The organism is Mesorhizobium sp. BH1-1-4, from assembly GCF_020165665.1.
Taxonomy (GTDB): Bacteria; Pseudomonadota; Alphaproteobacteria; order Rhizobiales; family Rhizobiaceae; genus Mesorhizobium.
The window spans coordinates 56,439-143,681 of record NZ_JAIUIN010000012.1 but is presented as its reverse complement, the minus strand read 5'-3'; the positions used below and the strand labels follow the sequence as shown (position 1 = coordinate 143,681).

Genomic DNA, 87,243 nt, shown 5'->3' with positions numbered 1-87,243 from the left:
GACGGAAAACCACCGTCTCACGGGGCATGCGCATGCGGCATTTCGATTCACCAGATACTTTCCCCGGACAGCCCTGCGCGATGGGGGAAGACGACAGTATGCTTTAGAAGGGCAGGCAGGATACAGCGGTCCCGAGGAGCTTCATCGAGAGCAGTCTGTGCCTTTCCATGTCGTTTTTTTGAACTACCGCCCGAGGGCCATCAGAAAAGCATCCATACGCTCGAAAAGGACATTCTCGGGCTGATCGCCTTTCGAAGCCCCTTCGAGCATCTTGCAGAGGTCATTCAACGAGATGGTAAGAATGAACTTCCCATACTCCCGAAGGATCCCCTTTGCTGCGTCTACCGCATGCTTCGAGGCACCCTTTCGGGCAATGACGATCGCTACAGTTCTCAAGCCATTGGCCACGAGGTACTTCTCGGTAATTTGAATCTCGCGCTGACCGATGGGGTCTGCGTAATTCTTTGCTTCGAAGACCACGTATCGCGTCGAAAAGTCAGAAGCCAAATCGGACCAGAACGATGTTCCGGTTGACCTGATCCTGCCCACCAGATCCATTCGATTAAGATCATCGCTGGTTCTTTGCTGGCGGACGAAGTTCGAGAGATGAGCGCTGAACAGGAAACGGATTGCTTCCTCGCAGGCGAGTTCGAACGCCCTCCAGCCCGCCTCCGCCTGCTCGATCGATCGGAGCCTGGTCGCCAGCAGCATGCCTTGATCGTTTGGACCATCCACCTCTGGCTTTTCGATTACCTCATCAATGATCGTGTCGGCGATCAGGCCCTCCAGCGCCTCAGCAAGTTCGTCATCTCGGGCGACGATCTTGCGCAAGTCGTTGATCCCCCAAACGTCAACCTCATCGTCGAAGCCGGATGTTTCGATACGACGGAGTTCCGCTGCACCTAGGTCTTTTGTCAGGACGAGGATTCCGCGTGAATACGGACCACGCTGCACGACCTGGCGCAGGTGTCTGTGCGCATCTTTCGCCCAAGTATGCCAGTCGTGCTGCCAGCGAAGGACTTTGAATTCAACGGCGACAGGACCGGATTTGTCCGCTGGCGTAAATGCGAGATCGGGTTCCGAGCGGAACATCTCCCAATCCTCTTCCGACTCCGGTGGCTCTGCTGGCTTCATACGAACAGCCTGCCCTACTCCGTCTTGCGACAATGCGCGCTCGAGAAACTCTTCCCACTCGAGACCGAGATTCATCATCTCAATCTGCAGTTCTTTCATTTGGCCCATCGTCGCGTCCGCTGACTCTGAAAGTGCGTTAGGGAGTTGTTGGCGCCGCAGGAGGCGATGACGAAAAGATCGGTGTGGATGTCATCCGATCCCATAGGTCGCCGATCAACCGCCAGGCGTCCGACAGCAGGGCTAGGATAGGATCTGCAACGGCCATCACTCCGGCGGGATAGACTACCCACAGGAGTGCACCAATCAGCACAACGTAGACTGCCAGCACTGGGACAATTGAGACTCGATAAACCCATCGGGCTCGCGAAATTGGCCGGGTGACCAGCTCAGCCCACTGTTTATCAGACATGAAGGCGTAAAGGCGCTGCCGCCATTGCGCGCGAACTTGCTTGGCGAGGACATCAAATCGCCAATTGGAAAGCACAGTGGTCAGCAAGCTCGCAAACAGCAACGCCGCCGCACCCAACGAGGCAATATTCACAGCAGAGGAGTTCGTTGTGGCCGAGCGCAAAGCAAACGCTGCACCCGCGATGGCTGCATCTCGCCAGAGAGCAGACAAAAGATCGCGCGTGGCTATCTGCGATCGCGCAACCTCATCCTGCAGGGCCTTTCGGAGATCACCCAAGGATTTGATTGCTTCCTTGCTGTCGTCCTGCAGATGGAAGGCAAATGCCTCGCGTGCGCTGGCCAGCGCGTGGTCCAGGATACCTCTGAGGCCAATGGGCCATTTGGCACTGTCTGGCCAATACAAAGCCAAGTGGTTGTTGAGCAGGTGGAACTTCGTCTCGGTGTCACGCCGTTGGTCGTAAACCCATCGGACCGCTTCCGTGACAACATCAAAAAGCTGAGATTGCGGCTTGCTGAGATCAACATCGGCGAAGGCAGACCTGGCGCCCTTCAGCACGACCTGTTTGCTCGCGTCTGATGTTCGAATTTCAGTTGGCAGGCAAAAGATCAGGCTCCTTACGGCGGCTTCTTTCCAAGCGGAGAAAACGCCTGAACTCTCGTCACCCGGGACGATCAGGTACCAAGGCCGGATGTCGATCGGGGCTGATTGATAGCTCTGGTCTCGAACCAATCTGCGTGGGCTGTCGAAGGTGTCTTCTAGGCGTTTCTGATCGACCGCGCTGCCCCATGTAGAATAGACGCATGATCTCGTGGCAAACTGCAAAAACTCCTCGGCGACCCATATTTTGCGAGCGGTAAGCATGAACTCGGGATCACCGAGGGCCGCTTCGAAGCCTGCTCGGGTAACGAAGTATGCCGCGTCGGCTTCGACCCTCTTCGTTAACCTGACGGAGACAGCTTCGCCCTCTATGCTCGACACATCCCCATTTGCGAGGCCGAACTCCCCGCTGATCTCCCCAAACACGGCCAGCGTTCCTTGCTTGGCCAAGGCCAACGTCGAAGCCAATTCAGAGATCCGATTGAAATGCCCGACGGCAATGTTTGGGATCTGATCGACTCGACAGACCGATGTCGTCTCGGCAAAAACCGCACCTTCCGACGCGGCCATTCGCTGAAACAGGCTACCGAGTTCGATCATCTCCTGGAGCGTCATAGGTTCGTCAATCGGCTGGTCGTGATGGTGATGACAGTACCCGCAGCCGTCGTTGCCGTTTTCACAGTATCCGACGCCTGCTCCGGTACGTCGATCTTCACACCCTCCGCGGTCTTATACTTCTGTGGACGCAGCTTCTTCACTGCGCCTTTGTCGAACTTGAAGACCTCGCCTTCCATGCCTTTTTTGGCCAAACCTTTGTCGAAGCTGGCCCGCACCGCAGCGCTGCCATGTGCGCCGAAAAACTCGGCGAAGAACTCGGCGGCGTCGAACTTGTCGCGCTTGTGGACGGTGTCGTAGTACCGATCACGCACATTCTGCGTGATATCATTCGGCAAATCGTTCTGATGCTTCTTTACCACCTCAACGACCAGCGCCTCGACGGCTTGAGTCATTTGCTTGTCATCGAAGAGTCGCTTGCATGCAAGAAATCCACGGAAGAAATCGGTGATCTCGTGACGAACGGTTTTGTCGACAACAACGATGTTGTCATCGCTATCGACAATCTCGATCAAGGCAGACTTTTGCAGCGCGTCGGCCGACTTCGTGAACGAATTCGCGATTGCTTTCAGGATCGCCTTTGCATCCTCGGTAATGTCGTAGGTGACTGCCTCTTCATGGTCGTATTTCAACACGGACAACAGCTTGCGCTGGCCGGTGACCAGCGTCATCAAGATCATCACGCCTGGCTTGATGCGCTTGTCTCTGCCCGCGTGAAATGTCTGCGCGAGCGTCTTTGAGACCGGTACGAACTGGGCTTCGTCGTCCAAGACCTGCTTCAGCAGTGTCCTAGTTATCGAACCGTCGGCGAAGGTGAACCGGTTTCCTCGTAACGTCTCCATCGCCCTCTCGAGGAAGAAATCCTCGAAATCTCCGATGGGCGTCTCATCGAGCAAGATCGGCTCATCGTTACGATGATGAACGACATGAAAGATGAACTTGTCGATCGAGAGATTTTCGATCTCTTCTTCCGATAGCTGCATTTACTTCCCCCAATGAAATCACAAGAAGCGCAAGCTACAGATTCCGCTCAGGAACGCAATTCGTTCGTTTTTTGTTCTATCATGGCCCAGAGGCGCCGTGAAGGCTTCCGCCTAGCGCCAAAGTGGTGTGTTGTGTGACAGGCTCGCCAGGGCAAGAAAGTCCACCTGCATCAGCGCCGTCCCGCCATGCCAGCAAATGCGCCGGTCTTTCTGTCCACTTGTGACGCTAAGCGGTCGTAAGCGTCCCAAAAGCTGCCAGTCCGCCCTCCACCCCTTATTTGCCGCAGTATCCGGGTATTCCGCTCGTCAAAGCGGCCATCCAAGCTGCGTCGGATGGCCGCCCAGCGTCAAATCTCGATTCGCTCTGCCAGGAGGAGCGCGTCCTCCACATCGACACCAAGGTATCGGACAGTGTTCTCAATCTTAGAGTGGCCGAGCAAGATGTGGATGGCGCGGATATTCCCGGTCGCCTTGTAGATCATCGACGCCTTCGTGCGTTGAAGCGAGTGTGTTCCACACTCCTCCGAACGCAGACCAATCGCGGTCACCCAGTCGTCGAGCAGGCGCGCGTACTGCCTCGTGCTCATATGTTTCGAGTGATCGATCCGGCTCGGGAAAGCATAGTCTTCGACCGAACCTCCCGGCCGTTCGAGCCAAGCGAGAAGATTGGTCCTTACATCGCTCGTGATTGGTGCCGACCTTCTGTTCGGCGTTCCAAGCTGCGCGCTCGCGGCTGGCATCATCGAATTGAGAATGGCCCAGGTGAGTTGTCCTCGGCCTTGATTGGCCGAGGGAGAAACGTCGCAGGACATTTCCGCTCAGGGGCCGTGAACCGACTGACAGGGGAGCACGCCCGTGAAAGCAGACGTGCACTTTACGGTCGAAGTGGACATTAGGGTGGAATCTCGTCCGGCGTGCCATCCAGCTTCGGGAAACAAAAAACGGGCGAAGGCCTTGAAACACGTCCGCCGATTCATCGCGCGCAGGGAGAACCGTTCTCCCGGAAACTTGATTTCCGTTGACGGTGCTGCCTATCGCTCGTGTACATTCCTGGCATGCAGAACAATGACCGCTACGACCTGTCTGATCGTCTCATCCATTTCTTTCGTCCTGTCGATCTGGAATCGGCAAGCGCACCGGACTGGCCAGAGGACACCGGCTATGCTTCTGTGTCCGAGGAACCCTTACTCCGGCCACAGTTTCTGCTGCGACACGCCATCAGGATGGGGCGGCTGTACGCGACCTGGTCAATCCGGAACGGCAGACGGACCGTTCACGGAATGCAGCCTGTCGTCTGCTTCACCGAAATGCCAATTCCGGCCTTCATTGAAGCGGCGCGTACACGAGAAGCTGCAGGCGAAGCCATCAGCCCGTACGGCATCGTTTTTTCCAAGAGTGCCGCGTTCTCCATGGGTGCCCGCCCTGTCATATACGGGCTTAGCAGCGCCACCAATGCAAGTGGCGGTACGAACGACACGCCGAGGCTGTTCGATGAAGCTGCACTGCCCCTTGCCGAACAGTATCGCTACGTCGCCTATAATCCGACTACCGGAAAACTAGATTGGTCGCACGAAAGAGAATGGCGGTGGCCGCTGGACGTCGAACCCCTGACAGGTCTCGACGGAGTTCCTCCTAACCATTCCGACAGCATCCCGGGACTGGACCTCGATTCACCAGCTCTGGCCGGACTGGGTGTTGTCGTTGCGACAACGGGGGAGGCCGACCAGATCGTCTATGACGTTCTGACCAAAGTGGACCGGGGCGACATCAAAAGGCGGCACTATCAGTTTGTGCTGCCGCACCAAGCTATCTCCGACTGGGCTGGCTTGCGTGATCGCGATCAACTCGACAAAGAGATCCAGGACAACCTTATCGACCTTAAGGCATTTTTCACCCAGTCGGATGCGGCTTCGACGTCGCTGATTTCCGAGTTTGACTCCATTGTGTCGAAGCTTTCTTCCAAGCGGAAACCGCCGGAGATCGGCGAGCCCGGTGGCTGCTGGCTGTGGCTTCTGGACAACAGGCATCCAATGGTGCGCGCCCTGGTTGCCAAAGGCAGGATTACGTTCAACAAGGATGGAAAATACCTCGTGCCAATTGACGATTCCTCGGGCCACAACCTTCAGCAGCGCGAGCAGTTCGCAACAGACCTCGGTGCAACCCTAAAGAAGCATAATGGCATGCGCGCAACTTACTTTTCCGTCCTAGGAAAATATGATCCTGATGATGTTCCGTTTTATAACGGGGATGAACTGGATGATCGCCTCTTCTATAACTGGAATTGATCTTCATCTATTTCCGTAGACGACGAAAATAGGGAGCGCCGCGGCGGCGTCTGATTCCAGAAATAATACGTACACCTCCAAAAGGGTACCGATTGCGGAACAGGTACGTTTAACGCGGACAGTCATGAGCGATTACGATTTTCACCAGCTTTCACCCTATGACTTTGAGATCATAACAAGGGACCTTCTGCAGGCCCGTGACGGTTTCATTCTTGAAAGTTTCAAAACAGGCAGGGACGGTGGAATCGACTTCCGGCACGCCTCCGCCGCCAAAGGAAAAATCATAGTCCAGTGCAAACACTATCAGGCCACCGGAATTGATGGTTTGCTCGCGTCCCTTCGGAAAGAGGTGCCAAAAGTTCTGGCGCTGAACCCTGATCGCTACATCGTAGTCACATCATTGGGCCTTACGCCAAATAATAAGGGTGACATCGCTTCTCTCTTCGGACCATACATAACGTCAACGGATGACATCGTTGGGCGAGACGACCTCAACAATTATCTCGGCCTCTATAAACATATCGAGACCGCTCATTATAAGCTGTGGCTGGCCAGTACGAACGTACTGCAGGTTGTGCTGAATAACGCCGAGAAGACCCGCAGTGATTTTGAGGTTCAACGTATTTACAGAAATCTGAAAAAGTATGTCCAGAGCGGCGCATACAAAACCGCGCGCGACATTCTGGACGAACACAATGTGCTTATCATCTCCGGGCAGCCTGGCGTGGGCAAGACAACCCTCGCAGAAATGCTGATGTACGAGCGGCTTGAGAAGGGGGCCCAGCCGATCGTCGTGAACTCGGATATTGAAGAAGCCAGAAAGCAGTTCAATATTGAAGTTCCCCAGATTTTCTACTACGACGATTTCCTGGGCGCATCTTTCCTCGGCCAGCAGAGTGCATTCGTGGGTAAAAACCACGACCGTGACCTTCTCAGATTCGTCGAGATGGTCTCAGCCTCCAAAACGTCACGCCTCATTCTGACGACGCGCGAACACATCCTCCAGCAGGCAATGGCGATGTCCGAGCGTGTTTCAGGTGCGGGTCTCATTGACCGACGCTGCGTGCTCGACATCCGTGACTACAGCCTGCATCAAAAGGCACGGATTCTTTACAACCACATCTACTTCAGCGACCTGCCGCGCGCTTATCGGGAGGCGCTGCTAGCTGGCGGCTTCTATCGGAAAATCATCGACCACGGCAAATTCAACCCGCGCCTTGTCGAGTGGCTGTCGTCCTACAGCCGTGTCAGAAGTGTCCCCCCGGATAAATATCAGGCCTTTGTTCTGTCGCTTTTGGACAATCCGGCTCATATCTGGCTCCATGCCTATACCGAGCAGCTTTCAGACTCTTCGCGCTCGATGCTGCTTGCGCTCCATTCTATGGGCGGCGCCGGTCCAAATGAAGCTGTTCTTGCCCTTTTTGGGCGCCTCAACGAACATAGGGCACAGAAATACAACTACACCCGCCGTACCGATGACCAGCTCCGCTCGATGAAAGAATTGACCGACGCGTTTGTTGGATCAACAGGCAACGGCCTGCAGTACATAAATCCGTCGGTTGGCGACCTGATGACTCACGTTATTCGTGAGCAGCCGGAAAACGGTGTTGATATTATTGCATCGGCAAATCGCTTCAGAGAGATGAAGACGGTTATCGATCTTTCTGAGGGCAATGAGGGAAAACCTCTACGCGAGGCTCTCTTCGAAAAGCTTGGTCTACTCATCGACAACATTGCGACAACAGCAGCGGGAGGGGTCTATGTGCAAAGTCCGGGTGGGCTCATACGCGTTGATATCGATCATGATGACAGGCTTTCCTGCCTAGCCAGATTCGCAGAGCAGTCTAGGAACGTCAGGCTTTTGCCGATCATCGATCAGCTCATCGCTGAGGTAATCGATCGTGTTTCACGCGGCTACAATCACATAGAGGAGGCTGCAGATCTTGTGGATCTCTTCAGCGGTTTCTCCTGGAGCGAACTCAGCAACCGTGGCGGGATTTCTGACAGACTGCGTGATGCCATGTTAAAGGCTGCAGAAAATGGCGCTCCACCGTCCGGCCTCAGACGCCTTATTGAGCACGTCACAGAAGGCAACCTAACGCTCGACGAAAGTCAGAAAGTCCGATTGGAAGCCGCCCGCGACAGGTTTTTCAGAGAAAAATTCTCGACGGCAATATCGGAATGCACGAGTACCACCGCATATAGTGAGCTTGAAGACGCCGTACGGACGATCGGGTCCTATTTCGCGGAAGACGTATCGTGGGAAATCGAAAAATTAAATGAAGCGTCAGCGGAATTTGAAGCAAATGAAGAAATGCGCGCAGATGCTACGGAAGATGACTGGAAGGAAAGGCATTACGCCGAACGCAGTGCCGACCAGGAAATCTCCGAAATGTTCGCTTCCCTCTCGTCAGACGAGTAGGGGTCACCTCAGAACCACTCTACAACATTTCTGCGATCCCGGCGCCGTTGCAGATCGGCTAGTGCGGCGTTTCCGATATGCGTCAGCGAGCGAGGGAGATACTCGCCCTCACCAAAATGAACTGGAATTCGAGCGAGGGCATCGGCCATCATCCGTTCACCGTGTCCTTTGCCCGAAAGGTCGGGGAGGCTGATGACGGAGCTTTGCGACACCAAGCGCCCAATCCGTCCAATCGCTTCTATATGTGAGTGGCTGCGGCCCGGCTCTATGGCCTTAGCGATGTCCTCGACCGAACGCCTTGGCGGTTTCGGCCCATACGGGTGACGATCCCCGACCACCTTCATCGCGCCGACGAAGGTGTGGCTGATCTCACTTCGGGGCGTACCAAACGATGCGATGGCTCTGATGCGGCGAGGATGTCTGCTTTCGGTCTAAGGTCTTTCACTGTCTGAATGACCGAAGTGAGGGCGCAAAGCCGCCGCTCGCTCGCTACGGCGCCTTTGGAGGCGCGCTCGCGAGCGGCCACGCGCGTTCCCTAGTCTAAATGACCGCTCTTCGACTTACGAATGAGTGCTTCCGGCTCCATTCCGAGCGCGTCGGCGATGCGTCCGAGAACCGTGACACTGGCCGAAACATCGGCGCGTTCAATCGCCCCTATGTAACGAGAACTCAAGCCCGAGCGCTCTGCCAATTCCTCTTGCGTCAAATGCCGTCTGTTTCTGGCTTGCCGCAAATTGATAGCGAAAATTTCCTTTAGGTCCATCCCGAGAGATAACTCGCGAATGGAACGATCATTCCAGGAACGATAGTTCCTATTCGCAGTTTTGTATGCTATGAAGTGAACCTCCGTTCGTCAGCATGATGGTCATCTGCAATGAATGACGCCTCTGAGGTTCCAATCGACAGCGGCCGCTCTCTCGATCTCGTTCTGGCCCTTTGGCGGGACTGGCAACAGGCTCGATATGTTTCGCTGATGCTATGTCGGGTGCAGCAGCGATTGGAGGCGCGAATGATGGTCGATACCGGAATTCAGGTATTGACTGCAGGCGCGTCCGCGCCGCGTCGAAGATCAGCAGCGACGTCCGACGCAGCCTCTCGATACGCCATAGCTTGCGAAGCCGAAGTTCTTGCCATGACCGAGGCGCTCAAACTTCAGGACCAAATGCCCGACCTCCGGTCCTCATCGCTCCTCGGCATTGTTGCTAAGTTGGAAATGATTGCCGGCGCCGACAGGGATATCGGTGATCCCACCGATTTCCCATGGCCGCATATCGCTTCAGTCCTAAAAGATTTGAAGGCAATCACAGGGGATCTACATCGCAGTCGACCGGACCGCGCCATTACCCGTGCTGACGTTGAGAGATATTGGAACGAAGCCACCAAGTTTGTGACGGCACTTTCGGACGAGGGTCCCCAGCGGAATGCGCCTGTCTCGTGAACTTTGCGTCGCCGTCGTAGGCGCGGGCCCCCAGCCCAGGTGCACTCTCCCTTGGAGAATGGTGCCGGTAGGAGCAGATTGGAAAGCTTGGCGACGCCCCGGAACGAGCTTCGTGATATACGCAGCGGCGAAAACACATCGCCGTCCAATCTCGTTCGGTTGACCCCTGTCCGATTTATACGCTGCGGCGTCCCAATTGCACGATTGATAGGACGCGCCTCTTTGCTCGCCGCGGGTCATCGCGATGCTAGCTCTTGTGAAGCCGGCACCAGACACAGGCAATGGTTCTTCCCTCATCGAGACCGCCGCTGCGGTAGCGCCGGAAGAGCTTCGCAAAGCCATGCTTGAGTTCGTCGAAGCGCTTGCCATCGCTGATGCCAGGCGCGATCATGTCGTCGCTATCGGCTCATCGATTGACCGAAGTTTTGAAATTGATTCGGATCACGTCCAGAAGGCTCCCAAGATATGACGCGAGCCGCTATCTACGCTCGTTTTTCGACCGAGCTTCAAAACGAAAAGTCCACCGAAGACCAAATTGCCCTTTGCCGCGCTTATGCAGCTCGCAATGGTCTAGATGTCGTTGCAGTCTATGAGGATAAGGCGCGCTCCGGAGCGTCGTTGTTCGGTCGCGCCGGGCTCCTGACTTTGCTGGAGGCGGCAGGCCAAAAATCGTTTGATGCGATAGTGGTCGAAGCGCTTGACCGGCTATCACGCGATATGGCGGATCTCGCAGGTCTTCATAAGCGGCTCTCTTTTCTCGGTATCGAAATCCAGGCGGTTCATGATGGTATCGCCGATGCGGTCCTCATCGGTATTCGTGGGCTGGTAGGTCAAATGCAGAGGGAAGATGGCGCCAAGAAGGTGCGGAGGGGCATGGCTGGCGTTGTCCGTGATGGACGTCACGCCGGAGGCCGGGCCTATGGCTATCGACCTATCTTAGGTCGCCCTGGCGAACTTGAAATCGTCGAACGGGAGGCAGAAGTTGTCCGGCGCATTTTTGACGCCTACTCTGCCGGTCGAACCCCCCGAGACCTAGCTGGTGATCTCAACCGCGATGGAATAGCGCCGCCGCGAGGAACACGCTGGAACGGCTCCACCATCAACGGAAATGCCCAACGCGGGGCGGGTCTGCTCTTTAACGAACTCTACGTTGGTCGGATCATTTGGAACAAGGTCCGAATGGTGAAGAACCCCGATACTGGCAAGCGCGTCTCCAGGCCAAATCCGAAGGACCAGTGGCAGACGAAAGAGGTTCCGCATCTTCGCATTGTCGACGACGACGTTTGGCAAAAGGCACAGGCACTCAAAGTCGCGAGGGTGAACGCATCCTCTCATTTCAAGCGTCGCCCGGCGCACCTATTATCCGGCCTACTTCGCTGCGGCATCTGCGGATCGGGTATGTCGGTTCACGATCGTGACAAGACGGGCAAAACGCGTATCAGGTGCTCCGCCGTTCGTGAAAGCGGGAGCTGCTCCAACCGGCGCGTTATTTACCTGCCCGAGATCGAAAGGGCAGTCCTCGATGGCATGCGCGAGCAGCTGAAAGCGCCGGACCTGATCGAGGTATACATCCGCAAATATAACCAGGAGCGCCGAGAATTGGCGGCACGGTCGAACTCGATGCGCTCAGCGCTAGAAGGCAAGCGCGATCGGGCAAAAGGCGAACTTCAGCGGGCGATCGACCTTGTGATCAGGGGCGTGATTGCTGAAGAGGATGCCAAGCAGCGGATCGCAGAACTCAAGTCACAGCTTTCTCTGATCGAGGCGGAACTCTTTAGTCTCAATGAGCCACCATCAGCCGTGGCTCTCCACCCAGCCACCTTGCAGCGGTATACCAAAACCGTCGATGGCCTTTCAAAGGCGTTGGCCGACCACGCGACTGCTGCAGATGATCGTGGTCCACTCATACAAAACTTCCGAGAGCTTGTTCATAGCGTTACGGTGCACCCAAAACCTGCACGCAAAGGCTTCGAAATCGAGGTCAAGGGCAAGCTCGCCGCCCTTATTGGCGGAGCAGCGTTCCCTACCGCGCGGTACACTGGAAAGCCCACCCCATTAGGCGGCCGCTACGGTGCGGCCGTCAGAGACGATAGTGGGTGTGAGGTGGTAGCGGGAGAGCGCTACCAACCCCTGTCCGTTCGAGGATTGGCCTACGCGGCTTCACTCCGACATCGCGCGCCATTGTCCCGGCGTGGGGCTACCCCGCGGCGTCGAAGGTCTCCTGGTTACTGCATCGCAACATCTCCGTTCCGTCCTGTCTTTTGGCCAACGCACCCGCATCTTGCGCGTGACGATCGGTTAGCTCGCTTGCAACGATCCTTAGCGCATCCATCTCAACGCCGGAATGCCTGCGACACACGCGGGCGGCGAAGGCGTGCAGCGGCGTGCTAACAGGACGGTTTGCTCCGGATATTTCGTCCTGCAGGGATGAGTTGAATGCCGACGATTGCCGGATAGCGCTTGAAGAAGCAGCGGCAGGGTGGCGGAGATTCGCGACGGGAATATGTGAATGCCTTGTACCTGCTGCGTCCTTTTTCGGTTTCGTATTGCCTTTGTACGAGGGTGGTTTTATTCCAACGCAGTCGGTGGGCTCACTATGGCGCGAAAGAAAAAAGAACCACCAGTTCGATTCTTCACGGCCGATGGCGTCGAGGTGGAAACCATCCTCGATTTGGCCGGCCCTCACAAGGATGAACTGGTGAAACGATTCGTTGCGGCGCTGGCGCGAGACGCGGCGAGGCGGGATTTTCTCGCCGAGCGTGGCTAGTCCCGCGTTACACCTAACGGGCCGTCCCCGGATTCGTTCAGAATGCGGGGTTGCCGTTCAACGCGCGTGAGCCGTGTTGCCTCCGAGAGGAGGGTCCATTCCTCCTCTCGGTTTATGGGTTCAGCAGACCACACGAGAACATATGACGGATATGGGTTGGCGAACCGGGCGCTAAATCCTTGATTTTCTATTGAAAGTCCTGTCCCTCCGCGAGTAACATAACTGTTGTTCGTCAATGGGTTACGAAGCGGTTCGCCCAAATTGATTCAAGAAGCTGATGTAGCCACTCGCTGACCGCATTTATCCTTCAACCGATTGGCAGCTTCGCGCCCACTTTCGGTCAACGCGAGGCCTTTCGCGATTACCCCGAAGCAGACGTTCAAGGCTGCTTACGGTCGCTCAATTCAAGACGCAGAAAGGCAACGAGTCACCCCTGCTGCCCGGTCCGTTAGTTTGTCGTCCATCTGTGTGATCTCGGCCGCCTAAGGCGGGCGGGTGCGCCCTCTGCCCGTGTGACTCGCTATACCGCATCTCTTCAACGAAGGCGGAAAACGCCGGAGAGTTCTGCTTCCGGCTGGGATAATACAGGTGGTAGCCCTCGTAGGACGGGCACCATTCGGCTAGGACCTCAGCCAGCCTTCCGCTCGCGATGTGGGGAGCGGCCAACTCGAACGGCAAGAAGCCGAGACCGATTCCGTCATCGCCAAGTGCCGTTTCGAGGAATGACGATTGTCAAGCCGACGCTGAGCAGCTCGCCCATTTCAGCAACTGGCGAGCCTGACTTTGCCTCGGTGATCCCCTGGACCATGAAGGTCAGGCTGACGAGGCGCGTAACCAGCCGTCAGCCTGGCAGTGCCGAGTACGTCATACATCGTGGTGACCGGAAAAGGGGGCCGCAAATTCGCAACTTGGGCAACCGATACGAAAATGGTGGTTCCTGCCTTTTTCTCTGCGCCTAGAGATGAGCATGTTCTTGGTGGAAATTCGATATCGCAAAATCTCCGCAACACTAACTGCTACTTTGAGCGATCGATATCTGCCTAATCCACGGTATCGCGGGAAAACCTCCTCGAGTTTTTTTGTTTCGGCTCGCGGCATTTAGGTATTTCCGGCCTCTACGCCCGGCAATCAAGTTCGTATTCCTGCCCATCATCTTCAGTCTCCCATCGCTGTCGGCTGGTAGGGCCTTCTTTTGCGTTTTGTCGCTTTGCATGCGGGACGGCTGGGCTAAGAAGCGCAGCTAACTTCTCGGCGGTTTCGCTGCGTAACTGGCCGGGTTTACTGAGCTCCAGATAGCGACAGCGCTCCAAAAGCGGCGCGCAGGCGGCGCTCTGCCGAGTTGGGGCGGGCCATCGCCATAAAAGTGGGATCACTTGGGTCAGAGACAATTTTCATACGGGAGTACGACAAAGCCGGTCGGAAAAACCTGTCATCGTCATGCTGAGAGGATAGCGGGCGCCATCTCGAGACAATGGCGGGCCAATCGGCCGCGCCATTCACTCGGTGATGGACGCAGACTTAATGCTGGCCGCCCAGGGTATTCACGTTCGCGCAAAAGGCGGTGAATGGCTGCATTACCTCACCTGCGCATTCACCCTTCATCTTTGCCTGCTTTTCGACTGGCATTGAGAGGAAGACGCGCTCAAACTCCTCCCGGGGCTTCATAGTTTTCATGCTAGAATCGGTGAAGAACGCTGTCATAGTGTCTGGTTCATCCAGAATGCCGGCCAGAGCCTGACCGCAAATCGAAAGCATAAATGTTGCACAGATACAGATAGATTTGATGTTCATGGGAAAATCCTCTTGAGTTTGACAATACCCCAACGATGATCACGTTGGAATACTCAGATTAGCATCTTCCCGGCTGCTGTATTTTAGATAGGCACGAGCTTTGCCTATCTGCACGATTGTGCGGCTTCTGAATCTGTTTACTCCGCTTGTCTCTCACCTCGTGGATCAATTTTGATACTTAGGCACATCGGAGCAAAATGAATCCCGCCTACGACTTGCTGGACGTAGGTGGCATGAACTTGGTTCAGCGTCGATTCGAATAAGGCGCCTCACTGTCGGCGGCGCACATCGGCCTCGTAATCCATCAGGGCGGCTGCTTGGTCGCCAACCTGCTCCGACACTGTTCGTGAGGGCAGTCGGTAGGCGTATGGGGCCGCGTCCCCGGCAGAGCCCATAAGCGTGCCCAAAACCCAGGAGCGTGGGGCGTCGGTCCGAGTGCCAGCGAAGCGGAGCACATTGGGAAAGAGTGCGCCGATGGTCCCGGAAGAGGGTGTAGGTCTTAAGACCGGTGATCCTGTACGGATATCGTTGCGATTGTATCTAGGTAGTGGAGGTTTGAATATACGATTTAGCCTGGCGAACGCCGGTAGAGTTGAGCGTTTTGCTTGGCCAAATAATCTGGGCCCGTACTCGCCGAGGTAATCCCGGATGGGTTCGGAGCAAGCGCGATAGCCAGTGGTCTATTGGTTCCGCCGCCGCCTCAAGCCAAGCTTCGACCGCCGCCTGGGACCCTCAGGAAACACAGGTTTCATGAAAGGCCCAGGCAAATGGCTATTCAACCGCTTGCAAATTTTCCGGGACCGATGGCTCCTGTTGGTCTGCTGGTACCGAACGCGGTGCGGGAGGTTAACCGGCTCCAACCCACGACGGCAGCGGTGACGGCCAGGCCGAGCATGTTGCCGCAGGCGGCGGGCTCGACTTCCAGTAACGACGTTCCGTACGTGGATGTGGTGTTGTCAATCTCGGCGAGGCGCTCGGGCTGTGCCACCGATGGCGCAGGTTTCACCAGATCGGTGGCATCAGACGGTATGCCGTTCGATCCGGTTATTGAACGGCTACTTTCTCAACTTGAGGAGGCTGTCAGGCGCGAAGATGACGGCGTCCACGGAGACGCCATTCTCCACGCCGTCCTAGCTCGCTGGCTCTGGCTGCGACCGCTGTCCGCGGCCCAGCAGGAGGCCAACAACGGCGCATTGCCCAAATGGAGGCTGAAGCGGGTGACGGCTTATGTTGATGAGCATATCGGTGAAGCCATTTCGCTGGCGGATCTCGCTCGGGCAGCAGGCCTTAGCCGCATGTATTTCGCCGCGCAATTCAGGATAGCGACCAGTCTACGTCCTCACGAATATATCCTGCGTCGCCGCATAGAGCGGGCCAAGGACATGCTGATCAAGACCAATGACACGCTCGTCGAAATCGCGTTCGACGTGGGCTTCCAGACCCAGGCACATTTCACTACGGTCTTCAAGCGCTTTGCCGGCACCACGCCCGGCCGCTGGCGCCTGTCCAACCGCCTGGATGCTTGAGGCTTCCGGCCGATCGCCCGTCAAATGCTCCTACCCACAGCGGGACACCTGCACGGGACAAGCGCGAGGTGGAAGACCGTGGACTCATTGCTCGCCTAAAGTAATGACCTCGGCGGCGCCGTTCGGCCGATCTGCTTTCTGAAGTTGAGACTGCGAAAGCCCTCCAAGCGTTCGCTTACAAAACGGCTATTCACCGATCAAGGAGGTGTCGCCATCAAGGCTTCCATTCCGTCCCGAAGTTTTTGCGAGCGCTTAGAGGAGGGCAGTACAACTTTTTCATCGCATCGCATTTGCGCTCAGAAGCCGACGGAGTGCCAACGCAATTCCCCTAAGCGGAGAGGTCCGGCGCGGCAATACTGGCAGGCCATTTGCCAAAACGTGCACGCTTCCCCGCGGGACCGATGGTGGCCAGCCAAAGCCTTCTGGAATGTTCCCATCGGCGACGAAGGGGTAAGGCGCGTACAGCAGCGCGACAAGTAACCGTTTTACCGAAAAATCGTCGCCGCGCGTCGGCAGAGCCATGATCGCGCACCGCCAGATTTCTCCATCGAGTGCCCAGGTGCCCTGCTGATTGCTGGCATCCTTGTTGCCGCGGCGCGAACGCAGACGCGACGGAGGTGGCTGCGGCTGGGCTGGGGGAGAGCCGACAATCGGTCTGCGAGACGCGCGCCACCGCAAACTATGTCCAACGCCGCACCCCACTTCGAAAAGACGAAATCGGCACCGTGCTCGATCAAGATCGCTTCCGCCAGATACGGTTCGAGCACACCGAAATCATTAGGAGAAAAATTGCTCTCCGTTCGTCCGGTGGTGAGCTCGAACCTGGCGGCCCAAGCCTCGACAATGGAACGCACGGCAACCTTAAGATCGCAGTCTTCAAGCCAGATGAAGGGGCTTTCGTGCTCATTTGCACGATACTGATCCAGGTGGGCCATTTGTCGCTCCGACTTGAGAGTAGACTTCCCATCCTAAGTAGACCCTGAGAGCCAGAATGTATTGCATTTGAAACCGCTGCTTTCCAGAATGAACGGTTTGCCTGACACACCCAGGCCGAGCATTCCGCTCTCGAAGGGGCTCGCGCAGGATTCCTCTTGGCTTCCAGCCTAGCGGCCGCCGGCGACGTCAACCGGATAACCTTTCGCCCGGCAATATGGAAATCGCTACCGCGTTCTCAAAAGACGCTGCGGCTCCTTCCAGATAAATATCGCATCAGCCCAGGACATTCACGCGGTCCACGTCGAAGCCAGGCCTTGTCGCTGCCCCTCCCCGGCAAGAGCCTCTCATGGAGATCTCGTAGTTCCCCCCTGCGAGATACCGTATCGACGAGCGAGATTTCGAGCGATGTCCTGGGCACCTTTTTGGGAATAGCCGGAGGTTCTAAGCGGATCGATGTAGGGAGCCCTGCCGATATCGCTGACGTTGGTCTCGAGAGACCATTTGCTGAAGAGGAGCCCACGGCAATCGCCGGCCTCGCACTTGCAATCCCAGTGATCCGCCTAAGGGGCTCATGCAAGGTTTTGAGGACAACGGCTACGACAGAGGTCCACAACAAGACCTTTCGAGACCCGCATTGTGAGCAGTGATGTCCGTCACCAATGCCGAGACCGCTTATTCCGGCAAAACGGTCGTGGGTTGCGTGCGCAATGACCTATCAGTCGACAGACACGCGTCGCCAGCTTCGTTGTTGCCTGGGCCATCAACCATCCCTGGACTCATCTGAAAATGCTATATCGGAAACATGCTCGGCATGGCCACGTCGCCGAGCAGGCATGCTTTATGTGGGCGTTGGATTTCCCCTTGCAGCTATTGAACGACGGAAAACAGGGGCGTTCGCACACGCCAGTCCTTACGGCTGTCCAGCCTCTCTCGCGACGAAGACAAGTAAGAAGACGATTGCAGCAGGGATAATCACACCGCCCAACCCAATCGCTTTAAACACGATGGCGCCTGCGGCCACTCCGACCAGAAACCCGCCGATGATTATGGTGGTAGGGAGGAGAGTCGTTGGAAGGCAACGGTTCAAAATGCTGTCTGCGAGATCGATAGACAATTGGATGGTATTGGTTGTCATGACGTTGGTCGAACCGTAGCCGATCAGCAACAAACGTGTCGTGGCGCCCTGCACGCCCATTGCCGCGAGCCCGAGCAGCGCAATCTCCGCATTGAGTTCATCCGGTACTCGGAACAGCCAAGTCGCTGCAAGTACAGTTAGCAGCATTGCCTCGACACTTAGCATGATCGTCAGGCCCAACTGATCAAAGCGGGCGACCAGGCGTACGACGAAAGTTGCGACCATGCCGGACACCAGGAACACCGGTATCGCGAGTACCTTTAGCCCGTACTTGTCATTGGAATTCACGAGTTCAGAGCCCGCAACAACAAAGCTCCCCGTCGCCTGGGCAACGAAAAATCCTTCGAACGCTAGGAAACCGCAGGCGTCCACAAAACCTGCTACGAACGCGAGGGTAGCCGGTAGACGGGGTCTCGGGCCTAAGGTTGGCTTGGGCGGTTCACCAACTGTGGAGCTATTCATGTTAGAGACCCTTCGGCGGTTCTACGATCGCGGTGAAGGGCAGCCTACACATGCAGCGACCCGAAAGAATCCTCCCGACGTATGTCGTTTGAACCAATGAGTATTACCGGCGGTACACGCAAGTGTGAGGCTGCTGAACGGATGGTCTAGACGGCTATCGAAGCGACAATTTCAGGTGCACGAGAGAGCAGCAACCAACAACGGATACACTTGCGAAGTCTCACCAATCGATACTGACAGCGGCGAGTAGTTGGCAACGCACAGAACTGCGTTCGACGGCGTTGCGGTCGGGGTTGCACGGGCGCGGCCGCCAGCAAGCATGAGGAGCGATGGGCGGCAGTAGCGGTCGCTCAGGGGATGGATTTGGCCCCCGCGCAGTCGACGTGACCACGACCTTCAGCGATGGCGGGTTTTGCCCCGAAATACCCAATAGGCATGAGCCTGGTAGGCGAGGACGATAGGGATGACGATGATCAGCCCGGTACCGGCGAAAACCAGGGTCTGAGGATCGGATACGCCGTTCCAGATGGTGATTTGACGCGGCACCACATAGGGCCACAGGCTAACGACCAGGCCGACTAAGCCTAGCAGAAAGATGATGATGGCCAGCAAGAAGACCTCCGCCTCGCGCCCGATCCAGATGCGTCGCCAGATGGTCAACAGCAGGGCGGTGGTAAGCACCGGCACGGGCACGAGGAAGGCCATATTCGGCCAAGCGAACCAGCGTGCGGCGACCTCGGGAACGCTCCAGGAACTCCATGCGCTGACCACGAGCATCATGCCGGCGGCAAGGATCAGGGCCGAATGGGCCACCTCGCGGGCAAACACTTGCGTCGGCCCATCGGTTTTCCATATCAACCAACCGGCGCCGAGCAACGCGTAGCCGCCGACCAATCCGGCACCGCAGGCGAGGCCGAGCAGGCTGACGACATCAAAGATCCCGCCGGCGAACATGCCGTTCTCTATCTTCACGCCCTTGATCAGACCGCCGAGGATTAGACCCTGGCTTAGCGTTGCGACCAGAGACCCGCCCGCGAAGGCGATGTCCCAGACCCACCGAAATGCAACGGTCTGCAGGCGAAACTCGAAAGCTATCCCTCGGAAGATCAGGCCGAAGAGCATGAGCATAACGGGCAGGTAGAAAGCAGGCAGCAGAACATAGTAACCTGCGGGAAAGGCGGCGAGCAGCAGCGTGCCGCCCATGACGAGCCAGGTCTCGTTGGCGTCCCAAACCGGCTCGATACTCGCCATCATTAGATCGCGATCCTCGTTACGCGGCGCCAGCAGGAACAGTGTGCCGACACCGAGATCAAAACCGTCGGCCAGCACATACATGGTCACACAAAATGCGGCGAGCGCAGCAAACACCACGGGGAGATTCGCTGCCAAGGTCATGGACATGGCTTATTCTCCCGACGCGAGATGGGGGGCCGACCTGGAGGCAACAGCGGAGGTCGTTCCGACGATCGTCGAACCTCCGCGGTCGAGCCCGGGACGGACTAGGCGGGGGTCGGACACACTGATGTCGTGGGGGCCCCGAAGGGCGATACGTCCAGCGAACCAGAGGAACACCAGCAGCAGTACCATGTAGACGAGAAAGAAGATTGCCAGCGTCGTGGCTACGGCGTTGGCGGCTACCGGAGCTGCCGCATCGGCGGTGCGTAACTGGCCGTAGATAATCCAAGGCTGGCGCCCCGCCTCGGTGGTCGTCCAGCCGGCGAGTACTGCGATGAAGCCGAGCGGTGTTGCGGTGATGGCAATCAGCTGGAACCAGCGAGTGTCATAGAGTCTGTGGCGCCAGCGGAGCACCGCGCCGGTGACGGCGGTGGCCAACAGGATAAGGCCGATGCCGACCATGATACGGAAAGCGAAGAATACGATCGGGACATAAGGTTGGTCCGCGCGCGACACCGCCTTGAGGCCCTGCACCTCGCCATTCCAGGAATGGGTGAGATAGAGGCTGGCGAGGTGCGGGATCTCGATCGCGTAGAGATTGCGCTGCTTTTCCATGCTCGGCCAGGCAATCACGGTCATTGCCGGGCCGTTTGTGGTTTCCCATAGCCCCTCCATGGCGGCGAGTTTCACCGGCTGATGGGCGAGCGTGTTGCGTCCGTGCAGGTCGCCCAGCAGGATCTGCGTCGGAGTGAGCACCAGCGCCATCCACATGGCGAGCGAGAAGGCGACACGGCCGGCCTCGATATGCTGCCTTCGCCAGAGATGGAAGGCCGAGACGCCGGCCACCAAGAAGGAGTCAGTGATGAAACTGGCGCAGACCATGTGGGCGAGCCGGTAGGTAAAGGACGGATTGAATATCACCTGCCACCAATCGACGACATGGAAGATTCCTTGAGCATCGGCCACTGCGCCCTGCGGCGTCTGCATCCAGCTGTTGGCGGCCAGGACCCAGGTGGCCGACATTAGCGTACCGCCAGCTACCATGCAGCAGGCGAAGAAATGCAGCCCCTTGCTGACCCTGTTTTGGCCGAACAGCACGATGCCGATGAAGCCAGCCTCAAGGAAGAAGGCAGTCAGCGCCTCATACATGAATAACGGACCGAGCACATTAGAGACCGAGCGCGAGAAGCCGGCCCAGTTTGTGCCGATCTCGTAGCTGAGCACGAGGCCGGTGATGACGCCCATGCCGAAGGCCAATGCGAAAATGGCGAGCCAGAAGCGCATCAGGTCGCGATACACCTCGCGGCCGGTGCGCCACCACAGGCCGCTCAGCAACGCGACGAAACACGCAAGCCCGATGGTGACCGTCGGCCACAAGATGTGGAAGCCGATTGTGAAGGCGAACTGGAGTCGGGCGAGCATGACGGCGTCCATGATCAGACAGCCTCGACTTGAACGAAGGCCCGCATGATACGAATTGGGATGCCTTTGTAGGAGGGCGTGAAGCTCATCGGGTCGTGCGCTTGAAGCGGCACCAGGGGATTGGTTTCGGGATAATAGGCCGCGCAACAGCCGGCCGGGAATCCATGTGCAACCAGCTTGAAATTGCGCACCACCCGTTCAATGCCATCGTCCGAGACAGTCACCAGGTCGACGCGTTCGTCAGGCTTGAAGCCGCGCTTCTCGATTTCCTCGGCGCTGATGAATAGGACATCGCGTTGGCCGAACACGCCGCGATAGCGGTCTGAGAGCGAATAGAGTGTGGTGTTGTACTGGTCATGACTGCGCACGCTAGTGAGCCATAACACGTCATCATCGAGGTCCGAATCGTCACCGAACCCCTCAAACGGCAAAAAGCTGGCCTTGCCAGAAGCAGTCATCCAGTTGCGCTCGCGCGCCGTGGAGGTGAGATGAAAGCCGCCGGCTAGGCGGATGCGGGTGTTGTAGCTATCAAAAATCGGAAAGACGTCTTCGATGGCGTCACGGATCAGGTTGTAGTCTGCGACGAAGATCTCCCAGTCCACCACTGAGCGTATCCCGAGCGTGGCGTGTGCCATTCCGGCGACGATCGCAGGCTCGCTCTTGAGGTGCTCGGAAGCAGGTTTGTTCATGCCAGTCGACGCGTGCACCATCGACATCGAGTCTTCCACCGTGATGCATTGCGGACCTGCTGCCTGAAGGTCAATCTCGGTGCGGCCGAGGCAAGGCAGGATCAGCGCCTCGCTGCCATGGACAATGTGACTGCGGTTCAGCTTGGTCGAGACATGGACGCTGAGGGCCAGCCGGCGGAAAGCGTCGTGCGTCACCTGCCAGTCGGGGATCGCTGCAACGATGTTGCCGCCCATGCTGATGAAGACGCGCGCCCGGCCCTCGATCATCGCTTCCAGCGCGGTCACGACGTTGTGCCCATGGGCGGTGGGAGGCTTGAAGCCGAAGCGCTTCTCCAGTCGGCTGAGGAATTCCGCAGCCGGGATTTCGGTGACGCCGACGGTGCGGTCGCCTTGGACGTTAGAATGGCCGCGCACCGGGCATAAGCCAGCGCCGTCCTTTCCGATGTTTCCCTTAAGCAGGCACAAATTGGCAAGCTGCTGGACACTTTTCGCACCGTGACGGTGCTGTGTAATGCCCATGCCATAGACGACGATCGCCTTCTCTGCCTTCATGTAGACATAAGCGGCTTCCTCGATCGCAGCGCGCGACAGACCGGATCGGCGCTCGATGTCCTCCCACCTGGTCGCCTTGAGGTCTGCGACGAGCGCCTCGACGCCGTCCGTGTGGCCATGAATGAAATCCCAGTCGAGAGCCTCGATCTGGCGCTCGCTCCGCAGCCGTTCGTCCTCCTCGACCAGCACCTTCATCAATCCCTTCAACACGGCCAGGTCTCCGCCGACCTTCACCTGATGCAAACGTGAACTGATTGGGGTGGATGTCAGGGTCGCCATCTCGATCGGGTTCCGTGGCGCCTGGAAACGTTCCAGCGACCGCTCGCGGAACGGGTTGAACGAGATGATCGCGGCACCGCGCCGCGACGCGTCGCGCAGGCTGGTCATCATTCGCGGGCTATTGGTGCCCGGGTTCTGGCCAAAGATGAAGATGCAGTCGGTCCTGTCAAAATCCTCGAGCAGGACCGTGCCCTTGCCCACGCCGAGGGATAGCGGCAGTCCCACGCTTGTGGCTTCGTGGCACATGTTAGAGCAGTCAGGGAAGTTGTTTGTGCCGTATTCGCGCACGAAAAGCTGGTAGAGAAAGGCGGCCTCGTTAGAGGTGCGACCTGAAGTATAGAACTCTGCCATGTTTGGATCGGGAAGAGCGCTCAGGTGCCGGCCGATGGTGGCGAAGGCTTCGTCCCAACTCACCGGCAGATACCTATCGGTAGCTTGGTCGTAGGCCATCGGATGTGTAAGCCGCCCGGTCATTTCGAGTTGGTAGTCGCTCCATGTCCCGAGCTCGGTGACGGTATGAGCAGCGAAGAATTCCGGCGTGCAGCGTTTCGCCGTAGCCTCCCATGCGACCGCCTTGCCGCCGTTCTCACAGAACTCGAAGGACGAGGTGTGTTTCGGATCCGGCCAGGCGCAGCCGGGGCAATCAAAGCCGAGCGGCTGGTTCATGCGCAGCAGCGTCGTGGCGCCCTTGATCGCAACGTCCTGCTCGATCAGATGCTCGCCAAGCGCCCTCAGCGCACCCCACCCGCCAGCAGGCTCGTCATAACGCTCGATAGACTTCTTGCCACTCATGTATTTGCCTGTTGTTTGAACTCATCTGCCGGCCGACGCCGTCAGGAAGCCGCACGCTGTCGAGTTGCTTGCGACATCTCCCGACGGAGCGATCGGCCCGCTAAAAGGATGTCAGAGGTGGTGGTCGCGTATCACTGGGCTTGCTCCACTGATCACGGACGATCACTCGCCGGATCAGAAGCCGAAGCTACTAAGACCAGGATGGTCGTCGGGCCGGCGACCCAGAGGCCAGTGGAATTTGCGGTCGGACCCCGCGATCGGATGTTCGTTGATGCTGGCGATCCGGCGGCGCATCAGCCCTTCCGCATCGAACTCCCAATTCTCGTTGCCGTAGGCCCTGAACCATTGGCCGCTGTCGTCATGGTATTCATAGGCGAACCGCACGGCGATGCGGTTCCCACCAAACGTCCAAAGTTCCTTTGTCAGCCGGTAATCGAGTTCCCTGTTCCATTTTCGGGTGAGGAAGGCTTCAATGGCTTCCCGGCCCACTATAAACTCGGCACGATTGCGCCACGTGCTGTCGACCGAATAGGCGAGAGCGATTCGGCCCGGATCTCGGGTGTTCCAGCTATCTTCGGCCGACCGCACTTTTTTAGTGGCAGTCTGTTCGGTGAAGGGTGGGAGCGGTGAAGGGTACATGGCGTGTTCCTGTGAGAGAGCAACGGGAGTGGGCAGGCGGCGTCCGTTTGCCATCGGCGCGGCACCGTGTTTCCGCGCCGACGGTTCAAAGCCCGGGGTTAGTCCGCCGTCCGCCCCGCTTCGAAGAGGAACCAGGTGCGGCGCTCGGCCTCGTCGATCCAAACCTCAATCAGGCTGGTCGTAGCGACGTCGTCGTGCTCCTCACAGACCGCGTGGACCGAGCGCAGGAGACTTATGAAGGTGCTGTTATCCTGGGCAAGCTCGGCCAGCATGTCGTGTGGCGTCACATAGGTCGCGTCATTGTCGGAGATCCGCTGCTCCCTGGCGATCTGGCCAATAGAGCGAAGCGTGGTGCCGCCGATCTTACGACAGCGCTCGGCGATGTCGTCGGTGATGGCGAAGATCTGCTCGCCTTGGTCGTCGAGCAATAGATGATAATCACGGAAGTGCGGCCCCGACATGTGCCAGTGGAAGTTCTTAGTCTTCAGGTATAGCACGAAGGTATCGGCCAGTAGCCTGGTGAGCGCGGCGGAGATATCCGACACTGCATTCTCGCCCAGATCGGAGGGGGTGTGGAGTGGTGCGCTGCGAAGACGGAGGGCATTGGTGGTCGTCATCGAGATGATCCTTTGGTTAGCGAGCTCAATGCGAGCTCCATCCCCGCTACCTTGGCCTCGGAACGCCGGCCGGTCTTATATAAATGCCGGGTTTTCTTCCTCAATGCCCGGAAACGAAGGGCAATTCATTGGCCAGCGGGAGCGTCGCGGCAGTCAGCGTGCGGAACGCCGCCAGCCGGTCAGCATACTGAGCATGATGCAGCTGACCTGATACTGCTCGACTAAAGGTCGTCGCCCGCCCGGCGCTACAGTGCGCCTGTGAAAACTCGATCGACCATGAAAGAGCCACTCCCGTGGGCGGTCAAAAGGGACGCCGGAGTGCTCCTCCGCGTTTCCTTGCGAGACGGATTGTCTGATCTCGGTATGTTCCGAGATTTGCCCCCAACGACACGCCGGGCCGCCTCATGAAGGAAACTGGGCTGCTCATCCGCTGAGGGCTACGGCAGGCGCCACAATGCCACTGGCTTTCTGGGGCTCTTCGGCTCGTTCAGGCGCTTACCACCGGCATCGGTCGCCGGCTTGTCTCGAGAGGGGTGACGCCAGTCCATGAAGGGCAATCGCGCCGCCCAGGACGTGGGAGACCCGAGCGCGCGCAGATGGGGCGCCAACCGTCATCGCGGACCGACGAACTGAAGCGTCGCGGTTATGATCTGAAAGATGAGTTGGGCGTGCCCCGGGAGAAGATCCCCGAAGGTTGTCTGCTCCAGGAATGCAAAAGAAACACGGAGCCGTCAGTTGGCCCTAAGGATTGCCGAACGGCAACGCGATCCGGCTATTCGATTGAGCGAAGATCTATGACCGCCTGATCTAGTGCCTGCTCGTCACCACTCCAACCCAACCGGGTTCCATGCTCCTCGAGCGTTTGGCGTGTTGCCGTCAGTGCGATTTGCAGTGTGGCGAGATCAGCCAGAACTGAAGAGGACAACGGTCTGCCATCTGCTGCGATCGTTTCAACCGCCTTCGTCCTCGCCGCCTCGAGTGCGACGGAAAGTGCTCGAACTGTATACACGCTGGGCATGGCTTTCTCCTTGTCAACAACCCGGCACCAAACCTTAGTGTATCGGTGGTTTATTTGCCTTGTGTGCTGCAACGGTGACACAAAATTCGGGCAGGTTCTTTTCCAAAGGCATGCTGCGTTTCGTCTTTGACTGTTGCAGAGACCGGATATCGACAGTCGCGGAAAGGCCATCGCAACAGCTTCCGCTCCCCGGAAGGGACATACTTCCCAATTTTACGGGAGCGCTCGACCACGATGGTCATCCACGCATTCGGCGACGTGCCACGCAATGCCCAACCAAGCTGGATCAGCCAAGCCTCAGAACCAGCCGGACAGTACCTTCGCACGACAAGATCGGCCGATCCGACAGCTGATAGCCCGGGCCTCCCACGAGTTAAATGCGTTGGAAAGGAGTATAGCAATGAATTCCGAAATGACTGACATCGAACAGGTCCGACTAGCCAAGGCGCGGTACTGCCGTTTTGTCGATACCCGGGATCTAGAGCAATTCGCCTCACTTTTAGAACCGACAGTCGAGGTCCGGGTTTTCAGCGCTGAAGGCGAACTCATCGCAAGCTTCGATGATCGTGACAGCTATATGGAAGCCATCCGCAGCTACATTGCGGGCTCGCACTCGATCCACCAGCTCCACAACGACGAAATCAATCAGATCTCGCAAACTGAGATTACCGCCATTTGGTCGATGGAGGACGTGCTTGTCTTTCCTGGAGCGGCAGCCGGTCTTCCTGCTCAGATTAAGGGCTACGGTCATTATCATGAGCTATGGAGGCTTGGCCCTTACGGTTGGCGCCTCGCGAGCATGACGCTTCGCCGGACGATCTTCCAAGTCACCAACGCGTAGGGACGATCATGACTGAAAATCCGATTTCTGTCGGAATTATCGGAGTGCATCCCTACAAGGGCTGGGCGACGATCACACACGTGCCGGCGCTCCAACGCCTGCTCGAACATCCCGTCACCACCATCTGCAACAAGCGGGTGAAGAGCATGGCGCCAAGTTGCCCACGCTCCCCAGCGGACTTGAGGAACAGCGCTCTCGCACCGGCCTTCGACGATGCCGCTGAAGTCCGGAGCCTGATCGATGCGATGGGAGGGGCGGCGGATGTGTGAGACGATGCTGGCGCTTGTCATGACGCGTGCGGGCGGCCCCGAGGTCCTTGAAACTCGTGAGATCGCGCGGCCACGCATTGCGAACGATACCGACATCCTGGTCCGCGTGATGGCGGCAGGGATCAACCCGGCCGACGTGCAGAACCGCCGCAACGGCGCGATATATGGAAGTAGGCCAAAAGATTCGTTCACAATCCTCGGCATCGACGGTGCCGGGATTGTCGAGGAGATCGGTTCGGCAATAACCCATCTACGTCCCGGAGACGCGATCTGGTATAATGACGGTGGCTATACCGGCAATTTTGGCAGCTACGCCGAATACAAGGTGCTCAATGGGCATTATGCCGCCCGAAAGCCCGTCAGCCTAGGCTTTGTCGAGGCGGCGGCGTTGCCCACGGTGGCGCTCACGGCGTGGGAAGCGGTATTCGATAAAGGTGGGGTCACGCCGGGTAGCTTCGCTCTGGTGCATGGCGGCGCAGGAGGTCTTGGTCATATCGCTATACAGTACCTGCGCAGGCTCGGCGCCCGTATAGCGGCAACGGTTTCAAACGACGCAAAGGCCAGCTTTGTGCTGTCACTTGGTGCTGAACTAGCGATCCAGTATCGCGAGCAGGACGTTGCCGCCGCCTTGCGCCGCTGGACCGGAAAGGCCGGCGCGGACACGGTCTTCGACTTCGTGGGACACGAGAATTTTGCGCGAAGTTTCGACCACGCCGCGCCGTTCGGCACGCTGGTGAACACCGTTGTCTCGCCATGGCCCCGGGGAAGCAACGACGCGGCGGAATGGAACAATCTCGACGTCCGCTTCGTCAACATAGGGCAGCCGCAGATCGCAGGCGACCATGTTCGCCGGCTGAGACAGACCGACATTTTGCGACGGGTTGCCGGAATGGTCGATCGCGGCGAGTTATACCCTCATGTGGACCGGGTGGTTTCGTTCGGCGGCGTCGGCGCGGCACACGACGCTCTGGAGAATGGCCGTACGATAGGTCGCGTTGTCCTTTCCGTCGCCCCGGATCTGGCTGCCTAGCTGGCGACCAACAGTGCCCAGTTTAGCAGAGCCCACACCTGATTCAACATGGCCGAGGCGAACATTGGGGCGGTGGGGGGACCATACGAACGCGTTCAGCGCTAAGTATGGCGAGGAATCGCCAAGTCGGAAAGGTAAAGCATGCCCAAATATCGCTATGGCGATCGCGTCACCTGGAACTCAGAAGTGGGACCTGTGAGCGGTAATATAATACGAATTCACCAGAAGGATTTCGTCTTCAAGGGATACACTCACCACGCCTCGGACAAAGAGCCGCAATATGAGATAAGGAGTGACAAGACGGATCATGTCGCAGCCCACAAAGAGGGGGCGCTCTCCAGGAAGGTCTGACCGTGGAGTTTTATTCAATTGGGCATTCGACGCGCTCTTTTCCCCAGTTTGCGGCGATTCTGGAATACGCCTCCATCGACCTGATTGCCGATGTAAGAGCGTTTCCCCGGTCGCGCAGCAATCCGGCGTACAACGTCGATATCCTCCCGATCGCTCTGGAGAAACACGGTATTTCTTACGAATACTTCCCTGATTTGGGCGGCCGCCGACAGCGGCAAATCGAGATGCCAGACGAACGCAATGCCCTCTGGCAAAATCGAAGTTTTCACAACTATGCGGACTATGCTCTATCAGCCGCTTTTCAAGCATCTCTTGACACGCTCATCTCACGAGGCCTCACAAACAGATTGGCAGTCATGTGTTCGGAGGCCGTTTGGTGGCGTTGTCATAGACGCATAATAGCCGACTATCTCATTTCACGCGGTCATGAAGTTTGTCACATTATGGGCCTGGGGCAAATGAGCCGGGCGGCGCTCACCGCTGGTGCGGTCGTCACCGAGCATGGATGTGTCGTTTACCCGCCCAGTAAGCCCGACTAGCGAAGCCGGCTCTATTCCGTATCGCAAGTTCGACCTGATGGGTGCGTTGCCGATGCGAATATGTCGAAGATAACGCCGCCCCGACGAAATGTCAGCGAAACGTCTGTCCGGGACCGCCCCCCGCGCGCTTGTTCAATGACATGCCGGTTTCGTGACATAGAAGGGTATTCCGCCAGGGGCTTGCGAAGACCTGGCGTTCAACCCGATTGTGACGGTCCCCTCTCGATTGCGCGGGAAACCTCCAAAGCAGAGAGCGCGGCAAGACCCTGTTCCTTGAGCACAATGCTACCGTCGCGATGCCGCATCGAAACAGTTAGGACGCCATTCGGTGATAACGGTCTAAGCAAACCGTGAGGTCGCAGGCTCCGGCCACCGACGGCGCCGATCCGCATTACCTTCCGTCAGAGCTCTTTGATCGTCGACCCGCAGTAACCTTTTTCAGACCGTTGCCCGCGGGCGACAGGTGCAGTCTCCCTGGACTGGAGAGGCTTTGACGGCACGCGAGAGTCTATTCCAACTGGCCAGCCAGCCCTTCTGATTGTGCTCATATACAGCCTAACGACCCACTAGTACGATTCTGGCTCCGCCGTTTCCTGACTAGTTTCCAACCGTGAGCTTAACCCCTGGAGGCGATGGACATGGACGTACAAGCACTCACTCCGGCATTCAGATTCAACCGCCGCGAGATGGTGGCCGGTATGGCGATCCTTGCGGCCACGCCCTTGCTTCCCGTTCCAGCGTCCGCGGAGGACGCCAACCTCGCGAAAGGACAGCATCTAATGAGCAGCGGATTTATCAGGACCAGAGACGGCACGGAGATATTCTACAAGGACTGGGGTCCCAAAAGCGCCCAACCTATTCATTTCCATCACGGCTGGCCGCTCTCTTCCGACGACTGGGACAACCAGATGCTATTCTTTCTGGCGAATGGATATCGAGTCGTCGCCCATGACCGTCGCGGCCATGGCCGTTCGACCCAGGTGTCCACCGGCAACGATATGGACCAATATGCGGCAGACGCCGCCGCCGTGGTAGAGCATCTTGACCTGCGGGATGTCATCCATATCGGCCACTCGACGGGTGGCGGCGAGGTTGCCCGCTATGTAGCTAGATTTGGCGAGCCGCAGCGCCGCGTTGCCAAGGCCGTTCTGATCAGTTCGGTTCCGCCTCTGATGCTGAAGACCGCCTCCAATCCTGGGGGTACGCCGATCACGGTGTTCGATGGCTACCGCAAGGCGCTGGCAGCCAACCGGTCGCAGTTCTATCTCGATGTCGCCTCCGGCCCGTTCTACGGCTACAATCGGCCCAACGCCAAGGTCTCGCAGGGTGTAATCGAGAATTGGTGGCGCCAGGGTATGATGGGTGGCGCAATCGCACAGTACGAAGGCATAAAGGCCTTCTCCGAAACCGACCAAACGGACGACCTGAAGGCGATTACCGTGCCGACCCTGATCATGCAGGGAGAGGACGACCAAGTGGTTCCTTACAAGGATGCTTCGGTGCTTCAGCACCAGCTGATCAAGAACAGCACGCTGAAGCTTTACCCCGGCTATCCGCACGGCGCCTTCACCATCCATGCAGACGTGTTCAACCCGGAAATTTTGTCCTTCCTGAAAGGGTAATGGGGCGAGCACCCAACCTGGAGAAGACGTGCCGTGTGCGCCTTCTCCAGGCCGCTGCCTTTGTCGGTGAGGGCAGGGGGATAGCCGAGACCGGGGAAACTGCGCCGAGCGAGCGCGACATGCTGGAAATATCAGCCGGGCGCGAACTGTTGAACCCTAGGTCAACTTGCCTGGCCCGGCCGGCAGAACTCATTTGGAGATCGTTATGTCCCACCATCTTGATTCCCCGATTGCACGCCAGGACATCCGACTCGACATTACTGACCTGTACGCCTTTCGTGGGACGACAGGCACGGTATTCGCGATTAATGTCTGCCACTCGATTTTTGGTAAACTTCCGGTGCCTGGGTTTCATCCGGAGGGAATGTACGAGTTCAAGATCGATCTCAACGGCGATGCGGTCGAGGAGATCACCTTTCGCGTAACGTTCGATGCTGCGGACGCGGATGGCAGTCAACGCTTTTTGTTGCACCGGATAGACGGGAAGGATGCAGGCGATCCGAACGCGCCTGGAGTGGCGATCATCGATGGGGTCACCAACCGAGGCGCGACATCGGCGAATGGCCTTCGCCTCTGGGCAGGAAAGGCCGGGGACCCGTTTTGGATCGATCCTGACCTCCTTCACGCGATGGGCCATGCATTCCAGGACGGCACAGCCACCAACCTTGCTGAGTGGGATCCGGCAAGGGCCCGAAATCTGTTTGCCGGCCACACTGTCTACTCGATCGTGCTCGAAGTTCCCGACGCCGAACTGCTCACCGGGGCCGCTAGCAAGCGCCTCGGAGTGTGGGCTGTCGCGACCTTAGCGACCGACGCGGGCGGTTGGCGCCCGATCAACCGCATAGGACTGCCGATGATCCACCCGCTGTTCACGCAATTCGACGAGGATCTGGGCAATGTGCTGAACACCGGACGGCCGACCGACGATTTCGCAACTTACGGTCTACGGACCGCCCAGGCCATCGCGGCGGTCGTGGCCGCCAACGGAACCTCGGAAGACCCTTCGGGCTACGGTTTGGCGGTCGCCCATCGTTTCTTCCCAAACATCCTACCCTATGAGGTGGGCACGCAGGCGACATTCGGGTTTGGAGAATGGAACGGCCGCTCTCTTACGGATAACGTTGCCGACGTAATGTTCAGCATCGCGGCCAACGCGCCAGTCCGCCTCGGCATCGGCAAGGAGTCTGTAACTTCGAAACCGTCGACCATCTTTCCCTATTTACCTCCGCTCAATGCCTGAGCGCTCCCAGACGCATTAATTGCTGATGCCAATAGAATTTCAGACTGAGCCAAGAAAGGAAAGACGGATATGTTGAAGCTACTTTCTGTCGTGACCGTGATCCTGATGTTTAACGTCGTCCCCGCGTTTGCGCACCTCAACCCCGGGGAGCACGGCTCCTTTCTCGCAGGCTTGTCTCATCCTTTCTTTGGCCTCGATCACATCCTGGCAATGGTGGCCGTGGGTTTGTGGGCTGCTCTGCTAGGAGGGAGCGCCAAATGGCTCGTCCCGTCAGCGTTTGTCGCAATGATGATAGTCGGCTTCGTTGTATCCCTGCTCGGGGTCGGCCTTCCGTTCGAAGAAGCCGTCGTTACCGTGTCAGTCGTCATTCTCGGTCTGCTCGGTTTCGTGGCACTTCAAGCTCCAACATCGGTGGGAATGCTATTGGTGAGCTTCTTCGCATTTTTCCATGGATACGCACATGGCGGCGAACTTGGTGAAGCGGGGGTGTTTCCGTTCCTGATAGGTTTTGTCATCGCGACTGCTCTTCTCCATGCCGTCGGCCTGAGGATAGGTATTGGGTTATCGCGACCTGCGATTGACGGAACGCAACGTCGGATCGCCCAAATGGCTGGCGGCCTTACCGCCTTGGCCGGTTTCTGGATGATCGCTGGCGGTTAGTAGCCTCATGTAGTTCGACCGAACACTGGCCACTCGCCGGCTTCGGCCGCTCCCCGTCAGCCCCTTTGAGGCCGGCAGGCCACGCAGCGGTCGCTCCAGCGACGGCGCCGATCAATATGTCGCAACATGAATTGCGTGGCCGTTTCCTCGCGATGACTCTCACCACGGCTGATCATGCGGCTGCATGTGCGGCCGTCGCAAGCCGCCCCGGTCGCACCCATGCCGCACCGACCGTCCAAATGTCGAATGTCTCGCGAGAGACAATGCCACGATCATCGCGATAGTGCGTAACGGGCACCAACTTGACGATTGCGCTCGCGATGTGCCGCAGAGATACTGTCTCGCCATGTCAAAAGGCAACGACCTGCCGTCGGTCAGCATCTCAGCTGATTACGGGCACCAATATCGAACTGACCTGCCGAGGTGATTCGATCACCATTTTCCGCAGCGAGACACTCCGATAAAGGTCCTACAATCATTGTTATCCATTACATCGCATGCTCTCGTTGTCTGCTAGACTGTCGAACGAGCGGGGTTCTTACCGCTAGTTGAGGGCAGGGAGCGGAGAACTCCGGGTGGAAGGTTCCGATCACGTCATCTTTCTCGTAGACGACGATGCTCGGGTGCAGGAGTCGATCAGTGACTTCCTAGCATCGGCGGGCATTCGGTGCATCGCAGTGGGGTCGGTAAGCGAGTACCTCGCATACCCACGGCCCGACTTGCCCAGCTGTATTGTGCTTGATATCGAGCTTCCGGGCGTAAACGGGCTTGAATTCTATGACCAGATCGCCAGCGGCGATCATCCACCGGTTGTTTTTATTACGGGCCATGGGGACATCCCCTCGACGGTCAGGGCGATGAAGCGAGGTGCCGTTGATTTCCTCACTAAACCCTTCCACGAGTCGGATCTGCTGATCGCTATCAAGGTTGGGATTGAGCGAGATCGGGAGCATCGTACGAAACAGGACGAGTTGGGTGTACTCCGACGCCGCTTTGGCGAGCTTACACCTCGCGAGCGAGAGGTGTTCCCGCTCGTGATTAGCGGGCTTATGAACAAGCAGGCGGCAGCAGAGCTCGGGATACGCGAGGTCACGTTCCAAATTCATCGAGCCAAGGTCATGCAGAAGATGCGGGCAGCCTCACTTGCCGATCTGGTGCGGATTGCCGCCACGCTTGATATCCCGATAACTCATTCCCGGCATGCAGGAGCTTTGTGAAGTGAATTCCCGTCAGTGGGTCGTCGCGATCGTGGACGATGATCCGTATCTACTTGAGTCTCTGGGAGATCTCCTGGAGTCAGCCGGGCATAAGGTCCGTTCCTATGACACTGCGTTGTCTCTTCTCCAGGATGATCGCTTGTCGGAGGTGGACTGCCTGATCACCGACATCGGCATGCCGGTGGTGGATGGGGTTGAATTGCAACGGAGGGCGAACGCTCGACTTCCCAGTCTTCCTGTCATCTTTATCACAGGCAGGGAGGAACTGGCGACGCAAAGAAGAGTAATCGAAGCTCCTGTTTCCAGAGTTTTTCAGAAGCCGTTTGATACCAGAGCATTGCTTGATGCAGTATCCGACGCTCTCTTATTTCGCGATTGACGAGGACAACATTCCTAGACCCTTCTCGAAGATGAGGACTTGCATAAAGAGTTTTCCGTTGACCGGACCAAGGCCGTTAGTCGGTCCCATCGTCCTTCTGGTCGTGACGAGGATGAAAATGCGACTGAGAAAGCCATTGCGACAGCGCAATTGTTCAAAGACAGTCGCCGCCCTTTTGGCCGGTGATCATTGGCAGCCGCAACGTTACGCAACGAGCTCGGATAGAGCCCTATGACGTACCAGCGTAGGCTCGCAGATCTTACGAATGCTGATCTAAGAGTTCTCGCCGAAGATGACGAGCGTATGCTCCTGAGGGCGCGGCGCCGAGATGGGAACATCGAGAAAACTGCGCTCGTTGTTCGGCCTAAATTGAGCCAGCCGCGGCCGGGCCTCACAGCCCGCCTCGTTAATGAACACAGCTTGAAACCCTACATCGAGCGTACCTGGGCAGCGCGCCCGACGGCGCTTTTGCAGCAAGGAGGCGTTACCGAGCTTCTGCTGGAGGACCCCGGAGGCGAGCCGCTTACGCGGCAGACCGGGTCACCGATCCCGATCCGGCGCTTCTTGATATTGTCCATGGCAATGTCCGAAGCGACGGGGCAGATGCATGAAGCTGGGCTGATCCACAAGGATATAAAGCCCAACAATTTTCTTATTAGCGGCTCTGGCGATCGTGCGTGGTTGACCGGCTTTGGCATTGCTTCGCGGCTTCCCCGCGAGCGACAGACTCCCGTGCCTCCCGAAGTGATCGCTGGTACATTCGCCTATATGGCTCCGGAGCAGACCGGACGCATGAACCGTTCGATCGACGCTCGCAGCGATCTCTACTCCCTTGGCGTCACGCTCTACGAGCTGATCACCGGCGCCCTGCCATTCGTTGCTACCGACCCAATGGAGTGGATCCATTGTCATGTGGCACGTCAACCGATACCTCCTTCAAAGAGGTTGAACGGAATTCCGGAGCCTGTTTCAGACATTGTCATGAAGCTGCTGGCGAAGGCCGCGGAAGACCGCTACAAGACGGCTGCTGGCCTGAGCGCGGATTTGCAGCGCTGTCTTGAGGAATGGGAGACGCACGAAGCCGTTCGGCCGTTTGAACTTGGCACGCGCGACGCGCCAACCAAGCTAATCTTCCGTGAAAAGCTGTACGGGCGGGAGGACGAGATCAAATCGTTGATCTCTGCGTTCGATCTGGTCGTGGCGAATGGGTTTCCCCAACTCGTTCTTGTGTCCGGCTATTCTGGGATCGGCAAATCGTCGGTCGTCAACGAATTGCACAGGTCGCTTGTATCCCGGCACGGACTCTTCGCGTCTGGCAAGTTCGACCAATACAAGCGTGGAATTCCATACGCGACGCTGGCGCAGGCTTTTCAAGGCTTGGTTGCACAACTGCTGAGCAAACACGAGGCCGAAGTGGCGCTATGGCGAGATGAGCTCGCCACCGCCCTCGGGCCGAATGGCCAATTGATGGTCAATCTCATTCCAGAATTGGAGATGATCATCGGCGAACAGCCCAAGGTGCCGGATCTTTCCGGACCTGAGGCGCAGAGCCGGCTACGTCTTGTGGTTCGACAGTTCATCGGCGTGTTCGCACGCCCCGAGCACCCCCTCGTCTTGTTCCTTGATGATCTGCAATGGCTGGATTCCGCGACCGTAGACATCGTCGAGAGTTTGGTGACTCAGACGGAAACGGCAAGCCTTCTCCTAGTGGGTGCATACAGGGACAATGAAGTTGCTCCAGATCACCCTTTGACAGGACGCCTACACTCCATCCGAACGTCAGGAGCGCCGGTACAGGAAATCCAGTTGGGCGGAATCCGGCCCGAGGACATTGTCCACATGATCGCCGATGCGCTCGACGATCATCCTCAGAGAGTGGCTCCGCTAGCCGATATCGTATTTGCGAAGGCTGGCGGCAACCCCTTCTTTACCACGCAATTCGTAGCGAGCCTCGTCGACGAGAACCTGCTCGTTTACGATCCGGACTTTTCGGGCTGGAGCTGGGATATCGATCAGGTCGGTGCGAGGCATGTGAGTGACAACATTGTGGATCTCATGATTGAGCGCCTGCGCCGCCTTCCGGAGCCCTCGCAAAAGGCGTTAAGGCAAATGGCTTGCATGGGCGCCGCTGTGAAGGCACTGACGTTCCAGCGGATTGTCGAAGCATCTGCCGAGAAGGCACACATGCTTCTCCACGACGCGCTTGTGGCCGGTCTACTCTTCCGAGTGGACGATGGCTACGCATTTGCGCACGATCGCATCCATGAAGCAGCCTATGCCTCCCTTCCCGAACCGCAGAAGGCCATCACCCACCAGCTGATTGGATCGCGGCTGCTGGCGACGCTCGATGAAACCGAGATCGATGTCGATGTCTTCCACATCGTGAGTCAGTTCGACCGCATCGAAATCGGAAGCATTGCACCTGCGGAGCGCGTGAGGGTCGCAACCCTATACTTGCGCGCTGGACGAAAAGCCAAGGCGTCCGCTGCCTATTCGGCGGCGTGCGGCTACCTGGCACGGGGACGATCACAACTCGCCGAGTTCGGCTGGACGACACATGGCGAACTTGCATTCGCCCTGGCGATGGAGCACGCCGAATGCACCTTCCTTACCGGCGACCTCGCGCAGGCCGAGCAGATGATCTCTGCCTTGCTGACGCATGAGACTGCCGATGTGGAGAAAGCGGCGGTTTATCAGCTGAAGGTCGAGCTTTGTGTTGTCAAGTCGGACAACAGCGGTGCAGTCGAAAATGGATTGGAAGGGCTGAGGATACTTGGCTTCGACTTGCCGATACGCCCTACTTGGGAAGACGTCCAGCGCGAATACGATGAGATTTGGAGCAATCTCCAGGGGGACCAGATAGAGAGCTTCGCCGATCTGCTACCCATGACAGATCAACACGCGCTAGCGGCCATGCGTTTGCTGGCGGAGATGCAGCCGCCGGCATATTTTTCCAGCTTCAACATGACCATCCTGATTATCTGCAGAATGGTAAATCTTTCCCTGACCCGAGGGGCTGCAAGCACGTCGGCGCAAGGCCTCGTCCTGATGGGCTACATCATCGGCCCCGCCTTTGGCCGCTACGAGGACGGATATCGCATCGCCCGACTTGCCAGCGATCTTGCCTCAGCGCGAAACGGATCAGTCGATATAGCGCGCGTGAACCATTTGACAGGACTTGCCGCCGCATGGACTGAACCGCTGCCCGTCGTACTTGATTGGCTACGCGCAGCATTTAGAGGCGGAGTTCAAGCCGGCGATCTCTATTACGCTTGCTTCGAGGCCGCCGTGATCGTCCTGCACGTCTTTCTCAGCGGCCAGAAGCTTGAGGATGTCGACCAGGAGTGTAAGCGTGCGCTCGATTTTGCCCGAGAAACCGGCTTTCAGGCTGGAATGGGTCTAGTGATAGCCACAGAACGCGCGGTAGCAAGCCTGCGGGGCCGGACACGCGGACTTTCGGAGTACAGCGACGAGACCTTCGACGCGGATGCCTTCGAAGCCGAACTCGCCCGCTCGCAGAACTCTGTCGTCATGTGGTGGTACTGGACCCGCAAGACCATGGTTCATTTCCTTGCGGGGGAGTACGAGTCTGCCTTGGCCGCTGCGGACGAGGTACAATCGCAGTCTTCGATCCGGAACATGCAGATCGAGCAGATGGACTGCTTCTACTACGCCGGGCTTTCGATGGCTGCACTCATCGATGAAACACCCGCTGCCCAGCGGGGCGCAATGCGCGCGAAATTGGCTTCGCAGCACGCCCAGTTGCGTGCCTGGGCCGATGAAACAGGTTCTCCGACATTTGCCGACAAGCACCTCCTCGTCGCAGCGGAGATAGCGCGGGTAGACGGACAGGATCTGCAAGCCCAGCGCCTCTATGACGAGAGCATCCGCTTTGCGAAGGAAAACGGCTTCCTGCACAATGAAGCCGTTTCCAATGAAATGGCTGGCCGGTTCTATGCCCGGCGGCACTTCGAAAGAATCTCCCAGATGTATTTGCGGGAAGCCCGCCTATGCTATCTGCGCTGGGGAGCCCACGCCAAAGTCAAGCAGATGGAGGCATCGTACCCGCAACTACAAGAAGAGCAGCCATTAGCACTGTCGACCAGCACGACGTTCGCGCCGGTCGAACAACTCGAACTGGCGACGGTGATCAAGGTCGCTCAGACCGTCTCGGGGGAGATCGTCCTCGAAAAGCTCGTCGACGCGCTGATGCGCATGGCGATCGAACATGCTGGGGCAGGGAGAGCGGTTCTTATGCTGAGCCAAGGTGCGGAGACCTATATCGAGGCCGAAGCCGAGATGACGGGTCATGGCGTGGTAGTGCGGTTGCGGGACAACCTGGACCTCACAAATGCCGCGCTGCCTGATTCAGTCGTCCAGCACGTCCTCAGTACCAAAGAAACGGTTATCTTGGAGAATGCACTGTCAACCAGCCCGTTTTCCACCGATGCATATGTCCTGGACCGCCATGTGCGCTCTCTTCTGGCGCTGCCGCTGATCAATCAGGGGAAGCTGATCGGGCTGCTATATCTGGAGAACAACCTTGCCGCGAACGTATTCACGCCCAGTCAGATAGCTGTTCTGAAGCTGATTGCGTCCCATGCCGCCGTTGCCCTGGAGAATACACGCCTTTATCGCGACCTCGCCGAACGCGAGGCGAGAATCCGCCGTCTGGTGGATGCCAACATTATCGGCGTCTTCATGTGGAAGTTCGATGGCCTGATATTCGAGGCTAATGACTTGTTCCTTAACATGCTCGGCTTTGACCGCGAGGATCTTGCCGCGGGGCGAGTTTATTGGACTGATTTGTCTCCACCTGAGGAATGGGAGAACGACGCCAGAATTGTCGCCGAAGTAAAAGCAACGGGGATAGCGCGCCCCTGGGAGAAGGAGTTCTTTCATAAGGATGGAAGACGGGTTCCCGTACTGCTTGGCGCCGCCACATTTGGCGACGTGGGATTGGACGGCGGGGTCACCTTCATTCTGGATCTGACTGCGCGAAAGCAGGCGGAGGAGGCCGCTCGTGCAAGCGATCGCCGTTACCATGACCTTCAATCCGAATTGGCCCACGCGAGTCGGGTCGCTACTGTCGGGCAACTCTCCGCCGCGATCTCTCATGAGCTGCGCCAGCCCTTAGTGGGTGTGGTGACCAGCGCTTCGGCAGGGCTGAACTGGTTGTCAGCAGACCCCCCAAATATTCCCGCAGTTCGGCGCGCGCTCGAGCGGGCGATGAGCGAGGGACATCGGGCAGCCGAAGTGCTCGATCGCACACGTGCCCTTGTCACCAAGATGCCGCCTAAGAACGACCTCGTGGACGTCAACGCAATCATCTCCGACACAGTCGCGCTGGTTCGAGAGCAACTTGTGCTGAATGACGTGTCGCTTGAGGTTAGCCTGCACAGGGCCCTCCCTCGCGTCTTGGCGGATCGCGTCCAGTTGCAGCAGGTCATCCTAAACTTGATGCTCAATGCCTTAGACGCCATGGCCAGTGTCAACGATCGGCCGCGGGAACTAAAATTAGTTTCCAGACGCCAATCCAAGCATGTGATCTATGTCGCGGTGCATGATAGTGGTCCTGGCGTGCCATTCGGCTTGGAAGAAAAGCTTTTCGACGCCTTCTATTCGACGAAACCGGATGGAATGGGAATGGGACTGGCAATCAGCAAGACAATTATCGAATCCCACGGCGGCTCGCTCGGAACGGCACGCAATGAACCACAAGGGGCGATTTTCGGCTTTTCCCTGCCAATCGACAGTCCTGACCCGCCCTCCTTAAGTGCTCGCAGAGAACGCCGATAACGCCAAGTGAAAGACGTCAGCCCTTAACCGAACTATTGTTCTGCATATGCCCATTGTTCAGCTTCGACCATCTCAGCCGCGCAGACATGTCCTGGCCTTGGCATAACATTAGGGGCATCTCGATGTTCCGGAATGCCTCAGAACCCGTTCTGGCGATCTTCCCCCTGCTTATGGCTATCGTTTTGATGCTGGTCACTGGTGAGCCGTGGCTCCTGATCATGGGCGTCGTGTCGGTCTGTTCCTTTGGTACTCGGCTTATCGGCTTCATTGCGACGGTCTTCGTGACGCTGCTTTTCGCGCTTGCCCACTTTCCGCCTGCACATCTGACGACAAAGGGTGACTTCTTTCCTTCACTGCAAACCGCACTCTTTGGAGGTGCAGCCTTGGTCATTTTCACCATGATCAGGTATGCGATGCTCTTACCAACCAAGGCGGATGATCGCATGCGATTTGCGGCGGCCATCGTGGACAACATGCCGACCATGGGGTGGTCTCTGAACAGCAAGGGTGAGTACACGTACACAAATCAGGCGGTACAGGACTATGTCACGGGCAACAAGCGACGGACAGACTTGGACGACTGGAAAAATGCCATTCCGCTTGTGCACCCCGAAGACGTGGAACAGACATTTGGCCGGCTGGTGGAGTGCCTTGCCAGCGGCGAGGACTTTGTGACCGATTGCCGCATCCAAAGGCATGACGGCAGCTATCGTTGGTTTCATGCAGTTGCTCGCGCTGCCCGGGGTGCCAAAGGGGACATTACCGGCTGGTACGGCACGTCTGTGGATATACATGAACAGAAGCTCGTCGAGCAGGCCCTCAGGGAGAGTGAGCGAGAGCTTCGACAACTCGTTGACGCCATTCCTGCCCTAATCTGGTGCGCAACGCCCGAGGGTGAACCGTCCTACGCAAATAAGCAGGTCACCGCGTTTGCCGGCATCGTGATTGGAGACCTGGAGGTTCCAAACAAGACCCGCCTGCGTGAGGCCCTCGAACTGACCGTGCACCCCGACGATCGTGTTCGGGTCAGTGACGCGATGATGCGGTCATTCTCGACGGGCACCTCCTTTGCGGAGATATACCGCTTGCGCCGCCACGACGGCGTGTTTCGCTGGGTCGACAGTCGTCTTGCGGCTCTGCGCGACGACACGGGCAAGATCACGCGCTGGTACGGCGCCCTCATCGATATCGACGAGAGCAAGCAGGCCGAGGAAGCTCTGCGGGCGAGTGAGAGGCAGCTGCAGCTTCTGGTCGACACGGTGCCTGTCATGGTCTGGTGCGCGTCGCCTTCGGGCGTACCAACTTACACCAACAGGCGGCTCAGCGATTACACCGGAATCCGCGTCGGGGATTTTAACCAGGCGGGGTTAGAGCTCAGCCAGCCGATAGACTTGTTGGTGCATCCAGACGACAGGGAACGGTTCCGCCGCGCCCTGGCTGAGTCCTTTGCTTCAGGCAAGCCGTTTACGTTGCGCTATCGCCTCAAGCGACACGATGGGCCCTACCGCTGGACCGACAGTCGGTCGGAGCCGCTTAGCGACGGGGATGGCCGGCTGCTGCAGTGGTATACGGTCATCACCGATATCGAAGATGAAACGAGGATGCAGGAGGAGCTGAGGTCGGCGCATGAGCAACTTGCGAGCGCCTCGAAGGCAGCCAGCCTTTCCGAGCTGACCGCATCCATCGCGCATGAAGTCAATCAGCCGCTGGCCAGCATCGTGGCAAGCTCACAGGCTTGCGAGCACTGGCTGAAGGCCGATCCGCCTAACACGAAACGCGCGATGGCCAACGTGGGCAGGATCGTGAGGGATGCAAATCTGGCCGCAGACACTATCCGTCGGATCCGGGCCCTGTTCCAAGCGAACTCGGAAGCTAGGACGTCGGTCAGCATCAAGGAACTTGTCCTGGAGGTCTGCCGACTCATGGAGGACGAGCTTGCGGCGAACGCAATCCAGCTCAGAACCGGCTTGGATAGCGGCTTGCCGTCGGTAATGGGGCATCGCGTCCAGCTTCAGCAGGTTCTCGTCAACCTGATCCGGAACGGCATCGATGCCATGAAACAGGTGCCTCCGGAGAAACGAGTCCTTGAAATCGGCTCGCGATATGATGCCGGCAACCGGATTTCCGTGGAAGTGCGCGATCAAGGCTCCGGAATGGAAGACCCATACATGATATTCGAGGCGTTCTACTCGACCAAGAGGAACGGCAAGGGTATCGGACTGGCGATCTGCCGTTCCATCATTGAGGCGCATGACGGGGAGATCCGAGCTGAGAAAGGGGAAAACGGAGGCGCGGTCTTCACCTTTACTTTGCCTATTAATAACCCGGTGCAAGGCGGAAGTGGTGACACGTCCACAGCCGGGCTCCAATAGCAACTTGAACCACGCGAGGGAGATTAAACTACAATCGCTGCGGTAGCCGAGGTTCCATGCTCTGAGCCATCATGTCGGCTATGCGCACAAGGTCAGGAACCGTGCGCACATCCAGTTTGCGCATGACGCTGCCCCGATGCAACTTTGCAGTAGACTCGCTTATACCGAGTTCTGCCGCAATTTGCTTGTTCATAAGTCCCGCAGCGACAAGCCAAGTCACATCCAATTCGCGTTCGGTCAGACAAGAGAAACGCCGGCGCAAGTCATTAATCGCTTGCTGCTGGCGCCGCCTCGCGCGATCCCGTTCGAGAGCAGCGGAAACGGCGTCCAGGAGATCTTGATCCCGGAACGGCTTGGTGAGAAAATCCACCGCGCCTGATTTCATCGCGCGAACGGTCATCTGTATATCCGCATGAGCAGTAAGGAAGACGATCGGAGTCTTAACTCCCGACCGCGCGAGTTGTTCTTGAAACTCAAGTCCGCCGAGCCCCGGAAGCCGAACGTCCAGGACGATGCAACTCGGGGTGTCAGGTGACTTGTTTTTCTGAAGAAAATCACTGACCGAGCCGAAGGCTTGTGAGGGGAGATCGATGGATTTCAGGAGAGCTTGAAGAGCTTGGCGAACCATACCGTCGGCGTCAATTATGGAGACGCTGGATTCCCTGGCGGCATGCTCGCTCCGAGACACAGGACGGCGAGAGGGGCTGCGGTCGACGGACGAAGCCATAATTGTGTCTGACGTCACGATGTTAATAAGTTCTTTTACCGTGTTTTCCATTGATCTGACCCTCAATTGCAGATATTGCGTGTTATACTCCGAGATTTGTGAAATTAGCAGTATAACGCTTCGGGGGGCGGTGGCATTTTAGTGGCAGCGGTGCGCCTGTTTGGCTTCTGGTAAAATGTATTGAAAGCCGTGCTTCAGAACTATTAGAGATTTCTATTAGATCTACGTTGACCGGTAGGAAGCCCTCAGCCACGCAATCCTCCTATGAGATTGCAGCGCCCCTCTCTGCCGAGGAGTTCCCGCGGCTCGAACTGTGCTGCTGAGCTATTATTTCGATCTGCGCCAAGCATGGAAGTTGCGGCGCAGGGTCATGTTTGGGGTGCCGGTAGGATCGGGCCGGGCTCTCCACATGCGCTGGCCCTGATTTGCCAAAGGCAGTTCGACCGAGAACGTCGATCCTACATTCGGGATTGACCTCACTGTGACTCGATGGCGCAGCAGGTCCGCAGTCTGTTGGACGATCATAAGGCCAAGACCCATGCCGTCCTGCTCCGCGGCGTCACCTCGCTCGAATGCATCAAAGATTCGTGCGAGGCGTGCGGCGGGAATCCCGGCGCCGTCGTCCTGCACGTCAATGCAAGCTCTGTGGCGCCTGGTCCGGCACATCAGTCGGACATGGCCACCCGGTCCGCTATATTTGATCGCATTGCCGACCAAATTTCGCAGGATCGTGTGGAGCAATTCGGAATCGGTCTCAACGATGATGTCGCAGGAGGTTATCTGAAGCTCGACGCCGCAAGCTTCAGCGTAGAATCGCCAATCCCATTCGAGCCGCTCCAGCACTGGAGCAAGGAGCAAATTCTGGCGGCGCGGTTGCAACGTCTCGTCTTTCTGCGACAAGCGAGCGAGATCATCGAGCTCGCTACCCAGGCGCTTCATTGCGTCAAGAGCGACGCGGAGACGATCGGCAGTGGCGGACGACACACCAGCTTCAGCCGCGCGGGCGAGCGACAAGATCGCGACATGCAGCGGTTGCTTCAAATCATGGCCCGCAACCGCCATCATCCTCGCCATGGCGGCCCGCGATGCTAGCGCTCGTTCCACTGTTTCTTCAATTGCTTCTTTTGGCATATTCGTCCCGATCTTCTCCGTTAACGCGACGCCACGCTACGGCGAAGGTAGATCGTGAATAATCCCACCTAGCGGCAGTCGAGTCCGCCCACACGGGCGGGCGACCGTACCAATGTATGGAAGGGCTATCCTTTGCGCCGATAGGTGAAACGGCAACCCACACTTAGCATCACACGGTCAGCACCGAGTACGGCAAGCCTGACTCTCGTTGAAGCAAAGGAATCACAGATGACATTGCCTTCGTTCCGATACCAACTTGAGAAGTCCATCCCACGTGTAGGGAACGGCGGCATCACACGAGGTGCCTCGATGCACCAGTTTCCCGCCAGCATCGGGATCGCCGGCGTGTCGATGCGCCTCGGCCCCGGCGCAATGCGCGAACTGCATTGGCACGCCAATGCCGCCGAATGGGCGTTTGTGATTTCTGGCAACTGCCGCACAACGATCCTCAACCCTAAAGGGGAAGCGGCGACTGATACGTTCGGGCCGGGCGATGTCTGGTATTTCCCGCGCGGATGGGGTCACTCTATACAAGGGGTCGGACCCGGCGAATGCCATTTTATACTCATCTTCGACAATGGCGATTTCTCGGAAGACCATACCTTCAGCATCACCGACTGGCTGTCGTGTACGCCAGCGGACGTCGTGCGTCAGAATTTGGGCCTTTCCGTTGAGTCCCTATCCAAGCTACCGCACAAAGAGGTCTATTTCGCAAGCGGCCCGGCGCCCGATGACCGGTCCCCGGATGCCGAGCCACGCCCGGTTCCGGCACTGACGACACCCCATCGCTACCCGCTCTCTGCTCAGCAACCGCGTCGGGTGCCGGGCGGCGGAACGCAAAGAACGGTGTCGGTTAACGAGTTTCCGATCTCTACCACGATGGCCGGTTCGTTGTTGGAGATCGAGCCTGGGGCAATGCGCGAACTACACTGGCATCCCAATGCCGACGAGTGGCAATACTACATCGAAGGGGCCGCAGAGATGGCGGTGTTCCTCGCAGAAGGTCAGGTTGTTATTGAGCAGTTCGAGACAGGGGATATAGGCTATGCGCCAATGGGTTCCGGCCACTATATCCGCAACACGGGATCAGGAATTCTGCGCGTTCTGGTCGGGTTCAATGACGGTCACTATGAGGCGAACGACCTCTCTGCCTGGCTGGCGGCCAATCCGGTCGACGTGTTGGCGGCGAACCTCAGCTTACCAAGGCTGACCGTGGCCGATTTGAGGGCCGCGCCGCGCTTTCTGACGCCGGCCCTTGACGACAAAACGTGAGTGAAGCGGCCGCGTCACCCAATCTTCCTGACCAACTCCACCAGGTGACGAGAACGGAGCAGGGCTATTTGGTGCAGACGGAAGCAGAAATGAACGCATCGATCTCGTTCATCCACCGGCTGCCGACGTTGATCCAAATGTCGCGCTGCCACCTGGATTGGGCTGGCCCAGCCCATGCGGCCGTTGCGCGGCAGGAGGATGGCATCACCTTATCGATCTGCTCGGAAACGATGCAGCGGTCGGCTACCTTGCCCTAATTGCGAAATGCCCGACGAGAATGTTCGAACCGCTTCGGAACAATGTGTTTGGCGTGCGGCCACTGCCGTTCGGGCTGCCTCGCCTGACACGCGCCCGCGCCGGCGCGGCGACGATGCCGTTGGTCGAAGAGCGTCCCGCGCCTACTGCGGCGCGTCGAACTTTGCCCTCGAAGCCCTCACAGAAGCGCCATCGCAAGAAGTCGCGCGCTTGGCATACGGGTGATGCCGGTCCAGTCTTGACGCCATGCCGACGGGCATAGTCTCCGAAGCTCCAGAATCGACGGTTACTATGCTCCGACGCAGGCCACTATGGGCGGATGGCAGGCCCTTGAACCGAGCGACGTCGATGGGATCGCACAGATATTTGTCGGTCTGGTGCCGTCGAAACGTGCGCGGCCAGCCCGACAGTTGGCAGGTCAAAACTGGTACGCAACACGCAGACCGCGAGCGGTTACGAACGCTTCGTCCCCAGGCGGTGATCTGCCAGACGCAGGCAGATCACGGTCAGATCAGGGCGGATCTATTGACCTTTTTTGGTCGCCGGTTAGTGGGCGACCGACCGGCCGCTGGGGCGACGCTTTTGTTGTGAACGCAGGGATAACCCAAGGCCAATGAACCCCCCACCCTGGAACAGAAGGTCGACCGTGAGTATTGCCCCGAGTAGCCAGAGACCGACTGCGGGCCAAGTGGCGACAATGAACGTGCCAACAATGATGGTAAAGACGCCGCTGCCGGCGATCCACCCCCATCCACCCTGGTTGCGGAGCTGCAGGCCGGTGACAATGCGAACGATGCCAGCGGCGATGAGCAGGATCCCGAGCACCAGGGAAATGTCGACCGCGGTCAGGAGCGGATCGTAGAGCGCGATCGCTCCGGCGGCCGCGTAGAGCAGCCCGGCCAGGACGTAGAGAGAGCGGCGGCCCCAACCGCTCGTCGTGAAGGCGTGTATAATCTGCATCACGCCGCCGGCGAGCATCATCGCGGCAATGTAGAGAACAGACACTAGCGTCGCGGAGAAAAGGTTCAGGCTCGCAATTGCACCGGCTACCAGACATCCAACTCCAAGCGCCGCGAACCAACCCCATTTTCCGTATAATTCCTCTGGTGGCGCTCCGAGTGAACGATCGATTTTTGTGTCGAACATTTGAGATCTCCTTCTTATCCATCTGATAGGCTTGATGTATTAGGCCAGGCGCCGGAAGATCGCCGGGCAAAGCCGCAATGCTGAGGAAGGGGAGGTTCTTACCGGTGAGCGGCTCAGAACGCTGCATGCACCGTGGTCGGCTACCTGAGAGCGTCCTCGACGGTCGTCGCGATCCATTGTTCGACGGTGAGACCGACGTCCCCAGCACGAGTTGCCGCCGCAGCCGCCGCCGTGGGAGGTAGCGGTACATTGTAGATGATGTCGCGGATGGTGTCGGCCGCAAACACCTGACGCGTCACAGTGCCGGCAAATTGTCTCATTCTTTCGAGCTTCTCCGCATGGCTGCCGGTACTGGCCGACATGGCCGGGCAGAAGAGCGCGATGAGGTAATTTATCGTGTCGTCGCTGGACATTCCGTGCTCGCGGAGAAGCTGGATCGCCGCCTGCAACTGGGCAGGCTGGTCCAGCGTCAGCCCTCTAGGCAGGAAGGCCGTGACCTCGTCTTCAACCTCAGAAACGTGGAGGCTGGCTGCGGACGGGCACTCCAATTCCTGGGCATGAAGACTCGCTGGCTGTGTGATGAGAGCTACGTGGGCGGTCACCATGGTAACGACGAAGCTACAGGACTTCATGGCAATCTCCTTGAGAGGGGTAAAGGAATGGAAATCATTGGGCGGCGACGATTTGGACAGTATATATTCGCGTCCTGGCTGACCTAGCCCCATGCCAGGACGTCGGGCGTCGGGCGTCGGGCGTCGGGCGTTGTGCTTCGGAATCGGCGGCCGAGACAGGGGCTGTCGTCATGCAATTCCGTTGAGAATCAGTGTGGATCGAACATGCGAGGCTCCATACGCTTGTTCCGAAAAGCTGGACCGAATGCCATTGTTGGGGGAGGTCCTTCGTTACCTTCCCAGCCGCGTGCTCAAGGGACGAAATGACGGTCCAAGTACGTCGCAAACCTGAGCGTCATTGCCGCTCGGCTCAATTGGACAGTCGTCTTGCAATATGTACCGTCGCCTAGGGTTCATCAGCTTTGGACCTAGATAACCTGCCAATGAACTGAGACCCTGGCGGCTCTACGCAAGGGAACAAGCCTCAAAGTCAAGGTGGTCGCGGACAGCGGCAAGGAGACAGATTTCGCCCTGTCGCTGAAGGGCTTTCCGGGCGCGCTCGACAAGACAGCGGCGCTGCTGAAGTAAGATGTGGAATCCTTGCAAGGCGGGCCGGAACTGCCGGTGTCCGAAGCCAATCCCGCTAAGACGATCCTTGGCTGCGTGTGCTGCCACTCCCGGAGCGTGGGAATCGAGCATTCAGAACTTCGAATTTGCTCAATCTCCTCTGTCGTGATTTGGACGCCAGAAGTTGCCGGTCCGCTTGTGATGCGGTGGACGGCTCTCCTCCCGACCTGCGGTATGATTGTGGGGCCAGAACTGGAGGGGATCTATGATGGGCAACGTTACGACGATTGGTCTGGATATTGCGAAGTCAGTGTTTCAAGTCCACGGGGTGGATGCGGCGAGTGAGGTTGTCGTTCGCAGGAAGCTGACGCGTGGGGCGCGTGCTGGCATTCTTCGAGAGCCTGCCACGTTGCCTGGTCGGTATCGAAGCCTGCAGCTCGTGGCATTATTGGGCGAGAGAACTGACTGCACGTGGCCATGATGTCCGGCTGCTGCCGGCGCAGTATGTGAAGCCTTATCTGAAGCGGCAGAAGAATCTTATCTGAAGCGGCAGAAGAATGATGCCGCAGATGCAGAGGCGATCTGCGAGGCGGTCACTCGGCCGACCATGCGCTTCGTGCCTTTGAAATCACCCGAGCAGCAAAGTGTGATGATGCTGCACCGGGTCCGGTTGATGCTCAACCGCCAGCGCACGCAGATATCGAACGCGTTGCGGGCACACCTATCCGAGTTCGGGATCGTAGCGCCGATCGGGCGGAATGGGATTGAGCAACTGCTCGTGGTCGTCAACGACGAGAGCGAGGCCAGGATACCAGCTGACGCGCGGCTATGCCTTCGCATGCTCGAGGCGCAGCTCAGGGTCGTGAAGAAACAGATTCTCGAAAGCGATCGTAGGGTTCGGGCGAATGCGCGTGAGACCGAGCTTGGTCGCAGGTTGATGGAAATCCCAGGCGTCGGCCCGCTGCTGGCAAGTGCATTCGTGGCTAAGGTCGCGGATGCGCATGCGTTCAAGTCGGGGCGCTGTCTATCGGCATGGATCGGACTCGTGCCAAAGCAGAACTCGAGCGGGGGAAAGGAGAGGCTCGGCAGTATCTCCAAGGCCGGCAATCGCTACTTGCGGCAGTTGCTCATGGTGGGTGCGATGGCGGTCATCCGCTATGCCGAGCGCAACGGTACCAGGAGGCCATGGCTCGTGCAGTTGATGGCACGGCGAACAGCCAAGGTTACGGCGGTTGCGTTGGCCAACAAGACCGCCCGGATGGTCTGGGCACTGATGACGAACGGCGAGCGCTACAGGGAACCGGTCATCGCATAGAACAAGATAAGGCGAGCGATCGCTGACGAGGTTGGAAAGGGCGGACAGGAGCTAATGCACAAAGCCGGTTGATACCGCCGGATCAGGAAAACCCACTGGGGCCGTGCACCTCGAGTGCGAGCTTACGATCGGGACCTGAGACGCGCGAATGGCATTATGGCCAGCGGCACATGATAGGCCGCACCTACAGGTCGGATACATGGCCGCACCAACCAGCAAAGGCAAAGCTCAAAGAATCCGTTGCCAACGGAGAGCCGTCCATACACGGCCCCATTCACGACATCAGCAGCTCGACGTAGATGCCGGTCACTGGCGTTATCATAACCTTCACACAGCACTGTAGACGCTTCTTGCCCGGCATCGGGACCTTTGAGCGAGGCGTTTGGTCGACTGGGCGTAGCAATCTTGTGGGTGGGACAAAAACATTGAAAAGCATTGGAACAGATTTGAATGTCGGATGGTCCCACCGGATCCTAACTAGTTGATTATGGTCGTTTTCCAAGCATCCTCCTCCGTGACTAACATAATCATTATTTATCAACGGGTTACGAAGCGGTTCGCCCAAATTGATTCAAGAAGCTGATCCAGCCACTCGCTGACCGCATTCGTCTTCTACCGAATGGCAGCTTTGCGCCCAATATCAGACACTGAGATCTCTTCAGTGTTCCCCAAGAACAGACATTCCGACCTGCGCCGACCGGAGAGATTGCAGTGCTGAGATGCAGAATTCCAGCCGCTCCAGCTGCGACTTGTAAGCCCGCAATTGAAGGCCGATCTCATGGAGCTTTGCGTGTTTATCGGTGCGTGCCGCAATCAGCTCTTGTTCAAGCAGAGCAATCTTTTTCCTGATGGCTTGCGCGTCGGCAACTCGCTGTAGCCTGATCCAGCCCCGCCCTTTCATAGACCCAATCCCTCGAAGCTAACTATTCAAAGGACCGGATGCATTCACGACACATCTCATGCTGGCGGAATGATCGCAAAAACTCAGCTTTCCTGTACACAGTGGCGCTCAGATGCCGTTGCGGATGATGTGGCAAACCAAACCCGTGCCGCGATATGGCGCGCCCGACGCCGTCGAAGCAACCCTAGTTCGGCTATTTTCTGACCGTCCGGCGCCACGAAGCCCATCTGAAGTCCATCTGAAACCCAGGTATATTAGCAAGCAGAAATATTACAGATGAAGGCACTTCTGTTGAAAGTGTCGCCGCCCAGCCGGCTACAAGAGCTATAGCTGCTCCGGCGGCAAGAATGTGCATTAGCTAAAAGAGATGCTGTGGCGTTATGGATACGGTTACTAAACATGTCGTCGACTACCGCTTTTTTCATTGATAATTAGTCTGCCTGGGGTAACCCTAGGTTAGCGGTGAATCGGGGGAGGCTTATGCGACAGGATGAATCAGCCTTTCGAGCGGGACAACGGTCCCGCAGCAACTCCCGTTCTATCATCGCTCAATACTTGGCCCATCTGGACGGAATGTCCTCCTGGTGATGGCAGGCCAGCAAATATCATTCTCGAATGGAGCCTGTTTGGACCGTGAGGCCGGCGGGGCGGTTGACCATGCAGCAGACGACTAGGCACCAGGCAAGCGGAACCCAGCGCCAGTCGAGCAAAAGTGAACGGGAAGCAGAAGCGCCGGGTGGCCGTCCGGCGGCCGCCTCTTCGCCTCTCATGCGCGGCGGCCGCATGACCAAATGGAAGGGGGAGGTGGCGAGCTATGCGCCGAACTTGGCGCAGCTTATTTCGGCAGCCGAGAAATTCTCCGCCGGCCCGATTTTGGCCGCGTCGCTCCTAGTCGGCATTGCAGCTACCCCGGCGGGCGCCACTGATCGCTATTGGGACGCCAACAGCACGAGTCCGGGCCTCGGCGGCACCGGCATCTGGAACACGACGTCTGCGTTGTGGAACAACCAGACCGAAGCCGGCCCGATGGTCATCTGGAGCAACGGCGCGCTGGACGATGCGTTCTTCGTCGGCACGGTCGGCACAGTCAACCTCGGCGCGCCGGTCACGGTCCACAATCTGACCTTCGGCGTCAGCGGCTACACGCTGACCGGCGGCTCGCTGACGCTCGGGGGCGCTGCCCCCACCATCGACAGCGGCACCGGAACCGCGACCATCAACTCGATCATCGCCGGCAGCGCGGGCCTGACCAAGGTGGGCGCCGGCACTCTGACGCTTGGCGGCCCCAACATCTTCACGGGCGGCGTGAACGTCAACGCCGGCACCTTGACGCTCAACGGCACGAGCAACTTCGTCGGTGACGTTAATGTCGCCAACGGCGCAACCCTAATAGTCGGCGCCGATGCCGCGCTTGGTGCGGCCGGCAATCGCGTCGTCACCACCACCGGCGCCAACCTGACGCTCGACAGTGCCCTCGGCGCCAACCACATGGTCTCATTGGGCGGCGGAGGGCAAACCACCGTCACCGGGGCCGGTGCCGCCGCGACCCGCTTCACCGGCGCCGGCGGCCTGACGGCTTACCGGACATCCCTGGCTAACAACGCCAACGACTATACCGGCCAGACGGTCGTCCAGGTGGGCGCCGAAGTCATCACCTTCAGCTCGGTGGGCAATCTCGGTTCAGCGAGCGCGCTAGGAGCTGCCAGCGACCCCACGCTGGGAACCATTTCAGTCCAGCGCGTATTTGGCGCCACCGGCACGTTCTCGTACACCGGGACTGGAAGCGACTCCAACCGCGACTGGAGTTTATCGGCCGGCGGCCACCTGGTGTTCTCGAACAGCGGCAGTGGAGCCCTGACGCTGCGGGGAGACATCGCGCTCAGCGGCACCGCCGGCACAGCCGTTGTCTTCTCCGCTGATTCCGCCGATTTGGCGCTCCTGGGGCAGATCGGACTGCCCAGCGGCAATCTCCTCAGGGTCTCTTTCGCAGGTGGTGGCGGTGCCCGCACCATCACGCTTGGCGACAACAACAGTTTCAACGCACCGGTTACGATCGGTACTGTCAGCGTCAAGGCAGGCACGCTCGCAGACGCCGGGACGAGCAGTTCGTTGGGCGCCGGCACGAGCGTGGGTCTCACCAACGGCGGCGTTCTGAGCTATACGGGCGGCGGTGCCTCAAGCAATCGCACCTGGACGTCCGACGGCGCCACGATGATCAGCAACGACGGCGCAGGCGGGCTTTCGCTCAGCGGCGCAGCAAGTTTCGTGGCGGGTGGCACCGACACCTTGACGCTCGGCGGCAGCTATGGCGGCACCAATACCTTCTCGGGCGTGATCTCCGGCACCGGCAACCTGGCCAGCAGCGGCTCCGGGACATGGGTGCTCGCCGGCGCCAATACCCGCGCTGGCAGCATCACGGTGAACGGCGGCACCCTGCACGCGGGCAACTCCTCTGCTTTCGGCACGACCACGACAGTGACCGTCAACAGCGGCACGCTCGACCTCAACAACTTCAACCTGTCGACCACAGGCTTCTCCGGGACCGGCGGAACCGTCGCGCTGGGAAGTGGCAATGTGAGCGTCAATCAAGCCTCCAACACGACTTTCGCCGGAGGCATAACCGGCGCCGGCGGCAGCCTGACCAAGCTTGGTGCGGGCACGTTGACGTTGACCGGAGCCAGCTCTTATACCGGCGCCACCAGCATCGGCGGCGGCGCTTTGGCGCTGAATTTCAACGCGGCCGGCGCGCCGGCGAGCAACATCATTTCCAGTGCCTCCACACTGAACATGTCCGGCGGCACGCTGACGGTGGCCGGCTCGGCAGGCCAGACGCAAAGCTTCGCGGCCAGCAACATCACCGCCGGCGGCAACACCATCGCTGGATCGGGGAACGTCACCCTCAATCTCGGCGCGATCAATCGAACCGGCGGCATCGTCAATTTCGTTCTGCCCACCACCGGCGCGATGACGACTACGCCGAGCACGGTGCTGGGTGGCTGGGCCACGGTCACCAGCGGCACAACGACCGACTACGCGCAGGTTGACGCATCCGGCAACATCATCGCTCGCACCACCTATGCGAACAAGGACGATGCCGGCACCTGGGTAACCGGCGATGTGGTCAGCGATGAAGCCCCCGGACCGAATACGCCTTATGTCGGAACCGTTACTGGCAACGTGCAACTCGGCGGCATCAAATACACCGCGGCGGCGGCTTCTACCGTGACGATTGGTTCCGGTAACACGCTGGGCATCGACGGCACCGTCATCGTGTCCGCCTCGGTGGGCAACAAAACCGACACCATCACCGGCGGTCGGCTGACCGGACCCGCCGGCGGCGGCACGCTGAGCGTGTTGCAGAACAGCACGGGCAATTTCGTGATCGGCTCGGCCGTCGTCGACAACGGCGCCACGATCGGCTTCACCAAGGCCGGCGCCGGGCTCGTCACGCTCTCCGGCACCAATAGCTATACCGGGGTTACCACCATCAGCGCCGGCACGCTCTCAGTCAACACGATCGCGACCGGCGGGACGCAAAGCGCCATCGGCGCCTCCAGCAATGCCTCCACCAATCTCGTGATTCAAGGCGCCACGCTGCAATATACCGGCGTCAACGCATCGAGTGACCGCGGTTTCACCCTCATGACCAGTGGCGCCGTGACCGCGGGCACGATCGATGTCAGCCAAGTGACCACGAACCTGCAATTGTCCGGACTGGTCACAAGCCCGGACAATGCGGGTCTCACCAAGACCGGTGCGGGCACGCTGACGCTGTCCAACGCCGGCAACAACTATACAGGCATCACCACCGTCAGCCAGGGTACACTCGCCGTCAGCACGCTCACCAACGGCGCTACCAACAGCGGCATCGGCGCCGCCTCGAGCGCCTCGTCGAACCTGGTGCTGCAGAACGGCGGCACTCTCGGCTATATCGGCGCCAACGCCAGCAGCAATCGCGGCTTTACGCTGGGCACCGGCGGCGGCGGGATCGGCGTGGTCGGCGGCACCACCCTGACGATGAGCGGCACGGCAACGGGCTTGGGCGGCCTGACCAAGAGCGGCGCCGGCACCTTGGTGTTGTCCGGCACGAACAATTATTCCGGGGGCACCATGGTGGGCGCCGGCACGCTCCGCGCCGGGTCGACCAGCGCCTTCGGGACCGGCTCGATGACGGTGAACACGGGCGCGACCCTGGATCTGGCTGGCAACAACAATACAGTGAGCGGGCTCAACGGTGCAGGCAATGTGCTGCTGGGCAGCGCTACGCTGGCGATCACCGGCACCGGGAGCTATTCGGGGACCATGGGCGGTGCAGGCGGCGTCACCATCGGCGCCGGCGGCACGGGGAACCAGACCTTCAGCGGTTGCGGCAACAGCTATGCCGGGCCGACCAGGGTCAATAGCGGCAGCACACTTACCGTCGGCTGTCTCGCCAATGGCGGAGCGCCGAGTGATATCGGGTCCTCCAGCAAAGACTCGACCAACCTTGTCCTCGTCAATGGCACGCTGAACTACACGGGTGGCACCGTCACCACCGATCGCGGCTTCTCGATGCCGGGATTTGTCGGCGGCAACATCGGAGTGCAGAACGCCGCGACGACACTGACCTTCAGCGGTGCGGCCACCGGAGGAGGAAGCGTCACAAAATTAGGTTCCGGCACGCTCGTACTGTCCGGGATCAACACATATGGGCTTGGCACGACCGTCTCGGCTGGCATATTGCGCGCCGGATCGGCCAGCGCCTTCGGCACCGGCTCAATGACCGTCAACACGGGCGCTACGCTCGACTTTGCCAACCTCAGCAACACGGTCGCCGGCCTTGCGGGGGGCGGCATTGTCACGCTCGGCTCGGCGACGCTGACCCTCAGCGACGGGGCGGGTCAGAATTTCAGTGGTGCCATCAGCGGAACTGGCGGGCTGGTGAAGAGCGGCGCCGGCACACAGACTCTGTCAGGCGTCAGCAGCTATACCGGCTCCACGGTCATCAATGGCGGCATTCTCGCCGTGACGAGTCTTGCAAACGGCGGCAGCAACAGCTCGATCGGATCTTCCGCCGCCACGCCGGACAAGCTCGTCCTCAATGGCGGCACGCTGCAATATATTGGAACCGGCGGCAGCACGGACCGGCAGTTCACGCTTGGAGCCAGCGGCGGCGCTCTCGACGCTTCGGGCAGTGGCGCGATCAACTTCACCAGCACCGCCGCGGCTGTGCTGACCGGCGCCGGCAACCGCACCCTGACGCTGACCGGCACCAGCACGGCCAACAACTCCCTTTCCGCCCGCATCGACAACCCGTCGAGCGGCGCGACCTCGCTCAGCAAAACGGGCAATGGCACCTGGGTGCTGAAGAACGCGGCGAGCACCTATACTGGCGCCACGACGATCAGCGGCGGCGTGCTTGCCGTCGACAAGCTATCCAACGGCAATCAGGCGAGTTCCATCGGCGCCTCCGCCAAGGATGCGTCCAATCTGGTGATCGGCAGCGGCTCCACGCTGCGCTATACCGGCAGCGGTGACACGACCGACCGCTTGTTCACGCTGCAGACTGGGGTCAGCTTCATCGAGTCGTCCGGCACCGGCGCGATCGTGTTCAGCAATACCGGTGCGGCGGCTTACACGGGGACTGGCCCCCGCACGTTCGTTCTCGGCGGCACCAACACCGGCCTCAACACGATCGGCGGGACCATCATCGATGGATCCGGCGGGGCGACCACGCTCGCCAAAAACGATGCCGGCACCTGGGTGCTGACGGGCAACAACAGCTACAGCGGCAACACCGTCATCAATGACGGCAATCTGATGATAGGCAATGGCGGTACTACCGGCAATGCCGGCACCGGCAATGTCATCGTCGACAAGGCGACCTCGACGCTGTCGTTCAACCGCAGTGATATGTTCAATTTCGCCGGCAATCTGAGCGGTGCCGGCAACATCGCCCAGATCGGCACCGGCACGACCAGGCTGACCTCGGCGACCGACAGCAGCATCGGCGGCTCGACGTGGGTCGATGTCGGCATGCTGGAGCTCGCCAGCAACTTGACAAGCAACGGCGGCACGACGGTGAATGCCGGCACGCTGCAGGTCGACGCTGGCAAGACGCTGACTACGCCGACGCTCGCGATGAATGCCGACTCGACGCTGAACGTCAGCGGCACGGTTCAGGCGACCGGCGCGACGCCCCTGGCAATAACGGGCGATGCCGGGGCGAGCACCATCAACATCGCCAATGGCGGTACCTTGCGCGGCAATGGCGATCTCGGCGGCGGCAGCGACATCGTCAATCTGACCGGGACGTTGAACACCGGCGCCGGGACGCTCAACCTCGGCTCGGGTAACGACACGCTGACGCTCAACGACGGCGCCGTTCTCACCGGAACAGTCAACGGCGGCACCGGTGGCGAGACGGGCGCGGGCGACACGTTCCGGGTAATCAACGCGGTGAATCGAACAGTGCAGGGCGCGGGCATCAGCGGGTTCGAGAGCCTGGACAAACAGGGCAGCGGAACGTTGACGCTTATTGGTGACCACAGTTACAGCGGTGGGACGACAATCCAGGGCGGGACGCTCCAGGTGGGCAGCGGCGCGACAGCGGGCACCTTGACGACACCCACAGTGGCCAACAACGGCACGCTCGCCTTCAACCTGAATAATAACTACAGCTTCGACGGGCTGATCTCGGGCACGGGTTCGGTTAACAAGCTAGGCACCGGGATCACGACGCTGACCGGCGCCAACACCTATACCGGTGCGACCAACGTCAATGCGGGTACATTACTCGTCAACGGGAACCAGTCGGCCGCCAATGGCCAGACGACTGTTGCGACCGGCGCCACGCTTGGCGGTAGCGGCATCATCGGCGGCAGCGTCACCGTTGCCGATGGCGCTACGCTTGCCCCCGGCGGCGCAGGCAATGTCCCTGGGACTCTTACCATCAATGGCAGCCTTGCGCTGGGTGACTCAACCCTCAACGTTAATTTCGGCCAGGCCGGTGTACCTGGCGGTCCGCTCAATGACCTCATCAATGTTGGCGGTAACCTGACACTGGGCGGCTCGCTCAATGTCACCGAAAGCCCCGGCGGTGATCTGGGCCCCGGCGTCTATCGCATCATCAATTATACCGGCTCGCTGACCAACAACATTCTCGACGTCAGCGATCCCAACTATTTCGTGCAGACCTCGGTCGCCAATCAGGTCAACCTGGTCAATTCGGCGGGATTGACGCTTAGCTATTGGGACGGCAACGCCGGCCCGCATTCCAACGGCATTGTGAATGGCGGCAGCGGCACCTGGCGTGCCGCAGGCGACCAGAACTGGACGGACGTAACCGGTCTCTTCGCGGCGCCTTTTGCCAATGCGAGCTTCGCCATCTTCCAGGGTGCCGCGGGCACCGTTTCGGTGGACAACACAAATGGCGCGGTGCTTGCGGCGGGCATGCAGTTCGCGACCGACGGCTATCTGGTCCAGGGCGCGGATATCGGGCTGGTCGGCTCGCAGTCGATCATACGCGTCGGCGACGGCACGCTGGCCGGTGCAACCTATGTCGCGACGATTGCGTCCAACCTGACGGGCAGCAGCCAGCTGGTGAAGACCGATGCCGGCACGCTGGTGCTGTCGGGGACCAACAGCTACAGCGGCGGCACGGCCATCAACGGCGGCACGGTCCAGATTTCCTCGGACACCAATCTCGGTGCTGGTGGCGGGGCGCTCAGCTTGGACGGCGGCACGCTGCACACGACGGCCATCATCAGTTCGGTGCGCGCCGTTGCGCTCAATGCGGGCGGCGGCACTTTCGATACGGACGCTGCGACCACCCTGGGGCTGAACGGCATCGCTGCAGGGGCAGGGGCGCTGACCAAGGAGGGCAGCGGCACGCTCATTCTTGCCGGTGCCAACACCTATCAGGGCGGCACCGTCATCAGCGGCGGGACGATCGAGGTCAGCAGCGATGCCAATCTCGGCAATGGAGCCGGCAAGGTCACGTTCGACGGCGGCACGCTGCATGTCTCCGGGTTTGGCTTCAATTCTGCACGAGACGCAACGCTCAACGCCGGCGGCGGTGCCATCAACGTCGATAATTTTGTGGACCTAGCCGGCACGATCGAGGGGACCGGAGCACTAACAGCTGGTGGTCCCGGATTTCTCGCCCTCAGCGGCGACAACACCTATACCGGCGGCACCACCATTGCGAACGGGGTTCTGCAGCTTGGCTCTGGGGGCACCACGGGGTCGATCCTGGGCGATGTCGTGGATAACGGCAATCTCGGCTTCGATCGCTCTGACACCTATAGCTTTGATGGCCTGATCTCCGGCAGCGGCCAGATCACCCAGGTTGGCTCGGGCACCACCGTGCTTACCGCCGACAACAGCTATGCCGGCACGACGAGGGTTCTCGGCGGCTCCCTCTACATCAATGGCGACCAGAGCGCCGCAACCGGCTTGACCACCATCAACGCCGGCACGTTGGGCGGCAATGGTATAATCGGCGGCGACGTAACCCTGGCGCCAGACTCTACCCTGGCCCCCGGTGGTCTCGGCACGACACCCGGGACACTGACCATCAATGGCCGTCTTCAACTGGCTGGTGGCTCCAACCTTGACTACTCCTTCGGGCAGGCCGGCGTAGTAGGTGGTGCCTATAACGACCTGACCGTCGTGCATGGCAATCTGGCGCTCAACGGCGCTATCAATGTCACCCAGTCGCCGAGCGGCAATTTTGGCCCCGGCATCTATCGCGTGATCAGCTATGACGGGACGCTGAGCGACAACGGACTGGACAGCAACTCCCCGACCCATATCGTCCAGACCTCGATAGCGGGCCAGGTCAACCTCGTCGACATCAGCGCCATGACGCTCAATTTCTGGGACGGCGACGCCGGCCCGAAGAGCAACAACGCTGTCAATGGTGGCAACGGCACCTGGCGGGCGGCTGGCGACGACAACTGGACTGGGCCGGCCGGCGACCTCAACGCCGCGTTCACCAACGGCAGTTTCGCAATCTTCGCCGGCTCTGCCGGTACGGTCAGCGTCGACAACACCAATGGCCAGGTCCAGGCCGCCGGCATGCAGTTCGCTACCGACGGCTATCTGATCCAGGGCCAGAACATCGACCTGGTCGGACCGCAGGCGACGATCCGGGTTGGCGACGGAGCCCTTCCTGGAGCGGACTACACTGCGACGATCGCCTCCGTGCTCCAAGGCAGCTCGCAGTTGGTCAAGACCGATCTCGGCACGCTGGTGCTGAGCGGCACCAACACATACATCGGCGGCACCGCGATAGATGGCGGCACGCTGCGGGTTTCGGCCGACGCCAATCTTGGCGATGCGGGGGGCGCGCTGTCGCTCGACAGTGGCGCCACGCTGCAAAACACCGGTGCCTTCAGCTCGGCCCGCGACGTCACGCTCAATGCGGGTAACGGCACGTTACAGACCGATGCCGACCTGACGCTATCGGGCCTGATTGACGGTGCCGGCGGCTTGACCAAGACGGGCATCGCGGCGCTGACGCTGACCGGCACCAACAGCTATGCCGGTGCCACCACGGTTGCGGCAGGTGGCCTCTATGTCGACGGCGACCATAGTACAGCAACCGGGCTGACCTCGGTGCAGATCGGCGCGACGCTCGGCGGCAAGGGCAAGATTGGCGGCAACGTCACGATCGACGATGGCGCCACGCTGTCACCGGGATCTGCCGACGGTACGCCAGGCACGCTGGCGATCGCCGGCGACCTGTCGCTCTCCGGCGGCTCGATCCTGAACTATTCCTTCGGGCAGGCCAATGTGGCCGGCGGCGCGCTCAATGATCTCACGACGGTCGGCGGCAATCTCGTCCTCGACGGCACGCTCAATGTTTCCGCGTCGGCCGACGGTACCTTCGGTCCCGGCATCTATCGTGTCTTCGATTACAGCGGCACGCTGACGAACAACGGGCTTGCGATCGGCTCCATCCCGTCCTCCAACTACTTCGTCCAGACCTCGGTCGACCACCAGGTCAACCTGGTCAACACGGCTGGGCTCAACCTGAACTACTGGGATGGTGACGCCGGTCCGAAGTTCGACGGCACCATCAATGGCGGCAACGGCACCTGGCAGAGTTCCTCGGGCAATGACAACTGGACCGAACAGACAGGCCTGATCAACGCCGCTTATTCGGACGGCGCCTTGGCCATCTTCGCAGGCACCGCCGGCACTGTGACGGTGGACAACGGGGTCGGCCAGGTCACGGCCGCCGGCATGCAGTTCGCGACCGACGGCTACGTCATCCAGGGCGGCGACATCGATCTCGTTGGGCCACAGTCGGCGATCCGGGTCGGCGACGGCACTATCGCTGGCGCGGGATACACAGCCACCATCGCCTCCGCGCTGACCGGCAACGCAGAGCTCGTCAAGACTGATGCCGGAACGCTCGTGCTTACCGGCACCAACAGCTACACGGGCGGTACGGCGGTCAACGGCGGCACATTGCGTGTCTCCGTCGATGCCAATCTCGGCGATGCGGCTGGCGGGCTCTCCTTCAACGTCGGCACGCTCAACACCACCGCAAGCTTTGCCAGCGGCCGGGACGTTGGCGTTCTCGGCCAAGGCACGCTTGCGACCGATGCGGGCACCACGCTGACGCTTAACGGGGTGATCTCCGGCGCCGGCGCCTTGGCCAAGAGCGGCGGCGGCACGCTGGCGCTGACGGCCGACTCCTCCGGCTTCACGGGCACCACGGCGATCGGCGGCGGCACCGTCAACGTCTCGGGCAGCCTGTGCGGCGACGTCAACGTGCTTTCGGGCGGGCGCCTCGAAGGCACCGGCACGGTCTGCAATACCACCAATGCCACGGGCGGTGTAATCGCCGCCGGCAATCCGGGTGTGCCCGGCGCGCTCACCATTGCCGGCAACTATACCGGCAATGGTGGAACGCTGGAGATCGAGACCGTGCTCGGTGGCGATGCCTCCGCCACCGACCGGCTGGTCATCACCGGCAACACCGCCGGCACCACCACACTCAAGGTGGCCAATCTCGGCGGCGGCGGCGCGCAGACGGTGGAAGGCATCAAGATCATCGATGTCGGCGGAAGCTCGGCTGGCACCTTCTCACTCGCCGGCGACTATGTCTTCCAGGGCGACCAGGCGGTGATCGGCGGCGCCTATGCCTACCGGCTCTACAAGAATGGCGTGAGCACGCCCGATGACGGCGACTGGTATCTTCGCTCGGCACTCACCACCCCCGACAATCCGCCAGGACCGCTCTACGCGCCGAGCGCGCCGCTCTATGAGGCCTATGAAGGCGTGTTGCAGAGCTTCAATGAACTGGGCACCTTGCAGCAGCGCATCGGCAACCGGTCGTGGGGCGAGGGCGCGACGCCGGAAGGGGCGGATGTTCCGGGCCAGGGTCCGGTCGACGGCAAGGCCATCTGGGCCCGTATCGAGGCGGCGCACGCCAAGCTCGACCCGAAGACCTCGACCACCGGCACCGACTACGACGTGACGACATGGAAGCTCGTGGCCGGCGTCGACGGTCTTCTGCACGAGAGCGAGGCCGGCGTTCTGATCGGCGGGATCACCGCCCACTACGGAACTGCTTCGTCGGACGTCTCGTCCATCTACGGCATCGGCTCGATCGCCGCCACCGGCTACGGCGTCGGCGGCACGCTCACCTGGTACGGCAACAGCGGCTTCTATCTCGACACGCAGGCGCAGGCGACATGGTATGACAGCGATATCCGTTCGGCCATGCTCGGCACACTGGCCGATGGCAACAACGGCTTCGGCTATGCGCTCAGTATCGAGAGCGGCCAGAAGATCGCGCTGTCCAGCAAGTGGTCGCTGACCCCGCAGGCGCAGCTTGCTTACTCCGACGTCCGCTTCGACGCGTTCACCGACCAGTTCGGCACCAGGGTGTCGCCCGGCAGCGGCGACAGCCTGGTCGGCCGTCTCGGCCTGTCGGCCGACTACGAGGACCAGTGGACGGATGCCGCGGGGCAGGTCAGCCGCGCACACATCTACGGCATCGCCAACCTCTATTACGACTTCCTCGACGGAACCGATGTCGATGTGTCGGGCGTGAAGTTGGTCAGCCAGAACCAGGCGCTGTGGGGCGGTGTCGGCCTTGGCGGCTCGCTCGACTTCGCCGACGGCAAATACGCGGTCTTCGGGGAAGCTACCGCCAAGACCAGCCTCGAGAAGTTCGGCGACAGCAACTCGATCGGCGCCAAGCTCGGCTTCAGCGTGCGCTGGTAGCTGCGAGCCCCGCTGTAGGCTGATATATCGCCAGCTAAAGATCCCGGGCGATGCACGCTCGCGGACCGGTGTTTGATAGAATGGACAAGAACATGAATCGGAAGAATTGGGGCAGAAGCATTCTGCCGGTGGCCACCGCGCTGCTGGTCATGGGCTTTGCCATCTCGGCGTTCGCGCAGGAGGCTGGGCTGCCAGGTGGAGCGACATCCCTGAGGGAGGGGCATGGCGGCTGGACGGTGTCCTGCAATATTACGACGCAGAACGGCGCCGCGGCCAAAGCCTGTGCGCTCTCGCAGGAGCAGACAGACGCGCAGTCGCGCCAGCGGGTGCTGGCCATCGAATTGCGTCCCAACGGCGAGACTGTCCAAGGAACGCTGGTGCTGCCGTTCGGCCTCGCGCTGGACCAGGGTGTAAAGCTGCAGATCGACGACGGCGCCGCGCTGCCGCCGCTCCGCTTCCGCACCTGCCTCCCCGGAGGCTGTCTCGTCGACCTGAGCTTCGAGGGAGATACCTTGGCGGCTCTGCGCAACGGAACCAGCCTCAAGGTCAAGGTCGTCGCGGACGGCGGCGAGGAAACCAATCTCGCCTTGTCATTGAAAGGCTTCCCCAGCGCTCTCGACAGGACAGCCGCGCTGCTGAAGTGAGAAGTAGGTGCCGCTCAAAGGGAAGCCGGAACTGGCATTTTTCCGAAGCTGAATGAGGAGCGGCCATCCGCAGGGCAAGGGTAGTGTGAGCAATGGGCCGGTCAGAGACTTCGATTCCGCTCGGTTGACTGTCGGCTCTCTTTAATTGGAACGCAAGAAGCTGTCGGTCCGCTGACGGCCCCAAACAAGTCGTTTCATGGCACCGGTCAGAGGACCGCCTCTGGCGCCTACGGACATTCGTTGAAACTCGGTATGGAGCGGTCAGGCTTTGTCGCGGCCGATGATCACTCTCCTTTGGGGATTTTAGGTTCGCCAGACCATACGAGATCATACGAAGGATATGGGTTGGCTAACCATCCGCTAAACCATTGATTTTCCTTAGGAGCCTTACACCCTCCGGGCCCACCATAAATCCCCTTTTCAGAGGAGGCCCACAACGTGGACTCGAACCCCCTCTTTTGACCAAAAACTACCCCAGCGATTTTCCCTGCGATCTCAGAATCGCCTAAGGCGCTATTGCATTGTTCCGGGGGGGCGAACCGCGAGAGCGCTGCCGTGTTTCCACACATTCGGGAGCGCGCCGATATTTCCACGGGTTTGTCCTGTTGGACCTGTATCGAATCTACAAAAGACCGCGGAACGGCATGGTTGACTCGAGGCCGGCGTATGTTGTTCCACGAAGCGCATGTGGCAGTTTTGCGCCTCATGGCAGCGTCGCGGCGCCAAGACGGTGCACCCCGAAAGCGAACCTCTCCAACGCCGAGCCGAAAAGCGAGATCTTAACTGCGCGGCCGCTTAAAGAACGCTCTGGTCAGGTACGCATTGCATCACGCCGTTGCATAGGTGGCATATAACCTCCAGGAATAGACTTCACAAATCATTCTATTGGACGGCATTCGCTTCAAAGCACATTCTGCAGGTGCTGAGGAGCGGTAGTTCAATTCTCGATCCGCTCTCCATCACAACGACAAAAATGGGGAACGTAGATGATTGACAAACGCACCTGCTTGCAGACCGTCGCAGTTTTGGCGTTCATGGCCGCTTCCGGCTTCGCAGGGAATGCCTCGGCACAAGATTTCGACACTTCCGGGATTAAGGTCGATTCGGCGCTGGCCGCCCGCCTCCCGGAAAAGATCAAGAAAGCCGGGGTGATCGTGATCGGCTCCGACACATCCTATGCGCCTTGGGAGTATCTGAGCGAGAAGGATGGGCAGACGCCCGAGGGCATCGACGTTGATATCGCGGACGCGCTGGCTGCGAAGCTGGGCGTCAAGATCGAGTTCCAGACTTCAGCGTTCGACGCGATCCTGCCGGCGCTCGGCACCAAGTACGATCTCGGCGTCTCCGCCTTCACGGTCAGCAACGAACGCATGAAGGCCGTCAACTTCGTCAGCTACTCGGACACTGGCAGCTTGTGGGCGATCAAGTCCGGCAACCCTACGAAGTTCGATCCGGCCGACTTCTGCGGACGCAAGATCGCGGTCCAGTCAGGAACCTGGCACGAGAAGGCGATCAACGAGGAGAACGAGACCTGCAAGAAGGCAGGCAAGACGGGAATGGATATCCTGCCCTTCGGAACGCAGACCGAGGCGCTCACGCGCGTTGCGGCCGGCGGCGCCGACGCTACGATCTCCGGTTCCTCCACGATTGGCTATGCGGCCAAGCAGTCGAGTGGTCAGCTCGAAACGGTCAAGGCGCCAAGCGGGGCGCTGAGCGAACACGGCCCGAACGGCATCGCGGTTGCCAAGAGCGACATGGAGTTGACCCAGCTCGTCGCCGATACGATCAACGCGCTGATCGCGGATGGCACTTACAAGGCGGTGTTCGACACTTGGGGCGTCGGGTCCGAGATCGTGACCAAGGCCGAAGTCAATCCGTCCGTGAAGGACTGATGCCGTGGCGGTCACAACGGTGCACGCTCCCTCGCAAGACGCGCCTGCCCGAGCACCCGAGACGGAGGTTGCGCGGAACGTCATCGTTCCGCGTCGCCATCCCGGGCGTTGGCTGGCGGTGGCGCTTCTCGCGATCGTCGCCATTCAGGCCGCGCATGCGGTGGCGGTGAACCCGAACTTCCACTGGGATGTCTATGTCAAATATCTGTTCTGGCCGCAGGTGATCCGGGGCGTTGGCTGGACGCTCCTCATCACGGTCGTGGCGATGGCGGTTGCGATCGTGGTCGCTGGTCTGCTTGTCGTCATGCGCGATAGCGACAATCCGATCCTGCGCGGTCTTGCCTATGCCTGGGTGTGGTTCTTCCGCGGCACGCCCATCTACACACAGCTGCTGTTCTGGGGCCTTTTCGCGGTTCTGTTTCCCCGCCTTTCCCTGGCCATTCCCTTCGGGCCGGAGATAGCAGGCGTCGAGGCGAGATATCTGGTGACGCCGGCGATGGCGGCGATCCTTGGGCTCGGCTTCAACGAATCCGCCTATCTGACCGAGATATTCAGGGCAGGCTTCGGTTCTATCGATCGAGGGCAGACCGAGGCGGCGCAGGCGATGGGAATGCGGCCTGCCAGGATCTGGTGGCGCATCCTCATGCCGCAGGCGATGCGGGTCATCATCCCCCCCACGGGAAACGAGACGATCGGCATGCTGAAGATGACGTCGCTGGTGCTCGCCGTGCCGTTCACGCTCGACCTGACCTTCGCCACCAATGCCATCGCCAACCGGCTCTACCTGCCGATCCCGCTGCTGATGGTTGCTGGCACCTGGTATCTCGCCATCACCAGCCTGCTCATGGTCGGCCAGCACTATCTGGAGCGCCATTTCGGCAAGGGCGTTGCCGTCCATACTGCCAGGGCGGAGTAGGACGATGGACATGGTTATCGATACCGGCTTCTGCGTCGAGATGCAGAACATCCACAAATTCTATGGCCCAGTGCATGCGCTTAGGGGCGTAGACCTGCGCGTGCGGCGTGGCGAAGTCTGCGTCGCAATCGGGCCGTCGGGCTCAGGCAAGTCGACGCTGTTGCGTTGCATAAATCAGCTGGAGAGCATTTCGACCGGCAGGGTCTTCCTCAACGGGGAACTGCAGGGTTTCGTTGAGCGTGACGGCCGGTGTCATCCGCTTGCGCCGGGCACCGTCGCGGCGCAGAGACGGCGGACCGGCATGGTCTTCCAGCGTTTCAATCTGTTTCCACACATGACGGCGCTTCAGAACGTCATGGAGGGGCCGCTGCAGGTGAAGGGATGGACGCGGGAGCGTTCGCGAGCAAAGGCACGGGAGCTTTTGCAGCGCGTCGGCCTGAAAGGCTTCGACGGCCGCTATCCCAGCCAGCTCTCCGGCGGCCAGCAGCAGCGGGTTGCCATCGCACGAGCGCTGGCTATGGAGCCGGAGGTCATGCTTTTCGATGAGCCGACGTCGGCGCTCGATCCCGAACTCGTCGGCGAGGTCCTCGACGTCATCAAGGATCTCGCCCGAAGCGGCATGACCATGGTGGTCGTAACTCACGAGATCGGCTTCGCCCGTGAAGCCGGCAATCACCTCGTCTTCATGGATGAGGGCATGATCGTGGAGGAAGGACCTCCGCGCGAGATCCTGGCCAATCCGACGAACCCCCGCACCATAGCGTTCCTTTCCAAAGTCCTTTGAAAGCAGTCATGACCATGATCGATGCAAGCCTCGTGGAGCGAGCGGCCGGATGGCGCCGCCATCTTCACGCCCATCCGGAACTGTCGGGTCAAGAGACCACGACCGCCAGCTTTGTTTCCGAGCAGCTGTCAGCCCTTGGCATCGAGCATGAGACCGGCATCGGCAATCACGGCATTGTCGCCACGATCCGGCGTCCAGGGTCAAACCGGTCGGTCGGCCTGCGCGCGGATATGGACGCTTTGCCGATCAACGAAGCCAACACTTTCCAGCATGCTTCGCGCAACCCCGGCGTCATGCATGCCTGCGGTCACGACGGCCATACGGCGGCGCTGCTGGGCACGGCCGCCTCGCTGATGGCTGACGACAGCTGGAACGGCACGATCAATCTCGTGTTCCAGCCCGCCGAGGAAAACGGCCAGGGCGCCAAGGCGATGATCGCGGATGGCCTGTTCCAGCGCTTCCCGATGGAAAGGCTCTTTGCATGGCACAACTGGCCAGACCTTCCGGCCGGCAAGGTTGCCGTCCACACAAGACCATCGATGGCCGCCGGCGGTGACTGGCGCGTGAAACTGATCGGGCTGGCCGGCCATGCGGCCATGCCGCATCTCACGCGCGATCCGATCAATGCCGCTGCGCACCTCATCGTCGCTCTGAACACCATAGTCTCGCGTAACGTCGATCCACTCGAAACCGTCGCCCTGACGGTTTCGATGATCCAGGGTGGTACCGTCAGCAATCAGACCCCCGAGACGGCAACGATCATCGGCACGTTGCGCACCTTTGATGCCGAGATACGCAAGGCGATCATCGCGCGGATGTCAGAAGTCATCGAGGGAACCGCTGCCGCCTGGGGCGTGAAGGCTGACTACGAGATCAACTCAACAGGCCAGGTCATGGCCGACACACCGGCCGAAGCAGCCCTCTCGGTGGCCGCGGCCGAGGCAGCCGGGCTGCCGGTGACACGCGACATCCGCCCGGCGATGGGCGGCGACGATTTCGCATTCCTGGTCGAGGGCAGGGCCGGAGCCTATGTGCTGATCGGCAACGGCCCGGCGGCCGGCGACGGCAAACTGCACAACGAGCGTTACGAGTTCAACGATGAGATTCTTGGGCCGGCCATATCGTGGCTGACCAACGTCGCCAAATTGGCGTTGCGCGAATGACCGGCGTCACTACACACGGCGGCCTATCCTGCGGCGCGCTTCAGCTCGCGAATGAAGTCCTCGAGGATGCGCGATGGAAGCCGGTTGGGCGGCGTGATCAACAGCGTCCGGAAATGCAGCGCCGGCTCGAAGGGCCGCAAGGTCAGTCCGTGTCCGACATAGGGCTCGGCCGTCAGCGGGTTCACCAGACCAAGCCCGATGCCTGCCGCCACCATGGAGCAGATTGTCGTCGAGTAGGGCGTTTCGATTACGCTACGGATGGTAATGCCGGCCGCCTCGAAGGCTTGCTCAGCTTCACGGCGCGTCGTGTCTTCGGGGGCAAGCGCGATGAAGGGCTGATCCACAAGGTCGGCGGGGCGGATCACGTCGCGCTCCTCAAGCGGGTGGCCTTCCGGCAAGGCGACGGCGACGCGGAAGCGAGCGAACTCCATGACTTCGACCCCGGTCCGGTCGATCTCGTCGGCGACCACGCCGAGGTCGAACTGGCCGGAGGCGACGAGGTCGCGCACGACCGACGACATGCGCGCCTGAAAGGTGATGGCGATGTTGGGATTGCGGTCCATGAAGGCGCGCAGCGCCCGCGGCAGCACATTGGTGGAAAGCGCCGAAAGGCAGGCGATGCGCAGTTCGCCCGACCCGTAATCGCGGATGCGTGCAGCGGCGCCGCGCAGATGGGTGAGGCCGAGAAACGCCTGCTCGACCTCGCGAAAGAACAGCTGCCCTTCGGGAGTGGGCTGCAGCCTGCCCTTGATGCGGTGAAAAAGATCGAAGCCGAGCGAGCGCTCGAGCTCCTGGATCATCTTGCTGACCGCGGGCTGGGAAATGTGCAGCACCTCCGCCGCCCTGGCCGTCGTGCCATTGGTCATGACGACCCGAAATACCTCTACCTGCCTCAAGTTCACGACCAGACCCGCCTTCCATCCATAACTTCAGCGAATAACCATAGCCTGCGTATGCGCGAGGGGGAATTGTTTCTCCTCGGCATGCGACACGGTTCCCATAGGAATGCCGAGTCATGACGAACGACCTGACGCAGTGTGTTTTGAACCCGACAGTCGCCACTGAAGGCTTCGATCCTTTGGCCGTGGGCGTTCATCGTGCCTCGACGATCGTTTTCAAGGATGCCGCCGCATACGCCTCGCGGGGGGAGCGCGGACATCAGGGTTATTCCTACGGTCTCTACGGCACGCCGACGACGCGCACCCTGGAGGCGAAGCTCACCAGTCTTGAATGCGGAGCGTGGACATTCCTTGCGCCGTCCGGCCAGGCCGCCAATGCATTGGCGGTGTTGCCGTTCGTCAACGTAGGTGACCACGTGCTGATCGTGGACACCGCATATCCGCCAATGCGAGACCTTGCGGAGACGGATCTGCGGCGCCTCGGCGTCGAAGTCGATTTCTTCGACCCGCTCTCGCCGGATGATGTCGCGCGAAAGATGCGCGACAAGACGCGAATCGTGTGGTGCGAAAGTCCCGGCTCGACGACGATGGAGGTGCTCGATCTGCCAAGGATTGCGGCGATCGCGCATGAACACGGCGCGCTTGTCGGCGTCGACAACACATGGGCGACACCGCTGAACTTCAAGCCGCTGCACCACGGCGCCGATATCGTTACCGAGGCGCTGACGAAATTCGTCTCGGGCCATTCTGATGTGCTGATGGGCTCTATCACGGTGAAGGACAAGGCATTGATCCAACCCGTACGCTCGCTGATCGGCCGTATGGGCATCGGCGTCTCGCCCGACGACGCCTCACTGGTGCTTCGTGGCTTCGAGACGCTGGGCATACGGCTGCGCCATTCCGAGAAAGTGGCGTTCGATTTCGCTGAAAGGATTGCCGGCCATCCGCTGGTCGATCAGGTGCTTCATCCCGCTTTGGAGACCTGTTCCGGCCATCCGATCTGGAAGCGTGATTTCCTGGGCTCCAGCGGCGTCTTCAGCGTTTGTTTCGCGCGGACTGCTTCAACGCACGTTGCCGCCGCCCTTGACGCGTTGCAACTGTTTGCCATCGGAGCATCCTGGGGGGGTACGCGGAGCCTGGCGGCTCCGATGTCGGTCGACCGGTTCCGCAGCGCGACACGGTGGGACGGAGCCGAGGTCATCCTGCGGCTCAGCGTCGGGTTGGAAGACGAGGCGGACCTCTGGGCGGATATCGAGCGGTTTTTCAATCGCCTCGAAGCGCTCGTGGCGGCCGACCAGCCCATGCAAGCGGTCAGCCATGGTTGATATCGGTCTGCTCTCCCTTACCGATCTCTCAAGACTGATCCGGGCGAAGGGGCTGTCTCCAGTCGACATCACCAAGAGATATCTGGAGAGGATCGCTACGCTCGACGAGCAACTGCACAGCTTCAATTGCCTACGTGTGGAGGAAGCGCTCGAGGACGCTGCGGAAGCCGAACGCAGGATAGCCGGTGGGGGATGGTTGGGTCCGCTTCATGGCATCCCGATCGGCATCAAGGACTTGATCGACGTTGCGGGTCTGCCAACGACGGCACAGGCCGAACACCGGCGCAACTGCATCGCCGGGAAAGATGCCGGTGTCGTTGAAGCCTTGAAGGGCGCCGGCGCAATCATCCTCGGAAAACAGGCGACAGCCGAATACGCGGTGAGCGGAACACAGATGGACCTTGGATGGCCGCCGGTGCGCAATCCCTGGGACGTCGATCTCGACCCGTCGTCGTCGTCGAGCGGCTCGGCCGCCGCTGCCGCCGCCGGCCTGTGCGCGGGTTCGGTTGGCACTGAAACCGCCGGGTCCATTCGCGACCCTGCGGCCTGGTGCGGGGTCGCGGGGCTGAAGCCCACGAACGGACTCGTCAGCACACGCGGCGTCCTGCCTCTATCGCGGTCGATGGACTGCGTAGGTCCTATCGCCTGGACCGTCGAGGATTGCGCCTTGATGATCTCGCAGATGGTATCGTCAGATCCGCAGGACACCGGGATCAAAGGCTTCGGGGGGCCGGACATCTCGACCCTTTCCAACGGAATCCGTGGACTGCGCATTGGGGTCGTCAGGCATTTCTACGAGGACGCACCCGACATCGACGATGACGTTCTCGATGCGATGGAAGGCTCCCTCATCACATTCGAAAAGCTTGGCGCTCGATTGTCCACCGTCCGGTTGGCTGAATTCGACGCCTATTGCGCGGCCGCGCGCAGCATTTCGTGGCCGGAAGAATATGCCGAGCATTGTGATGAACTGGAAGCGCACCCCGACAGGTTCCATCCGGTGAGCCGCTCGCGCCTGCAGGACGGAAGGGAAGTCATGGCTGCGGATTATATCCGGGCGCGGCGGCGACAGGCTTCTCTGACAGCGGAGATGGGTCAGATTATGTGGGACATCGATGTCCTGGTATTGCCGACGAACAAGAAGCCGGCGCAGGTGCTGGGCTATGAACACACACCGCTCCGGCAAGCGGAACTATCCTTGACGCGGCCGTTCAACCTGACCGGAGGTCCGGCTCTTACCCTGTGCAACGGCTTTACAGCGTCCGGACTGCCTACCTCGATCCAGATCATCGGCAGGCGTTTCGAGGACGACACGGTCCTGAAAGTCGGACATGCTTTGGAAACCGCGCTTGGGCTGCGAAAGCGACGTCCCGGGATTGCTGCGCTGTGATCCGCAAAGATATCACGATCGCGCTTCCGCATCCAAATCGCCGCGGATCAGAAAATCGTCTTCTCCTTACCGATGAGGGGTATCAGCAAGACACTGGAGGGGTTTGTGGTCAAACGCACCACGGCATTGCGATAGAGCTTCATGAGCACGGCTACAGGCCAGGCGATCCGAGAGCTCCCCCGCTGACGGTCTGAATCGAACAACGCCGACGCGCGACCGCGGCGGCTTTCCATTCAACCGTGAAGCAGCCGCGTTCCTGGGCTCGACCTGTGTTGAGGGCGTGATGAACGCGGCCGCTCGCCAAGCACCTGAGCGCATCGTCGATGGCTCGATTGTTCATCAAGTGCAATTGCTTCTGCTGGGTTATCTGCGGCGTCGATGAATTCGACGCTTATCGAGCCCATCTAGTTCGAGGACTTTCATAGGGCTGCCGGCGCCGCGCGGCGGCCCGAGGCGATGAGCGGGAACAAGATGCGGTTCTAGAGTAGTGCGATAGGCGAAACGTATTCGTTATGTTTGTCCTGCGCGGAGCGCCATCTCACTCCTGTTCCGAGGCCTGGCGGACAGCTAAGCCAACCTCGCCCCCGGTCAGGTCTTGACGAGAAGACCCTGAGGAAGAGGTCAATGCCCGTTAAGAAATCCATACGGTCATCGTGAACGCGCAACTGGCCAGCTACGCTACGCGCGAACGGGTAATCGCTCGGGTCGAATTGAGACCAGACAGTCGACGCCGAATCCGGGGAACTGGATCCGTCGAGGCCGCACGCGCGAGTGAACTGCGCACTAGCAGAATTCTGCCGACCGACACCGAGGATAGCCATGAGTGCCTCCCACTCGTCGCTCATCAAATGCGCGTGGATTTCGATCTGTGTTTCGATCGCACGTTAGGGCGGGACGCAACGAAAGACCGATCACGACTGCGGCACGTGCGTCACCGGCCGGAGTGCCGAGTGTGACGTTGGTCGGCCGCTGCACCATCGCCATGACCGGCGCTTTTTCCGTCTTCACCTGACCTTCCGGCCCGGCCCGGAGGTGGGTCACCCGGTCGCTTTCGGGGACTTCCCCGAGATGGAAATGGTCGATCTCAACCGTGCCGTCGAGCATGTTCTCCCGAGCCACCATCAGCCGCGGTGCGGTCGTACCCGCGGGGCACTCTTGTCAGCGAAGGCAGCCAGCCGGGCGCGGGCTTCGGGCTGGGTGTTCACGACACCGGCCACCACGGCCTCGGCGTAGGCCGCATCCATCGCCGACATATTTTGCATATGACTGACGGCCGAGCAGATCGCGAAATTCGACAGGGGCAGGTTCTGCGCCGCCTTGCGGGCAAGTTCCATCGCCTTGTCCAGACTGGAGCCTTCGACCATGTACTGCGCAAGCCCGAGATCGACGGCCTCTTGTCCCTGATAGACGCGGCCCGTCAGCATCATGTCGATCATGCGGGCCTTGCCAACGAGGTCGGTGACCCGGATCGTGGCGCCGCCGCCGGTGAACAGGCCGCGCTGGCCCTCGGGCAAGGCGAAATAGGTGGTCTGGTCCATCACCCTTATGTGAGCCGCGCTGGCCAGTTCCAGCCCGCCGCCAACGACAGCTCCGTTCAGCGCCGCGACGATCGGCACGCCACCATATTCCATCTTGTTGAACGCCTCGTGCCAGCGCAGGCAAATGTGCATGAAATCCGCCGGGCTGCGGTCGGCCTGGTGGTGCTCGATCAGGTCCAGCCCGGCGCAGAAATGGTCGCCCGATCCGGCCAGTACGATGGCGCGGACGCCGGCGCGAGGCGCCGTGGAGAAGAACTCGACCAGTTCCTCGATCGTGTGCGAATCCAGTGCATTGCGCTTGGTCGGACGGTTCAGGGTGACCACCCAGACGCCGTCGTCATGGACGGCGATGTCCAGGTTCTTGAAACGGGCAGTGTCGATTTGGATGGCCATGATGCGTTCCTGTTCAGAAGGTAAAAAGGGGGCGGTTAGCCAAGCGAGCCATCGTCGGCAACCATGAATTTCGGCACCAGAAACAGGCTGATCCCCTTGGTCCCCTTGGGCGCATCCGGCGTGCGGGCCAGCACGAGGTGGATGATATTCTCGGCCAAATCATGGTCGCCATAAGTGATAAAAATCTTGGCGCCGCTGATCCGATAGCTGCCGTCCGCCTGCGCCTCAGCCCTGGTGCGCAACAGGGCCAGATCGCTGCCCGCCTGCGGTTCGGTCAGGTTCATCGTGCCGGTCCAGACGCCCGCAACCAGCCTGGGCAGGTAGGTTTCCTTCATCTGAGTATCGCCGAAGTGGCGCAGCGCCTCGATGGCCCCATCGGTCAGCAGCGGACACAAGGCAAAGCTCATGTTGGCGGCGTTGAGGATTTCGCCCGCCGCGGCGCCCACGGTTCGGGGCAGGTCTTGCCCGCCATATTCCGACGAATGGATCAGACCCTGCCAGCCCATCTCCACGAACTTGGCATAGGCGGCGCGAAAGCCGGGCGGGGTGGTCACATGGCCGTTTTCGCACAGCGAGCCGGCATGGTCGCCCGGCTGGTTCAACGGCGCGATTTCCTCGGCGCAGAAGCGGCCGAATTCCTCCAGAACGGCGGCGGCCATCTCCAGATCAGCCTCGCCCGGCGCGATATGGGCGATGTTGAACATCAGATCCTTGACCGGGGCTTCGTAGGTCATGCCTGTGGTCCCATGTCACGGGCGGCGGCCCGCAGGACGAACTTCTGGATCTTGCCGGTGGCGGTTTTCGGCAGGGGGCCGAAGACCACGGTTTTCGGCGCCTTGAAATGCGCGATACGGTCGCGGCAGAAGGCAATGACCTCCGCCTCGGTCGCAGTCACGCCCTCACGCAGTTCGACAAAGGCGCAGGGGCTTTCGCCCCATTTCGGATGCGGGCGGGCGACAACAGCCGCGGCAAGTATGGCGGGGTGGCGGTACAGCACCGCCTCGACCTCGACGGAAGAGATGTTTTCCCCGCCGGAGATGATCACATCCTTCAGCCGGTCGCGGATCTGGATATAGCCGTCGGGATGCACCACGGCAGCGTCGCCGGACCAGAACCAGCCGCTCGCGAAGGCCGTCGCAGTGGCGGCGGCGTCCTTGTAATAACCCTTCATCACGGTGTTTGCGCGAATGGCGATCTCGCCCTGCGTGACGCCATCGCGCGCCACATCGGCCCCGGTGGCGCGGTCCACCACGCGGATGTCCTCCACCATCGGAAAGGCCACACCCTGCATCGCCTGTTTCTCAGCTCGGGAAGAGGCGGTCAGCGCCTCCCAGTCCTCCTGCCACAGGCATTGCGAGATATGTCCATAGGTCTCGGTCAACCCGTAAACCTGCATGACATCCAGACCCAGGGCCGCCGCCTTTTCAAGAATTGCGGGCGGTGGCGGCGCGCCTGCGGTCAAGACCCTGATTTTGGGATCAAACGGCTCTGCCGGCGCATCCGGGCTGTCGCACAGCATCCGCAGCACGATTGGGGCCGCGCCCAGATGGGTGACGCGATGCAAAGCCATGGCGGCCAGCAGTTTGGCGGGCGTGGCGTCACGGGTGAAGATCATGTGCCCGCCGACAATCGCCATCGCCCAGGGATGGTTCCAGCCGTTGCAATGGAACATCGGCACGACGGACAGATAGGTCGGATGCGGCGGCAACGCCCAGCCCGCAACCGTTCCCATCGCCATCAGATAGGCGCCGCGGTGGTGATAAATCACCCCCTTGGGCCGCCCCGAGGTGCCTGAAGTGTAGTTCAGCGCCAGCGCCTGCCATTCGTCCTCCGGCAGGGTCCATGCCATCGGCGGATGAGCGGCCAGATCGTCATAGGTCGACTGGCCAAAGCCCTCTGCGTCCTTCACATCGGCGATATCGACGACCGCCAGCGCCCGCCCCATGATCCGGAACGCCTGCCGCAACAACGGCGCCAGGGCGGTATCGGCGATCACCAGTGTTGAGTCCGAATGGTCCAGTATATGGGCCACCGTCTCCGGCTCGAGCCGGACGTTGACCGTATTCAGCACCGCACCCAGCAGGGGCACGGCATAGTGCAGTTCAAAGAGTTCCGGGATATTTGGGCACAGGACGCAAATCGTATCGCCTTTGCCCACCCCCATCGCCGCCAGACCCGCCGCCACCGAACGGCACCGCGCGCCGGTTTCGCCCCATGTGCGCCGAATGTCGCCATAGGTAACGGCGGGGCGGGTGGCATAAACCGTCTCGGCCCGCTTCAGAAAGGACAGCGGAGACAGCGCCACATGGTTGGCCGCATCGCGCAGAGGGGCGTCGTAGTGCTGGTGCATGATGCGATCTTTACAGGAAGGGCAGTTCGACCAGCTTCGCCGCAATCGGCCCCTGATCGCGCAGCACCTGCACGGTTTCGCCAACAGGCACGCTGGCGTCGATCAGCGCATAGCCGATGTTGGCCTTCATTCGCGGCGACCAGACGCAGTTGGTCATCATGCCGATGCGCCGGCCATCGCGGGTGATGTCCTCGCGCCGGAAGCCCAAGGGCGCAGGTGTCTCGCCGTCCAGCACCAGGCCCAGTTGGTGGCGCTTGACGCCCTCGGCCTTGACCCGGCGCAGGGCCTGAATGCCCACCACATCATCGGCCACATCAAGGTCGACATATTTGCCCAGACCCACCTCGAACGGATTGGTCATATCGTCGGTATCGCCGCCGACAGAGACCAGACCGCTTTCTGTGCGTTCAGCTGTAGCGGGCGCGCCGGGGCCAATCCCCCACGGCTGGCCTGCCTCCTTGAAGATGTTCCACAGTTCGGTACCGCGCGATCCGTCCTTCAGATAAATCTCGAACCCGCCCTGCTTGGACCAGCCCGAGCGCTGCACGGCGACCGGAATCCCCGAGATTTCCGTCTCGCGGAACCAGAAGTATTTGAGGCCCCGCACCCAGTCGCCCAGCACATGTGCCACGACATCCTCGGCCTTAGGACCCTGCAGCGCCATGGGCGAGACATCCGGCTCGCTAACCTGCACATCCAGACCACGCTCGGCGGCGATGGCACCGGCCCAGAACCAGACGTCGCTGTCGGCAATCGACAGCCAGTAGAGATCGTCCGCCAGTTTCAGGAGAATCGGGTCGTTGATGATCGTGCCGCGATGGTTGCACAGCGGCACGTATTTGCCCTGACCGACCTTGCAGGCCGACAGATCGCGCGGCGACAGGATCTGCGCCAGGCGTCCCGCATCCGGCCCCTTCAACTGCACCTGACGCTCCACCCCCACGTCCCATTGCGAGACACCGTTGATCAGCCGCCAGTATTCCGCTTCGGGATCGCCGTAGGAGGTCGGCATGATCATGCGGTTGTAGATGCTGGCGGCGGTCATCCCTTCTGCGACAGCGGAAGTATAAAACGGCGACGGACGCAGGCGCGCCGTTGGAAAAACTGCAAACATCGAACCCCTCCCGGTGGATGCCATTCAATGATCTCACTGGCGCGATCTCGTCAAACGACGTATTCATGGGCAATGCCCGTACAAAAAGTTATGGCTCCGTTTTGAGGCGCGCGTGAAGCCTGATGTTCCTCCCCTGACATGGCTGCGCGCCTTTGAGGCTTCGGCCCGCACGCTGAGCTTCACCCACGCGGCCGCGGAACTGCACATCACCCAGGCCGCCGTCTCCAAACATGGAACAGCAGTTGCGCCAGCCCCTGTTCATCCGCCGCCCGCGCGGGCTGGAGCTGACCAAATCCGGCGCCGCCTATCTGCCCAAGGTGCAGGACGCGATGGAGCGTCTGGCCATCGGCACGTGCGAGGTGTTCGGCCAGCGCCGCGCCAACGCCCTGACGGTTCGCTGCGCGGTCTCCTTCGCGGTCAACTGGCTCGCCCCGCGCCTGCCCGACTATCTGAACCGCCATCCGGGCAAGAGCCTTCGCCTTTTGTCCAGCGTCTGGAACGATGCGTCCGACGCGCAGGATTTCGATCTGGATATCCAGTACGGCACCGGCCATTGGCCCGGCTTCAACAGCCACCGCCTAACATGCGAGACGATCACCCCGCTGTGCGCGCCGGGCCTGGCGCTGAACACGCCGGAGGATCTGCGCCATCACCGCCTGTTGCATGTGTTGGGTTATCACGAGGGCTGGGGGATCTGGCTCAAAGCGGCGGGGGCGAAGGGTGTCGACGCAGGCTCTGGTCTGCATTTGGACACGTCCCTAACGGCGTTCGAGTTGGCGGCGCAGGGTGGGGGCGTGGCGCTGGGGCGCAAATCTCTCGCCGGAAACGCATTGGCATCTGGACGGCTGATCGCGCCTTTCGAGCTTGCCGTGCCGATCGACGAAGCATTCCATTTAATCCGGCCAGCGGGCAGCAGCACGCATCCGGACGCCGATTTTTTTGTCCACTGGCTGCTGAACGTGGCAGACGTGCCCGTGGCCAAGGTTTTTGGCACAACTGACGGAGGCTCTGGCTCATCCTGACGCGCAGGCAATACTAAGATCAGCTTCAGCGAAGGCACGCCGAACATTGAGGCGCGCGCGGATATCAGTTGGCACGCGTTCTCGATAGTGCCACCGTTGGCGGCTTGGATGCGCTTGAGAAATACATCCAGCCGCTTGCCATCGGAAACCAGCCGGTAGGCGATCGGTTCGGCGCCGATGCCGTCCACTTCTGAAATGATGGCCGTGCCGAGATCGCATCCGGACAGGGAGCAGTCGCAATTATACCCGCTTTCTTGCGAGAAACGGTGGGCGGGGCCGCCAGCATCGGTCGTGCACAGGACGTTGCGGAACATATCGCGAGTCCGGCGGCGGCACGCGCTCCCATCCAGGCACCGCCCAGCAGCGCCTGGAAGATAATTATGAGGGCAGCGGCAATCGCCGCGGATGTTGGCCATCGTGCGCAGGGCATCTTGATCCGGCTAGCCCCTGTGAAAGGCCGAGCGATCGCTGGGCCAACGCCGGCAACTCCAACCTCGCTTGTCCAAACTCGCCACGCTGACGTTGGTTGCCCGATACAATGGATGCTGTTGGCCCGACCACGCTTCTGTCGTGAAGAAGCCGCTCAGGTACTTCACGTTCTTGTCATCATGGATGACTTCCAAGCTGACCGCAGTGCTCCATCCTGAAAGCTGGAGTGTCAGCGCGTAAGCCCGATGCGCCAAGCCGGGCGCCGCGAAGGCTCCGCGGCTGGCGCTGGCGATCCCGGACTGAGGAGTTAATCAATAGCGCCGAGCAAGCCGCCTCTCGAAGTATCCGAAGCCGGACGTCACCATTAAGGCAAGCAGGAAATACCCAAGCGCTGCGGCAAACAGAGGCTCGTAAACCCGAAAAGTCTGAGCACGAACGAGGTTCGCGGCTCCCATCAATTCGAAGACGGTGATCGTCGAGGCCAGCGCGGTGCCCTTCAACAGCAGGATATTCTGGCCGCCGATCGCCGGCAGCGCCAACCTGAAAGCCTGAGGGAGCAGCACGGAAATCATGATCCGTGTTTTCGACAGGCCAAGCGACTGGCCGGCCTCGCGCTGTCCCTCCGGGATTGACCGTATCGCGCCTTTCCAAATTTCGCTGCAGTAAGCCGCCGTGTTCAGGGACAGCACGAAAAACGCATAGCAGGAGGCACCTCGCAAAAGGGGCCACATCACGCTGTATCGTATTGTGGGGATGCCGGCGAGGATCTGGCCTACGCCGTAGTAGCAGAGGTAAAGCTGGACCAGCAGTGGAGTGCCCCGAAATACCAAGGCGAAGGCATCCGCTGGATAGCGCACCCATCGCCTGCTGGACAGACGAGCCAAGGCGATCGGGATCGCAAGCAGATTGCCGATCACCGCGCAGCCGACAAACAGGACAATGGTTGTCTGAATGCCTGCCAGGAGTTGGGTTGCGAGGTATCCCTCAAACTCTGTCACGCTATTTTCGCCTCCCTGGATTGGCAGTGGCTGCTTCCAAGCCCTGAAAAAGCATCGCCGACATGCCCGACATCACAAGGAACACGAATGCGATCGCGCAATAGAACACGAAGTAATCGTGCGTTGCGCCGGCGGCCATTTTGCCCGCCAGGACAAGCTCCGTAAAACCGATGAGGCTGACGAGTGAGCTTTCCTTCAGGACGACAAGCCACAAATTGCCAAGGCCTGGAAGCGCCAGGGGGATCATCTGCGGCAAGGTCACCAGGAAGAATGTCTGGCGGCGTGTCAGGCCGAGTGCATGGGCTGCCTCGATCTGTCCTTTTGGGATTGCGACGATCGCACCACGCAGGACCTCGGTGCTGTAGCCGCCCTGCACGACGCCGAGCGACAGCGTCGCGGCGACAAATCCGTTGAGCTGAAATTCCGAAGTCAGTCCCGTCAGGCTCACGACCCAGCGCAGCGCGTCGGTCGCGGTATAGTAGACGAGAAAAATGATGAGGATGTCAGGAACGGACCGGATGATCGTCGTATATGCACCGGCTGTTGCGCGAGCCACGCGGTTCTTCGAGATCTTGGCCACGGCACCGACAAGCCCGAGCGCCAGGCCGACGAGATATGCGCTTATCGCAATGCCAAGGCTCAGGCACGCGCCGAAGAGCAATTCGTCGCCCCAGCCCTTGTCTCCGAAGCTGAGCAGGGTCAGCCAAGACACTGTCGGGTTCATAAGGCGGGCTCCAGTTCAATGTCGACGGTGCCGGCCGCGATCGAGGGCCGGCACCAGGCGTGAACCAGTCGATCAATCGCCGTAGATATCGAAGTCGAAATACCGCTTGGTGATCGTGTCGTACTCACCACTGGCCTTTACAGCCTTGAGCGCGGCATTGAGGCGGTCCCTGAGAGCGGTGTCCTCCTTGCGCACGCCGCCGCCGTCGCCATAGCCAAACATCTTCTCATGCGGCAGCGTCACTTTGATCTCGTAGGCTTGGCCTTCTGGCTTCTTCAGGAAATCCTGGATCTGGATTCCCGCCGCCGCCATCAGGTCCACGCGTCCGGCCTGGATGTCGGCGATTTCGTCGTCGAGTGTCGGATAAACCTTCACCTCGGCGATGCCGTTGAACTTTTCCTGCATATAGGTCGCCTGCAGGCTCGCACTTTGTGCCGCCACGGTAACGCCCTTGAACGTGTCCGGCTTGGTTACATCAAACTGCCGCGTGTCGGCTTTTGCGCCGACAAGGACGTTGGGCGAATAATAATACTTGTCGGTGAAATCGATCACCTCCTTGCGCTTGTCCGTGATCGACATGGAACTCCAGATGACGTCGAACTTCTTGGCCAGCAGGGCCGGAATGATGCCGTCCCAGGCGATGTCGACGATCTCGCACTTCGCCTTCATCTCGGTGCAAACGGCGTTCATCATGTCGATCTCCCAGCCCTGCCACTTGCCGCTGGCATCCTTGACCGAGAAGGGGGCGTACGGCTCGGCGGCAACCCCGAAGCGGATGACGTCATCGGCCGCCGAGACAGGGCCGGCGGCGCCAAAGACCGCCGCGATCAATGAGACGACGACTGCAAGCTTTTTCATGGTTGTTCCCCTTTTTGCGTGTGCACTTTTTGATTGCGCATTGATGCCATGACCGCTTGGGTACTCCCCTTTTCGAGCGGATAGTCCGCCCAATCAGGTGAGGCTTCCCAGCGCAGTGTGCGGAAACGCTAGCAGTTCAAATCGAGCCGATCTAATGCTCTCTCCAGCGCGGTTCATCACCAATAGTTATGAGAGTCAAAACCTCGCACAAAGCAGTTGACCCTTTGCCTCGACCCCAAAGCGTATCGATGACCGTCGCACCGGTTGAGCGAAACTATGAGTTTTCGGTGCCAGTCCCACGGGCGGAGACATAGGCCCGGGCCTGTCGATCAATCCGTGGCTGTGTCATCGTCGGTCTTATGCTGTTGCCTGAGGTTGCCTGATGAAAAGCAGTGCTTGCGGTTCTGTCGCTGAGACGAGTGCTAGGATCACCGCCGGCTTGTCGCCGGTCAACATCGTCGAAGGCTGCCTCGAACGAATCCACGACCTGAACGGGCAGATCAGGGCGATGATCTACGTTGACGAGGCTGGCGCACTCGATGCGGCACTGCGCGCCAGAGACGAAATCCGATCAGGTCACAGGCTTGGCCCGCTGCATGGCGTGCCCATCGCCATCAAGGATGTTCTCGATGTCGAGAATTGGCCGACGACAGCCGGATCTCGTCTGTTTGGCGACCGGATCGCCCAGAATACCGCCGCCTGCGTGGCCGCCCTTCAGGCGGCAGGCGCGATCATCATCGGCAAGACCAACCTTCATGAACTTTGCGTCGGCGGGCATGACAACCCCTGGTTCGGCAAGGTCGTCAATCCGCTTGACGAAAGCCGGGGGACTGGCGGCACGAGCAGTGGATCGGCTGCCGCGGTCGCAGCCGGCTTTTGCGCGGCTGCTATTGGCACCGACACTGGCGGTTCAAACCGCTCTCCGGCCGCTGCAACGGGATTGTTTGGTTATAAGCCGACGAATGGTCTGATCGACACAAACGGCGTCATGAGCACGGCACCCTCGCTTGACTGCGTCGGCGTTCTCGCGCGCTCGGTGAGCGACGTTCGCCTGGTGACCGAGGTGCTGGCTGGAAAACGGCTCAGTCCATCAGGGAACGCTCACATGGAATCGCGGGACGGCATCACGATCGGGGTCTGCCCTGATCTGCTTGGCGCTCCCATCGACAGCACCATCGAGATCTCATTAGCCACGATGCTCAATCATCCGAAGGTAGGCACCATAGAAGTTGCCTTTGAAGACGGTGAGGCATTCGTCGCCGCCGGCATGACGATCCTGCAATACGAATTTGCAAAAATGTACCGTGATCCTATCGAGCGGAATCCAGATCTGGTCGGCGACGCGGTTCGCGCCTTCCTGCAGGACAGCATTCGCATCAGTGACGATGCCTATGGTGAAGCTGCCGAGATCCGGGACAATGTCCGCAGGCACTTTCTGGAAAATTTGGCAGGCGTGGATGTTCTGGCTATCCCGACAGCTCCCGGATCGGCGCCCCGCTTGTCCGACGAACTCACGCACGTGAACGGAGAGATGGTGCCGTGGGGACTTGCCGGCGGTCGATTTCGTCGCTGGGCAAATATGCTCGGTGTGCCGGCTTTGGCGGCGCCGCTGGAGGTGCCGAACGACCTCCCGGTGTCCATACAGCTTGCCGCTCCCCCCGGCCAGGATGCCGCCTTGCTCCAATTCGCCGACGTGCTGACAAGCCGCTGAAGGGTCCGCTACGGATCGCCAGGGTTCATAACCCTGAGGAATAAACTTCATTCGTTCATCCATTGGAACATCCGGTGCGGGCCGTTAACATCGGCGGCGCCGTGGCTTGCTTTGACGGCGCATCGACCGTTCGACGAGGCAGGTGAGCGTCCATGAAATTCAACGAGAAGGACACGGTTACGAAGGAGACGGAGTTTACACCTCGAGAGATCGAGGTTTTCGCCTCAGTGATGCTGCATGGAACGACGACCAAGGCGGCCGACGCCTTGGACATCACGCAGCCTGCTGTAAGCAAAATGCTCCAGCACCTCACCGAGAAGGCGGATTTCCAGCTTTTCCGAAAAAGCCGGCAACGGCTGATCCCGACTCCCGAAGCGCACATGCTCTATGCCGAAGTGCAGCGCGTTTTCGAGTCCGCGCGCGGCATCTCGCGGGCTGCAAAGGAGATCCGCGAACTGCGTAGCGGCAGACTGAACATCTGCGCGCTTCCCGCGTTCGGTTCAACGATCCTGCCGTCGATCATAACGAGCTTCTCAAAACAGTATCCATCCGTGTCCATTTCGCTGGATATCCGCAGCTCCGCGACCGTGGTGCAAAGAGCTAGCCGAAATCAGCTCGACATCGGCATCGGCGTCACGGCATCGGAAGATAACCCCTCGATCGTAAGGCGCGCGCTGACCGCGACGCCGCCCGTATGTGTCATGCCGGCGGGGCATCCGCTGTCTCAGCTTGAAGTGATCCAGGCGGACGACCTCGACGGTCTCGACTTCATATCGATGGGCTCCGCCGATCCGATGCGGCGGCAACTCGATGCGCTTTGCGATAAACGGGGGATCAGCCGCCTGCTTAAAGTGGAGGCCAGCCTGTCCGGTGCCTGCATCGCACTTGCTGCCTCCGGCGCCGGCGTGACGGTCGTTGACCGGCTCTCCGCCTGGATGGCGCGCGACCTGCCGATCGAAATCCGGGACTTTCGGCCCCATCTCGATCTGAACCTGAGCGTCTATCGGCCCTGGGGCGTCATCGCATCGACGGCCGCGGACGCCTTTACCGAGCATCTCATTCAGACCACGCGAAGCTTCATGAACGGCGTCGACGCTGGAATAACCGCCTTGGGATCAAGGTAGGATCAGGTCCTGGCATGGCTTGGGGCGATGGCCAGACACGGCGCCCCGACGCCAGTTTCGACTCATGTCTTCGCTAGACTAGCGCAGAGGTAGGTTCTGAAACAGGCGATCAACATCCTCTTCGTCATTGTAGACATGTGGCGACACGCGCATCTTCGTGCCCCGCAGCGTGACGTGAACATTTGCCTGTTTCAAATCCAGCGCAGCATTCGGTGCCAGCCAGTCGCCAATATCGAGGATCGAGATGTGAGGCGTCGGCATTCGTGGACGCGCAACCTCCAGCCCTCTGCTCTTCGCCTGGGCCCAGACGAAGTCGTTGAGGTAACGGAGGCGCTCGAACACGCGCTCGACCGACCATCCCTGGATGAGTTTCATCGCCGCGATGGCGATAGGCAGGACCGCGAAATCGGAACGTTCCCCCATGTCAAAGCGCCGAGCGCCAGGAAGAAACTTCGCCACCGGCACCTTATAGAAATCAGACTTGTCGCCACCCAGCCGGTTCCATGAATGATGCTCGAGAGTGCGTCCCTCTTCGTGCCAGCTTGGGTCAGCGTAGAGGAATGCGAGGCGATATGGACCCAGCAGAAACTTGTAGGTGGCAAAGACCAGAAAATCCGGTCGGACGCGACCGACGTCGAAGGGCACCGCACCAACCCACTGCGTGCCGTCGACGACAAGGGCAGCCCCCGCTGTCCGCGCTGCGACCGCCACGGCCTCTAGGTCGATCGCCATCCCTTCGAACCAGTGGACCAAGGTGCCCGCGACAACCGCGATGGGACGATCCGAGTTCCGGATCGCCGATACGATCGCGCCAGTCCAGTCGCCGTCGGCGGGTTGCGTAACGATATCCACGAAAGCCCCGGCGCGATCTGCAAGATCGTACCAGACATAGCGATGTGAGGTGTGCTCGTTCTCCATGAGAAGGATCGCCGAACCGGCCGGGACCGGGACATTGGCGGCAGCGATCGCCATGCCATAGCTGGTGGCGGCCACTATGGCGATGTCGTCGGCATTGGCCCCCACCATCGAGGCGGCAAGCTGGCGCGCCTGCTCCACCTCGTCATAATAGGATGCGATGGTCATCTTCCAGGGCTCGGCCTTCACCCTGACGCCAGCCTCTCCGGCCGCGATGGCGGCTATCGGAATCGGGGACATGTAGGCGGCGTCAAGATAAGCAGTGTCGCGAGTAAGCGTGAAGAGATCGCGCTGGCAGCTCAACATGGCATCACAACCTGAAATCAATTGGAGTGCCCAGCCCGGCATTCCGGGCGGAGAAGTAGACAAGGTTGGCGAGCTCGATGTCCTGGGCGGGAACGCCAAGAGATCGATAAAGGGTGATGTCCGCGTCGCTAGTGCGGCCAGGTTGTGCGCCGGCGAGGACCTCGCCGATTTGGCCGCGAACATGATCGCGGCCAATCATGCCACTCTCGATTGCTTCGATCAGCTCTCCTGCGGCTGCGAACGCCATGGGCAGGTAGTCCACCCAGATCAGCGATCTGCGCACGCACTCAAAGTCGATCTCGCGGCATGCAGCCACGCTTGCCCCGACAGCATTGATGTGGACGCCTTGCGGCAACCATTCGCCGAACAGCACCGGCTCTTGGGAAGATGTCGTCGTGCAGATGATGTCAGCTTCGCGAACGGCTTCGGCAGCGTCGTGATGCGCCTGCGCCTCGAAGCCGGATGTCGTAATATCCTCGGCGAAGCGCTGTGCCTTTGCAAAATCACGACCCCAGACGTGGATCACGCGGACTGGACGCACATGAGCGATCGCCTCGACATGCCGGCGCGCCTGCTCGCCATAGCCGAACACGGTCAGTATGGTGCTGTCGGGGCGCGAAAGCGCCCTAGTGGCGACAGCACTGGCCGCGGCTGTCCGCCATGCCGTGATCTCGCCCCCGTCGATCAGGGCAACAGGGCGCCCGTGTTCTTTGTCGAACAGAAACACCCCACCACGGTGGGACGCGAGCCCGTGTGAAAAATTGTCGGGAAATACCGACAGCACCTTCGCCCCGAACAGCGGCCGGTCGTCTAAGGCAGCGTACATCAAAGACAGGCAGCTTCCCGCCGCCCCCGGCAGCTCGAGCGTGCGCCTGATCTGCTGACGGGCGACGCCGTTCGAAGTCTTGAGCAGCGCCGCCTCGGTCGCCTCAAGCACCTGAGGGAAAGACAACGCCTGCCGGATCGCGTTCTTGTCGATCAGCAGGAAGCCCGTCTCGGCATTCACCTTTGCAGTCTCTTCCATTCGACGCCCTCGTGTGCACCAGACGTTTGAAAAGCCTAGCATTGCCTCGGCACGCCGATGACAGCGGAATTCATAACTTCGAACGAGAAGTTGACGATGTCCGATCATGCACCGCATCGATCTGCTCGAAGCGAGCGCGGTTCATAACTTTTGGCCATTAACGGCAGTGGTCAGTTCAATTGACCGCGATTGCCACCCGTCGCAATGTTTTCACGCAGAATCGGATGCCGCGCTTGTTAACAGCCGTGATGTGTCCGCCAACGCAAAAGTATTATCGCCGCATCTGGCAGTGTCAGAACGCATATCCATCCCGGTCGTCGCTCTGCAAACGGCGGCATGGAGGATTTTGGCTCGCCAATATCAAGACACCGATTGGCGCGAGCAATGCGAGTTCATTGGAGGTTTTCTATATGCGCGTCGTCGTCATCGGTTCTGGCATCGTCGGCAGCTCTGCCGCTTATGAATGCGCGAAGGCGGGCGCAAACGTGGTCGTGCTGGAGGCCGGGAGGATCGCGGGAGGAACGTCGGGGGTAAGCTTTGCCTGGACAAATGCGACGACCAAGCGGCCCCGGCCCTATTTTGATCTGAATGTCGCGGGCATGCGCGCCCATCTGGAGCTCAAGCGCGACTTCGGTGTTGCGCCCTGGTTCACCCAGACCGGCAGTTTCGATTGGCGGACGGCTCCGGAATCCATGGACGACTATTTCGAGAACTTCCGGCAGATGAAGGAATGGGGCTACGGCGTTGAGTGGATCGACAAGAAGCTCGTCGGCGAGATGGAGCCCGATATCGATGTATCGGCCATGGGCGACTATCCAATCTCGTACTACCCGGAAGAAGGCTGGGTAGACCCAGTCCTTTACTCGGCCTGGCTTCTCAGGGCAGCGAAGGAGCGCTGGGGAGCGCAGTTGAACGTCAATTCGCGCGTGACCCAGGTCGAAACCGAAGGCGGCCGTGTCCAGGCGGTCCGCACGGCAAATGGCGAGCGATATCCTGCGGACGCTGTCGTGAACTGCACGGGCGGCTGGTCCAGCCAGAGACTCGGCGACGCGCAGGGTATCCCGCTGTCTTCGACGATTGGCGTGCTCGCCTTCACCCCACCGGTGGCCTTGACGCTTAGGAGCCAGTTACATGCCGATGATCTGGATATCCGTCCTGATGGTGCTGGCCGGATCATGATCCACAAGGTCTCGGTGGACCTGACCCTCAAGAAACCGGAAGCGCTTAGCCCCACCGGTGATGAGGCGGCAGCGTTGTTGGAAGCGGCTAGCAAGGTCCTGCCGGCGCTCCAGTCCGCTGGCGTGGAAGCCATTCGCACGACCGTCCGGCCATTCCCAGAAGATGGCTTTACT

General features: G+C 59.9%; 65 protein-coding genes and 3 pseudogenes (1 of these 68 cut by a window edge). 38 read left to right on the top strand and 30 right to left on the bottom strand.

Annotation, left to right across the window (positions count from 1 at the left end; all coding sequences use genetic code 11):
* Positions 1-183: 183 nt before the first annotated feature.
* The 4 genes from LB569_RS20745 to LB569_RS20730 all read right to left on the bottom strand — a co-directional run bounded on the left by LB569_RS20745 (position 184) and on the right by LB569_RS20730 (position 4,481).
* Entirely contained in the window at positions 184-1,233 is a 1,050-nt protein-coding gene (locus LB569_RS20745; RefSeq protein ID WP_224693895.1) for a hypothetical protein, read from the bottom strand.
* A 37-nt stretch (positions 1,234-1,270) separates the two neighbouring features.
* Positions 1,271-2,755 (bottom strand): hypothetical protein, encoded by a 1,485-nt coding sequence (locus tag LB569_RS20740; protein ID WP_224693894.1) that lies wholly within the window; start codon positions 2,753-2,755, stop codon positions 1,271-1,273.
* Positions 2,752-3,738 (bottom strand): nucleoid-associated protein, encoded by a 987-nt coding sequence (locus tag LB569_RS20735; RefSeq protein WP_224693893.1) that lies wholly within the window; start codon positions 3,736-3,738, stop codon positions 2,752-2,754. The genes LB569_RS20740 and LB569_RS20735 overlap by 4 nt, the downstream gene beginning before the upstream one ends.
* Positions 3,739-4,085: 347 nt before the next feature.
* Positions 4,086-4,481: a tyrosine-type recombinase/integrase gene (locus LB569_RS20730; RefSeq protein ID WP_263494862.1), complete on the bottom strand. Its 396-nt coding sequence runs from the start codon at positions 4,479-4,481 to the stop codon at positions 4,086-4,088.
* Between the two features lie 312 nt (positions 4,482-4,793).
* Here LB569_RS20730 and LB569_RS20725 point away from each other — a divergent pair, with 312 nt between their 5' ends.
* Positions 4,794-6,023 (top strand): DUF4427 domain-containing protein, encoded by a 1,230-nt coding sequence (locus tag LB569_RS20725; RefSeq protein WP_224693892.1) that lies wholly within the window; start codon positions 4,794-4,796, stop codon positions 6,021-6,023.
* 124 nt (positions 6,024-6,147) lie between these two features.
* Positions 6,148-8,445: a restriction endonuclease gene (locus LB569_RS20720; RefSeq protein ID WP_224693891.1), complete on the top strand. Its 2,298-nt coding sequence runs from the start codon at positions 6,148-6,150 to the stop codon at positions 8,443-8,445.
* 535 nt (positions 8,446-8,980) lie between these two features.
* Here the strand turns inward: LB569_RS20720 and LB569_RS20715 are convergent.
* Positions 8,981-9,208: a helix-turn-helix domain-containing protein gene (locus LB569_RS20715; protein WP_224693890.1), complete on the bottom strand. Its 228-nt coding sequence runs from the start codon at positions 9,206-9,208 to the stop codon at positions 8,981-8,983.
* Between the two features lie 246 nt (positions 9,209-9,454).
* On the opposite strand from LB569_RS20715, the gene LB569_RS20710 reads away from it, so the two are divergent.
* From LB569_RS20710 to LB569_RS20695, 4 genes are all read left to right on the top strand, one after another.
* A complete protein-coding gene (locus tag LB569_RS20710; protein WP_224693889.1) occupies positions 9,455-9,883 on the top strand; it encodes a hypothetical protein in 429 nt (142 codons plus the stop codon).
* Between the two features lie 244 nt (positions 9,884-10,127).
* Positions 10,128-10,352, top strand: coding sequence for a hypothetical protein (locus LB569_RS20705; RefSeq protein WP_224693888.1), 225 nt, complete (start codon positions 10,128-10,130; stop codon positions 10,350-10,352).
* The gene (locus LB569_RS20700) at positions 10,349-12,274 is read left to right on the top strand and encodes a recombinase family protein (RefSeq protein ID WP_224693887.1); all 1,926 of its coding nucleotides are present in this window, start codon (positions 10,349-10,351) and stop codon (positions 12,272-12,274) included. Before LB569_RS20705 ends, LB569_RS20700 begins: the two co-directional genes overlap by 4 nt.
* Before the next feature lie 205 nt (positions 12,275-12,479).
* Complete coding sequence (locus LB569_RS20695) at positions 12,480-12,650, top strand: hypothetical protein (RefSeq protein WP_224693886.1); 171 nt, start codon at positions 12,480-12,482, stop codon at positions 12,648-12,650.
* Between the two features lie 399 nt (positions 12,651-13,049).
* On the opposite strand, the gene LB569_RS20690 is transcribed toward LB569_RS20695, so the two are convergent.
* Positions 13,050-13,343 (bottom strand): LysR substrate-binding domain-containing protein, encoded by a 294-nt coding sequence (locus LB569_RS20690; RefSeq protein WP_224542605.1) that lies wholly within the window; start codon positions 13,341-13,343, stop codon positions 13,050-13,052.
* Positions 13,344-14,168: 825 nt separating this feature from the next.
* On the bottom strand, positions 14,169-14,441 hold the full coding sequence (locus LB569_RS20685) for a hypothetical protein (protein WP_224542556.1): 273 nt from the start codon (positions 14,439-14,441) through the stop codon (positions 14,169-14,171).
* 767 nt (positions 14,442-15,208) lie between these two features.
* On the opposite strand from LB569_RS20685, the gene LB569_RS20680 reads away from it, so the two are divergent.
* Positions 15,209-15,967 carry a helix-turn-helix domain-containing protein gene (locus LB569_RS20680; RefSeq protein ID WP_224542555.1) on the top strand — a complete coding sequence of 253 codons (759 nt, stop codon included), beginning with the start codon at positions 15,209-15,211 and terminating at the stop codon, positions 15,965-15,967.
* Positions 15,968-16,452: 485 nt separating this feature from the next.
* Here the strand turns inward: LB569_RS20680 and LB569_RS20675 are convergent, their stop codons facing one another.
* From LB569_RS20675 to LB569_RS20645, 7 genes are all read right to left on the bottom strand, one after another.
* The gene (locus LB569_RS20675) at positions 16,453-16,902 is read right to left on the bottom strand and encodes a hypothetical protein (protein WP_224693885.1); all 450 of its coding nucleotides are present in this window, start codon (positions 16,900-16,902) and stop codon (positions 16,453-16,455) included.
* Between the two features lie 911 nt (positions 16,903-17,813).
* A complete protein-coding gene (locus LB569_RS20670; RefSeq protein ID WP_224542553.1) occupies positions 17,814-18,500 on the bottom strand; it encodes a YoaK family protein in 687 nt (228 codons plus the stop codon).
* A gap of 396 nt (positions 18,501-18,896) precedes the next feature.
* Positions 18,897-19,901 carry a cytochrome d ubiquinol oxidase subunit II gene (cydB, locus tag LB569_RS20665; protein ID WP_224693884.1) on the bottom strand — a complete coding sequence of 335 codons (1,005 nt, stop codon included), beginning with the start codon at positions 19,899-19,901 and terminating at the stop codon, positions 18,897-18,899.
* Between the two features lie 3 nt (positions 19,902-19,904).
* Positions 19,905-21,329 (bottom strand): cytochrome ubiquinol oxidase subunit I, encoded by a 1,425-nt coding sequence (locus tag LB569_RS20660; protein WP_224693883.1) that lies wholly within the window; start codon positions 21,327-21,329, stop codon positions 19,905-19,907.
* A gap of 2 nt (positions 21,330-21,331) precedes the next feature.
* Complete coding sequence (locus LB569_RS20655; protein ID WP_224559531.1) at positions 21,332-23,629, bottom strand: FdhF/YdeP family oxidoreductase; 2,298 nt, start codon at positions 23,627-23,629, stop codon at positions 21,332-21,334.
* A 174-nt stretch (positions 23,630-23,803) separates the two neighbouring features.
* Positions 23,804-24,268 carry a DUF1348 family protein gene (locus tag LB569_RS20650; RefSeq protein WP_224542549.1) on the bottom strand — a complete coding sequence of 155 codons (465 nt, stop codon included), beginning with the start codon at positions 24,266-24,268 and terminating at the stop codon, positions 23,804-23,806.
* Positions 24,269-24,366: 98 nt separating this feature from the next.
* Positions 24,367-24,885 carry a Dps family protein gene (locus LB569_RS20645; protein ID WP_224542548.1) on the bottom strand — a complete coding sequence of 173 codons (519 nt, stop codon included), beginning with the start codon at positions 24,883-24,885 and terminating at the stop codon, positions 24,367-24,369.
* Positions 24,886-26,303: 1,418 nt separating this feature from the next.
* Between LB569_RS20645 and LB569_RS20640 the strand changes: the two genes are divergently transcribed.
* The 12 genes from LB569_RS20640 to LB569_RS20585 all read left to right on the top strand — a co-directional run bounded on the left by LB569_RS20640 (position 26,304) and on the right by LB569_RS20585 (position 42,222).
* Complete coding sequence (locus tag LB569_RS20640; protein ID WP_224542547.1) at positions 26,304-26,744, top strand: nuclear transport factor 2 family protein; 441 nt, start codon at positions 26,304-26,306, stop codon at positions 26,742-26,744.
* A gap of 8 nt (positions 26,745-26,752) precedes the next feature.
* Positions 26,753-27,013 (top strand): hypothetical protein, encoded by a 261-nt coding sequence (locus LB569_RS20635; protein WP_224542546.1) that lies wholly within the window; start codon positions 26,753-26,755, stop codon positions 27,011-27,013.
* Positions 27,006-28,043: a zinc-binding dehydrogenase gene (locus LB569_RS20630; RefSeq protein ID WP_224559529.1), complete on the top strand. Its 1,038-nt coding sequence runs from the start codon at positions 27,006-27,008 to the stop codon at positions 28,041-28,043. Before LB569_RS20635 ends, LB569_RS20630 begins: the two co-directional genes overlap by 8 nt.
* Positions 28,044-28,184: 141 nt before the next feature.
* Positions 28,185-28,394, top strand: coding sequence for a DUF2945 domain-containing protein (locus tag LB569_RS20625; RefSeq protein ID WP_224542544.1), 210 nt, complete (start codon positions 28,185-28,187; stop codon positions 28,392-28,394).
* A 2-nt stretch (positions 28,395-28,396) separates the two neighbouring features.
* Complete coding sequence (locus LB569_RS20620; protein WP_318012866.1) at positions 28,397-28,933, top strand: DUF488 domain-containing protein; 537 nt, start codon at positions 28,397-28,399, stop codon at positions 28,931-28,933.
* Between the two features lie 779 nt (positions 28,934-29,712).
* A complete protein-coding gene (locus tag LB569_RS20615; RefSeq protein WP_224542603.1) occupies positions 29,713-30,555 on the top strand; it encodes an alpha/beta fold hydrolase in 843 nt (280 codons plus the stop codon).
* A gap of 205 nt (positions 30,556-30,760) precedes the next feature.
* Positions 30,761-31,795 (top strand): DUF4331 family protein, encoded by a 1,035-nt coding sequence (locus LB569_RS20610; RefSeq protein ID WP_224542543.1) that lies wholly within the window; start codon positions 30,761-30,763, stop codon positions 31,793-31,795.
* A 69-nt stretch (positions 31,796-31,864) separates the two neighbouring features.
* Positions 31,865-32,455 carry a HupE/UreJ family protein gene (locus LB569_RS20605; RefSeq protein WP_224542542.1) on the top strand — a complete coding sequence of 197 codons (591 nt, stop codon included), beginning with the start codon at positions 31,865-31,867 and terminating at the stop codon, positions 32,453-32,455.
* Positions 32,456-33,030: 575 nt separating this feature from the next.
* Positions 33,031-33,672 carry a response regulator transcription factor gene (locus LB569_RS20600; protein WP_224559527.1) on the top strand — a complete coding sequence of 214 codons (642 nt, stop codon included), beginning with the start codon at positions 33,031-33,033 and terminating at the stop codon, positions 33,670-33,672.
* A 1-nt stretch (position 33,673) separates the two neighbouring features.
* Entirely contained in the window at positions 33,674-34,051 is a 378-nt protein-coding gene (locus LB569_RS20595; protein ID WP_224542540.1) for a response regulator transcription factor, read from the top strand.
* 420 nt (positions 34,052-34,471) lie between these two features.
* Complete coding sequence (locus tag LB569_RS20590; RefSeq protein WP_224693882.1) at positions 34,472-39,850, top strand: ATP-binding sensor histidine kinase; 5,379 nt, start codon at positions 34,472-34,474, stop codon at positions 39,848-39,850.
* A 122-nt stretch (positions 39,851-39,972) separates the two neighbouring features.
* The gene (locus LB569_RS20585; RefSeq protein WP_224693881.1) at positions 39,973-42,222 is read left to right on the top strand and encodes a PAS domain-containing protein; all 2,250 of its coding nucleotides are present in this window, start codon (positions 39,973-39,975) and stop codon (positions 42,220-42,222) included.
* Between the two features lie 28 nt (positions 42,223-42,250).
* On the opposite strand, the gene LB569_RS20580 is transcribed toward LB569_RS20585, so the two are convergent.
* Positions 42,251-43,000: a response regulator transcription factor gene (locus LB569_RS20580; RefSeq protein WP_224542537.1), complete on the bottom strand. Its 750-nt coding sequence runs from the start codon at positions 42,998-43,000 to the stop codon at positions 42,251-42,253.
* 276 nt (positions 43,001-43,276) lie between these two features.
* A complete protein-coding gene (locus LB569_RS20575; protein WP_224693899.1) occupies positions 43,277-43,888 on the bottom strand; it encodes a sensor histidine kinase in 612 nt (203 codons plus the stop codon).
* A gap of 420 nt (positions 43,889-44,308) precedes the next feature.
* Between LB569_RS20575 and LB569_RS20570 the strand changes: the two genes are divergently transcribed.
* Both LB569_RS20570 and LB569_RS20565 read left to right on the top strand, forming a co-directional pair.
* Positions 44,309-45,352, top strand: coding sequence for a cupin domain-containing protein (locus tag LB569_RS20570; protein ID WP_224542534.1), 1,044 nt, complete (start codon positions 44,309-44,311; stop codon positions 45,350-45,352).
* Entirely contained in the window at positions 45,349-45,609 is a 261-nt protein-coding gene (locus LB569_RS20565) for a hypothetical protein (RefSeq protein ID WP_224542533.1), read from the top strand. Before LB569_RS20570 ends, LB569_RS20565 begins: the two co-directional genes overlap by 4 nt.
* A 544-nt stretch (positions 45,610-46,153) precedes the next feature.
* On the opposite strand, the gene LB569_RS20560 is transcribed toward LB569_RS20565, so the two are convergent.
* Positions 46,154-46,753, bottom strand: a complete 600-nt coding sequence (locus LB569_RS20560) for an HdeD family acid-resistance protein (RefSeq protein WP_224542532.1) — start codon at positions 46,751-46,753, stop codon at positions 46,154-46,156.
* Between the two features lie 140 nt (positions 46,754-46,893).
* Positions 46,894-47,385 carry a hypothetical protein gene (locus tag LB569_RS20555; protein ID WP_224542531.1) on the bottom strand — a complete coding sequence of 164 codons (492 nt, stop codon included), beginning with the start codon at positions 47,383-47,385 and terminating at the stop codon, positions 46,894-46,896.
* Between the two features lie 435 nt (positions 47,386-47,820).
* On the opposite strand from LB569_RS20555, the gene LB569_RS20550 reads away from it, so the two are divergent.
* A complete protein-coding gene (locus LB569_RS20550; protein ID WP_224542602.1) occupies positions 47,821-47,952 on the top strand; it encodes an invasion associated locus B family protein in 132 nt (43 codons plus the stop codon).
* A gap of 247 nt (positions 47,953-48,199) precedes the next feature.
* Positions 48,200-49,246, top strand: a pseudogene (locus tag LB569_RS20545) (IS110 family transposase).
* Positions 49,247-49,904: 658 nt separating this feature from the next.
* Here LB569_RS20545 and LB569_RS20540 read toward each other — a convergent pair.
* Complete coding sequence (locus LB569_RS20540) at positions 49,905-50,147, bottom strand: hypothetical protein (RefSeq protein WP_224542530.1); 243 nt, start codon at positions 50,145-50,147, stop codon at positions 49,905-49,907.
* A gap of 783 nt (positions 50,148-50,930) precedes the next feature.
* Here LB569_RS20540 and LB569_RS20535 point away from each other — a divergent pair.
* The 6 genes from LB569_RS20535 to LB569_RS20510 all read left to right on the top strand — a co-directional run bounded on the left by LB569_RS20535 (position 50,931) and on the right by LB569_RS20510 (position 67,771).
* Positions 50,931-62,372: an autotransporter-associated beta strand repeat-containing protein gene (locus LB569_RS20535; protein ID WP_224693880.1), complete on the top strand. Its 11,442-nt coding sequence runs from the start codon at positions 50,931-50,933 to the stop codon at positions 62,370-62,372.
* Between the two features lie 80 nt (positions 62,373-62,452).
* Positions 62,453-63,016 carry an invasion associated locus B family protein gene (locus tag LB569_RS20530; protein WP_224542528.1) on the top strand — a complete coding sequence of 188 codons (564 nt, stop codon included), beginning with the start codon at positions 62,453-62,455 and terminating at the stop codon, positions 63,014-63,016.
* Between the two features lie 1,034 nt (positions 63,017-64,050).
* Positions 64,051-64,908, top strand: coding sequence for an ABC transporter substrate-binding protein (locus LB569_RS20525; RefSeq protein ID WP_224693879.1), 858 nt, complete (start codon positions 64,051-64,053; stop codon positions 64,906-64,908).
* A 4-nt stretch (positions 64,909-64,912) separates the two neighbouring features.
* Positions 64,913-65,824 (top strand): amino acid ABC transporter permease, encoded by a 912-nt coding sequence (locus LB569_RS20520; RefSeq protein WP_224693878.1) that lies wholly within the window; start codon positions 64,913-64,915, stop codon positions 65,822-65,824.
* Between the two features lie 4 nt (positions 65,825-65,828).
* Positions 65,829-66,608: an amino acid ABC transporter ATP-binding protein gene (locus LB569_RS20515; RefSeq protein ID WP_318013133.1), complete on the top strand. Its 780-nt coding sequence runs from the start codon at positions 65,829-65,831 to the stop codon at positions 66,606-66,608.
* An 8-nt stretch (positions 66,609-66,616) separates the two neighbouring features.
* The gene (locus LB569_RS20510; RefSeq protein ID WP_224693877.1) at positions 66,617-67,771 is read left to right on the top strand and encodes an amidohydrolase; all 1,155 of its coding nucleotides are present in this window, start codon (positions 66,617-66,619) and stop codon (positions 67,769-67,771) included.
* Positions 67,772-67,794: 23 nt separating this feature from the next.
* On the opposite strand, the gene LB569_RS20505 is transcribed toward LB569_RS20510, so the two are convergent.
* Complete coding sequence (locus LB569_RS20505) at positions 67,795-68,673, bottom strand: LysR substrate-binding domain-containing protein (RefSeq protein WP_224693876.1); 879 nt, start codon at positions 68,671-68,673, stop codon at positions 67,795-67,797.
* Positions 68,674-68,786: 113 nt separating this feature from the next.
* Here LB569_RS20505 and LB569_RS20500 point away from each other — a divergent pair, with 113 nt between their 5' ends.
* Both LB569_RS20500 and LB569_RS20495 read left to right on the top strand, forming a co-directional pair.
* Positions 68,787-69,995, top strand: a complete 1,209-nt coding sequence (locus LB569_RS20500; RefSeq protein ID WP_224693875.1) for a trans-sulfuration enzyme family protein — start codon at positions 68,787-68,789, stop codon at positions 69,993-69,995.
* Positions 69,988-71,385, top strand: coding sequence for an amidase (locus LB569_RS20495; RefSeq protein WP_224693874.1), 1,398 nt, complete (start codon positions 69,988-69,990; stop codon positions 71,383-71,385). The genes LB569_RS20500 and LB569_RS20495 overlap by 8 nt, the downstream gene beginning before the upstream one ends.
* An 812-nt stretch (positions 71,386-72,197) precedes the next feature.
* Here the strand turns inward: LB569_RS20495 and LB569_RS20490 are convergent.
* The 5 genes and pseudogenes from LB569_RS20490 to LB569_RS20470 form a co-directional block, all read right to left on the bottom strand.
* Positions 72,198-72,519, bottom strand: a pseudogene (locus LB569_RS20490) (transposase); the annotation flags it as partial.
* Positions 72,507-73,316: a crotonase/enoyl-CoA hydratase family protein gene (locus LB569_RS20485; protein WP_224693872.1), complete on the bottom strand. Its 810-nt coding sequence runs from the start codon at positions 73,314-73,316 to the stop codon at positions 72,507-72,509. The pseudogene LB569_RS20490 and the gene LB569_RS20485, both read right to left, overlap by 13 nt.
* Positions 73,317-73,351: 35 nt before the next feature.
* Positions 73,352-74,050: an acyl-CoA dehydrogenase family protein gene (locus tag LB569_RS20480; protein ID WP_318013132.1), complete on the bottom strand. Its 699-nt coding sequence runs from the start codon at positions 74,048-74,050 to the stop codon at positions 73,352-73,354.
* On the bottom strand, positions 74,047-75,666 hold the full coding sequence (locus LB569_RS20475) for an AMP-binding protein (RefSeq protein ID WP_224693871.1): 1,620 nt from the start codon (positions 75,664-75,666) through the stop codon (positions 74,047-74,049). Before LB569_RS20475 ends, LB569_RS20480 begins: the two co-directional genes overlap by 4 nt.
* A 10-nt stretch (positions 75,667-75,676) precedes the next feature.
* Positions 75,677-76,780, bottom strand: coding sequence for a glycine cleavage T C-terminal barrel domain-containing protein (locus LB569_RS20470; protein ID WP_224693870.1), 1,104 nt, complete (start codon positions 76,778-76,780; stop codon positions 75,677-75,679).
* 112 nt (positions 76,781-76,892) lie between these two features.
* Here LB569_RS20470 and LB569_RS31965 point away from each other — a divergent pair.
* From LB569_RS31965 to LB569_RS31845, 3 genes and pseudogenes are all read left to right on the top strand, one after another.
* A pseudogene (locus LB569_RS31965) lies at positions 76,893-76,967 on the top strand (hypothetical protein); the annotation flags it as partial.
* Between the two features lie 43 nt (positions 76,968-77,010).
* Complete coding sequence (locus tag LB569_RS20460; protein WP_224693869.1) at positions 77,011-77,802, top strand: LysR substrate-binding domain-containing protein; 792 nt, start codon at positions 77,011-77,013, stop codon at positions 77,800-77,802.
* 68 nt (positions 77,803-77,870) lie between these two features.
* Entirely contained in the window at positions 77,871-77,996 is a 126-nt protein-coding gene (locus tag LB569_RS31845; protein ID WP_263494838.1) for a hypothetical protein, read from the top strand.
* Between the two features lie 546 nt (positions 77,997-78,542).
* Here LB569_RS31845 and LB569_RS20455 read toward each other — a convergent pair.
* The 3 genes from LB569_RS20455 to LB569_RS20445 form a co-directional block, all read right to left on the bottom strand.
* Entirely contained in the window at positions 78,543-79,229 is a 687-nt protein-coding gene (locus LB569_RS20455) for an ABC transporter permease (RefSeq protein ID WP_224693868.1), read from the bottom strand.
* Between the two features lies 1 nt (position 79,230).
* Positions 79,231-79,953: an ABC transporter permease gene (locus tag LB569_RS20450; RefSeq protein WP_224693867.1), complete on the bottom strand. Its 723-nt coding sequence runs from the start codon at positions 79,951-79,953 to the stop codon at positions 79,231-79,233.
* Positions 79,954-80,025: 72 nt separating this feature from the next.
* A complete protein-coding gene (locus LB569_RS20445) occupies positions 80,026-80,811 on the bottom strand; it encodes a transporter substrate-binding domain-containing protein (RefSeq protein WP_224693866.1) in 786 nt (261 codons plus the stop codon).
* A 439-nt stretch (positions 80,812-81,250) separates the two neighbouring features.
* Here LB569_RS20445 and LB569_RS20440 point away from each other — a divergent pair, with 439 nt between their 5' ends.
* Positions 81,251-82,522 carry an amidase gene (locus LB569_RS20440; protein ID WP_224693865.1) on the top strand — a complete coding sequence of 424 codons (1,272 nt, stop codon included), beginning with the start codon at positions 81,251-81,253 and terminating at the stop codon, positions 82,520-82,522.
* A gap of 152 nt (positions 82,523-82,674) precedes the next feature.
* Positions 82,675-83,646, top strand: a complete 972-nt coding sequence (locus LB569_RS20435; RefSeq protein WP_224693864.1) for a LysR substrate-binding domain-containing protein — start codon at positions 82,675-82,677, stop codon at positions 83,644-83,646.
* Positions 83,647-83,724: 78 nt separating this feature from the next.
* On the opposite strand, the gene LB569_RS20430 is transcribed toward LB569_RS20435, so the two are convergent.
* Entirely contained in the window at positions 83,725-84,867 is a 1,143-nt protein-coding gene (locus LB569_RS20430; protein WP_224693863.1) for an aminotransferase class V-fold PLP-dependent enzyme, read from the bottom strand.
* A gap of 4 nt (positions 84,868-84,871) precedes the next feature.
* A complete protein-coding gene (locus LB569_RS20425) occupies positions 84,872-85,891 on the bottom strand; it encodes an ornithine cyclodeaminase family protein (protein WP_224693862.1) in 1,020 nt (339 codons plus the stop codon).
* 106 nt (positions 85,892-85,997) lie between these two features.
* Here LB569_RS20425 and LB569_RS20420 point away from each other — a divergent pair, with 106 nt between their 5' ends.
* A complete protein-coding gene (locus LB569_RS20420) occupies positions 85,998-86,354 on the top strand; it encodes a hypothetical protein (RefSeq protein WP_224693861.1) in 357 nt (118 codons plus the stop codon).
* A protein-coding gene (locus tag LB569_RS20415; protein WP_224693860.1) for an NAD(P)/FAD-dependent oxidoreductase crosses the window boundary here: on the top strand, positions 86,302-87,243 show its 5' portion. Its footprint extends 195 nt past the window's final position; only the first 942 of its 1,137 coding nucleotides appear in the window; the start codon lies at positions 86,302-86,304; the stop codon falls past the right edge of the window. The genes LB569_RS20420 and LB569_RS20415 overlap by 53 nt, the downstream gene beginning before the upstream one ends.

Coding starts and splice junctions, on each gene's coding strand:
- LB569_RS20610 (WP_224542543.1), top strand. CDS start 30,761: ATGTCCCACCATCTTGATTCCCCGATTGCACGCCAGGACATCCGACTC.
- LB569_RS20585 (WP_224693881.1), top strand. CDS start 39,973: ATGTTCCGGAATGCCTCAGAACCCGTTCTGGCGATCTTCCCCCTGCTT.
- LB569_RS20615 (WP_224542603.1), top strand. CDS start 29,713: ATGAGCAGCGGATTTATCAGGACCAGAGACGGCACGGAGATATTCTAC.
- LB569_RS20485 (WP_224693872.1), bottom strand. CDS start 73,316: ATGGCCATCCAAATCGACACTGCCCGTTTCAAGAACCTGGACATCGCC.
- LB569_RS20540 (WP_224542530.1), bottom strand. CDS start 50,147: ATGAAAGGGCGGGGCTGGATCAGGCTACAGCGAGTTGCCGACGCGCAA.
- LB569_RS20655 (WP_224559531.1), bottom strand. CDS start 23,629: ATGAGTGGCAAGAAGTCTATCGAGCGTTATGACGAGCCTGCTGGCGGG.
- LB569_RS20710 (WP_224693889.1), top strand. CDS start 9,455: ATGATGGTCGATACCGGAATTCAGGTATTGACTGCAGGCGCGTCCGCG.
- LB569_RS20500 (WP_224693875.1), top strand. CDS start 68,787: ATGACGAACGACCTGACGCAGTGTGTTTTGAACCCGACAGTCGCCACT.
- LB569_RS20420 (WP_224693861.1), top strand. CDS start 85,998: ATGCACCGCATCGATCTGCTCGAAGCGAGCGCGGTTCATAACTTTTGG.
- LB569_RS20525 (WP_224693879.1), top strand. CDS start 64,051: ATGGCCGCTTCCGGCTTCGCAGGGAATGCCTCGGCACAAGATTTCGAC.
- LB569_RS20560 (WP_224542532.1), bottom strand. CDS start 46,753: ATGTTCGACACAAAAATCGATCGTTCACTCGGAGCGCCACCAGAGGAA.
- LB569_RS20450 (WP_224693867.1), bottom strand. CDS start 79,953: ATGAACCCGACAGTGTCTTGGCTGACCCTGCTCAGCTTCGGAGACAAG.
- LB569_RS20720 (WP_224693891.1), top strand. CDS start 6,148: ATGAGCGATTACGATTTTCACCAGCTTTCACCCTATGACTTTGAGATC.
- LB569_RS20430 (WP_224693863.1), bottom strand. CDS start 84,867: ATGTTGAGCTGCCAGCGCGATCTCTTCACGCTTACTCGCGACACTGCT.
- LB569_RS20460 (WP_224693869.1), top strand. CDS start 77,011: ATGGAACAGCAGTTGCGCCAGCCCCTGTTCATCCGCCGCCCGCGCGGG.
- LB569_RS20635 (WP_224542546.1), top strand. CDS start 26,753: ATGACTGAAAATCCGATTTCTGTCGGAATTATCGGAGTGCATCCCTAC.
- LB569_RS20630 (WP_224559529.1), top strand. CDS start 27,006: ATGTGTGAGACGATGCTGGCGCTTGTCATGACGCGTGCGGGCGGCCCC.
- LB569_RS20735 (WP_224693893.1), bottom strand. CDS start 3,738: ATGCAGCTATCGGAAGAAGAGATCGAAAATCTCTCGATCGACAAGTTC.
- LB569_RS20705 (WP_224693888.1), top strand. CDS start 10,128: ATGCTAGCTCTTGTGAAGCCGGCACCAGACACAGGCAATGGTTCTTCC.
- LB569_RS20685 (WP_224542556.1), bottom strand. CDS start 14,441: ATGAACATCAAATCTATCTGTATCTGTGCAACATTTATGCTTTCGATT.
- LB569_RS20670 (WP_224542553.1), bottom strand. CDS start 18,500: ATGAATAGCTCCACAGTTGGTGAACCGCCCAAGCCAACCTTAGGCCCG.
- LB569_RS20700 (WP_224693887.1), top strand. CDS start 10,349: ATGACGCGAGCCGCTATCTACGCTCGTTTTTCGACCGAGCTTCAAAAC.
- LB569_RS20715 (WP_224693890.1), bottom strand. CDS start 9,208: ATGGACCTAAAGGAAATTTTCGCTATCAATTTGCGGCAAGCCAGAAAC.
- LB569_RS20555 (WP_224542531.1), bottom strand. CDS start 47,385: ATGAAGTCCTGTAGCTTCGTCGTTACCATGGTGACCGCCCACGTAGCT.
- LB569_RS20660 (WP_224693883.1), bottom strand. CDS start 21,329: ATGGACGCCGTCATGCTCGCCCGACTCCAGTTCGCCTTCACAATCGGC.
- LB569_RS20740 (WP_224693894.1), bottom strand. CDS start 2,755: ATGACGCTCCAGGAGATGATCGAACTCGGTAGCCTGTTTCAGCGAATG.
- LB569_RS20510 (WP_224693877.1), top strand. CDS start 66,617: ATGACCATGATCGATGCAAGCCTCGTGGAGCGAGCGGCCGGATGGCGC.
- LB569_RS20605 (WP_224542542.1), top strand. CDS start 31,865: ATGTTGAAGCTACTTTCTGTCGTGACCGTGATCCTGATGTTTAACGTC.
- LB569_RS20640 (WP_224542547.1), top strand. CDS start 26,304: ATGAATTCCGAAATGACTGACATCGAACAGGTCCGACTAGCCAAGGCG.
- LB569_RS20580 (WP_224542537.1), bottom strand. CDS start 43,000: ATGGAAAACACGGTAAAAGAACTTATTAACATCGTGACGTCAGACACA.
- cydB (WP_224693884.1), bottom strand. CDS start 19,901: ATGTCCATGACCTTGGCAGCGAATCTCCCCGTGGTGTTTGCTGCGCTC.
- LB569_RS20470 (WP_224693870.1), bottom strand. CDS start 76,780: ATGTTTGCAGTTTTTCCAACGGCGCGCCTGCGTCCGTCGCCGTTTTAT.
- LB569_RS20445 (WP_224693866.1), bottom strand. CDS start 80,811: ATGAAAAAGCTTGCAGTCGTCGTCTCATTGATCGCGGCGGTCTTTGGC.
- LB569_RS20435 (WP_224693864.1), top strand. CDS start 82,675: ATGAAATTCAACGAGAAGGACACGGTTACGAAGGAGACGGAGTTTACA.
- LB569_RS20625 (WP_224542544.1), top strand. CDS start 28,185: ATGCCCAAATATCGCTATGGCGATCGCGTCACCTGGAACTCAGAAGTG.
- LB569_RS20725 (WP_224693892.1), top strand. CDS start 4,794: ATGCAGAACAATGACCGCTACGACCTGTCTGATCGTCTCATCCATTTC.
- LB569_RS20475 (WP_224693871.1), bottom strand. CDS start 75,666: ATGCACCAGCACTACGACGCCCCTCTGCGCGATGCGGCCAACCATGTG.
- LB569_RS20515 (WP_318013133.1), top strand. CDS start 65,829: ATGGACATGGTTATCGATACCGGCTTCTGCGTCGAGATGCAGAACATC.
- LB569_RS20645 (WP_224542548.1), bottom strand. CDS start 24,885: ATGACGACCACCAATGCCCTCCGTCTTCGCAGCGCACCACTCCACACC.
- LB569_RS20570 (WP_224542534.1), top strand. CDS start 44,309: ATGACATTGCCTTCGTTCCGATACCAACTTGAGAAGTCCATCCCACGT.
- LB569_RS20695 (WP_224693886.1), top strand. CDS start 12,480: ATGGCGCGAAAGAAAAAAGAACCACCAGTTCGATTCTTCACGGCCGAT.
- LB569_RS20495 (WP_224693874.1), top strand. CDS start 69,988: ATGGTTGATATCGGTCTGCTCTCCCTTACCGATCTCTCAAGACTGATC.
- LB569_RS20650 (WP_224542549.1), bottom strand. CDS start 24,268: ATGTACCCTTCACCGCTCCCACCCTTCACCGAACAGACTGCCACTAAA.
- LB569_RS20480 (WP_318013132.1), bottom strand. CDS start 74,050: ATGACCTACGAAGCCCCGGTCAAGGATCTGATGTTCAACATCGCCCAT.
- LB569_RS20575 (WP_224693899.1), bottom strand. CDS start 43,888: ATGAAGCGCCTGGGTAGCGAGCTCGATGATCTCGCTCGCTTGTCGCAG.
- LB569_RS20530 (WP_224542528.1), top strand. CDS start 62,453: ATGGACAAGAACATGAATCGGAAGAATTGGGGCAGAAGCATTCTGCCG.
- LB569_RS20680 (WP_224542555.1), top strand. CDS start 15,209: ATGGCTATTCAACCGCTTGCAAATTTTCCGGGACCGATGGCTCCTGTT.
- LB569_RS20745 (WP_224693895.1), bottom strand. CDS start 1,233: ATGAAAGAACTGCAGATTGAGATGATGAATCTCGGTCTCGAGTGGGAA.
- LB569_RS20675 (WP_224693885.1), bottom strand. CDS start 16,902: ATGGCCCACCTGGATCAGTATCGTGCAAATGAGCACGAAAGCCCCTTC.
- LB569_RS20425 (WP_224693862.1), bottom strand. CDS start 85,891: ATGGAAGAGACTGCAAAGGTGAATGCCGAGACGGGCTTCCTGCTGATC.
- LB569_RS20535 (WP_224693880.1), top strand. CDS start 50,931: ATGACCAAATGGAAGGGGGAGGTGGCGAGCTATGCGCCGAACTTGGCG.
- LB569_RS20730 (WP_263494862.1), bottom strand. CDS start 4,481: ATGATGCCAGCCGCGAGCGCGCAGCTTGGAACGCCGAACAGAAGGTCG.